This is a genomic window from Cryobacterium sp. TMT1-19 (assembly GCF_004403055.1).
Taxonomy (GTDB): Bacteria; Actinomycetota; Actinomycetes; order Actinomycetales; family Microbacteriaceae; genus Cryobacterium; species Cryobacterium sandaracinum.
Window position 1 is genome coordinate 1 of record NZ_SOHB01000058.1, and the last position, 105518, is coordinate 105518.

Sequence of the window (105518 nt, forward strand, 5' to 3'; positions counted from 1 at the left end):
TCACCCGACGCCCTCATCGCCCTCGCCATGCTCAGCCTCGGCGGCCACAAACCCGCACTCCCCGGCCGGGATTAACCCACGGTTACGACAGGAGAGCCAAAATCTCCGTCGAATTCATTAGGCCGCACTCAGCTAGTTGGTGTCGGCGGACCGCGCCCTCGTCGAGGGGCGCTGTGCCGCCGCCTTGCGTGGTGTCTTCGCGGCGGGCTTGGCGGTCGTCTTCGACGTCGGCTTTCCCGTAGCCTGCGTGGCGGCCGCCTTCGCCTGGCGTGATTTCTGCTTCGGCTCCGTGACGGTGCCGTCGAAGTGTTCCTCCGAGGCCTGGGCGTCTGCCTTGGTCAGGTGCACGATGGCGTCCTGATGCTCCGGCGGCGCGTAGATCGTGGCGAGCCGCAGCACCTTGCCGCCCGTGTTGAGCACATTGTGCCGCGCGCCGGCCGGCACGACCATGGCCGAGTTCTTCCTGATCTTCGTCTTGGTGCCGTCGATCCAGATCTCGCCCTTGCCCTTCTCCACCCGAAAGTACTGGTCTCGATCCGGGTGCACCTCTTCCCCGATGTCCTCGCCCGGCTCCAGCGCCATCACGACCAGCTGCAGCCCCCGGGCGGTGTACAGCACCTGGCGGAAATTCGAGTTGCGGATGGCCGCGTCCTCGATGTTGTCGACAAAACCCTTCATGGGATCCTCCGTTGTTCCAGAGCACGGTAGTCGCGGCGGCGGAAGTGCTCAACCGCCGCAGTCAACCCCGCGGTTTGCGCCAAAGGGTGAAGTATGCTTCACTTATTTTCGGAGGGGAGTAATCCCCAGCGTGTGGTCGTCATTACGGTTCCGTCATCGGAGCCCGGCCACAGGGACCCGATCCGGGTTGGACCAGACCTCCAGTCGAAGCAGTGACTGGAAGGCATTCCCCATGGACGTTCCCCTCTACGCCTGGCTGGCGGTGTTCGGCATCATCGCCGTCATGCTCGCCGTCGACCTGTTCGCCCATCGCAAGGCCCATGTGATCGGAGTGCGCGAAGCCGCGATCTGGTCCGTGATCTGGGTGCTCATCGGCATCTCCTTCGGCGTCGTGATCTGGGTGACGGCCGGGGCCGAGTTCGGGCAGCAGTACTACGCGGGCTACCTGATCGAGAAGTCCCTCGCGGTCGACAACGTCTTCGTCTGGGCGATCATCTTCGCCGCTTTCGCGGTGCCGCGCCAGTACCAGCACCGGGTGCTGTTCCTCGGCGTTCTCGGTGCGCTCGTGCTGCGCGGCATCTTCATCGCCGCGGGCGCCGTGTTGATCGAGAACTTCTCCTGGATTCTCTACGTGTTCGCTGCGTTCCTGATCTTCACGGGCTACCGCATGATCCGCACCCGCAACGAGCACGCGCACCCCGAGAAATCCCAAGTGCTGCGCCTCTTCCGCCGCTTCATCCCGATGACCGAGACGTTCCACGGCCAGCGCTTACTCGTGCGCAAGAACGGCATTCTGCTCGCCACACCGCTGCTGGCGGTTCTCGTGCTCGTCGAGGTGACGGATGTCGTGTTCGCCGTGGACTCCATCCCGGCCATCTTCGCGGTCACCAGTGAACCGTTCATCGTCTTCACCGCCAACGCCTTTGCAATCCTCGGCCTCCGGGCGATGTACTTCCTGCTCGCCGACCTCATGCACCGATTCGTCTACCTGAAGATTGGTCTCTCGCTGGTGCTGATCTGGGTGGGCGTCAAGATGCTGCTGCTCGACGTGTTCTACATCCCGACGACCGTTTCGCTATCTGTGATCGCGCTGATCATCGCGGTGTCGGTCATGCTCAGCCTCCGGGCCACGCGGGGCCAGGGGCGGCGCGAGTTCGAGGCCGCTCCCGTCGGCTCGTTCCGCGAGGCCACCCCTGAGGAACTCGCCCAGATGGAGCCGGTCTGGCGCCGATCGGCCCGCACGCCCGAGCAGAAGGCACAGAATGCCGAGCAGAAGGCCGAACAGAAGGCCGAGCAGAAGAAGGTGAACGAGACCCTCCGATGACCGAGATGCTGCCCGAACCGCCGCCCGCTCCGCCGCCTGGACCGACGGATGCCCCTGGCAAGCCGTGGACGTTCCTCACCCACCACGCGCACCTGCTCCTGGCTATCGCGGGGAACCCCGATGCGCGGGTGCAGGAGCTCGCCGACACGGTGGGGGTGTCAACCCGGGCGGCGCTGAGCATCATGGCGGACCTGGTCAAGGCCGGCTACATCCGGCGCGAACGGGTGGGGCGGCGCAATCACTACAGCATCGAGCGGAACCGGCCGTTCCGGCATCCGTCGACCGCGGCGCACAGCGTCGACGAGATGATCGCCGCGTTCAGCACATTCGCGCCGCCGCCGCGATCGGTTTGACCGCGACAGCGGATCAGGCCACGGGTTCGGTCGTCAAAACCTGTGACCGGAGGCGGCTCGCGGCGATTGCGGCCGCGGCGAGACCGGTGATGAAGGTCGCGATGCCGAGCACGTAGAAGATCACGGTCACGTAGCCGCCCGGCTGGGCCGGTTCGAGGAAGGGATAGGTGTGGAAGCCGGTCAGGGTGCCCCGCACCACGGCGTAAGCCACCCAAGCCAGCGGGTAGATCAGGGCCACACCGAGGCGCTTCCAGGCCAGGGCCGGGCGCCCCGGCGAGAGGATCCAGTCCAGCGCGATGAAGATCGGCGCCCAGACGTGCAACACCTCGTTGGGCCAGCCGACACCGATGAAGCCATCGGAGACGACGTTGCGCAGCAGCGCGTTGTAGACGACCCCGGTGACGACCGCGTAGGTGAGTACCGACATTCGCACCCCGGTGAGGAGTTGGGAATCCGTGCTTCGGCGAAGGGCGAGGGAACCTCCCACGAGCAGCACGACCACGTTCATCAGGCTCGACTGGATGGTGAAGTAGCCGAAATACTCGGTCGCCACGAAGGCGTCGTTCCAGAGCTGGTCGGTGATCTGCGTAATGATGCTCGCGAGGAGCAGCAGTCCCATGCCGATCCGCAGCAGACCGGAAAGCTGCCGGAAGGTGGAGGGCGATGCTGAGTCGGAGCCCACCGGAGAGATCGCTGTTGAAGTCACTGGAAAAGAATAGTGCGGACGAGCTGGGGATTTAGCAGGGCAGGCCGCTTGCCCGGAAGGGGGTCAGCAGCAGAGGCAGGATACTGTTGATGTTCATGCTTATTTGGTTCCTCTTATGAGTAGGCTCACGCTGAAATTCTCGCTGAGGACACGACAGGAAGGTCACAGTTGCTGGAAGTAACTGCGCTCCGCTGGACGCTCACCATCGCCGTCATTCTGGGTCTGCTCGCGTTGGACCTGGGTTTGGCCATCGCCCGGCCGCACGTCGTCAAGTTTCGGGAGGCCGCACTCTCGTCGGTGCTGTACATCGCGGTCGCGATCCTGTTCGGCCTCGTTTTCGCGGCGCAGGTGGGCTGGGGGTTCGGCGCGGAATACTTCGCCGGGTACATCGTTGAGAAGAGCCTGTCCATCGACAACCTCTTCGTCTTCGTGATCATCATGTCGACCTTCGCGGTCCCGGAAAAATACCAGCAGAAAGTTCTCATCTTCGGGATCCTGCTGGCACTCATTCTGCGGGCGATCTTCATTGCACTGGGTTCCGCCCTGCTTTCGCTGTTCTCATTCATGTTCCTGATCTTCGGTCTGGTGCTGATCTTCACAGCCGTACAGCTCTTCCGGCACCGTAACGTCGACCCTGACGTGCAAGACAACGTACTGGTCCGGGTGGCCCGTCGGGGCCTGACCGTTACCGACGACTATGTCGACGGTCGAATGTTCACGCGGAGCGCCGGCCGCCGCGCGGTGACACCGCTGTTTATCGTGCTGATAGCGATCGGCAGCACCGATCTTCTGTTCGCACTCGATTCGATCCCGGCGATCTTCGGAATCACCGATGAGGCGTACATCGTTTTCACCGCCAACGCCTTCGCGCTGCTCGGGCTCCGGGCGCTCTTCTTCCTCGTCAAGGGGCTCCTCGACCGGCTGGTCTACCTGTCGACCGGCCTGTCCCTCATCCTGGCCTTCATCGGTGTGAAACTCGTTCTGCATTGGGCACACGGCCTTGATGGCCGAGTGCCGGAGATCAGCACGAATCTCAGCCTGATCGTCATCGGTGTGGTCTTGACCGTGACCACGGTCGCCAGCCTGATCAAGACACGCCAGGATCCCACGGTGCGAGCTCATGCCGGCTCACTCCGGGCAGCGGATCATTCCGAGACTGAACCAGCGGATCAGTCCGATTCCGGGCACAAAAGTTGACGGGCAGGTGAGGGGCTGAGCCTCTGCCCGGCGAGGTCGGCCCCACGCCTGGATGTGCACCTAGAAGGGGAACAGCAGCCGGTGCAGGAACTGCCGGGTGCGTTCCTCCTTCGGGTGGCGCAGCAGCTGATTCGGGTCGCCGCGCTCGACGATCCGGCCACCGTCGACGAAGGCCACCTCGGTGGCTACCTCGCGCGCGAATTCGAGTTCGTGGGTCACGATCACCATGCTCCAGCCCTCCACCGCCAGTTCCTTGATCAGGCGCAGAACATCGCCCACGAGTTCCGGGTCGAGGGACGACGTGGGCTCGTCGAAGAGCAGCAGCTGCGGGCGTAGGGCGAGCGCGCGCACGATGCCCACACGCTGCTGCTGGCCGCCGGAGAGCTCGAACGGGTAGCTGTCCTTCTTGGCGCTGAGGCCCACGCGGTCGAGCAACGCGAGCGCCTCCGCTTCGACCTCCGCCTTCGGGCGGCGCTGCACCACCACGGGCCCCTCCAGCACGTTCTCCAGTACGGTCTTGTGCGGGAACAGGTTGTAGTGCTGGAAGACCATGGCCGACCGGTCGCGCAGAGCCGCACGCTGATTCTTCCCCGGTATGGCTGCGAAGTCGACCGACAGTTCGTCGGCCACGTCGATCGTTCCGCCGTCGGCCAGTTCCAGGCCGTTCAGGCAGCGCAGGATGGTGGTCTTGCCGGAACCGGAGGGTCCGATCAGGGCGAGAACGTGGCCGCGCCCCACCGTCAGGTCGATGGATTGCAACACCTGGTTGGCGCCGAAACTCTTCTGGAGCCCGCGCACGCGGAGCAGGACGTCGGAGGTCGCCGCGGCATCCGGGGCCGTCGGTTCGGTCGGATCAATCGGATCAGTGGGGGACATAGCGGTCCAATCGCTTCTCGAGAACGCTCTGCACCGAGGACAGGCCCAGGCAGATCACCCAGTAGACCAGGGCGGCCTCGAGGTAGAGCAGCATGAATTCCTGGCTGAAGGCGGCCACCTGCTGTGCCTCGCGGAACAGCTCCGTGACCAGGATCAGCGAGGCGAGGGAGGTGTCCTTGACCAGGCTGATGAAGGTGTTCGACAGGGGCGGAACCGAGACACGGGCGGCCTGCGGCAGGATGATCCGGGTCAGCGCGCGACGGTGCGACATGCCGATCATGTAGGCCGCCTCCCACTGCCCCTTGGGCACCGAGAGGATGGCCGCCCGAATCACTTCGGCGGCGTAGCCGCCGACGTTGAGTGAGAACGCCACCACGGCGCTCGGCCACGGATCGATCAGGATGCCCAGCGACGGCAGGCCGTAGAAGATCACGAACAACTGGACCAACAGTGGGGTACCGCGCACGATCGAGATGTAGACCCGGGCGATGCCGGACACCCACCGGCGCCGGGAGAGGCGCATCAACGCCAGCCCGAGCGCGAGCGCCAGACCGATCGTGAACGAGGCGAGCGCCAGCGGGATGGTGCCGAGGATCGCCCCCTGCACGATGGGACCGAGCGAGGTCCAGAACAGGTCCCAGGCGGATTGGTTCATGGCTGGACGGGGTTACTGGGAAACGTCGGACCCGAAGTACTTCTCCGAGATCGACGTCAGGGTGCCGGCGGCGGCGAGCTTTTCGAGGGCCGCGTCGACGGCATCCGTCAGCTCCGTGCTGCCCTTGACGAAGGCGAACGAGGTCGCGGACTTCTCGTCGGTGTTCGCGGCGACCTTGAGCCCGGTGGCGCCGGTCTGCTTCTGGTAGTCGAGGAAGGTGAGATTGTCGTTCACGGTCGCGTCGACGCGGCCCTGTTCGACCAGGGCGACCGACTGGGCCCAGCCCTCGACGGCCTGCACACGTGCGCCGCTCTCGGTGGCGAGGGTGTTCCAGTTGCTGGTGAGCGACTGGGCCGTGGTCTTGCCGGCCAGGGTCTCGAAGGAGGTGATCGAGGTGTTGTCGCTCTTGACCACGATCACGCCGGTCGAGAACGTGTAGGGGGTCGAAAAGTTGTACTTGGCGACGCGTTCCGGGGTGGCCGTGACCTGGTTGGCGATGACGTCGAAGCGGCCGGCCTCGAGGCCTGCGAAGATGCCGTCCCACTGGGTTTCCTCGAATTTGGCCGTGACTCCGAGCTCGGCTGCGACGGCCTCGATGATCTCGACGTCGTAGCCGGTCAGTGCGCCGGAGCCACCCTCGTGGAAGGTGAACGGGCGGTACGTGCCCTCGGTGCCGATGGTGAGCACACCCGCGTCTGTGACGGAGGACAGCGAGGTGTCGGCGCCGGTGGTGGCTGCGTCGTCGGTGTCGGTGCTCGCGGAGCAGCCGGCCAGCGACACGGTGAGCGCTGTGAGTAATACCGCCGACAGGATCTTGAGCTTCATTTTTCTGGCCTAACCGAGGTTGCAGGTGCGTATTCATCGCCGAAAAGCGATGTCTGAAGACTAACAAGGAGTGCGCCCCGGTAAGTATTCCCGTGACGCGCCGCGTCACACACCGGTTAGGCCCCGGTCAATGGCCTTGCCGGGGATTTTGGGCCGGAATAGGCTGCGTTCGTCCCGTGCACCCGGCGTTCGTTCTCGGATGTGCAGGTACTCCGGTCCTTACCCGACCCGAATCGGCCCGACCCGAAGGAGCCTGCAATGAAGCTGACTGCCGACCAACACGACCGATCAGCAGCGGTGCTGCTGGGCATGGCCTGCGGGGACGCGCTCGGGGCCGGCTACGAGTTCGCCGGGCCGCTACCGGAAACCACCCCGGTCAGCATGCGCGGCGGCGGCGGCTTCCACTGGGCACCCGGCGAGTGGACCGACTACACGGCCATGGCGGTGCCGCTCGCGATGGCCGCGGCGGAGGGCGGGGATCTCAGAGACGACTCGGTCCTCGACATCGTCGTGGCCCACTGGGTGGCCTGGGCGAAATCGGCACCGTACGCGGGCGTGCAGCTGGGGGCGGTGCTCTCGGGCAGCGAGCCGAACGCCGATTCCGTGCGTCGCGGGGCGAGGGAGCAGCATGATCGCAACGGGCGCAGCGCCGGCAACGGATCGCTCCTGAGAACCGCGCCGGTGGCGCTGGCGTTCCTCGGCGATCCGGTCGCCCTGGCCGAGGCCGCGCGCCTGGTCAGTGAGCTGACGCACCGTGAAACCGAGGCAGGCGATGCCTGCGTGCTGTTCGGGCTCGCTTTGCGGCACGCCGTGCTCGAGGGCGAACTCGACATTCGGGTGGGCCTGTCCGCCCTGCCGAGCGAGCGCCGCGCGGACTGGTCGACCCGGATCGACGATGCCGAGCGTGAACGGCCCGCGGATTTCCCGGGTAACGGCTGGGTCGTGCAGACCCTGCAGGCCGCCTGGTCGGCGATCACGTACGCCCGGGGAACGGATGCCGGCCAGGTGCGTCGCGCCATCGAAGTCGCGGCGCGCGGCGGCGGCGACACCGACGCCGTAGCAGGTGTCGCTGGCGCGCTGACCGCCGCCCGCTGGGGGCTGGAAGCTGTGCCAACAACCTGGCGCCACCTGGTGCAGGGCTGGCCGGGGCTGCGCGGCGTTGACCTGGTGCGCCTGTCCATGCAGTCAGCTCACTGCGGAGCGGTCGGGGGAGTCCGGGCCGACGAGGTCGGCTTGCAGCGCACGGTCAAGCTGCGCGCGCTGCGTTGACGTCAGGGCGAAAGCTTGAGTTCTCCGGCAGCTCAGGACTTCAACGCCAACGCGAACGGCAGCACGGCCGCCACCCCCTGGCGACGCAGTAGGCGGCCCACGACCGTGAGCGTCCAGCGGCTGTCGGCGAGGTCGTCGACGAGCAGGATCGGTCGGCCCTGCACCGTGTCGAGGGCCGCGGCCAGCTTCGGTCCCACCGCGAAACGGTCCCAGACGTTGGAGAGCCGGTAGGCGCTGTTGCCGCCCGCCGTGCCGGTGGGGCCGCCGTTCACGAGGTCGAGCGAGCCGAGCCAGGGCAGGCGGCCGGCCTCGGCGAACGCCCGAGCCACCGATCCGACCAGCAACGGATGCTGCCGCGAGGGCACGCTCACCACCGCGGCCGGCCGTTCGTCCCAGCCCCACTCCGCCAGCACGCGGATGCAGGCCTGGATCAGGGCCGGGCTCGCCGGGGCATCCGTAGACGGCGCGTCGGAGGACTGGGTGGCGAACAGGTCGCGTAGTGGGCCGCCCCAGCCCAGATCGGTGAGACGGGCGAGGGCGCGGCCGGGCAGCATCCGTTCGCCGGTCGGGATGTTGCCGCGCACGTTCACGCCCAGGCTCGCCACCCCGGTGGGCCACTGCGCGCGCGGCTCGAGAGCCACGCCGACCCGGTCGAGGGCTCGGGCGGCGGCCGAGGTCATCTCGGGCCGCACGTCGCCGGGGAACCAAGCCGTGGTGCAGTTGTCGCAGCGGCCGCAGGCCACCGCGGTGTCGTCGTCGAGCGCGCGCTGCAAGAATTCCATCCGGCAGCCGGTGGTGCGCTCGTAGTCGAGCATCGCCTGCTGCTCGCTCACCCGGGCGGCGGCGATGCGTTCGTAGCGTTCCCGGTCGTAGAACCAGGGCCGGCCGGTGGACACCCAGCCACCGGTGACGCGGCGCACGGCGCCGTCGACGTCGAGCACCTTCAGCAGCAGCTCGAGCGGGCTGCGCTTGAGGTCGACGCGGGCCTCGAGCGCTTGTGTGGACAGCGGGGCCAATCCGTGCTCCGTGAGCGCCCCGATCACGGCTTCCGCCTTGTGCTGGCTGGGCATCGAGGAGGTGGCGAAGTACTGCCAGATGTCTTCGTCTTCGACTCCGGGCAGCAGCAGCACGTCGGCGTTCTCGGTGGCGCGGCCGGCGCGGCCGACCTGCTGGTAGTAGGCCACGGGGGAGGAGGGGGCATTCAGGTGCACTACGAAGCCGAGGTCGGGCTTGTCGAACCCCATGCCCAGGGCGCTGGTGGCGACGAGGGCCTTGACCTTGTTGCGCTTGAGCATGCCCTCGGACTCCTCCCGCTCCGCGGTGTCGGTCTGCCCGGTATAGGCGCGCACCGGGTGCCCGGCCTCCCGCAGCAGACGTGCGGTGTCTTCCGCCGCCGAGACGGTGAGGGTGTAGATGATGCCGCTACCGGGCAGCTCGTCGATGTGGCTGAGCAGCCAGGCCAGCCGGGTGCGCGAGTCGGGCAGGCGCAGTACGCCGAGGCGCAGGGATGCCCGGGCGAGCGGGCCGCGGATGGTGACCACCTCAGCGCCTGCCACGCCGGTCGCGCCGTTCGCGACCGTCGCGCCGGTCGAGACCAGCTGTGCCGCGACATCCGTCACCACGCGGCTGTTCGCTGTGGCCGTGGTCGCCAGCACCGGCACCCCGGCGGGCATCTGAGCGATCAGGTCGCGCAGGCGCCGATAGTCGGGCCGGAAATCGTGGCCCCAGTCGGAGATGCAGTGGGCCTCGTCGACGACGAGCAGGCCCACCCGGGCGAGGAGCGCGGGGAGCTGCTCGTCGCGGAACTTCGGGTTGTTGAGCCGCTCCGGCGACACCAGCAGCACATCGACCTCGTCGTCGATCAGCTGCTGCTGCACCTCTGCCCACTCGTGCGGGTTGGAGGAGTTGATCGACACGGCGCGCACCCCGGCCCGGGCTGCCGCGGCGACCTGGTCGCGCATCAGGGCGAGCAGCGGCGACACCAGGATGGTGGGGCCGGCTCCCTGGCGGCGCAGCAGCAGCGTGGCGACGAAGTAGACGGCCGACTTGCCCCACCCGGTGCGCTGCACGACCAGGGCCCGTCGGCGCTGGTCGACGAGGGTCTCGATCGCCTCGAACTGTCCCTCGTGGAAGTCGGCGTCGTCACGCCCGACCAGGTTGCGCAGAATCTCGAGGGCGGCGGCGCGGGTGTCGGTCATTCGTCCAGCTTCGCAGATGCTGGTGACAGTGCGCCGGGCGCCAGGCCTCGCGGCGCAGGTTATGGAAGCGGGCGCACGGACGAACGGGCGCCTGCTTCCCCAGGGTGCGCCGCGACGCCGATCCTGCGAGCGCGGCTACAGTGCGTCGAGCCGGGCAGCGACGTCGGCCGGGAAGCCGCCCGTGCCGATCGGGCTCCACCGGCTGGGGGTGATGCGGATCAGGGACTTGTCCTGAAGCGCCATCGCCGCCCGGTACTCGGCCCAGTCGGAGTGCTCGCCGGAGATGCAGCGGAAGTACTCGACCAGCCCGTCGCCGGCCTCGGGCATGTGCAGCACCTCGGCGTCGCCGTCGACCTGGATCCAGCCGCCGTCCCAGTCGTCCGAGAGCACCAGTACGGAGGCAAGCACATTTCGCTCCGCGTTGCGGGTTTTCGCCCGGGCAGGATAGGAGGAGATCACGATTCGGCCGGAGGGGTCGACCCCGCCGGTCACGGGCGAGATCTGCGGGCGGCCGTCGGTGCGGGTGGTGGCCAGCAGCATCCGGTGCCTCGGGCGCACGAAAGCGAGCATCTCGGCGAGGTCGACTGTGGTGGTGGTTGCAATGTCTCTGGCCATGATCCAAGGCTACGGCAGAGCGGATGCCCGACACGATCGGTCGCATCAGGCTCCGCGGCCACACCTCGCTATGCTCGCACCGTGAAGGTCGTCCAGGAACTCGAAACACGCATGCACCCCGACTCCGTCGCCGGGTTCCGCCTGGTGCTCGCGGAGGCACGGGTGACCGACTCCATTCTGCTGCCGGTGCGGGCGATGGAGCGCATGGTGGCGCCCGTGCAGTGGATGCTGCGCCGCGTCGGTGAGCACGGCATCCGTCTGACCCAGGCCGGCTACCTCCCGCCCGCGGTGGTCGTGGAAGCCTCGACCCAGCTCGACTGGGGCTGGCCCGTCACGGCCAGCCGGGAGAGCCACTTCCTGCCTCTGCTGGAGTTGCGCGCACACCTGCGCAGCGTGGGCCTGCTCCGAGTGAGCAAGGGGATGCTGCTGCAGACCAGTCGCGGCCGGGCGCTCGTCGAGGCGCCGCGCGATCTGTGGTGGCATCTGGCCAGAACCGCGCACCAGAGCCGCGACCCGGCCGAGTCCGACGCCACCAGGCTGCTGCTCCTACTCATCGCGCGGCGGGGTTTTGACGAGGCTGAGCTGTTCAAACAGCTGCTAGCCCTCAGTTTGGAGACCATCGGTTGGGTGCGGGCCGACGGTGCCCCGCTCTCCAGTGACGCGGCGTTCAACCTGGTGCTGCCGAAGTGGCGCTTGCTGCGCCGACTCGGTGTGTTCGATGCCGGCACGAGCAGTTACACGCGCTGGATCGTCACGCCCGGTGGGGCCGCGTTCGCCCGGGCGGCCCTGCAGTCCGAGGTCTGAGGCGCGCCGCGGTCCACCATGCATGAGGCCGACGGGGAGCACGAATAACGCCTGACCTCACTACGGGTTGCAATAGTCGCACCATTGCGGGTCGGCGGTGGCCTGGCCACGCGGTATCCGGGTCCTGTGGGTACAGCGTCCGCAGCCGTGGAGGTCCGCGGCGATCAATGCGGTCGCTGATCTACAGTCGGAACAGGGAACGCCGCGTTCGATGTCTACCTGACCGAACCCAGGTGCTTGACACAGGGAGCAGGGTGTAGCAAGGCGACGAGCCATCTGATAACTCAGCCTGCGAATGGTCTCTGCCCGCGCTGGCGATTTGTGCGCTCGGTAGTCCGGCAGAATCGTGACGGAGGACTGGTCCGTCAGAAGCAATTCGACGGTTTCCTGGAGGTCGCTGAGTTGCGTGAAGTTCTTGTAGACAGTCAGGTGATTATCGTTTGTGCTCTGCACGATCACTCCCTGTTCGGGGAATCCCGCGGCTGACGCGAACGCGAGAGCGCTGTCGGCGTTGTCGACGCGTCTGCCTCCGGGCAGCGCGGAGACATTCACGGCGCCCTCGACGAGTTCCAACCCCAGGGTTTTGTCGATGAACAGGAGAATCTCCATGTTTTCAACGAGAGGACCGAATCCGGAGCTGAAGCTGCCTTCGGAGGCAAGTCCAAGAGTGGTGCCGGCGATCTGCATACCCAGTCGCGCTTTGGCGCGGGCTGCCGAGCGTGGGCTGAGGGTGCGTGGGATATCGCCGGCGAAGGTCCCGAACTGGTCAGTGTTCAGGCCCCCCGCAGCGCTGACTGTCGCGCCGAGAATGTCGTGGAATGCCTGTTGGGCGAGGTGCTCCTTGCCGTGCATGGTGGCGAAGGTGATCAGGCGCCCAGCATAGGAGGAGTGGGAGGAAGTCATTGGAAGTAGTCGGGCCTTGAGACGTAGGTCTCGGCGACGAACATGACGCCGCTGGAGGTGTTGAGCAGCTCGCGCACGGCGTTGATGAGTTCGTCGGCTTTGTCGGGGGGCAACACGGTGATGAGCATGGTGAGGGTGTCGTACTCGTTGAAGAGCAGGGATCCAGAGTGTTGTCCGTGGTGTCCGATGCCGGAGACACCGGAGACGGAGGTGTACCCGGTGGCGCCGGCGGAGGAAACCAGCTCGCGGATGGCAGGGGCGTCGCGGGCAGGCACGACGATCTCCAGTCGGGTCATCTTGGTGAGATTGTTCATGTGTGTGGTCCTTCCATCGGGGTGGCAGTGGCGGCGGGAGTAGCGGTTGCGGTCGCTGTGAAGCCGTAAGCGGTATAGCGGTGCCAGAGGGCAGTGGGGTGATCTCGTGCGGTGAGGGTGATCCAGTCATTGTCGAAAAGATCTCGCAGGACTTGGTTGCGCGAGATGATCTCTCCGATGCGGGCCAGCGGTGCTTCGACAACGACGGTGAGGCGCATCGGCTCATGGAACAGCTCCGTGCCCAGACCCACGGATTGCCACGGCAGGCCGCGGCGGAGGTCGCCGCTGTGGCCCGAGATCACGCCGAGTGTGCCGATGGCGTTGTGGATGGTTTTCGTTCCGGCGCCGAGAGTGTCGGGGTTCAGGGCTGTGAAGTAGTACTGGTGGTTGATCCACTGCGCCACGACGAGGGGGGCGGTCATGATCGTCTCCAGGGCGGCCCCGGTGGGATCCAGTTCGGTGCGGTAGGAGTGCAGGAACACCCGCCGGCCCAAATCAACGTTTCTGGTTATGTCGCGGGGTCCGATGATCATGGTGGCGTTTCCCGCCAACCCGAGCTCTGGATACACCTCAGCCCAGTCGTGGGCACGTCCGCGCAGTCGTGCGGGGGAATGCCGGGGGGATGCTCCCGGTAGGTGCCGGGCGCGTTCGGTCACCAATTTGTCCGCCGCGGTGCGCTGAAGCTGCTCGAAGCGGTCTGCCGAACTCGTGTGGCTGTCGGGGATCAGGTGGCGGTCGAGCACGGTGACCATGTCGCTGACGGTGTTGTGTTCGGCGGCCACGAAGAACGTGTCGAAGGGAATCGGCAGCCCGCGGTCGGCGAGCAGCAGTCGCACTTCGGGGTCGTTGAAGATGGCGGCGGCGGCGCGGGCGTTGGCGTGCCCCGGATTTCCGCCGCACGCGCCGCAGTCCAGTGCGGACTGGTAGAGGTTGTTCTCCGATTCGGAGCCGTGACCTGCCAAAACGACCAGCGGGGCGAACTGGGCCAGGCCCATCATCCGCAAGGCCGTTTCGGCCAACGTGGCACGCTCGTCCAGCGTGAACGCGTCCGCGATCGTCACGTCACTGCGCAGGTCCCGGGGCGAGAGGGAGAGGGCGCGCACGATCCGTGCGTGGATGCGCGGGGTGAGGGTGCGCAGGATGCTGATGCCGCCGTAGAACCATCCTGCCGTCTCCGCGAACGCGAACGGTGTCGCCGCTGTCGAGTCCGCCGTATGCACGGCATGCCGCAGGGCGTCTCGGAATTTTCCAGCGGCAACGACTCTGTGTGCTTGTTCGTGGTCGACGGGGATCTCGGTGATGTGGTGGCGCGCGCTCAGCAGTGCCGGGAGCGAGTTGATTGCTCCGCGCGCCTGGTAGCGGGCGAACCGGATGGGGACGCCGAAGAAGCCGGCGAAACCGAACGTCTCGACCGAGGAGCTTTCTTCGAGGTGGCGGCGCAACCCCTCGGACCGGGGGTCGATGCACATCACCAACTGCACGTTGCGGCCGTCCCGGGTCTCGACGGTGGAGCGGAGTGCCCCGATCAGGGCGGTGCGGTAGTTCAGTTCGTAGGCTTTCTGCCAGGTGTACCGCTGGTCGGTTATCGGATGGGTGGACAGAACCCGAGCAACCGCGGCGACGTCCTCGCGGCTCGGCCGTGCGGCGGTGAGCGCCTGCGCAACCCGTTCGGCCCGCAACCAGAACGGTGCCGAGGTCAGCGTGGTGTGGTCGGGCTGTGCCGCCTGTGTTGTCTGGTCGGCTGCTGGGGTAATTCCGAGCGCAACCTGGACCGTGAATCGGACGGCCAGGTACGAGGTCAGGTCGATGTCGCCGACCTTCTCGGCCCGCCATTTGATGTGCCCGACCCACCCGGGCAGGTGCCCGAGTGCGGTCCGAAGGGCACGTGGGACGTCGGCCGCCGTGATGCCGAGGCATTGCAGGGCGTGCGCCAGCGCCGCGTCCGGTTCGGGCGAAAGTGTGGTGAGGGTGCGCCGAACCGTGCGGGGGAGGGACGGATCGAGGCAGGCCAGGGTTCGCCAGGCCCGGTAGAACCCGTCGGCATGGTGTGGCATGGGCCACGCCGGGTCCGGGCACAGATAGCCGGCAACCCAGACGGCCAGGTATTCATCGAGCCACGTCAGCTCCGCCACCGCAACCGGTTCGGGGGCAGGTGCGGCTGCGACCAGGCGCATATCGAGTTCGGCAACCCGGACCGCGGACACGGCTGCGGTGCCGATCCGCAAGCGTCGGTCGGCCAGCTGGGGGATGCGTTCGAGGAGTGCTGCGTCGATGTCATCACGGGTGATTCGACCGCGCTGGTAGTCAGCCAGGTAGGCGCTCCCGGGGCGGGTGGTTGCCGCTTCCGCGGTTGTTTCGGTCTCGAATGGGTAAGATTCGCGGCCGGCCAGCGGGTTCACGGCGATGAAGGAGTCCAACGGCCAGGCCGGAACGATGTCGTGGGCGGCGGCAGCGACCTGCGCGCGTAGGATCAGACTCACAGGGGTGCTCCAGTTCTGATGGGGTTACGGGGCAGGGATGCGGCAAGTGCGGACGTGTAGACACGATCGCGCAGCCAGACCGCACCGGTGCTGCTTCGAGCCAGCAGCTCGACGGCGATCAGGCCGACCGCGGGCAGAACGAGCAGCCAGCCAGGTGCCCCCTGGACCGGCACCCCGGGTTCCAGTGCTCCCGTGAACAGGTGCAGGAAGGCTACGTAGCCGATTCCGACGGCCGCCGTCACCGTGGTGCCGACCACCATCGTGCGGATCGAGAAGTGGGTTGCCAGTGCCACGGCCAGGGTGACGCCGGCGGTCAGGGCGACGAACGCCAACAGGCCGATGCTGGAGGGCGACACGGCGGGGGAGAGCACCAGTTTGGCTGCCACGAGTACGGCAACGGTTACGGTCACGGAGATGGCCACCGCGAGGCCCGCCACCAGGCGCGACGGGGCTGTGCGGGTGGGGAGGTCGCGGTCGGTGGCGTGCTGTCGCACTCCGGTTCCCGCGCCTAGGAAGAGTGTCGATTTGTACAGGGAGTGGGCAACCAGGTGGAAGATTGCAGCCGCGAACAGGCCCAACCCGCAGGCCATGATCATGAACCCCATCTGCGCCATCGTGGAGAATACCAGTCGGCCCTTCACGTCCGGGCGTGCCAGGCGCACCGCCGACGCGAACACCAGGGTGGCCGCGCCCACCACGCAGACGACGATCATCACGGACCGGTGAGGGGCGATCGCCGGCGCGAACCGCAGAAGCAGGATGGCGCCCGCGTTGACCACCCCGGCATGCAACAGCGCAGAGACCGGTGTCGGGGCGCCGAGAGTGAACGGCAACCAGCCCTGGAATGGGATCTGGCTGGATCGGGCCAGGGCGGCGAGGACCAACATCACCGCGAGGGTGAGCTGGGCGGGCGCGCTCAGGCCGGACGCACCGGCGCCGAGCTGATCGAAGGACACGTCCCCGCCGGCACCAACGAGCAGCACTGCCACCGCGAGCAGGAACGCGGTGTCGGCGGCACCAAAGCGAACCGCGGTGCGCCACACACCCTCCCGCGCCTGTGCCAGCGGCCAGTATGTGGCCAGAAGCAACACAAGTGCGGCGCCGGCGCCGACCCAGGCGCACGCGAACAGCGCCACGGACCCTGCACACACCATCAGCACGGTGAACCCGGTGAGCAGGTTCGCGGTCACCACGAACCAGACCTGACGAGGATCCCCGCGCAGGTAGCGCACGGCGAACCCCTGAATGAGGGAGGACAGCCCCAGAACGAGCATCGACATGATCAGTGCCAGGGCATCGAGTTGCAGGCTTGTCTCCCCGAAGCCCACCTGGATTGAATCCGTCCACAGGGTCGACACGGTAACGGCGACGGCTGCCGTAAAGACGAACCCCAGACCGACGACCGCCGCGGCAATGCGAGCAACCAGATCACCGCTCCGGCCGAGACGCCCGGCGATCGCTGAGGCGAGCACGGCAACCCACGGCCCCGCCAGGACCATTGCCACCGTAACATTCTCGTTCAAAGCTGCTCCTTTTCTCACGATTCATAAAACACGAAAAACATAGCACGTGTTGAGTGTCGGGATTCACGTGTGAGGAAACAATGGTCAGTTGGGTGAGAATAGGAGAATGGCGCAGTGGACGTTTTTAACCAATCACGCGCACGTGCTGTTGTGCGTGGCGGAGAACCCGAATGTGCGATTGCGCGACGTCGCGGCCCAGGTGGGCATCACGGAGCGGGCGGCTCAACGCATCGTCACCGAACTCGAAGACGCCGGTTATCTCGAGCGCGAACGGGAGGGACGGCGCAACATCTATCGCCTCAACACGGGGATGCCGCTTCGCCACCCTCTGGATCGTGGTCACCGCATCGGGGAATTGCTGGCCGCCTTCGCCAACCCCGAGGCTGCCCCGAGCGGCGTTGGCCCACAGGGATAGTGGTTTCAGGAGTCCGGGACGACCGACGCTAACCGAGCGGGAAATCGCGGGTCTCGCCGGGCGCAAGCACGGCCTCCCGGCCCTCGACCCGTACCCGGATCGGAGCGGCGCCGCCTGCCTGCAGCTGCAGGCGCACGTTGCCGGGAGTCAGTTTCAGCCGGATCGGCTGTTCCCGGTAGTTGATGGCAAAGGTGACCTCCGCGAGCTCCTTCGGCAGCACGGGATGCAGCCAGAGCATGTTCTCCCGGATCTCCAGCCCGGTGTAGCAGCGCACGACCATGTCGATCGATCCGGCCATCGCGCCGAGGTGGATGCCCTCGTGGGTGGAGCCGCCGAGGATGTCGCCAAGGTCGCTGTCGAGGGCCCGAGTCAGGTAGTCCCACGACCGTTCCCGGTCGCGCCGGGCGTCCAGCCAGGAGTGCACCACGTTGCTGAGCGTGGAGCCGTGCGTGGAGCGTGCCGAGTAGAACTCGACCGTTCGCACAATCGCCTCCGGCGGCAGTTCGTAGCCCATGGTCTCAAGCAGTTCGCGCAGCTCCTCGGCGGAGAGCAGGTAGAGCAGCATGAGCACATCGGCCTGCTTGGAGAGCCGGTAGTTGTTTGTGCTGTCGCCCTCGGCGTTGAGGATCAGGTCGAGGCGGGCGATCGAGGGATACCGGGCCCGGTAGGCGTCCCAGTCGAACTCGGGCAGGCCCTCGTAGCCCTCGAACTGGCTGATCACGCCGTCGGCGTGGAACGGCACCCGCAGCCGCAGGCTGATCCGGGCCCACTGGTCGACCTCGTCCGGCCGCAGTCGCAGCCGGTTCCAGAGGGGCCCGCAGTACCGGTTCTGCAACAGAGCCACGGTGTCGACCGCGCGGCGCAGTACCCACGCGGTCATCACGTTCGTGTACGCGTTGTTGCGGAGGCCGTGGCCCGACGCCCCAGGGTAACCGTCGTGGAACTCGTCCGGCCCCATCACCCCGTCAATGTCGTAGCGGTCGTCCACCTCGTCGTAGCGGGCCAGGCTGGCGAAGAAACGAGCCACTTCGAGCAGCATTTCGGCACCCTGCTGAATCAGGAATTCGGTGTTGCCGGTGGACTGGTAATACTCCCAGATGCTGTAGGCCACGGCGAGGCCCACATGCCGCTGGTTCTGGGAATTGTCGGGCATCCACTGCTGGTTCAGCGGGTTGAAGAGGTTCGTCGGGGTCTCCTCACGCCCGTCGATGCCGCTCTGCCAGGGGAACATCGCGCCCTCGCGGCCGATGCCCAGTGCGGCCGCGCGGGCCTCGCCCAGGCGCCGGTACCGGTAGCCGAGCAGGGCGCGGCTCAGGTCGGGGCGGCGCAGGGTGAGAATCGGGTAGACGAACAGCTCGTCCCAGAAGACGTGCCCGCGGTACCCCTCGCCGTGCAGCCCTCGGGCCGGCATACTCGCGTCGAGGTCGGCGTCGACGGCCGCCACCGTCTGCAGCACGTGGAAGGTGTTCAGGTTGAGCGCGAGCGACTGGTGATCGCTCGCGCGCATGCCCACCGCGAACTCGTCCCAGAGCACCTGCCAGGCCCGTTCGTGCGCCTCCAACAGGTCCGCCGGGTGCGGCAGGCGCCGCAACCAGATGGCCACCGCCCGGGCCGGCGAGGCGATGGCCCGGTCGCGGGAGGTGCTGACGACGACCGTCTTCTCCACCCTGACCGGATGCCCCGGCTCCAGATCCAGGGTGAACTCGTGCGCCACCCAGCCGGCGTCGTCGGTGAGCAGGTGCCGCGGGGGCTCGACCGGCTGCTCGTCCCTCCGCACCCGGGTGCGGGCCGCCAGGGCGATGTGGATGCCGGACTGCGTGGTCTCCATCTCGAGCAGCACGGTCTCGGCGTCGATTTGCGTGCCGGTTTGGGGAATCAGGTGAGCGTTGGTGAGAAGCCGGTCGGCGGCAACATTGCGGTTGAAGACCCGGCCCTCGAGGGCCGAGCGCACGGTCAACGGGCCGGTCCAGTCCTCCGCCTCGAACGTGGTGTCGAGCACGGCCACATGCGGGGCGGCCTGGGACACGAACCGCCGGGAGGTCACCCGGGTGGTGCGTCCCGCCTCGTCGCGCAAACGGATGACCCGGGTCAGCACGCCGCGCCGCAGGTCCAGCTCCTGCAGATAGGTGACCAGCTCGGTGTGGCCGACGTCGAACCAGTCCCCGTCGGCCACCCTGAATCCCAGCAGCAGCCAGTTGGGGGCGTTGACCAGGTGCTCGTCTTCGACGGTGCGCTCGCCGAGGGTCGTCTGCACCCGGTTGTAGACGCCGGCGAGGTAGGTTCCGGGGTAGTGCACGCCGTCGTCGGTGGACTCGGCCGCCGCGCCGCGAGTGCCCCAGTAGCCGTTTCCGAGTGTGCAGAGCGCCTCCCGCAGCCCCTCGGTCGCGGGGTCATAGCCGATGTAGCGCAGCAACCACGGGTCGCTGCCGGTCTCGCCTCCGGCCCAGCCGCGGTTCTTCCCGGTCAGAGCGGGGTCCAGGCCGGCCAGGTCCAGGTCGGCGAGGTCGGTGAGCACCAGATCGGCGCCGGCCGAGCGCAGCCGGCTGTCGCCCGTACGCTCCATGCCGATGACCAGGGCGAATCCGCCGCGCGCCGCGGCCTGCACCCCGGCCTCGGAGTCTTCGACGACCACGGTGCGGTCCGGCGTCACGTGCAGTCGCCGGGCCGCCTCGAGGAACAGGGCCGGGTCGGGTTTGCCGGCCAGGCGCATCCGCACGGCGTCGGTGCCGTCGACCGTGACGTCGAATAGGCCAGTGAGGCGCGCCGCGGTCAGCACGGCAGCGCTGTTGCGGCTCGCTGTCACGAGGGCCACCGGCAGCCCCTGCTCTTTCAACCGGCGCAACAGCGCCAGCGTGCCGGGGAACGCCTGCACGCCGCCGACGGCGAGCTCGCGGGTGAACAGCTCCTGCTTGCGGCCGGCGAGAGCGTTGATGGTCGCCCGGCCATGCGTCGGTTCGATCCCGCGCGAGGCCAGAAACGCACGGATGCCGTCCTCCCGCGCCCGCCCGTCGACGTACCGCCGGTAGTCGCTCTCGATTTCGAACGAAGGCACCGGCGACTTCGTCAGTCCCGGCAGTGCCTCGTCGAACAGGGCCTTCCACGCCCGGGCGTGCACGGCGGCCGTGTCGGTGACCACGCCGTCGAGGTCGAAGATCACGGCGTCGAAGGCGGCGCGGGCCGGGTGCGGCGGCTGGCTCGGCTGGTTCATGGGTGCTCCTCTGGGCCGTGAATGCCTGGCCGTGACTGCTCGGCCCTGAATGTGGACATAGTACGCAGGGTGGTTGGATATGACCCATGACATCCACACCGGACTACATCGACGATTTCGCCGAGTTCATCACCGCCTCCCCGTCGTCGTACCACGCTGCCGCGGAGGTTGCCCGCCGCCTGGACACCGCCGGCTTCGACCGGGTGAGCGAAACCGAGGAGTGGTCCGGTGCGCCCGGACGGCGCTACCTCGTGCGCGACGGCGCGGTCGTCGCCTGGGTGCAGCCGGACGGGGCCGGCCCGACGACACCGTTTCGCATTCTGGGGGCGCACACCGACTCGCCCGGTTTCAAGCTGAAGCCGAAGCCGACCATCGGCGCCCACGGCTGGCTGCAGGCCGGGGTCGAGGTCTACGGCGGTCCTCTGCTCAACTCCTGGCTCGACCGCGAACTCGAACTCGCCGGCCGCCTCACCACCATCGACGGCACCGAACACCTCGTGCGCACGGGCCCGTTCTGCCGCATCCCGCAGCTGGCCATCCACCTGGACCGGGACGCCAACACCGGCCTCACTCTCGACCGTCAGCGGCACCTGACCCCGGTGTTCGGGGTGGGGGAAACGAGTCAGGCCGACCTGGTCGGGCACCTGGCGGGCCTGGCCGGGCTGGCGGGAGAGGAGGTCGCCGGCTACGACATCCTCACGGCCGACACGGCCAATCCGGCCCGGTTCGGCCTCGGCCGCGAGCTCTTCGCCGCGGGGCGCATGGACAACCTCTCCTCGGTGCACGCCGGCCTGGTAGCCCTGATCGGAGCCCCGGCACCGGCCGGTCAGATCCTGGTGCTCGCGGCCTTCGATCACGAGGAACTCGGTTCCGAGACCCGAACGGGTGCGAGCGGGCCGCTGCTGGGCGACATCCTGACCCGGATCGGGGCAGGACTCGGGGCATCCGTCAGTGATCGCCTGCGCGCCTACGCCGGCTCGTGGTGCGTGTCGGCCGACGCGGGTCACTCGGTGCACCCGAACTACCCGGAGAAGCACGACCCGGCGAACATGGTCGTCGCCGGGGGCGGCCCGCTGCTGAAAATCAACGCCACTCAGCGCTACGCGACGGATGCGGCAGGTGCGGCCCTCTGGGCCCGAACCTGCGCGCAGGCCGGCGTGGAATACCAGGAATTCGTGTCGAACAACACGGTGCCGTGCGGCTCCACAATCGGCCCGCTGACCGCCACGCGGCTCGGCATCCGCACGGTCGACGTGGGCATCCCGCTGCTCTCGATGCATTCCGCCCGCGAATTGTGCCACGTGAGCGACCCGGTCGCTCTCCAGAAGGCGATCGGCGCGTTCTTTGCCTCGGAGGTCTAACGGCAGGCCGCGCGTGGCTGGCCGGCGTCGAACTCGTTCGGGGTGCTGCGGGGCGTCACAGCGCGTAAGCCGACTGGCGGACTCCATGCACGGGATGCCCGGAGCGGGACTCCACGAGGTCCTTGTCATCGGCGAGTTCGCAGTCGCCCTCGTGCACGATCACCGGCCAGACGATGCGCCGGTCGGTTCCGACTTGGGCTGTGCCGCCGATCCCGCACTCCCGGCAGTGGACGGTGAGTACCCAGTCGTTTTGTCTCATACTTGGAGGTTTCCTCACAGAGAGGAAATCATCAAGGGGGTGTACTTTCACCCCGTGATATGCAAAACAGTTCAGCGTATGCTGATGCGGCCCAGAAGGTGCTCGGCAATCGCTCGGTAGCCTGCGTCATTGGGGTGGAAACGATCGCTCGTGCCGCCGAAGACATCCCGTCCGGCGGGGCCGCGATTGGCCTCGATCAGATAGAGGTCGTAGAGGCTGACGAAGTCGCCGCCTTCTCGGGCGCACTCGTGGTCGATGATGTCGTTGTACGCGTCGCTCTCATCGGCGCTGCCCCAGGTGCCAACGCAGACGAGGGGGACGCCCGGAGATTCGGTGTGCACGCGGTCCAGGAGTGACCGGTAGCTGAGCGCGAACTCGTCGGGCGCGGTCTGGTCGAGCACGTCGTTGGTGCCCAGTTCGACCACGGCCAGGTCGAGGTTCTCCGGCACATCGACCAGGCTGGATACCGTGCCGGTGGTGGCACCGGCCCGATTCTTGTGGAATTCCTGAACCGGGCCGCCCTCTGCGAGCGCATCGACCATCAGCGGACGGAAGCCCAGGTCTTGCAGTTCCGCGTTGAGGCCGTAGCTGATCGAATCGCCCACGAACAGCACGCGCAGGGGGCGGTCAGCGGGGCGGGTCACCTGCACGTCCCCTTCGGTCTCCGAGAGGTCGGAGTTGACGGCTGCGAAGATTCCCAGTGAGGTCAGAACGAGGGCAGCCAGCCCGATCACCAGCAGTCGGAAGGGGAAGCGGCGAGTGCGAGTCGCGCCCGTACGCGAGAGGTCAGGGCGCGGAGGCATCCGTGCAGTCTAGGCGGGGTTCTCGGCGGAGAGACGCGCGATACGTGCCCGGGCGGCATCCTCTGAGGTTGACGACCGGCCGAGCAGCAGGCGCACCAAGCGGAGAACGGCTCCGGTGCCCCAGACCACCGGGAGCAGGGAGCGCCGCAGGCCGAGCAGCTCGCGGTATTCGCGGGGGATCGAGGCGACGGCGCCGGCGAACATGACCCGGTAGAACGGCATCATGGCGGGCCGGAGCGGGGGATTGCGAATGAAGCGCACCGCCTCGGCCACGCGTTCGTCGCTCTTGAGGATGCCGGCATCCTTGAACGCATCCAGCTGTGCCTGCAGTTCGGACGCGGAGCGCGGCGGATTGTGCACGCCGACGAGTTCTCCGGCCTTGGCCCATTCGCGCACGTAGCCGTCGGCCCCGCCGGGGATAGGGTCACCCCAGATCGTGTGCGAGGCCAGGAAGGCGTCGGTGAAAACGATGTGCACCCAGGCGAGCAGTTCGGGGTCCCCGGCGGCATAGGGACGCTCGATGCCCTGGGCGTCGCGGTAGGTGCCGGTGACCCGGTCGTGGAAGCGCCCCACGCGGGACGACTCGTGCTCGGCCAGGGTCGTGTCGGCGAAGGTCACGGTGACGAGCCACTGGATGGTGCCGGAGAGCCGTCCGAGCGGGTCTTCCCGATAGCGCGACCAATCGTGTACGCCGGCCATCGCGCCGGGGTGCAGGGTCTGCATGAGCAGGGCACGGATGCCGGCGACCATCGTCGCCATCCCGCCGTGCACGGCCCAGGAGGCGGAGCCCGGACCGAAGAAGCCGATATCGTCGCCCTGTTCGATTTTTTCGACCCACTGCGGGCGACCTGACCCGTTCCCCGAGAAGGTCACCAGAAGATGCGACCGCCAACTGTCCACGAACCTGCCCATGGATCGAGGCTAACCCGTCGCGGCTGGGCATCGGCCTCGAACCTCGCGTGCGGCAAGGCATCTAAACTCGAAGCCATGGCAGTGCCTCGCTTTCTGTTCGCCGACCAGCTCGGCCCCCATTTCGACGACGGCGGACCGATCCTGATGGTGGAGTCCGTCGGCGTTCTCGGTCGGCGCCCGTACCACCGAGCCAAAGCGCACCTCATTCTCACCGCCCTCAGGCACCGGGCCAGGGAGCTCGGTGATCGGGTCGAGTACCTGCGCGCCGAGCACTACCGGGATGTGCTGGCCGGCCGTGACCTCGAGGTGGTCAACCCCACCTCGTGGGGTTCCCGCGCGCTGGTTCACGAGCTCGGCGCGCGGGTGCTGCCCAGCCGCGGCTTCGTGACCAGCGAGGCCGACTTCGCCGTCTGGGCCGCGGGGAGACCGCCGTCCCGGCTGATCATGGACCAGTTCTATCGCCATGCACGCACGGAAACCGGGCTGCTCATGCGCGGGCCCGATCCCGAGGGCGGCCGGTTCAACTTCGACCACGACAACCGTCAGCCGCCGCCGAAGGGAGCGGTGGGCCTGGGGCTGCCGGACCCCTTCCATCCGGTGGAGGACGACATCGACGAGCAGGTGCGCGCCGACCTCGACCGGTGGCAGGCCGAGGGGCGCATTCGACTGATCGGCGAGGACGGACCCCGCCGGTTCGCCGCCACCCGGGCGGAAGCGCTCGTGGCGCTCGCCGATTTCGTCGAGACGCGTTTGAGCGACTTCGGCCCCTTCGAGGATGCCTCGCTGCTCGGGGACGAGACGATGGCCCACGCCAGGCTGAGCGTTCCCCTTAATTTGGGGCTGCTGCATCCGCGGGAGGTGATCGACGCCGTAGTCGCCGCGTACGAGACCGGGGGAGCCCCACTGCAGAGTGTGGAGGCCGTGGTGCGCCAAATCATGGGCTGGCGGGACTGGGTCTGGCACCTGTACTGGCACCTGGGTGAGGACTACGTGCGGCGCAGCAACCACCTCGAGGCGCAGGTGGCCCTGCCGCGGGAGTTCCTCGAGCTCGACGGCAGTTCCGTGAGGGCGAAGTGCCTCAGCCATGTGCTCGACGAGGTGCGCCGCACGGGCTATGCGCACCACATTCAGCGGCTGATGGTGCTCGGCAACTGGGCGCTGCAGCGCGGTTACCAACCGGCCGAGCTCACCGAATGGTTCACGAACGCCTTCGTCGACGGCGCCCCGTGGGTGATGCCCGCCAATGTGGTCGGGATGTCCCAGCACGCCGACGGCGGGATCGTTGCCACGAAGCCGTATGCCTCCGGGGGCGCCTACATCTCGAAGATGAGCGACTTCTGTGGCGCGTGCACGTTCAACCCGAAGAAACGCCTGGGCGAGGACGCATGCCCGTTCACCGCCGGGTACTGGGCCTTCCTTGACCGGGTGGAGCCACGCATCCGGGGCAATCACCGTATGGCGCAACCGCTCGCCGGACTGCGCCGCCTGGTCGACCGGGAAGAGGTCGTCGAGCAGGAGCGTGCACGCACCGAGTGGTGAGCGTCGCCCGCGGGGCGCCTCGTGAGTCCGTCGCGGCCCGTAGGTCAACCACGACACCGTTAGAGTGAAACTTCTCAGAAGGTGACCTGTAACCCGAGCAGCCCTCGACTTCCCCTGACTGAGCTGCCGAGCAAGTGTGTGGTGCTGTAGGTCAGTCAGAGCTTGAGTCCAGGCACAGGGCGGCGCGGGTCGTGGAAGCCGGCGCAGGATCTAACGTGCGCCGGCCTGTATAAGGTGCGCCGCGAGGCGTGCAGGGGTCTCGCCGCGGATGGCAGGCGGGAGGGAGACCTCGGGAGCGCGTCATCGGGACGCGGTCGTCGCACCGAGGTTTGCTGGGGCTTGATCCGCGTCGGGAAGGGGGGAGGAGTCCAACGGCGGGTGAGGGTCTACCTGGGCGGGTTGCCGCGCACGCGGCTACCTGACCTCGGTCGGCCAATCGGTCACGCCGGCGAGGGCAGCCTGCAATGACAGTGCCGAAGCCCGGGCCTGCTCGGCCCCGTGGGGGTTGAAGACATCGATCGCGAGCGGCGGGCCCTCGCCGAACTTGGGGATCTCCACTTCGACGCGACCGCCGCCGACGAGCGGCACGAACGGATGCGCCGTCCCGGCATCCCGCACGGTCGACCCGGCCGCCTCCGCGATCAGCCGCAGTGCGTCGGGCTTGGTGACGTGGGTCTGGGCCACGATCGTTGCCGAGTAGTCCATGGAACTCCTTCACTGAGGCGGACATCGCGAGGAACACATCTATCGAAGCAGGCTACGGCATCCGCGGGATGGGCACCGGGCCGGTTCCGCCGTGGCGCAGCCGAACTCCTCGACCTGGTTGGTGAGCCGGAGTACCGTGGCACTGTCTGCTCACTTTCGCATCCAGAAGCTCTCAGAAGCCGGGGTCCCCATGTCGTCGCTCACCAACTACGGCCAGGCCATCGCCTCGACGACCGTCGCGCTCCAACGACTGCTGTCCTCCCCGCCGATCGGGCTGCAGGTCACGGCCTACGTGCTCGGCGCACCCCGCACCGGTGTCGCCGGCCCCTCCATCAACCTGTTCCTCTACTACGACAGCCTGATCAGTTATCGGGAGGAGACCCAGAGGGGACCCAGCCGAGTGATTTCGGAGCTGCACTACCTGGTGAGTGCTTTTCCCGGCGACGACGTCGACACGGATGCCGGCAGCCACCGTGCCTTCGGTGCAGCGCGGGCCGCCATCGAACGCCATCCCGTGCTGAACGTCCCGATCGGCTCGGCAGACAACCTGCAGGTCTGGCTCTCACCCTCGCCGCTGACCAACGAGGTGCTGACCTCCCTCTGGCTGGCATCAAATGCGCCGCTGCGACTGTCCTTCGGCGTGATGGCCTCGTTCACCCTGGATGCAGCCGAGCGCACGGCAGTGGTCGGAACCGTCCGTGATGTCGTGAAGTTGGCCGGGGCAGGTGCGCTCGCCATGTTCACGGGAGCGGATGCCGTGGCGAAGGCCGAGGCCGCGGCATCCGTCGCGAACGAACTGGGCAAGCCTCTCGTGACGGTGCCCCTGAACGAGGTCGTGGGAGCCAGCGCTGCCGCCACCGAGGACAACCTCGGCCGCATCTTCGAACAGGCCGAACACCGCGGCGCCGTGCTGATGATCGCCGCGTCCGACCCCCTGTTCGGGATGCGGCCGGAGGTGCTCGATGTCGACGACCCCTACTCCGGGTTGGAGATCGGATCCATCCTCGACCTGCTCGGCCAGTCACCGAGCGTCGTGATCATTGAGTTGACTCATCCGGCCGGGGACGAGCTGGCGGACCGGACCCGGGTCGAGGTGCGCTTTCCGGGGCCGGGGCAGGAGCCGGAGCCGGAGCCTGGGCAGGAGCCGGAGCCGGATTCCGCGTCGGCCACCGGTGACTGAGCACGTCGAGGCCGAACTCCCGGGTTAGACCTCCCGACCAGGAGGTGAGTGTCAGGAACGCTGGCAGGGCCAGAAGTGGGACGCGCCAGATCATGGTGGGCCTCGATTCTGTCGGGACGTCGGGAATGCCTGCGACCAGAGGATACCTGCGACCAGTGGACACCTGTTCGTGCGCACCCGCCTACGCTGACTGGATGCCGTCTTTCCGTATCACCCTGATCATCGGTGCTCTCCATTCGGGCATCGCCCCGGACTCCGTCCTGCCGCACCTGACGGCTGCCGCCGCGGAGCTGACGACCGTGGAGGCATCCGATCTCGCCGTGGTCGCCGGTTCTCCGCGCGCGATCGTGCGGTTCACGGCGGATGATGCCGCGATGGCCCTCCGGGTCGGCGACCGAGTGCTCGCCGCGGCCCGCACCCGCGTGGAGCCGGTGTCGTGGCAGGTGACCGAGCGGGTCAGGACGCGCTGGTACCCGGTGCGGTGACGAGCCGCGCCCCTTCGTCGCCGCGGCGCTGCTCCGGCCGGGCCGGCGCGATGATGGTCGGTCGGTGACCGAGCTCCGACACCGTGTCCCGGGCGCCGAGAACCTGGCAGCGCTCCGTGCCCCGGTGCCACCAGAGCGAGGCCGTCCAGGCGCAGAGCAGGGCGTCGATCAGGTCTTCCCGGTGTTTGTAGGCTCGGTCGACCAACGGTGAATGCTCCGTCACCAGGGCGTCCGAGACGGAATGGGAGCCCAGGTCGAGCGGCGGCGACGCTCGGGTGAGCCCCCAGATCCGCTGGATGAGGTCATCGCAGACCATGGCCCGCTTCGTCCGGCGTTCGTCCGGCGGAAGGGAGGTGCCCATGCGCTTGTAGCGGGGTCGCTTGTCGAGGTAACCGAACTCCGCCGCGCCCACGAGCGTCGTGTAGGGGTAGCACTCAAAGAAGCTGGGGGTGGCCCTATCCATCGGCGCGAGGCCGTCGGTGTAGGTCCAGCCGGAGGCTTCCAATCGGCGTCGGATCGTCACCCCGCCGGCCCAGGGGCGGCCGAGGTTCGAGGCGTTCGCGGAGACATGCCAGCGGCCGTAGCGACTGCCGGTTTCCCGCTCGCACAGGCGCATGCCGGTGGGGTTGTTCACCACCAGGGGCGCGTCGACCGCCAGCACGGCGCCGGGTTCCCACAGGGAGTCGATCCAGCGCATCACGGCATCCGTGCCGCGGGCCCAGCCGGCGTCGAGCACCCGGCCGGTCTCGTCGATGCACGCCAGGCCGGATTCATTGGCCGGTTTCGACGTGCTGCCTTCGGCCCAGGCCAGGTCAACTCCGAGGAATCGCGTCATGGGTCATGGATAGCACAGGGAGATGACGGGCGCAGGTTCCGCCGAGGTCCGGCGCCCCTTCGTTGGGGCGTAGGCTGTTTGGATTGTTCCACAATGAGACAGAGGTCTTGACGATGACCCAGACTGAGGAACCATCCACGAACGGAAAGGTCATTGCGCTGGCGGTGGCGGGAGCCTTCGGCGGGTTTCTTTTCGGGTTCGACGCGTCCGTGATCAACGGCGCGGTGAATGCCATTCAAGACGAGTATGCGCTCACGGCGACTCTCACCGGCTTCGCGGTCGCGAGCGCGCTACTGGGCGCCGCCGCCGGGGCCTACCTAGGCGGCCGGGTCGGCGATCGATACGGTCGAATTCCGGTGATGCTTCTGGGCTCGATCATGTTCTTCGTCAGTTCGGTCGGTTCCGCCTTCGCCTTCAGCATCTACGACCTCGTGCTCTGGCGCATCGTCGGCGGTCTCGGCATCGGGCTCGCATCCGTGGTGGCCCCGGCGTACATCGCCGAGATCTCACCGCGAGCGATTCGGGGACGCCTCGGATCGCTCCAGCAACTCGCCATCACGATCGGTATTTTCTCCGCTCTGCTGTCCGACGCCCTGTTCGCCAACACCGCGGGAGGCGCGAGTGAGCCCTCCCTGTTCGGGATCGACGCCTGGCGCTGGATGTTCCTGGCCTGCGCGCTGCCCGCCGCCGTGTACTTCGTGATCGCGAAGATCCTCCCGGAGTCCCCACGGTTCCTGGTGCTGAAAGACCGTGAGACGGAGGCCCGCGCGGTCTTTCAGAAGGTATGGCCCAACGGCGATGTGGACCGCGAGATCCGCGACATCCGTGCCTCGATCAAGGCCGACACGCTGGGTCAGCGTACCGGGTCACTGCGTGGCAAGGCCTTCGGCCTGCGCCCGATCGTCTGGATCGGCATCCTCTTGTCGATCTTCCAGCAGTTCGTCGGCATCAACGTGATCTTCTTCTACTCGACCACCCTGTGGAAGGCGGTCGGCTTCGAGGAGTCGAGCTCGCTCACCATCTCGGTGTTCACCGGCCTGACCAACATCGCGGTTACCTTCATCGCCATCGCCCTGATCGACCGGATCGGACGTCGGCCGATCCTGATGACCGGTTCCATCGGCATGACGCTGTCGCTGGCCACGATGGCGATCGCCTTCAGCCAGGCGGTCACCGTGGGCGGCGAGATCAGCCTGCCCGGTGCGTGGGGTGGGATCGCCCTGGTCGCGGCCAATGTGTTCGTGGTCTTCTTTGGCGCGTCCTGGGGCCCGGTGGTCTGGGTGCTGCTCGGCGAGATGTTCCCGAACACCATCCGGGTGAAGGCGCTCGGCATCGCCGCAGCGGCCCAATGGATCGCGAACTTCTTGATCGCCGTCACATTCCCGACACTGGCGGCAGTCTCGCTGCCGTTGACCTACGGTCTGTATGCGCTGTTCGCGGCGCTGTCATTCGTGTTCGTGCTGACCAAGATTCCGGAGACCAACGGCATGTCCCTCGACGAGGCGAACACCCTTCTGCCGCCGAAGAACGCGGCGAAGACCGCGTCGAAGAACGCGGCGAAGCAGACCGAGGTCAGATAAGCCCGTGAAGAAGTTCTCCGACGCTGACGCCGAGCCTGGCGGCACGCTCGGTCAGACGGGCGTGCTCGTCGGCGGAGAGTTCCAGAGACACGGTGTGGGAGGCAGCCGGCTCGTCAAACGCGAACAGCTCCGGATGCGACGGGCCGGCCGGCAGCTTCGGGGTGGCGGCAGGCGAAGCGACGGCCCGTGCTTTCGTGGCCGAGGTCAGCGCGGAGCGCCGAACCGGTGCGGCATCGCCCTCCCGCACCCAGCCGGGGCCGGCTTTGATCGGCGCGTTCCGCTGGTACGCCTCTGACACGGCTCGGGCCCGGCTGTCAGCGGCCTCGTTGAGCGGGTGGTTAGCGTGGCCCTTGACCCATTCGAACCGGTAGCGGCGTCCGGCCAGAGCTTCGTCGAGCTCCTGGAGCAGGTCCAGGTTCATCACGGGCTTGCCATCCGCCTTGCGCCAGCCCTTGGCCTTCCAACCGCGCATCCACTTGGTGATGGAGTTGATCACATACTGGCTGTCGCACAGCACGAGCAGGTCGTCGTCGAGGTGGGCGGTTGCCCGGAACAGTTCGAGCACGGCCTTCAGTTCGCCCTGATTGTTCGTGGCGTGCTTCCAGCCGCCGGCGGCCCAGCAGGAATCGTTGACGAACCAGGCCCATCCGGCGGGGCCGGGATTGCCCAGGGCCGAACCGTCGGCAGCGGCGATGATCGTCATACAGTGGGCCTTTCCTGTGGTCCCGCTGGTTCAGGACCTGTCTAGTCTGCCATCGCGGACCAGATGGGCGAGTCCTCATGGCCGCGGGCACTGAGAGTTCGCGGGCGGGGGTTTCCGACTGGCTCTTCCGCCCACCCCGAACGAATTCGACGGAGATTCTGGCGGAAACGGCCCCAAACCCTCCGAAAGAGCAGTTTTACGCCAGAATCTCCGTCGAATTGGTTCGGTACCGGGTGCGGCGTCCGGCCCTGGAGGACCAGGGTCCACCGGGCGCAGTCAGTTTTGACCGCAGGCAGCGACACAGCCAGTCGACGAGGACTCACTCAGTTAGCCGCTGATGCAGGTGCCGGACGAGATCGGGGAGCCGAGCGTGGCGGCCTGCTCTACGACCGGGTCGACTTCCTCCATGGCGAGGGCGTAGCCGAGGTTCTCGGTGGTGGTCGACTTCGCGAAGATGACGCCCGTCACGATACCGGCCTCGCTGAGCAGGGGGCCGCCCGATTCGCCATGGTCGACGTCGGCAGCAAGCGTGTAGATCTGCCGGGAGGACGGGTCCTGCCCGTAGATGTCGGCGACCAGGGCCGGGGCCACGGCGACGACCTCGGCCGGCGCCGATTCGAATGGCCCGCCGAAGGGATAGCCGCTGCTCACCGCAAGGCTGCCCGGCGGAAGATTCTCGCCAAGGGAGAGCGGGGGAGCCTCGAGCCCCGACACTGCGATCACGGCGAGGTCCACGATCGGGTCGAAGTAGACGATCTGACCCGAACGGGACCTGCCGTCGGGCGTGACGACGACGGGCTCCTCCACCCCGGCGACGACGTGAGCGTTGGTGAGTACCCGTTCCGGAGCGACCACGAAACCGCTGCCGGACTGGTTCTGCCCGCACGCATAGGCGGTTCCGCTGATCTTCATCACCGACGCGCGCGCCGCGCGCAGGGCGTCGCTGTCGGTGCCCACGCTCGGCACGACCGGGGCCTCGCCGTTGAAGGCCTCCACGACACGCGGGATGCCCTCGGTCACCACGATGGAGCGCAGTTGGGCCAGGAAGCTCTTCACCTGGTCCGGGGTCAGGGAGTCGATCGAGCGGATCACGCTCGACGAGCTCACCGCCGACGACACCACGGGGACCCCGAGGGCACCGACGCTGAAGGCGATCATCGAGACCACGAGGGCCGACACCGCAACGGCTGCACCGGCGCCGAGCACGCGGTCGACGACCCGGAGCTTGTTGCGAGTGCCCTGGGGAGTCAGGATCCTGCCGATGGAGCGTCCGAGCGAGAGGCCGCCGATCAGCAAAACAGCTGCGGCCGCGAGGGTCGCGGCTGTGCGCCACTCCGCGGCGGGAACCCAGGTGCCCACGAGCGGCACCAGAAAGTAGGCGGCGACGGCACCCGCCGCGAGTCCGGCGATTCCGGCGATGCTGCCGATGAGGCCGTTGCGGTATCCGGAAATCAGGTAGCCGAACAGCACGACCAGCAGCAACACATCCAGAAAAATTGAGAATGCCATCCGTGAACCTCGTCCTGTTGTCGGTGTCGTGCGCTTGCCCACCGGCCGCATCCGTCTACTCCAGAGTACGTGGCCAGTCCTCCCCAGAATGTGAATCCGCCGAGTCGTGCACCGACCCGGCCCGGATCGGGAGGTGGAGGCGGTTCCGGAGAGGGTGGACCCATGAACAGGACAATCGTCAAGACCAGGGAAGCACATGACTTCCTCGCGCTCGTGCCGCAGCTCGCCGGGTTCTTGCCCGAGAAGAGCCTGGTGCTCGTCGCCTTCCGCGGCAACCGCACCTGCGGGGCGATGCGGTTCAACCTGCCCGACCCTGCGGCACCGGAGAAGGTGCTCAAGCGCATCGCCACCACGCTCGTGGGAACGCTCTGCAAGATCCCGGACGTCGACGCGCTGGTGCCCGTCGTCTACAGCGACGAGAACATCGTGGCTGTGGCCGGCCTGCCGCAGGAACGCTTCGTCGAGGTGCTGTGCGCTCGCGCCCGGCTCTCCGGTTTCCTGCTTCGCGACGCCCTGTGCGTGGCCGCCGACGGGTGGGGCTCGTACTTCGACCCGGACTGCCCGGCCGGCGGGCATCCGCTCCGCGCGATCGCCGCCTCCGAGGTGCACCGGGCCATCCCCGAAGAGGTTCGCCGCGACCTCGCGACGCTGCAGAGTCGCGCGGACCTGCCGGCGGTCGACCCGTCGATGAGAGAGCGGCTCGGCCGCCGGCTGGCGCGCTATCAACGCCTCGGCGGCCAAGCCGGCACGATGCCGGAACTGCTTGAGCTGGCCGGTGACATCCTCGACCCGGTGGTGGCCGCGGAGGCGGCGCTCGGTTTTGACCCGCAGAACCTGGGGCTTGACGACGCGGCCGCGTTGCTGTTCCTGATGCAGGGGCCGGCCTGCCGGGACCAGATGATGCTGCAATTCGCCTTCGGAGAGACGGTCGGCCGCAACACGCACTGCCTCAACCTGCGGTATGCCATCCTGCAGCGAGCCACGGGACGGAGCCTGGACGACATCATCGCTGAGGAGCAGTCCGACGGACTCGACAGCCCGCACTCCCGGGTCACGAGCGACCTTATGCTCGGGCTCGACCGGGAGCGCCCCGACCCCGAACGCATCGAGCCGGCGATCCGACTGCTGAAGGTGCTGGTCGCTCTGGCGCCGCGCACGGCCAGACCGGCGCCGCTGTGCATGCTGGCCTGGCTGTCGTGGGCGATGGGGCGCGGGTCGGTCGCCGGAATCTTCGTCGACCAGGCACTCGCCATTGACCGGCACTACGGCATGGCTGAGTTGCTCCACACCGTTTTCGGTTCGGGGCACCTACCAGACTGGGCGTTTGCGGTCCCTCCGGACGAACCCGAAAACGCCTGAGCGGAATGCCGCTATCGGACTTCCGGCGGCGGGTAACCAGCTTCAGGCATCCGGTTGGCCGTAGCGGCTACAGGTACTTGGGCGCCTCCGACAGCACGCCGTACAGGATGTCGCCGATCTCGCTGAATTCGGCCGGGCCGATGGTCAGCGGGGGAGCGAGCTGCACGACGGGGTCTCCGCGGTCGTCGGCACGGCAGTACAGCCCGGCCTCGAACAACGCCTTGGAGAGGTAGCCGCGCAGCAGGCGCTCAGACTCGGCGTCGTTGAAGGTCTCCTTGGTGACCTTGTCCTTCACCAGCTCGATTCCGAAGAAGTAGCCCTCGCCGCGCACGTCGCCCACGATCGGCAGGGCGAGCAGCTTCTCGAGCTCGGCCCGGAAAAGCGGCGAGTTCTCACGCACATTCTCGTTGAGCTTTTCCTCCTCGAAGATGTCGAGGTTGGCCATGGCCACGGCCGCGGAAACCGGGTGGCCACCGAAAGTGTAACCGTGATAAAAGGTCGTGTCACCGTGCTTGAAGGGCTCGTAGATGCGGTCGCTGATAATGGTGGCGCCGATCGGGGAGTAGCCGCTGGTCATGCCCTTCGCGCAGGTGATCATGTCCGGCTCGATCCCGAAGGTCGTGGACGCGAACATGTTGCCGATGCGTCCGAAAGCGGTGATGACCTCGTCGGCCACCAGCAGCACGTCGTACTGGTCGCAGATCTCGCGCACCCGCTTGAAGTAGCCGGGGGGCGGCGGGAAGCAGCCACCAGAGTTCTGCACGGGTTCCAGGAACACCGCGGCCACGGTCTCCGGGCCCTCGAACTGAATCATCTCTTCGATGCGGTTGGCGGCCCACAGGCCAAACTTCTCCACGTCGTCGCCGAGCCCGGAACCCAGCTCGTCGGCGCGGTAGAAGTTGGTGTTCGGGACGCGGAATCCGCCGGGGGTGACGGGTTCGAACATTTCCTTCATGGCCGGGATGCCCGTAATGGCCAAGGCGCCCTGCGGGGTGCCGTGGTAGGCCACGTTGCGGGAGATGACCTTGTGCTTGGTGGGGCGGCCCTGCAGCTTCCAGTAGTACTTGGCCAGCTTGAAGGCGGTCTCCACGGCCTCGCCGCCTCCGGTCGAGTAGAAGACCCGGTTGAGGTCGCCGGGCGCGTTTGCGGCCAGACGATCGGCTAGCTCGATGGCGCTCGGGTGGGCGTAGGACCAGATTGGGAAGAACGCGAGTTCCTCGGCCTGCTTCGCCGCCACCTGGGCAAGCCGCTTGCGGCCGTGGCCGGCGTTGACGGTGAACAGCCCGCTCAGGCCATCGATGTACCTCTTGCCGTTCGAGTCCCAGATGTGGTGGCCGACACCCTTGGTGATAATCGGCACGCCGTGGCCGCTTTCGAGCACGGACTGGCGCGAGAAGTGCATCCAGAGGTGGTCTTTCGCCTTCTGCTGCAGGGTGGCGTTCTCTGCATCCGTGTAAACGCGGGGTGTGGCCGACACCCCGGCTGTGGTGTCGCCGGTGCTGACGGTGGCAACTTCGGCGGCGACTGCGGTGACGGGCGCGGCGGAGTCGGTGGTGGCTGATGTGATTGTCATTTTTTTTACCGTGTTCCCCAGTTGTAGAACTGCTTATGGAGTTTGAGATAAACGAAGGTCTCGGTGGAGCTGACGCCCTCGAGACCGCGGATCTGTGAATTGAGGAGGTCGATCAGTTCGTCGTCGTCCTCGCAGACAACTTCGACCAGCAGGTCGAAGGAGCCGGCCGTCAGGACGACGTAGTCGACGGCTGGAATGGCGGACAGCCGGTCCGCGAGCAGTCGAGTGTCCCCGGTCGCGCGGATGCCGATCATGGCCTGGCGGTAGAAGCCCAGCTGCATCGGGTCGGTGACGGCGACGACCTGCATGACGCCGGCATCCGTCAATTTCTGCACGCGCTGTCGCACTGCGGCCTCGCTCAGGCCCACCGCCTTGCCGATTTCGGCATACGAGCGTCGGCCGTCGGCCTGGAGCTGCTCGATGATCTTCTTCGAGACCTCATCCAGTGGTGCCGGCCTGCCCGCATTGCGCCCGTTTACGCTCATCCAGCGAGTATGCCAGCGGGAGGGACCTCAGGCAAGCGATTCCGCAGCAATTCACGTCAAACACAACGGAATCCTTGGAAGATTGTCTGGTTCAGGCTCGGTTCCCGCCGCTGGGATGATCGCTGCTGGCGAGGTTCCGCCGGCTCATCGAACCACTCGGGAGCTCCGTGAGAGCTCGCGACCTTCCCAATTTCGTCGACGGCGGCCATCGTAGATAACCAATTCGACGGAGATTTTGTTTGAAACAGCTGCTTCGGCGGGTTTAGGGCCGATCCAGCCAAAATCTCCGTCGAATTCGTTCGGGACAGAGTTGATCCTCGGCCTCGGCTCGGATCGACGTGGTGGCCGGAACGGACGTTCATCCCGCGCCGCGGTCCACTGCTCGCTTGCGTCTGCGGCGGGAGCAATGGCCTCGTCGCGGAGATGCCGTACGGCGGATTCCCGCACTCCGGTACGGTAAAGACCTGTCGATGTATGTGCTCGAGGACTACACGCGAATCACGCACGCCATGTCGTAGATCGGCCACCGACCTGATCGGCCACTGAATCGGCGTCCGAATAATGGTCGTCAACGTAACGGAAAGGCACCATTCCCGTGGGGCGCGTCGGATACGAAACCGGTCCCGGCACCGAAGCCGCCTGGACCTTCGTCGTGGGGCGCGGCTTCATCGCCGCCCTGCCCGCCGGCACCCCGGCGGGCATCACCCTGACCCTGGCCGCGCTCGTTACGGCACCCCACGTCGAAGCCGAAGAACTCGTCGCCCTCTTGCCGCTCGGTGGCGAGCACGCCGTCGAGCACTTCGCGGTGATCGTTCAGCGCGCTCCCACGGACGAGGACGGCGTCCCCGTCTCCGTGATCGTTCGCGGCGAGGTTGCGGTCGACGTGTACTCGGTCGGTGGGTCGCGCCGGTTCTCGGACGTCAGCATTCGCCCCTGGCTGTTGGCCGACTTCCTGGCCGTGACCGGGTTCACGGTGGGTTCCACCGGGCGACCCGTGGCCTCCTCGCGCGCCCTCGACTCCGGCCGGCCATTCGGGCTCGGATCCGTGCTCGCGAACACCCTGTTCTGGTCGTTGGCGGAGCACAGCCAGGCCGAGTCAGCGCAGGCCGACGCAGCGCAGGCCGACGCTGCGCTGACTGACGACTCACCTGCCGACGATGCCACGATCGTGCGCTCCGGCGCCGCGGGCCGCGCGGCGGATGCCGACACCGTTCTCGCCCGCCCGGCCGGGGCCGACACCCTGATCTCCGACGTCCGGGCGCCCGGGCAGCCCGGGCCTGCGGCCGGCGCACGGGCCCGGGCCGCCGAGGCTCGCTTCGCGTTCCGGCTGCCGAACGGGGAGGAGATCCCGCTGGACCTTCCCTGCCGGCTCGGTCGCCGACCGCGAGCGCCGCGCATCAGTGCCGCCGCGCCGGTGCGGCTGATCGAGGTTGCCTCGCCCACCTCCGCCGTCTCCGGCACCCACGTGGAAATACGACAGGAGGGCGGCTCTATCGTCGTCACCGACCTCGGTTCCACGAACGGCACCGTGGTGGCTCCGCCACGCGGGCGCAGGCAACGGCTTCATTCCGGCCAATCGCTCGCAGTGCTGCCCGGTACGACGGTGCACTTAGGGGACGGTAATATCATCGAGATCCTCCCCGCAGCCGGCAACACGCCCGGTCAGTAATCGCGCGGCAATTTCGGAAGGCACAACCGTGACCCAGATTGGTCAAGGCTCAACCGGTTCCATCGTCGTACTTCCGTCGGTGCAGAAAACCGTGACGCTGGCCTGGGCGGCGATCACCGACACCGGGCACCGCCGCCAGATCAACGAAGACAGCCTCGTCGCCGAAATTCCCGTCTTCGCGGTCGCCGACGGCATGGGCGGTCACTCCGCCGGCGACGTCGCCAGCGCCGCCGTCGTGACCCGGCTGGCCGAGCTCGCCGGAACGGACCACGTCGAAGCGGAGGCGATCAACGACGCGCTCAGCCGTTCCGTCGTCGACATGGCCTCGGGCGAGGGTGTGACCGACCTTGGCACCGGAACGACCGTGACGGGCGCCGCGCTGGCCGTCGTCTCCGGCGAGCCGCAGTGGATCGTGTTCAACATCGGCGACTCCCGGGTGTACCAGCTCACCTCCGGCGTGCTGGAGCAGGTCACCACCGACCACTCCGTGGTCCAGGAACTCGTGGACGCGGGCCGGATCACCAGGGACGAAGCGGATGTGCACCCGCACGGCAACATCGTCACCCGCGCCGTGGGCTTCCACGAACCACCCGTGCCCGACTATCGCATCCGCCCCCTCCAGGCCGGGATGCGGCTCCTGATCTGCTCCGACGGCCTGACCAAGGAGCTGACGGCATACGGCATCCGTCATTTCTTGATCTCCAACCCTCGGGCGGATGACGCGGCCAGGGCTCTCTTGGAAGCCGCGCTCGACAACGGCGGCCGCGACAACGTCACGGTGATCGTGCTCGACGTGATCACCGTCAGCGATGTCGTACCCCCAGAGTTGGGGTAGCTTTCTACCGCCCGTCCGGCAGCGAGACACCTAAAATTAGGGAGCGCCTGTCGAGTCACCCGGTCGATATGCGCCTATTCACGCACGACCCGCACTGATGATGACACCGGGAGGCGACATGGCACGGCGCTTACCCTCCACGCCGCCGAACCTGCCGGGATTCTCCTATCTCCGTCCGCTCGGATCCGGCGGTTTCGCCGACGTGTTCCTCTACGAGCAGAACATGCCCAGGCGCCAGGTCGCGGTCAAGGTACTCCTGTCCGAGATCGTCAACGACCACGTGCGCCAGCTGTTCCAGGCCGAGGCCAACCTGATGGCCCAGCTGAGCTCGCATCCGTCGATTCTCACGGTTTTCCAGGCGAGCGTCTCCGCGGACGGACGACCGTATCTCGTCATGGAGTACTGCTCCTCGACCCTCAGCCAGCGCTACCGCTTTGAACCGCTCTCGGTGCCGGATACCCTGCGGATCGGTGTGAAGATAGCGAGCGCCGTCGAGACCGCGCACCGGTCCGGGGTGCTCCACCGGGACCTGAAGCCGTCCAACATCCTGGTCACCGCGTATGGGCACCCGGTGCTGTCGGACTTCGGGATCGCCGCCACCCTCGGCGAGGCCGAGAGGAGCGACGCCATCGGGCTCTCCATTCCGTGGTCGGCCCCTGAGGTGCTGCTCGGCGAGATCTCCGGGTCGGTCGCCTCGGAGGTGTGGTCGCTCGGCGCCACCCTCTACTCGCTCCTGGTCGGTATGTCCCCGTTCGAAGTGGCCGGTACCGAGAACGGTTCGGCCCAGATGATGGCCCGCATCAACAAGGCCCGCGTGCCGCCGCTCGACCGCGCCGACGTGCCGGCCCGGCTCGGCGCCATCCTGAATCGCTCGATGTCGCGGCGGCCGGAACTGCGGCAGCCGAGCGTGCTGGAACTCATCCGAGAGCTTCAATCGGTGGAGGCCGAACTCGGTCTCGCGCAGACGCCCCTCGAGGTGGAGCAGGACGGCTGGGCCGTCGCTGCCCTCGCCGACCAGGAGGACCGGACCCGGATCACGGGCATCAACTCAGTCGACGCCTACGCCGGCCGCCGCCGCCGGAAGGCGTCGCCAACCGGCCTCGGCACGCGCTCGGCGACCTCGGCACTGCTGAGTACCGGGCAGCTGACCACCGGCCCGCAGGGGGACACTGTGACCACCCGGCCCAAGAAGCGGAGGCGCACGCTCACGGTATGGGGACTCGTGTCTGCGGCGGTGATCATCGTGGGACTCGCGACCACGGCGGCGACCGTGCTGGTGACCCAGGCCGGCACCGGCATCCCTCTGGTCAGTGATGTGGATGGCGCGCTCCGCTCTGGAACCATCGTGTTCAGCTGGGCCGACCCCGGGGTCCGGGACGGCGACACCTTCGTGGTGACCCTGCGCAGCGGTCAGAGCAGCATCCAGCGGGGAACGGAATTCCGGGTCGACCCGCAGGGACAATCTCGGGTCTGTGCGACCGTCACGGTCAACCGGGACGGCAAGCTCGGCGCTCCGAGCGGGGAAAAATGCGTCGACACCCGCCTTCCGGGCGCGTCCGGCGGCGCCGGGTGATCCGTCGCTGGCTCGCCCGCCACCGCTCGCTCTTCGCCACCGCGCTCAGCGGCACCGTGGTCGTGGCCGTCATTGCCACCGTGGCCATCGCCTCCGGTGGATACACCGCGCAGCGCCTCGACCTCGGAGACGCGGCCGTCTGGGTGAGTAACGAGGCCCGCCAGGTCGTCGGGCGAGCCAATACGGCCGTCTTCGAACTGAACACGGTGGTCAGCGCCGGAAGCACCAGCCTCGACGTGGTGCAACGGGGCGCCACCGTGCTGGTGCTGGACCGTGGCAACAGCGCCCTCGACATCCTCGACCCCGCGACTGCGGAGGTGGCCGACAGCGTGGCCCTGCCGCCGGACGCTGCCTCGGTCTTCTTGGCCGGCGACCGCGCGGTGGTCACCGCGAACGGCGACGTCTGGAGCGTGGCCGCGAGCCAGCTGTCCGAGTTCGACAGCACCACCGAGCCGACGCTGGCCTTCGGTGCCGGCTCCGTGGTCAGCCTCGACGAGGCCGGCGTGCTGTTCGCCTTCACGCCGGCGACGGGGGAACTCTCCCAGGTCGACCTGCTCACCGCGGACACCATTACCAGCACGGTCACGCTCACGGCCGGCGAAAAGGATGACCGCTATCAGCTGACCAGCGTCGACGGCCGGTGGGCGCTGCTCAACGCGTCGAGCCGGCGACTGTTCCAGGCGGAGGGGGTTGAAGACCTGTCCGGGAGCATCCGTTCCGGGGATGAGCCCGTCCTGTCGGAGCCGAGCGTGACGGGCGACCGCGTTCTCATCGCCCACCGTGAGGGGCTCATTGCGGTGCCCCGTGCCGGCGGACGCCTGACTCCGCTCGTCACCGGCCGGAGCGGGGACGCCGCCGCGCCCGTACAGGACGCCTACTGCGCCCATGCCGCCTGGTCGGACGGCACCGTCTGGCGCGACTGCGCGGCGGCCGGCGCGGAGGGCGGCGCCGGAAGCGACGGCGCCACCGCCACCCTGTCCGGCGTCGCCGGGGACGCCCGGCTGGCCTTCCGCCGGAACGGAACCGGACTCGTGCTGAACGACGCCCGCAACGGCACGACCTGGGCAGTGCAGCAGGGCAACGAACTGATCGACAACTGGGCCGAACTGATCGACACCGACCCCGATCAGCAGCAGGTCGAGCAGGCGGCTGACGACACCCCGCCGGAGTTCGAGAAGTCCCAGGTGCCACCCGTCGCTGTCGACGACGCTTTCGGCGGCCGGCCGGGACGCACCGTCACCCTGCCCGTGCTGCTCAACGACTTCGACCCCAACGGCGACGTGCTGGTGATCTCGGCGCTCACCCCCGTGCCCGAGTCGGCCGGGCGGCTCGAGCTCGTGGCGGACACTCAGCAGGTGCAGCTGACCCTCACGCCGGAGGCATCCGGATCACTGAGCTTCGACTACATCATCGACGACGGGCGCGGCGGGAGCGCCTCGGCCACGGTCACGGTCGCGGTGCGCTCCCCCGAGGAGAACGCCGCACCCGTGCAGGCCCGCACGACGAACACCACGGTGCGCGCCAATGGACGGGTGACCACGGCGGTGCTGGGCGACTGGGTCGACCCGGACGGCGACCCGTTCTATCTGGCGGCGGCGACCGCGCCCGCACCGGACCAGATCAGCTTCACGCCGGCCGGGTCCGTCGTCTACACGGATGCCGGCGCGGGCGGGGGCGCGAAAACGGTGGGCCTCACCGTCTCCGACGGCCGTGCCGGCGGGGCCGGCGCGCTCTCGGTGATGGTGCGGCCGAGCGGCTCGGTGCCCATCGTCGCCGAGGCGTTCGTGGTGCTTGCGACCGCCGGCAGCGAGGTGGCCGTGTCGCCGCTGGAGCATGTGCGCGGCGGATCGGCGCCGCTGCGCCTGAGCAGCGTGCCGGCCAAACCCGAGGTGAACATCACCGCGGACTTCGACGCCGGCACCTTCCGGTTGCAGAGCAGCGTGGTGGGGGTGCACGAGATCGAGTACGCGGTGACGGATGGCGAACTCACCGCCACCGGACGCATCCGCGTCAACGTGACGGCCGCGCCCGACGCCAGCAGCGCCCCCGTCACCGTGCCGCACACCGCCTTCATCCGCGGCCAGCAGGCCACCCTCGTGGACGTGCTCGCCACGGACTCCGATCCGGCCGGTGGGGTACTTTTGGTGACGGGTATCACGGATGTCCCCGCCGACAGCGGACTTCGAATCGAGATCCTCGACCAGCGCATCCTGCGCGTGACCCTGACCAAACCCCTCGAGGGCGGCACGGCCGTGTTCGGCTACCGGGTCAGCAACGGCCTCGCCGACGCCGCGGGCACGGTGACCGTGATCGAGATCCCGCCGCCGGCCCAGAAGCAGGCCCCGATCGCCGTGCCGGACTCGATCTCCGTGCGCGTCGGCGACGCCATCGACATCCCCGTGCTCGCGAATGACGAGCATCCCGAGGGCGACACCCTCACCCTGGCGCCGGAGCTCGCGACCGAACTGCCCGCCGGCGGCGGTCTGCTCTTCGTCTCGGGCCGGGTGCTGCGGTTCCTGGCGCCGGACACGGCCGGCAACGTCACCGCCGTCTACCGAGTGAACGCCCCGGACGGCCAGTTCGCGAACGCCGAGGTCAGCATCGCGGTGCGGGAAGCCGATCCCACCTCGAACAGCGCCCCCGTGCCGAAAACCGTGACGGCCCGCGTGCTCGCCGGGGACACGGTGAGCATCCCGATCCCGCTGTCCGGCATCGACCCCGACGGCGATTCCGTGCAACTGGTCGGCCAGGAGACCAGTCCGGAGAAGGGGTCGGTCACGGTCACAGGCGTGGACTCGCTCGACTACACGGCCGGGGAGTACTCGGCCGGCACGGACACGTTCAGTTACTCGGTGGTCGACGCGCTCGGGGCCCGGGCCGTCGGCACCGTGCGGGTGGGGATCAGCCCGCGCCTCGACGGCGCCCGCAACCCGGTCGCCACTCCGGACGAAGTCGTGGTGCGCCCCGGCAGTACGATTGCCGTGCGGGTGCTCGGCAACGACTCCGACCCCGACGGCGGCACCCTGAGCATCACCGGCGTGGAGGCGAGCGGCCAGGCGAGCGGCGAGGCCGACTCGGGCACCGCCGTCGTCGACGGCGACACCGTGGCCGTGACCTCACCCGTGACACCGGGCCGCTACGGCTTCATCTATGAAATCCAGAACGTGCGGGGCGGAACGAGTTCCACCTTCCTCACGGTCGTGGTCCGCGAGGACGCCCCGCGCTCGCGTCCGGATGCACGCGACACCCACGTGCCGCTGTCAGACGTGCTCGAGGCCCGGACCGTCGACGTCGACGTGCTGGCCAACGTCTTCTTCGCGGAGGGGCCGGCCACCGCATTGGCTCTGACGGTGCCCGAGCGTTTCTCGGGAATCGCCGAGGTGACGCCGGCCCGGCGCATCCGGGTCACGGTGGGCTCGACCAGCCAGATCATCCCGTTCGCGGTGACGCACCCGGAGGACGCGAGCATCGTGTCCTACGCGTTCATCTGGGTTCCCGGGACCGACGACGCCCTACCCCAGGTGCGCCGCGGTGCCCCGCCGCTGACCGTGCAGAGCGAGGCGCTGCTCTCCATCGACATCAACGACTACGTCGTCGCGGTCGGCGGAAAAAAGGTGCGCCTCACCGACCGCAGCCTCGTGCGGGCGACGCATTCGGACGGGGCCGACCTGGCCCGGAACGACACCGGCCTCGCGTTCACGAGCACCGACAAATACTTCGGGCCGGCGTCCATTTCGTTCGAGGTCACCGACGGTTCGGGGCCTGAAGACCCGGATGGGCGCACGGCGACCATCGTGCTGCCCATCGAGGTCACGCCCCGCGAGAATCAGCCGCCCGGTTTCAATGGAGCGGTGCTCGAGTTCGAGCCCGACCAGGAGAAGGTCATCGACCTGACCCGACTCACCAGTTACCCGTATCCGAACGACCAACCTGAGCTGGCGTACACCGTGCTCGACCCGCTTCCGACCGGTTTCAGCTACGCGCTCGACGGGCAGACGCTCACCCTGCGCGCCACGGAATCCACCCCGAAGGGCGCGCGGAGCACGATCACGATCGGCGTGCGCGACGGCGTTCAGGAGGGCCGAGCCGGCCGGATCGACCTGCGCGTGGTCGCGTCAATGCGACCCGTCGCCATCCCCGTGACGGATGCCGCGGTCGCTCCCCGCGGTCGCACGACCGTCATCGACGTGCTCGCGAACGACGGCGCCACCAACCCGTTCCCGTCCGTGCCGCTGCGCGTGCTCGCGGTGCGCGGCCTGGACGGCGGCGCCGTTCCGGCCGGGGTGAGTATCACGCCCAGCACGGACCGAAGCCGGCTGTCGGTCCGGGTGTCCTCGGACGCCGCGCCGACCGACCTGACCCTGCAGTACCAGGTGGCCGACGCGACGAACGACCCTGCCCGCTACGCCTGGGGCACCGTGCGCATCTCGGTGCAGGACAAACCCGACCCGGTGTCCAGCCTGCGCGTCACCGGCTTCTTCGATCGGGGCCTGTCCTTCTCGTTCAACGCCGGGGCCTTCAACAACTCGGCGATCACCGGGTATCAGATTTCCCTCCTCGACGCCGCGTCGGGGGCCGTGCTGTCCACCTCGCTCTGCTCAGCGACCTCCTGCCAGGTCGCGACGCCCGGCAACGGCCAGGGCAATGCTCTGCGTGTGTCGGTCGCCGCGCAGAACGGGATCGGGCTGTCCGAGGCGACCATGCTGTCCGATCGGGTCTGGTCCGACTCGGTGCCGACCGCGCCGACCGGCCTGGTTGCGGAGCCGCTCGACGGCGGGCTGCGCCTGCGCTGGAACACGGTTGCCCCGGTGGGCGGCGGGACGGCGATTCGCGGCTATGTGGTGACCCGGAACGGCGCCGTCCAGGAGGAGGTCAGCGCTTCCGGATCGAGTTGCGCGGCGGGAACCTGCTCCGTCGACGTGATGGGCCTCGTCAACGGCGTGAACACCCCCTTCACGGTCAGCGCCCGCAACGACGCCTACCCGGCCCTGGCCGGTTGGAACAGCGCGGCCGGGAGTGCGACGCCGTTCGGCCCGGCCCGCGCCGGCGCGATCACGGCCAGCGCGGCCGACGCCGCCGGAGCGGTGACCGTGACGTGGGACGGGTTTGACGGCCGCGGCGCCCTCATCGGCGGCTACTTCGTGCAGCGGCTGCGCGAAGATCAGGTTCCGACGGGTGCGCAGGCGTGCACGGTGTCCGCGTCGGGGGAGCTTCAGCCACCGACAGAGGGCGGCATCGTCGCCCAGCAGAAGGCGCTCGGCGGCGACGCGAACAGCACCGTGTTCGACAGCCTCCTCGCGGACAACGGCCGCTACTACTTCGCCGTCTGGGGGTACAACAAGGCCGGCTGCGCCCCGACGGCGGTGGCGAGCGTTCTCGTGCGCCCGGCGCCCGGACCGGTCACCGATGTGCAGAGCACCATGGCGGCGCGGGGCGATGCCTGGGATCTGCGCGTCGACGGGATCAACCCGAGTGCGGGCATCCGGGACTACCGGCTGCGCGCGGTCGACGGCTCCGGCGGGTTCGTTCCGAGATCCGAGGTCGTCTTCAGCGGGGCCGGCTGGCCGCGCGAACTTCTGAGTCTCCCGTTCGGTGAGATTGTGCGTTATCAGGTTTCGGCCTGTACCGACTGGGGCTCGTGCGGGCCGTGGTCGGGCACGCTGACCGCGCCCGAGGCCTCCGTCAGCTTCACCGTGACCGGGCTTGCCTACGACCCGGCCACCGGAGTCATCAGCTGGACCAACGGGCCTCAGAACAACGGCCTTCCCGCCGCCTACAGCTGCTCGGTGCCCGGCGACGCCACGGTGACCCCGCGGGATGCCGACTCCCCGAACACCTGCAGGTTCGGCACCGACGCGCCGCCCCCGCCGGCCGGCGCCGTGCTTCTGGCGCTGACCGTGAATAATCAGACCTATACCTATGCGCCGTGAACCAACGAAAGTGATCACCCCATGACGATGACCGCGGAGCAGGCGGCCCAGTTCGCCGACGTTTTCGACCGACTGGTGACCGGGGTCGAGCAGGTGCTGCTGGGCAAGCACCACGTCATCCGGATGTCGTTCACCGCGCTTCTCAGCGGCGGACACCTGCTGCTCGAGGATGTGCCCGGCACCGGCAAGACCTCGCTCGCGCGCGCCATCGCACAGAGCGTGCGCGGTACCAGCAACCGGGTGCAGTTCACCCCCGACCTGCTGCCAGGCGACATCACCGGAGTGAGCATCTACGACCAGCGCAGCGGGGCGTTCGAATTCCACCGCGGGCCGGTCTTCGCCAACATCGTGCTGGCCGACGAGATCAACCGGGCCAGCCCGAAGACCCAGGCCGCGCTGCTCGAGGTGATGGAGGAGGGTCAGATCACCGCCGACGGCGTCACCCACCCGGTGGCGGCCCCGTTCATGGTGATCGCCACCCAGAACCCGATCGAGCAGGCCGGCACATACCGGCTACCCGAGGCGCAGTTGGACCGATTCATCATGAAGGCCTCCATCGGCTACCCGGACCACGCCTCGACCATTCGCATCCTCGAAGGTGCCGGGCAGCGCGCGCACGAGGTGACCGTGCCTCCGGTGGTGTCCGCGGCGACCGTCGTCGAACTCGCCGCCCTGGCCCGCACCGTCTACGTCGACGCCACCATCAACGACTACGTGGCGCGACTGATCGACGGCACCCGCACGAGCTCCGAGGTACGTCTGGGCGTCAGCGTGCGCGGGGCGCTCGCGCTGATCCGCACCGCGAAGACCCTCGCCGCCGCGAACGGCCGCCACTACGTGGTGCCCGACGACATCAAGGAGCTGGCTGACGCCGTGCTCGCGCACCGGCTCGTGCTCGACCCCGAAGCCGAATTCGACGGCGTCACCGCCTCCAGTGTGATCGCCCGGGTGCTGATCGAGACTCCGCCGCCCAGCGACAGGCAGGCTGCGTGACGCAGATCGTGCCGGGTCCGGGCGCAGGCACAGCTACCGCGCCTGCGCTGCTCGCGCCCGCGCCGCCCGCTACTTCGCCGGTCGCAGTCTCCGGTGACGGCCGGCTGGCCGACTTCGTCGCGGCGGGAGTCCGGTTCGGGTTGGAATGCGGTGCTCGTGTCGCCGGCGCCCTGCGTGCGGTCTTGTCCGTGGTCACCCCGCTCGGCTGGGCCGTCCTGGCGGTCGTGGGGGTCTCGTTCCTGTTCGGCTATGCGCTGGGCTGGACCGAGCTGATCGTGATCGGCTGGGCCGGGCTCGTGCTCCTGGTGGCGGCATCCTGTTTCCTGATCGGTCGGAACGCGTTCGAGATCCACCTGCACCTGCCCGTGGATCGGGTGGTCGTGGGGGAGCGGGTGCCCGGCCAGGTGAGCGTGCGGAACCCGACCCGCCGGAGGTTGCCGGGCGTGGGCGTCGAGGTGCCGGTCGGCTCCGGGCTGGCCGAATTCTCGATGCCGAGCCTCGCCCGCGGCGAGGACTTCTCGGACGTCTTCATCGTGCCGACCCGCAGACGCGGCGTGATCCCGATCGGTCCGGTGCGGACGGCGCGCGCCGACCCGATCGGGCTACTGCGCCGGGAGATCGTCTGGGCCGAACAGGTCTCGCTGTTCGTGCACCCGCGCACGGTCTCGATCCCGAGCATGAGCACGGGCTTCATCCGCGACCTTGAGGGCAATCCCACCCGTGACCTGACCAACAGCGACGTCTCGTTCCACGCGCTGCGCGAATACGTGCCCGGGGATGAGCGGCGCACCATCCACTGGAAGAGCACCGCGAAGACCGGCCGCTACATGGTGCGCCAGTTCGAGGAATCCCGCCGCAGCCACCTCATGGTCGCTCTCAGCCTGGCGCAGTCCGACTATGCCGGCGAGGACGAATTCGAGATGGCCGTCAGCGTCGCCGGCAGCCTGGGGGTGCGGGCCATCCGCGACGCGCGCACGGTCTCCGTTGTCGCCAGTGCGGTGCCGCCGGACTCCAGCCGACGACGGATGCCGGGACTCCGTCCGCTGAGCACCCTCACCCGCACCCGGCTGCTCGACGATCTCAGCGGCGTGGAACGCTCCCTGGCCGCCCTGCCGGTCAGCGAGCTGGCCAGGGCCGCAGCGGACACCGTGGCCGGCATCTCGGTGGCCTTCCTGGTGTGTGGGTCGGCCACCACCCTCACCCAGGTGCGCACGGCCGCCAGCCGTTTCCCGGCCGGCGTCGACGTGGTCGCCGTGATCTGCGCCCCGGAGACCGTCCCCAGCCTCCGCCGCGTGGCCGAGCTGAGCGTGCTCACCATCGGCTACCTCGACGACCTGCAGCACAGTCTCGCCCGAACGAAGGCGGCATGAGCGCGCGAGGGATGAGGACGGGCGGCGCGCGCCGAGGCGGGATGGCGGTCCGCGGCATCCGTCTGGACTGGCGCTTCATCGTCGGCAACACCGTCGGGCTGCTCCTGGCGACCCTGATCGCGAGCGCCTCGCTCTGGCCGGCCTATCAGAGCCGCGAGTTCATCGTGCTGGTCGGCGTCACCTTCGGGCTGGGTACCGTCGTCGCCATACTGGGGGCGCTGTTCCGCTGGGGCACCTGGCTGGTGGCGCTTTCCACCGTGGGGGTCTACCTACTCGCCGGGGTGCCACTGGCCGTTCCCGGTCGGGCGGTGCGCGGCATCCTGCCCACCCCGGACGGCCTGCTCGACCTGCTCGCCGCGACCGCGCTGAGCTGGAAACAGCTCGTCACCATCGTGCTTCCGGTCGGTTCCTATCAGGCGCTGCTCGTGCCCGCCTTCATCCTGGTGCTGCTCAGCACCGTGATCGGGCTGTCGGTCGCCCTCCGCGCCCCGGTCGGCGAGCTCGGCACACTGGCCCCCGCCATCCTGTTCGTCAGCGGCATCGTGCTGGGCCCGACGGTCGCGACCATGCCGATCGGAACCGGCCTCGGCCTCTTCGTCGTGCTCCTGTTCTGGCTGCTCTGGTTTCGCTGGATGCGCCGCCGTTCCGGCGTGCGGCTCGCCCTGCAGCAATCCCGCCGCAGCACGGCGTCGTCGTCCGACCGGCGGCTCGCGGCGGCCCGCGGGCTGGTCAGCGCAGCCGTGATCGTGGCGGTGGCGATCGCCGCCGGAACCGGGGCCGCGGTCGTGCTGCCGGCCGACGTGCCGCGCGACGTGCTGCGCGCTCGGGTGCAGCAGCCGTTCGACCCTCGGGCCTACCCGAGCCCGCTGAGCGAATTCCGCGGTTACCTGCAGGCCGGGCGGGCGGATGCGGTGCTCCTCGAGGTGACCGGCCTCCCGAGCGGCGGCCGCCTCCGCTTGGCCACCCTGGACAGCTACGACGGAATCGTCTACTCGGTCGGCAGCGACCAGGTCAGCAGCGCGTCCGGCTCCTTCACCCGGCTGCCGGACCGTCTCGACCAGTCCCTGGTCGACGGCGACCCGGCCACCCTCACGGTGACCGTCGAGGGCTACACCGGCGTCTGGGTGCCCGGCGCCGGCCAGCTCGAACGCATCACGTTCAACGGCCCCACCCGGATCCTGCGCTCCGACTCCTTCTATTACAACGACAACAGCGGCATGGCCGCGGTGCTCACCGGGCTGGTCCGGGGCGATGGTTACCAGAGCGTGGGCGTCATCCCGCGGTCACCGGACAGCCTGGCCGACCTGCGCCCCGGCAGCGCTATGCTGCCTGCGCCCGCCGTTCTGCCGGACGAGGTCGAACAGGCGCTCGCCCGCTACGTGCAAGCCGGCGACCCGCCCGGTGTGCAGCTGCAGGCCATGCTCGACGGCCTGAAAACGGATGGTTACATCAGCCACGGCATCCTCCCGGACGAACCGGCGAGCCGGTCCGGGCACGGCGCCGACCGCATCAGCGAGCTGTTCACCGACCAGCCCATGCTCGGCGACGCCGAGCAATACGCCGTGGCCGCGGCCCTGATGGCGCGCCGGCTCGGCTTCCCGGCCCGGGTCGTCATCGGCTTCGTGCCGCAGGCGGCCGCCGGCGCCGAGGCCGCCTCCGGGGCCGAGGCGGTCCCCGTCGTCGGTTCCGACATCTCGGCGTGGATTGAGGTTTCCTCCACCGAGGGCTGGGCCACGATCGATCCGAACCCGGCCGTGCGGGACATCCCGGCTCGGGCCCCCGATGACCCGTCGGTGGTTTCCCGGCCGCAGTCGGTTGTGCCCCCGGCCCTCCCCGACCCGGTGGAACTGCGCGAGCCAGCCCCGCCGGAGAGCACCAGCGACGACCCGCCGGAACCGCTCAACCCGCTGCTGGTCTTCCTGCTCGCCGCGGCGACCATCGCCGCCTGGACGCTCCTCGGTCTCGGCGTGCTGATCTCGCCCCTCCTGCTGATCGCCCTGGCCAAAGCACGCAGGCGGCAGCTGCGCCGCACCCGGTCCACACCGCTCGACCGGATTCGGGGCGGCTGGCGAGAATTCACCGACGCCGCCGTGGACCATGGCATCGATGTTCCGGTGGGGGCCACCCGCACGGAACTGGCCGCGCTGGTGCCGGGAGCGGAACCTCTGACACTGGCGGTCGCCGTTGACCGTGCCGTGTTCTCCCCGGAACGGCCGGGCAATGCCGCCGCCGAGGACGTGTGGACCGCGGTCACCGACCTGCGTCGCTCGCTCAACGCGGGGAGCAGGCGCACCGACCGGCTTCGGGCCCTCGTGTCGTTGCGTTCGCTGGGTCGGTACGCTGGAGGGGCATCCGTTCGCCGAACTGCCCCGAGCGGGAGCGGCCCTGCACCGGGAGGAGCCCGCCCATGAACTGTCTGATCTGCGGTGCGCAGCTTCCCGTCGGCGCCATGTTCTGCGGCGAATGCGGCAGCTCGAGCACGGCCACCCCGCTAACCCGGAAGCGACCGGACCCGCGGCCCAGCGACACAACGGTCATCCTGCCGCTCCGTCGGCGCTCCGTGATCTCGGTGCCGGTCGTGTCGGTGCCGGTCGTGTCCGCCCCGGTCGAGGTGCCGGTCGTGTCGGCTCCGGTCGAGGTGCCGGTCGTGTCCGCCCCGGTCGAGGCTCCCGCCCCAGTGCCGCTCCAGGCTCCGGAACCCGCCCCCGCCCCTACCGCGTCCCTGTTCGTGCTCCAGTTCAGCACGGGGGAGACGATCTCGGCCCTCGGCACCGGCCTGATCGGTCGCCGGCCGCTGCCCCAGCCGACCGAACGCGTCGACATCCTGGTGCAGATCAACGACCTCGGCCGTTCGGTGTCGAAGAGCCACCTCGAGTTCGGCCAGCACGACGGCGAGTTCTGGGTCAGTGACCGGTACTCGGGCAATGGCACCATCATCCGTCGCCCGGATGCGGTGGCGGTGCGCTGCGAACCCGGCCGGCGCTATCTGGTGCCGCGTGGTTCCCGGGTCGAGATCGCGGACCAGTTCTTCATCCTCAACTAGTCCCTCACCAACTGACCCCTCCCCGGCCAGATGAGTGTGCCCAATGACCGTGGGCGCTGAAGGTCCGCGGATTGGAGTGTTCCGCGGCGGTTATGCCCGGTGCCGGTGCCGGTGCCGCGCCGCTGCCGCCGCCGAGCCGACGCCGCTGCCGCCGCCGGGCCGACGCCGACGCGGACGCAGTCGACCCGAACGAATTCGACGGAGATTTTGCCCAAAACAGCCCGAAATATTTTGCAAAAGCAGTTACAAACGAGATTCTCCGTCGAATTCGTTCGACGCTGTGAGCGATGCAACCGATCGATCCGGACTCACTCAGCCGGCCCCTCCCCAACCCGGCCGGCCGTCATCCCGGGACGGATGCCGGCGCGCGCGGTCGCGCCTGCCTCCGGAGTGATGGACTGATGCGGTGATCCGAGCCGATGTCCCGCTGACCCTCCCCACCCGCCCTGCCGCCCTGCCGCCGCTTGGCTTCCCGCTCATCGCAAGCGTGGCGCCGCTGGCCGCGGCCGGGGCGATCTGGCTGATCACGGGCTCAGCCTTCGTGCTGATCTTCGCGGTGCTCGGCCCGGTCATCGCCGTGGCCGGCATGCTCGACGCGCGGCGCACGGGCCGCCGCGCCCGGCGCACCAACGCCCTCGACCAGGAGCAGGCACTGGCGACACTGCGGGCCGAGGTGGCCCTGCGCCATGAGGAGCTGCTTCGCGCGCACTGGCGGCGCACGCCCTCGGCCAACAGCATCGTCGCCGCCCCGCACGCCGCCATCCGTTGGACCGGTTCGGGAGCAGACGTGAGCCTGGGCTCCGGTGCGGTGCCCAGCGGGCTACGCCTCGACGGCGGCGCCGCTCCCGACGAGCATCGCGACGTGCGCGACTGGGCTGCCGCGCTCACCGAGGCACCGATCGACGCCGATGCCGGCGGTGGTATCGGCATCGTCGGACCGCTGTCGCTCGGGCAGGCGCTGGCCCGCGGGCTGCTGGTGCAGCTGGCCTGCTCCCTGGCTCCAGACCAGGTCGGACTCACCGTGCCTGATCGCGGTTGGGAATGGGCGGTCGCCCTCCCGCACGACACCGGGCAGTCCTGCGCCCGCCGCCTCGTGATCTGCCAGGCGCCGTCGGGCGGGGCACCCCTGGGCGGGGCACCCCCGGGGTCGGGGTTGGTCGTCGCCCTGGCCGGGACTCTCGCCGAGTTGCCGTGGGGCTGCGCCACCATCGTGCGGGTGCAGGGTCCCGGCCGGGCTGAGGTGCTGCGCTCCAGCGTGCACGCCTGGGGAAGTGGCTTCCGGCCCGAGCTGATTACCGTCGAACAGGCGATCGTGGTCGCCCGCGTGCTAAGCGCCCGGGCCGCGGCGGCTGGATTGGTCCAGAATGCGCGGCGGGTCCCCGCATCCGTTGCCCTTGGTGAGCTCTCCGGCTTCCAGCCCGGGAATCGGGCACCGCATGGGCAGCCCCAATCGCCGAACCTCCGCTGCGTCATCGGGGTGGGAGAAGCGGGGGAGGTGTCGCTCGACCTGGTCGGGGCAGGGCCGCACGCGGTCGTCGGCGGCACGACCGGCAGCGGCAAAAGCGAACTGCTGGTGACCTGGGTGGCGGCGATGGCGGCGGCGGCCGGCCCCGACGAGGTGACGTTCCTGCTGGTCGATTTCAAGGGTGGGGCCGCGTTCGCCCCGCTCTGCGCCCTTCCACACTGCGTGGGTCTGATCACCGACCTGGACGTGCACCAGGCCGCCCGGGCGCTGGACAGCCTGGCCGCCGAGCTGCGGTATCGCGAACGCGTACTCGGGCGTGCCGGCGCGCGTGACATCGTGGACCTGCGGAGGCAGGATGCCGGCGGGGCGCTTCCGCGGCTCGTGATCGTGGTCGACGAATTCGCGACCATGCTCACCGCATTCCCCGACCTGCACGCTCTGTTCGTCGACATAGCCGCGCGGGGCCGGTCGCTGGGCGTGCACCTGATCCTCTGCACCCAGCGGCCCACCGGTGTGGTGCGTGACGCCCTGCTCGCCAACTGCACGCTGCGGGTGTCGCTGCGGGTGAACAACCGCGCCGACAGCGTGGCGGTGCTGGGCACGGATGCGGCCGCGGCCCTCGGCGCGGACCAAGCCGGCCGCTGCCTGATCGCCGCGGACTCCTCGGGGCCCGTGCTCTGCCAGGTGGCGACGACCTCGCCTCGCGAGATCCGCTCCCTCGCAGCCGCGGACGCCGATGCGCCGAACCCTCGGCGCCCCTGGCTCGACCTGCTACCTCAGACGGTAAGCCGCGAGGACCTCCTCGCCCTCGTCGCGGGCGGAACGGCGGCCGACGAGAGTGCGTTCGGCGGCGCCGCGGTGGCGGCCGGGCACGACCGTGCCGTTCCCGACGCTCGTGCCGCGCCCGGCGGTCTGCTGGGCTTGCTCGACGAGCCGGAACTGCAGCGCTACCGGGTGGCCCGCTACGAGCCGATCGCCGAGGGCAGCCTGCTCGTGATCGGCGGTCCCCGCTCGGGCAAGTCAACGGCGCTGGCGTCGGTCGCGGCGGGGTTCGCGCCCGTTGGAGATGCCGTGTTGCTCGGAGCGGACGTCGAGGCGGTGTGGGACTGCCTCGTCAAGGCGCGCCAATGCCTCGACGCCGGCGAGAGTCCGGCTGCCCGGCTGCTGCTTCTCGACGACTTCGATAGCGTGCACGCCCGCTGGGACCAGGAGCACCGTCCGGCGGCCCTCGAACTGCTCGTCGGGCTGCTCCGCGACGGCGCGGAGGGCGGCCTGCGGATCGTCATCGCCGCGCAAAGGCTCACCGGATCGCTGCAGTCCCTGCCTGCCCTGTGCCAGAGACGGCTGGTGCTGCGCCTGCCCGATGTCGCCGAGCACGTCGCGGCCGGAGGAGTGGCTGCCCTGTTCGACGACCGCCTTCCGCCCGGCGGCGGGAGCTGGCAGGACCATCGCATCCAGCTCCTCGCGCCGGAGCAGAGCGGTGCAATCCCGGATGTCGCGGCGCAGCGGGACATCGAGCCACTCACGGATGCCGCCGCACTCCTGGGGCGGCCCGGGCAGACCCTTCTCGTCGTGTCGGACTCGCCGTCCTGCTCGGCCGCAGTGCTGGGAACGGTTCCCGGTGCGCGGGTCGTCGACCTCGCCGCGGTGTCCCACGGCGAGCTGGCGGAGGCCGCGCGAGCAGGCGCGTCGCTCCGGCTGAGTGAGTCACAATCAGGCACCGCCTTCGTCGGAGACGTGGACGCGTGGCAGGCGCAGTGGTCCCTGCTGGGTGCCCTGCGCCCGCACGCGGACCTGGTCTTCGACGGCTGCAGCCTGGCCGACTACCGGGCCATCAGCCGACGCCGGGACCTGCCTCCGCCGTTGGCACCCAACCGAGGTCGGGTGTGGGTACTGCGCCCGGACGGCGCCGTGCACCGGGCCACGCTGCGGGCCCAGGTCGTGTAGCCGCCGGCCGCGAAGTCCCGCAGCACAGTCCCACAGCACAGTTCAGCGGTGCCGGCCCCGCCGCCGTCCCGCCGTGGATCAGGCCAGCGCGTCCACCAGACCGCGGAGCGGCAGCGAGTGCGCACTCGCGACCGGGCCGCTGGTGATGAGGCCGCCGACCGTGGACAGGCCGAAAGCGAGCGCGGCATCCGTTCGGAGCGCGTCCTTCCAGCCTCGGTTCGCGATCAGCCGAACATAGGGAAGCGTGGCGTTGGTGAGCGCATAGGTGGAGGTGCTCGGCACGGCCCCGGGCATGTTCGCCACGCAGTAGAACAGGGACTGATGCACAGTGAACGTCGGATCGGCGTGCGTCGTCGGGTGGGAGTCGGCGAAGCAGCCGCCCTGATCCACAGCGATGTCCACGAGCACGCTGCCCGGCTTCATCCGGGCCACGAGCTCGTTGCTGACTAGCTTGGGGGCCCTGGCCCCGGGGATCAGGACCGATCCGATCACCAGGTCGGACAACACCAGCGCCCGGTCGATCTCGTAGCTGTTCGAGGCGATGGTCTGCACCCGCCCGTAGTACAGCGCGTCGATTTCGCGCAGGCGGAACAGGTTGGTGTCGAGCACGGTCACCTGGGCGCCGAGCCCGAGGGCGACCTGCATGGCTGCCGTGCCGGCCACGCCCCCGCCGAGCACGGTGACCCGAGCCGGATGCGTTCCGGGCACCCCGGGCACGAGCAGGCCCGGTCCGCCGTTGGGCTTGAGCATCGCATTGGCGCCGACGATGGGTGCCAGGCGGCCCGCAACCTCGCTCATCGGCGCGAGCAGCGGCAGCGCCCGCGTCGGCAGCTGCACGGTCTCGTAGGCGATCGAGGTGACACCGCCCTCCAGCAGCGCACGGGTCAGGGCGGGTTCCGCGGCCAGGTGCAGGTAGGTGAACAGCAGCAGATCGGGGCGAAAATAACCGTACTCGCTCGCCACGGGCTCCTTCACCTTGAGCAGCAGGTCGGCGGCGGCCCAGGTTGACGCGGCATCCGGCATGATCGTCGCGCCCGCCGCCGCATAGTTCTCGTCGCTGAGCCCGGAGCCGAGCCCGGCCCCCGTTTCGATCAACACCTCGTGCCCGTGCGCCACGAGGTCGTGTACGCCGGCCGGGGTGATCGCCACCCGGAACTCGTTGTTCTTGATTTCTGCCGGAACTGCGACCTTCATGGCGCTCCCTTGTCTAACGAATTCGACGGAGATTTTGATTCAAAAATCGTTTTTGGGGCCAAAAACGGCCCTTATGGTGAAAATCTCCGTCGAATTGGTTCAAACCCTCAGCGGTGGACCTCCGGGCGGTGGACCACTCTGGCCTGAGCGAAATCCTACCGCCGCCGAACAGCTCATTTCGATTGAGAGTGTCGCCATAGAGTGCTGATTTCGTGCGTGATCTGACCAAAAATTAACGATTCGGTCACTCTTGGGTGCGCAGGAGGCGCTCCTGTGCAAGTATCTAGCAACTCGCAATGAAAGCTGTGAGAGCTCATCCGCTGAGAAGTGCAAGGAGACCCGACCATGAAGCCCAGGCCGTTGCCCGCAGATCCCATGATCGCTCAGCTGGTCCGACAGGCCCGGGCGACCACGATGGGGCGCCGCGCTCTGCTCGCCGGAGCCGGTGGCGGGGCCGCAGCCCTGGCGCTCGCCGCATGCTCGACCGGAGGGGCCACGAAGCCCACCGCCGCCCCCGACGAGTCCGACAGCAGCAAGCTCGTGCGCTGGGACAACTGGGCGCTCTACATCGACGTCGATGACGCCGGCGACTACCCCACACTGGATGCGTTCACGGCCGAAACCGGTATCAAGGTCGAGTACACCGAGGCCGTCGACGACAACAACACCTACTACGGCAAGGTCAAGGACCAGCTCGCCCTCGGTCAGGACATCGGCGCCGACACCGTTTGCCTGACCGACTGGATGGTCGGCCGCTGGATCCGGTTCGGCTACACCCAGGAACTCGACCAGGCCAACATCCCCAACCTGAAAAACTTGCTCCCGTCCCTGAAAGACGTCGGGTTCGACCCCGGCCGCAAGATGAGCCTGCCGTGGCAGGGCGGGTTCGCCGGCATCTGCTGGAACAAGGAGAAACTTCCGAACGGCATCGCCTCGGTCGAGGACCTGTGGAGCTCCGACCTCAAGGGCCGGGTCGGCGTTCTGTCCGAGATGCGCGACACCATGGGACTGATCATGCTCGACATGGGTGTCGACATCGCGGGCGACTGGGGCGACGACGAGTTCTTCGCCGCGATCGACGTGCTGGAGAAACAGGTCGGCGACGGCCAGGTTCGCAACATCAAGGGCAATGCGTACAAGGAAGACCTCATCAACGAGGACACCCTCGCCGCCATCGTCTGGTCCGGCGACATCGTGCAGCTCAACGCCGAGAACGGGGACAAATGGGAGTTTGTGGTCCCCGACAAGGGCGGCACCCTCTGGAACGACAACTTTCTGGTGCCGATCGGCTCCACGCACAAGAAGAATGTCGAGAAACTCATCGACTACTACTACGACCCGGCCGTCGCCGCCGAGGTCGCCGCCTACGTGAACTACATCACCCCCGTTGCCGGCGCCAAGGAAGCCGCGATGGCGATCGACCCCGAGCTCGCGAACAACCAGCTGATCTTCCCGGACGACACGACCCTGGCCAAGGCTCGCGTCTTCCGCACCCTGACCGGCGCGGAGGAGCAAAAGTACGACGCCGCCTTCCAGGGCATCCTGCTGGGCTCGTAGGGATGGCCAACGGAGAGTTCGCCAGCGCGGGGGCCGACCTGGAGCTGGTGGGCATCCAGAAGAGGTTCCCGGGCTTCACCGCCATTGAGCATCTCGACCTGAAGATCCCCGCGGGGTCGTTCTTCGCGCTGCTCGGCCCGTCCGGCTGCGGCAAGACCACGACCCTGCGCTTGGTGGCCGGCCTCGAGGAACCGACGGCCGGGCGCATCCTGATCGGGGGCACGGATGTGACGAACCAGAAATCCTTCCAGCGTCCGGTCAACACGGTGTTCCAGAGTTATGCCCTCTTCCCGCACATGACGGTGTTGGAGAACGTCGCCTTCGGGCTGCGCCGCCGGCGGATCGACGACCCGGTCGCCAAGGCTCACGAGGCGCTCCGCCTGGTGGAACTGGACCACCTCGCCGCCCGCCGCCCGCAACAGCTCTCCGGCGGACAGCAGCAGCGCGTGGCCCTCGCCCGCGCGATCGTCAACCGGCCGGCCCTGCTGCTGCTCGACGAGCCCCTCGGCGCGCTCGACCTGAAGCTGCGGCGCCAGATGCAGCTCGAGCTGAAGACCATCCAGGAGGAGGTCGGCCTCACGTTTCTGCACGTCACCCACGACCAGGAGGAGGCCATGACCATGGCCGATACCGTCGCGGTCATGAACAAGGGCCGGATCGAGCAGATGGGCGCCCCCGAGGAACTCTACGAGCTGCCGCGCACGGCGTTCGTCGCTAACTTCCTCGGCCAGTCGAACCTGTTCACCGGCCCCGTGGTCGGTAGCACGAGCGAGGCCATCTCCGTGGCCGTGGCCGGCCAGAAAGTCGTGGTTCCGGCGGCGCGCGCGCACCGGCACGCCGGCGAGGTCACCATCGGCGTCCGCCCGGAGAAGCTGACCCTGCACGTGACCGAACCCGTCGCCGACGTCGCCCGCAACCTGATGGGTCCCGGCCGGGTGATCGACGTCTCGTTCAGTGGGGTCAGCACCCAGTACCTGGTCGAGGTCGCCGGCGTCGGCACCCTCATCGTCTTCGCGCAGAACATGGCGTTCGGCCCCGTCGCCCATGAGGGGTCCGAGGTCTGGCTGGACTGGAACATCGAACACGGCTTCGGGCTCGAGGACGACGCCTCGGCGGAGCCCCGTTTCGAGGCGGACGACAGCACCCGGAGCATCGCGACCCAGAAACGCTCCTCCCTGCTCACGGAGCTTGAGGGAGCCTAGGGTGGCGTTCGCGGCATTCTCCACCAGCACCACCGCGCCCGAACCGGCGCCGCGCCGGAAGAGCCCGATCGCGCTGCTCCTGCTGTTGCCGGGCATCCTCTACCTGGTGCTGTTCTTTCTGGCCCCCCTCGTCTCGCTGCTGCTGACGTCGTTCCAGGCTCCCTCGGAATTCGGCGACGTCGGCCAGTACTCCTACGCCTTCCGCTGGGAGAACTACGTCGACGTGATCACGGCCTACTGGCCGCACATCATGCGCTCCTTCGGCTACGCGCTGATCGCCACGCTGCTCGCCCTGGTGTTCAGCTACCCGCTGGCGTACTTCATCGGCGTGAAGGCGCGGCCCTGGCCGTTGCTGCAGAGCCTCATGCTGGTGCTGGTGATCGCCCCGTTCTTCATCAGCTTCCTGCTGCGCACCCTGGCCTGGAAGCAGCTCCTGTCCGACGAGTCGTTCGTGATCACCTCGCTCAAGGCTCTGTCGTTGCTGGCACCGGATGCCCATTTCACGGGCACTGCTTTCGCCGTCATCTTCGGGCTCACCTACAACTTCATCCCGTTCATGACCCTGCCGCTCTACACGACGCTCGAACGGCTCGACCTGCGTTACCTCGAGGCCGGCAGCGACCTCTACGCGCATCCGTTCGACGTGTTCCGCAAGATCACGATCCCGCTGTCGATGCCCGGCATCGTGGCCGGAACCCTGCTGACCTTCATCCCGGCGGCCGGCGACTACATCAACGCGAGCCGGGACTTCCTCGGCGGACCGGACACCCAGATGATCGGTAACGTGATCGAGGCCAACTTCCTGGTGCTGCAGAATTATCCGGCGGCGGCCGCGCTGTCGATCATCCTGATGTCGGTGATCCTGGTGATCGTGAGCGTCTACGTCAAACGGTCGGGCACGGAGGAGCTGCTGTGAAAATCTCCCTGGGCAAGTGGTTGCTGCCGCTTTACACGGTGCTGGCGCTGATCTTCCTGATGGTGCCGATCGTCTACACGTTCGTGTTCTCGTTCAACGACTCGCTCAAGTCCAACATCACCTGGCGCGGGTTCACCTTCGACAAGTGGCTGAACGTGTGCCAAGTTCAGAACGGCGCCGTCTGCGAGGCGTTCGGCAACAGCATCCTGATCGGCGTAGTGGCCACGGTGGCCGCGACCACGCTCGGCACCATGATCGCGATCGCCCTCGTGCGGTACCGGTTCCGGTTCCGGTCGCAGACGAGCCTGCTCCTGTTCCTGCCGATGGCCACGCCGGAAGTCGTGCTCGGCGCCGGCCTGGCCGCGCAGTTCCTGTCGCTCGGCGTGCCGAAGGACATGTCCACGATCATCCTGGCTCACACTATGTTCTGCATCAGCTTCGTGGTGGTGACGGTCAAGGCGCGTGTCGCGAGCCTCGACCCCGCGCTCGAGGAGGCCGGCCGGGACCTCTACGGCTCGGCAACCCAGGTGTTCGCGCGGATCACCTTTCCGCTCCTGCTGCCCGGCATCCTGGCGGCCGCGCTGCTCTCCTTCGCGCTGAGCTTCGATGACTTCATCATCACCAACTTCAACTCCGGCGCCGTCACCACGTTCCCCAAGTACATCTACGTGTCCGCCGCCCGGGGGATCCCGGCCGAGGCGAACGTGATCGCGTCGGCGGTGTTCATTTTCGCCCTGGTGATCGTGGTCACCGCCCAGGTATCCCGGGCGGCCAAGGAGAAGCGGCTGGCAAAACTGGGCTGACTCCCGGCCCGCGCCCTACACGTAGCTGGCGCGGATCTCCCCGACCGGGAGCCCGCCGCCCAGCACCATCAGGTGCAGCTCGGGCAGAATGGCCTCGACGTCGCTGTGTGCGATCGCACCGGAGTCCGCGAGCAGACGCAGGGCCACGATGGCGGTTGCCCGCAGGCTGCCGTCGAGAATCTTGAGGGCGACCGTCGTGCCGTTGGCGGCGGAGGCGACGCAGATGCCCTCCGCGCCGGTCTTCACGAACAGTCCGAGGCGGTCGATCACGACCGTGTCGGGCATGCCGGGTCCGGCGATGACCCAGCCGTTCTGCCGTATTGCCTCGCCGAGGAAGCCGGCCTCGCGGTAGATCGCGAACGGCGAGTTTGACTTGGACGTGGCGATGCGGGCGATGCCGCGTGCCAGAGCGGTGAGGGACAGCGCGTGAACCGGCGCGCCGCATCCGTCGATGCCCGACGCCGACGGCCGCTCGCCGGTGAAGCGCTCCACCACGTCGAGAATGCGCTTCTGCAACGGATGCGCCGGCTCCAAGTATCCAGACAGCGCCCAGCCGTTCTGCTGGCAGGCCACGAGCATCGCGGCGTGCTTGCCCGAGCAGTTCATGTAGATCGGGGCCTTGGCGGCCCCCAGTCGCACCAGGGCGTCGCGGGTGGGAGAGTCGTCCGGCCAGGCCGCCGGGCAGGCGAGCGCCGTCTCGGGGATGCCGGCGCGGGCGAGGAGCCCGCGCACGAGGTCGGCGTGGCGCTGCGTTCCGGTGTGGCTGGCGGTCGCGATGGCGGCGTCTTCCCCGCGCAGGGTGACCCCACTGGCCATCACGGCGATGGCCTGGAAGGGCTTCATCGACGACCGCGGGAAGATCGGGGTGGTCACATCGCCGAGGGCGCGCAAAACCGCGCCCTCGCTGGTGAGCACGACCGCGCTGCCGGCATGCCTCGATTCGATGAAGCCGCTGCGCTCGACCACGGCCAGTTCGACCGCATCGGGGACGAAGAACGTCTGCCCGGCGTGGATTGGCACCTCGAATGTCGTTGTCACGGTGTGTGCTTCGCGCCTAAAGCGCGGCGATGGCGTCGTCGATGACCGAGAGGGCATCGTTCAGGAGGGCATCACTCACGGCCAGGCTCGGGAGGAAGCGCAGCACGTTGCCGTAGGTTCCGGCGGTGAGCAGCAACACGCCGTGCTGGGCGGCGTAGGCGGCGATGGAGGACACGGCGGCGGCGTTCGGCGCCTTCTCCGTGTCACCGGTGCCCGGCTGCACGAGTTCGATGGCGATCATGGCGCCGCGACCGCGGATCTCGCCGATGATGTCGTACTTCTCCTTGAGAGAACCGAGGCCGGCGCGCAGGGTGTTCTCGATACGCACACCCTCGGCGAGCAGATCGCCTCGCTCAATCGACTCGAAGACCGCGATGGCCGCGGCGCAGGAGACCGGGTTACCGCCGAAGGTTCCGCCGAGGCCGCCGGGCTGCGAGGAATCCATGATCTCGGCGCGGCCGGTGACGGCGGCCAGCGGCATGCCGCCGGCGATGCCCTTGGCGGTGAGCACGAGGTCGGGGGTCCAGCCGAAGTGCTCGCTGGCGTAGTACTTGCCGGTGCGGGCCATGCCGCTCTGGATCTCGTCTGCGATCATGACGACGCCGTTCGCGGTGCACCAGGTCTGCAGGGCGTTGAAGTAGCCCTCGGCCGGAACCATGAAGCCACCCTCACCCTGGATGGGCTCGACGACCAGGCAAGCCAGGTCGGTGGGTCCGACGACCTTCTCGAGGTACGCGATCGTGCGCGCCGCGGCATCCGCGCCGCTCAGACCGTCGTGATACGGGTAGGAGCTGGGGGCGTGGTAGACATCGCTGGCGAGGGGGCCGTAGCCGGTGGCGTAGGGCATGGCCTTGTAGTTCATGGCCATGGTCAGCACCGTGCGACCGTGGTAGGCGTGGTCGAGCACGGCGACGGCGCGGCGGCCGGTGTGCTTGCGGGCGATCTTGACACCGTTCTCGACGGCCTCGGCGCCCGAGTTGATCAGCACCGACTTCTTCGGCCAGGAGCCGGGGGTGTGCTCGGCGAGAAGCTCGCAGACGCGCACATACTCCTCGTAGGGCGTGATGGTGAAGAGGGTGTGGATGAAGTCCTGGGTCTGTTCGACGGCGGCCGCGACCACGCTGGTCTCGGTGTGGCCGATCGTGGTCACGCCGATGCCGGCGCCCAGGTCGATGAACTGGTTGCCGTCGACGTCGACGAGGATGGCGCCGTTCGCCTTGGCGATGTAGACGGGCAAAGCGGATGCGACGCCGCCGGAGACGACGGCGAGCCTGCGCTGCTGGAGTTCTTTCGAGCGCGGACCCGGGATCGCGGTCACGATCTTGCGTTCCTGCGGCACGGTGTAAACCGGTGCGGCGGGGGTGGACGGGGAGGTCGAAGGCGTCAGCGTGTCAGTCATGATCTGACCAGTTTACCGATCGATGCGACGGGAGGCGCGGCGAATTGCTGCGACAATCGGTTCCCTGGCCGCATTACGGCCCGTTGTCGGCCGCGAATCGGCCCGCAGAGCCGCGCAAATCGAAGGAGGCGCCGTGATCGGTGCACACCACCACTACGCCGTGAACATCGCCTGGACAGGCAACCGAGGCACCGGCACGAGCAGCTACCGGGACTACGGCCGGGATCACCTGATCACCGCGCCCGGCAAGGAGCCGATCAGCGCATCGGCCGATCCGACCTTCCACGGGGACGCCGACCGTTGGAACCCGGAGGAACTGCTGCTGGCCGCCCTCAGCGAATGCCACCTGATGAGCTACCTGCACGTCGCCGTGAAGCACGGCGTGCAGGTCGTCGACTACACCGACGACGCGACCGGGTCGATGGCCCAGACGACGGATGGTGGCGGCCACTTCACCGAGGTGACCCTGCGACCGCGCGTCACGGTTGCCGACCCCGGCCAGGTCGAACTCGCGCAGTCCCTGCACGCGGAGGCCGCCAGCCTCTGTTTCATCGGCGCATCCGTGAACTTCCCCGTCGTTCACCAGCCGCAGACGGTGGCGCTCGCCGACACTGAGGTGTGACGCCGACCCGGTCACCGCAACGTGCGGTCGGTGGCCGTGCTCCCTGCGGCGGCGGCGATCAGACGGCTTCCGCCGCACGCTCGCCGCCACCTACCCGGGGTTCTATCGGTGCTACAGGCCGGACAAGGCGGCGAGGGTTTCCTCGATCACGGAGGCGGCATCGTCGATCAGCGCCTCGGAGATGACGACCGACGGCATGATGCGCAGCACCGAGTCCCAGCTGCCGGCATCCAGCACGATGACGCCGTTGGTGGTCGCGTGCTTGATGATCGCGGTGAGAGCCTCGGGGTACGGTGTGGTCGTGCCCGGGTGAACGAGCTCCACCCCGAACATCGCACCCTTGCCGCGCACGTCGCCCACGACCGAGAACCGCTTCGGCCAGTCGCCGATGCGCGCCCAGAGGGCCTTCTCGACGCGCCGCGCCTCGCCGAGGAGGTCGTCCCGCTCGATCAGGTCGAAGACGGCGAGGGCGGCCGCGGTCGAGACCGGATTGCCGCCGAAGGTTCCGCCGATGCCGCCGGGCTGCACAGAGTCCATGATGTCGGCGCGGCCGGTGACGGCGGCGAGCGGGAATCCGCCGGCGATGCCCTTGGCGGTGGTGACGAGGTCCGGCACCACGTTGTGGTGCTCGATGCCGTACCAGGCGCCGGTGCGGGCGATGCCGGCCTGGATCTCGTCGGAGACGAAGACGATGCCGTGCTCGGTGCAGAATTCGCTCAGGCGCTTGAAGAATCCGGGGGCGGGGATGACGATGCCGCCGTCGCCCTGGATCGGCTCGATGAAGAAGGCCGCGATCTCGGTGGCGCCGATGTGGGTGTTGATGTAGTCGATGGTCTTCTCGGCGGCTTCTTCGCCGGTCAGGCCGTCACGGTAGGGGTAGCTGGTCGGCACGCTGTAGATCTCGCCGGGGAACGGTCCCATTCCGGCACGCTCGGGCCAGGGGCGGTAAGTCATCGCCATGGTCAGGTTGGTGCGACCGTGGAACGCGTGGTCGAGGGCAACGATGGCGCGCCGGCCGGTGAACTTGCGGGCGATCTTCACGGCGTTCTCGACGGCTTCCGCGCCGGTGTTCACCAGGATGGAGCGCTTCTCGAAGTCGCCGGGGGTGATCTCGGCGAGCTTCTCCGCGACGGCCACGTAGTTCTCGTACGGGGTGACGGTGAACAGGGTGTGGGTGAGCTTGGCGGCCTGCGCCGCGGCGGCCGCGGCCACCTCGTCGTTCGCGTGACCGATGGTGGTCACGCCGATGCCGCAGCCGAGGTCGATGATCTGGTTGCCGTCGACGTCGACGAGGATCGCTCCCGCTCCGTGATCCATATAAATGTTCGCCAGCGTGCCCGCACCGCGGGAAACCGCGCGCAGGCGGCGTTCCTGCAATTCGACCGACTTGGGGCCGGGAAGGGCGGTGACGAGCTTGCGCTCCTGGGGTACCGAATACGTGTCAGACATGACCCCAGCTTAGGTCGCGCCCGTTTCCGCGGTGTTTCCGGGCGGCGGATGCTCGGCTCGGCCGGCCCGAAAACGGCTAGACGCGTTCGCGCGGGAAGACCCGGTCGGCGATCTTTTGCAGGGTGCCCGAGGGCGGCGACTCGTTGTACCGGCCGGCCAATTCCTGACGGGACAGGGCGTGGATCGCGGCCATGATCTCGTCGGTCGCGCCGCGCCGTGCCTTGCCGGACTCGGCGGAACCGTGGCGGCTCAGGTCGAGGGGCTCGCCGAAGGTGACCGTGACCTTGCGGATGCGCGGGAATTTCGCTCCCACCGGCTGGATCTCCTGTGTGCCGATCAGCCCGACCGGAACCACGACAGCCCCCGTGGTGAGGGCGAGCCATGCCACGCCCGTGCGGCCCTTGTACAGGCGGCCGTCGAGGGAACGGGTTCCCTCCGGGTAGATCGCGAACGCGCTGTCGGATTCGAGGATGTTGCGGCCCGCGTCGAGAGCGTCCTGGGCGGCCTGCCCCGCGCCGCGTTCGACCCCGACCGCTCCGATCGAGGTGAAGAAGGTGCGCGAGACGAAACCCGTGAACCCGGTGCCGGTGAAGTAGGTGGACTTGGCCAGGAACTGCACGCGCCGAGGTGCGACCAGCGGAATCACGATGCTGTCGATGAACGACAGGTGGTTGCTGGCCAGGATGACGCGGCCGCTGCGCGGGATGTTATCCCGGCCGGTGATGGTGGGGCGGAAGACCAGCCGGGCGATCGGCGCCATGATGCCGTAACCGAGAAAGTAGACGAATCCGGGGCGCTTCGTGCGCTCCGATTCCTCCGCCGACAGGTCGACGGGAGTTGCATCCTGGGAATCTTCTTTGGAACCGGTCATCCTTGGACCCTACCGCCACGGCCCGCCCCGCCACGAAAGGCGGCGGCGCCACCTAAAATTGCAGGATGCGCAGACGAGTTGTAATTCTCGGGTCGACCGGCTCGATCGGAACCCAGGCCCTCGATGTGATCAAGGCCAACCCCACCCGGTTCGAGGTGGTCGGGCTCTCCGCCGGCAACAACAGGACGATGCTCGAGGCGCAGGCCGCCGAGTTCGAGGTCGAGCACACGGCGCTCGGCGCGGACGAGGCCGAAGAGCTCGTGCGCGACGTCGAGGCCGACGTGGTGCTCAACGGCATCACGGGCTCGGTGGGCCTCGGGCCGACTCTCGCCGCCCTGCGAGCCGGTCGCACGCTGGCCCTGGCCAACAAGGAATCGCTCATCGTCGGCGGCGACCTGGTGAAGTCGCTGGCGGCGCCGGGACAGATCGTGCCCGTCGACTCCGAGCACTCCGCCATCGCGCAGGCGCTCCGCTCGGGAACGGCCGGCGAGGTGCGACGCCTGGTGCTGACGGCATCCGGGGGCCCGTTCCGTGGCCGACGACGCGGGCAGCTCACCGACGTCACGCCGGCCGAGGCGCTCGCGCACCCTACCTGGGAGATGGGGCTCGTCGTCACGACCAACTCGTCCACCCTCGTCAACAAGGGCCTCGAGGTGATCGAAGCGCATCTGCTCTTCGACGTGGAATACGAGCGCATCGATGTGGTCGTGCACCCGCAGTCCGTCGTGCACTCCATGGTGGAATTCATCGACGGATCGACGATCGCCCAGGCGTCCCCGCCGGATATGCGTCTGCCGATCTCGCTCGGGCTGGACTGGCCGAACCGCGTCGCGGCGGTCGGCACCCCGATCGACTGGACCATTCCGCAGAACTGGACCTTCGAGCCCCTCGACACGACGGCTTTCCCGGCCGTCGACCTGGCCAAGCAGGTCGGGCGCGCGGGCGGCACCTACCCCGCGGTGTTCAACGCGGCGAACGAGCAGGCCGTGGCGGCTTTCCACGCCGGCACCATCGGGTTTCTGGACATCGTCGACACCATCCAGCGTGTCGTCGAACGGCACGAGCAGGACGGCCCGCTCACACGCGAGTCGCTCGCCGGCGCCGAGGCGTGGGCCCGCGCCGCGGCGGACAAGCTCCTCGCCCGCTGAGAAAGCCGGCCATGCGGCTCAGGCCGTGTCGCCTGAGCTGCGGTAACTGTCCGCGGTGGCGGCGAGGGCATCCGGCCACGGGGTCTTGCCGACGCCGAGCTCGCGCTCGGTTTCGGCGGAATCGATGATGTACGGCACCCTGAGCTGATAGCTCGAGGCCCAGATCTCGTGCATCATCGGGTTCAGCGCGCCGAGCGATTTGAGCAGCCACTGCGGGTAGCCCGCCACCGTGCCGTGCGTGCCGTAGCGGCGGTTGAGCTGGGCGGCGATGTCGTCACGGGTGATGGCCGTGCTCGGCACATGCCAGAGCCGGCCCCAGTCGCCCCGGTAGTCGGCGGCGGCCACGAGAGTTGTCACGATGTCGGGCAGGTAGCTCCAGCTGTGCACGCGCCCGGGCCGGCCCACGACCCGGGCGGTCTTCGATTCCAGGATGGCTCTGAAGAACCGGTCGTCGAGATGCGCAGTGCCGACGACGCCCGGCCCGAAATAATCGCTCGCCCGCACCTCGACGGCCCGAATCTCGCCGCGGTCGTGCGCGTCCCTCGCCCGGTGCCAGAGCTCCTTGCGCACGAGCCCCTTCGTCTCGGTGGTCGTTTCCGGCGAATGCTCGGTCATCGGCCCGGTCGGAGACCCGTACGGGTAGAGATTGCCCATCATCACCAGGCGGGCGCCGGTGACGGATGCCGCCGTCAGCGCCGCGTCGATGACCGGCGGCCACTGGGTGGGCCAGTCGGTGTACCGCGGGTTGATGCACAGAAAGATCGTCGACATGCCGGTTGCCGCCCGGGTGAAGGTCTGGGCGTCGCTCGCGTTCAGCACGACAGACTCTACCCCGGGTGCCGCCGCGCCGGAGCGTGTTCCGACGGTCACCTGGTCTCCTCGAATCATCAGACGCTCGGCGAGCGGTCGCCCGACCATGCCGGCGCCGACGATCAGTTGCTGGGGCATGTATCCTCCTGAGGTGAGGCCGACGCTAGTCCTCGTCGTCGCAGCCGTCGTCGTTCTTCTTGCATTTACCGTCGTCCTTGTCGTTGCCGTTGTCAACGGACGTCGGGCTCGGGGCTGGAACCGGGGCCACGGTCGGCTCCGGCTTGCTCGCCTCGATCGCGGCGGTCAGGTCCGCGGACACCAGGTTGAGGGCTGACTGGATGTCGGCAGCACGGGCGGCGCTCACCCCGTCCGCCGCGGCCGCGGTCAGCAGGTCGGCCTGGACGGCCTCGAGCGAGGCCTGGGCGGCCTCGAAGTCGCCGGCCGCGGCGGCCGCTGTGACGTTCCGCACACCGGCCTGCAACTCGGTGGCGGTGCTCTGCTGCAGGTCGGGAGGCGTGCTCCCGCACCCGGTCAGGGTGGACGCGACGAGCGTGACCGCGGCCAGCGCGAGTGTTAGGCGGGCCCGAGGCATCATGGCGTCACGCTTTCCTGGAGTCGCTTCAGATTGGTGCCGAGGGAGCCGTCGACGGCCGGGTAGGTAGCGGCGGGCGTGGCCGGTTCAGCCACCCGCGGGGTGAAGACCACCACGGCGAGAACAATGAGCGCGGCCAGGACTCCGAGCGAGGCGAGCACTCGGGGCCGGCGCCACGCGGGAGCGATGGTGGTGCCACGGGCGCTACCCGGGGACCGTTCCGCCGCGCTGCCCGGTGAGCGGGCCGGAGCGCCGGCCGGCGGCAGAAACTCGGTGGGGGCATCTGCGCCGGGTTTCGGGGCAGCGATGACCTTCGTGACGGCCAGAACCGCAGTCGGCTCGAGGGTCGCGGCCCTAAGAACCGCGGTGGGCTCGAGGGTTTCGGTGGCGCCCAGGACGGCAGTGGGCTCCAACAGCTCGTTGGTGCCCAGATCGGCGGTGGGTTCCAGAAGCTCGGTGGCCCCCGGAGCCCCCATTGCAACGGTGACTGCGGTGACATCGGCGACGTTCTCCCCGCTGACCAGGCGTCGCAGCTGCACGGCTGCGTCACCCGCGCTGAGTCGGTCGGCCGGCTCGCGCATGGTCATGCCGCCCAGAACAGCGGCCCAGCGCTGGCCGAGATGGGCCGGGATGTGCGGCTGCCGCTGCAGCCTGGCCATTGCCGATTCGATCGCCGTTCCGGTGAAGGCGCGCTCGCCGGTGAGGCATTCGAGCAGCACGAGTCCGAGCGAGTAGACGTCGCTGGGCGGGCCGATGGTGCTGCCGAGTGCCTGTTCGGGGCTGAGGTAACCGGCCGTGCCGAGCAGAGACCCGGTCGCCGTGAGGCGGGTCGCGTCGAAGAGACGGGCAATGCCGAAGTCGGCGAGTTTGGCATGCATGGCGCGGCCGGGGAAGCCCGACGGTGCGAGCAGCACGTTCGCGGGCTTGATGTCGCGGTGGATGATGCCCTGCGCGTGCACGTAGTGCAGCGCCTCCGCGAGGTCGGCGCCCATGGCTGCCACCTCGTCGGGGTGCAGGGCCCCGTCGGCGATCTTGCTGCGCAGGTCCGTGCCGTCCACGAGCTCCATCACGATGTAAGTGCGCGAGACTCCGTCGATCACGGCCGTGCCGGCGTCGAACAGGGTGACCAGGGCGAAGTGGTTGAGGCTCGCGAGCACCGTGACCTCGCCGCTCTGGCGCTCGGGCCCGGCGTCGTCGGCCGTGTCGAGACGGAACAGCTTCACGGCGACCGTACGACCCAGAAAGAGGTCGGTGGCCCGGTAAACGGATGCCATCCCGCCCGTTCCGAGCAGAGCGTCGATACGAAAACGGTCGGCCAGGCTGATGCCGATGGGACCGACGGCGTGTGGCTTGGACAGAGGGAACCTCCTCGTGGATCCGTAAAGTCAAGCAAACCACACCTTGCAGGGGGAACAGCCAGCGCCCTCGCAGGGTGGAGTGGGTAATCTACGACTGTGGAAACCGTGCTGCTGTATATTCTGGGCGTTCTGATCGTCGTGGTCGGCCTTGCCCTGTCCATCGGCCTGCACGAGATCGGGCACCTGCTTCCCGCCAAGCTCTTCGGCGTCAAGGTCACCCAGTACATGATCGGTTTCGGGCCCACCCTATGGTCCCGTCGCAAGGGCGAGACCGAGTACGGCGTGAAGGCCATCCCGCTCGGCGGCTACATCGCCATGATCGGAATGTTCCCGCCCGCCAAAAAGGGCGGCAGAGTGCAGGCATCCAGCACTGGCTTCTTCAACCAGCTGGTGCAGGAGGGCGAACCGGAGAAGAAGCCCAGCGCCATGGCCACCATGGTCGACGACGCCCGCCAGTCCAGCGCCGACACCATCGGTGAGGGCGAGGAGCACCGCGCGTTCTACCGCCTGCCCGTCTTCAAGCGTGTCATCATCATGCTCGGCGGGCCCACGATGAATCTCCTCATCGCGGTCGTGCTCTTCGCCGTGCTCCTGATGGGCTTCGGAACGGCCCAGGCCAGCACCAGCGTCGGCAGCGTGTCCGAGTGCGTGCTGCCGGCCACGAGCACCCGGCAGACCTGCGAACCGACCGACGAGAAGGCGCCCGGCGCCGCGGCCGGCCTGCAGCCGGGCGACCGCCTGGTCAGCATGAACGGCACCCCGATCGACAGCTGGGACCAGTCCACCGAGATCATTCGCGAGTCGCCGGGCATCCCGCTTGCCACCGTCGTCGAACGCAACGGCACCCAGCAGACCCTGACCATCACCCCGAAACTCACCGAACGCTACGTGAGCGATGCCGACGGCGAGATCGAAGAGGATGCCGCCGGCGAGCCGAGGACCCAGGAGGTCGGCTTCGTCGGAATCGGCCCGGCTGGCGAGCTCGTGCCGCAGCCGGCGACCGCCGTGCTGCCCGCGGTGGGCGAGAACATCGGCGCGGTCGTGCACATGATCGCGAACCTGCCGCAGCGCATGATCGATATCGCCAACGCGGCCTTCGGACCGGGGGAGCGCGACGCCAACGGCCCGATCAGTGTGGTCGGGGTCGGCCGCGTCGCCGGCGAGATCGCCAGCATCGACGCCATCCCGGTGAACAGCAAGATCGCGAGCATGCTGGGGCTCCTGGCCTCGCTCAACGTGGCCCTGTTCGTGTTCAACTTGGTGCCGCTGATGCCGCTCGACGGCGGACACGTCGCCGGCGCGCTCTGGGAAGGGTTGCGGCGTCAGATCGCCAAGCTGTTCAGACGCCCCGACCCGGGCCCCGTCGACACGGCGAAACTGATGCCGCTCACCTTCGCCGTCGTGGTGGTGCTCGGCGCCATGAGCCTGCTGCTGATCTACGCGGACATCGTCAAACCGATCAACATCTTCGGCTGACCCGCGGCGCGTCCCGGCGCAGCTCCCCGCGGCTCTGCCCGGCGAGATTCGCCGAGATTCGCCGAAAATGCCGAGAGTCGCCGTTCCGCCAGGTCAACTGGGCAAAAACGGCGACTCTCGGCGTCTGCGAGCGGCGTCCGGTACGGGCGTTAGCGCGAGAGCAGCAGCGCCTCACCCTGGCCGCCGCCGCCGCAGAGGGCGACGGCGGCCTTACCGGTGCCGCGCCGGGCCAGCTCAAGCGCCGCGTGCAGCGCGAGGCGGCCGCCCGAGGCCCCGATCGGATGCCCGAGGGCGATCGCGCCGCCGTGGATGTTGACCTGCTCGGGGGAGAGGCCGAGCTCCCGGGTCGATTCGAGCGACACCGCGGCGAAGGCCTCATTGATCTCGACCAGGTCGAGCTCGTCGGCCGCCCAGCCCTGGCGCTCCAACGCGCGGTGGATCGCGTTCGCCGGCTGTGAGTGCAGCGAGTTGTCGGGTCCGGCGACCTGGCCGGAGGACTCCACCACCGCCAGCCAGCTGAGCTCATTGTCGTCGGCGAATCGGCGGCTGCACAGCACGAGGGCGCTGGCACCGTCGCTCAGCGGCGACGAGTTGCCGGCCGTGACGGTGCCGTCCTCGGTGAAGGCCGGGCGCAGCCGGCCCAGCGTCTGCGTGGTGCTGTCGCCGCGCACACCCTCGTCCGTGGCGACCAGGAGCGGCTCGCCCTTCCGCTGCGGAACGCTGATCGGGGTGATCTCGTCGTCGAAGACGCCGTTCTCGACGGCGGCGGCGGCGCGCTGGTGCGAGGCGGCCGCGATGGCATCCTGGTCCGCCCGAAGCAGGCCGAGCCGCCCGTTGACATGCTCGGTGGAAAGGCCCATAGAGAGGCCGTCGAAAGCATCCGTCAGCCCGTCGCTGGCGGCGTGGTCAAGCATGGTGACGCTGCCGTAGGCCCAGCCCGTGCGCGAGCCGGGCAGCAGGTGCGGGGCGTTCGACATCGATTCCTGGCCGCCGGCCACGACGACATCCGCTTCACCGAGACGGATGATCCGGGCCGCGTCGATCACGGCGGCCAACCCCGAGAGGCACACCTTGTTCAGAGTCATCGCCGGAACGTTCCACGGGATGCCGGCGCCGATCGCGCTCTGCCGGGCCGGGTTCTGGCCGGAGCCGGCCTGCAGGACCTGGCCCATCAGCACGAACTGCACCTGGTCGGGTGTCACGCCGGCGCGGGCGAGCGCCCCGGTGATGGCAGCGGTTCCCAGCTGCACGGCGGTGAGGCCTGAGAGCTGCCCGTTCACCCGACCCTGCGGTGTGCGCGAGCCCGCGAGGATGACGACGTCGCTGCTGTTCACGGCACTGTGGTTCATAGCGGATCTCCTTCAGAAGACCGATCGGGCCGAGGGCCGATCGGGTAGGTGTGGCGATGCGTTCCGGCGGTGGCCCCGACCGTCGGGAGTCATCCGGCATCCGTTCAGATTTCGCCCGGTCTCGCCGCGTAAGCTGTCGCCGTGGCTGCAATCAACCTGGGAATGCCCAAAGTACCTGAAGTACTCGCTCCGCGTCGCAAGACGCGTCAGATCAAGGTCGGCAAGGTACTCGTCGGCGGTGACGCGCGCGTGAGCGTGCAGTCGATGACGACGACGCCGACCACGAACATCAACGCGACCCTGCAGCAGATTGCCGAGCTGACGGCATCCGGCTGCGACATCGTGCGCGTCGCCGTGCCCAGCCGCGACGACGCCGAGGTGCTGCCGATCATCGCGATGAAGAGCCAGATCCCGGTCATCGCCGACATCCACTTCCAGCCGAGCTACGTGTTCGCCGCGATCGACGCCGGCTGTGCCGCCGTGCGCGTCAACCCGGGAAACATCCGCAAGTTCGACGACCAGGTCGGCAAGATCGCCGCCGCGGCCAAAGCAGCCGGCGTCTCGCTCCGCATCGGCGTCAACGCCGGCTCGCTCGAGCCGAGCCTGCTGCAGAAGTACGGCAAGGCCACCCCGGAGGCGCTCGTCGAGAGCGCCGTCTGGGAAGCCAGTCTGTTCGAGGAACACGACTTCCACGACTTCAAGATCTCCGTCAAGCACAACGACCCGGTGATCATGGTCAAGGCCTACCGGCTGCTCGCCGAACGCGGCGATTGGCCCCTGCACCTCGGCGTCACCGAGGCCGGACCGTCGTTCCAGGGCACCATCAAGAGCGCCACGGCGTTCGGTATCCTGCTCGGCGAAGGCATCGGTGACACCATCCGGGTGTCGCTGAGCGCGCCCCCGGCCGAGGAGATCAAGGTGGGCCTGCAGATCCTGCAGTCGCTGAACCTGCGCGAGCGCAAGCTCGAGATCGTGTCCTGCCCGAGTTGCGGTCGCGCCCAGGTCGACGTGTACAAGCTCGCCAACGACGTCACCGACGGCCTCGAGGGCATGACCGTGCCGCTCCGGGTTGCCGTGATGGGTTGTGTGGTTAACGGACCGGGCGAGGCCCGCGACGCCGACCTCGGCGTGGCGTCGGGTAACGGCAAGGGCCAGATCTTCGTGCGCGGCGAGGTCATCAAGACCGTGCCGGAGTCGGAGATTGTCGCGACCCTGATCGAGGAGGCCAACCGGATGGCCGCCGAGATGCCGCCGAGCGAAGACTCCCTCGGCGCCCCCGTCGTGACGGTCGGCTCCAACTAGTCGAGATCCAACGAGTCCAGCGAGTCCCATTCGCTGGGTCGCGTCGCGTCGCGTCCGGAAGATCAGATCTCAGTCGCCGCGTGCATGACGTTCATCACAGGTGGAGCACCGTTCCAGCGTTGAACCAATTCGACGGAGATTTTCACGTAATGGGGACTTTTCGCGGGCTCTAGGGCCGATTCCGGCAGAACCTCCGTCGAATTCGTTCGGGAGAGGGAAGCTGCCGGGGCTCTGATGGGAAGGACTCGTCGGCCGGAACGTGCGGTCATTCGGCGTCGCGGTGCGTCGCTGGGCCAGCCGCGCACACTCGTCATGGGCATCCGTTGTCACGTAAACGCGGAGATTTTTGAGACACACCGGTTTTGGCGCCGTATTGTGCGGCGTGTTGCGAAAATCTCCGAGGTTAGCGACCGGCCGCAACGGATGCCCGGGGCGGGAGCGTCTGCACGTCGGGTCGCCAGGTCTCGGCGAGCGCGACCGCCGCTGGCGCGACCGCCGCTAGCGGCACCTCGGTCAAGACGGTTCGCGGCGCAGGTTGTGGAATTTGGCGGACCGCGGAACAGGTGCCGGCGTCCACCGGGTGCGCCGCGACGTCTGTCCGCGCGCCGTAAAGTGGGTGAGTGCCTATTCGTATGTCCAACTACTTCCTCCGTACCCTCCGCGAAGACCCCTCGGACGCCGAGGTCACCAGCCACCGCCTGCTGGTGCGCGCCGGTTACATCCGCCGCCAGGCCCCCGGAATCTTCGCGTGGCTGCCGATCGGTCTGCGCGTCAAGGCCAAGATCGAGACGATCGTGCGCGAGGAGATGGCCGCGGCCGGCGCCTTCGAGGTGCACTTCCCGGCCCTGCTGCCGCGGGAACCCTACGAGATCACGGGCCGCTGGGACGAATACGGCGACGGCCTCTTCCGGCTCACGGACCGCAAGGGCAGCGACTTGCTCCTCGCCCCCACCCACGAAGAGGTCTTCACACTCCTCGTGAAGGACCTCTACAGTTCCTACAAGGACCTGCCCCTGTCGATCTTCCAGATCCAGGACAAGTACCGCGACGAGGCCCGGTCCCGCGGCGGGCTGCTGCGCGGCCGCGAATTCACGATGAAGGATGCCTACTCCTTCGACTACACGGATGCCGGCCTCGACACGAGCTACCAGGCTCAGCGCGACGCCTACGAGCGCATCTTCACCCGGCTCGGCCTCGAGTACGTCATCGTTCAGGCGGATGCCGGCGCAATGGGCGGCTCCAAGAGCGAAGAGTTCCTGCACCCGACCCCGGTCGGCGAAGACACCTTCGTACGCTCGGCCGGCGGCTACGCGGCCAACATCGAGGCGTTCCGCACGGTCGTCCCGCCATCGATCGACTGGGCTGGCTTGCCCGCCGCCGAGGTCTTCGACACCCCGGGCACCCCCACCATCCAGACCCTGGTGGACCGGGCCAACAGCGATCATCCGCGTCCCGACGGCCGCGCCTGGACCGCCGCGGACACCCTCAAGAACGTCGTCCTCGCGCTCATCCAACCCGACGGCACCCGTGAACTCCTCGTGATCGGCCTCCCCGGCGACCGCGAGGTGGACCTCAAGCGCGTCGAGGTGGCCGTCACCCCCGCCGAGGTCGAGGCCGCGAACGAAACGGACTTTGCCAAGTTCCCCGGGCTGGTCAAGGGCTACATCGGACCCTGGAGCGCGAACGGAGCGGTGTTCGGTGAGAAGTCGACCACCGGCATCCGTTTTCTGGTTGACCCGCGCGTGGTGGAGGGCACCGAGTGGATCACGGGCGCGAACGAGCCCGGCCGCCACGTCTTCGGTCTCGTCGCCGGCCGGGATTTCGCGCTGGGCGGCACCATCGAGGCCGCCGAGGTTCGCGTCGGCGATCCCGCGCCCGACGGCTCCGGCCCGGTGGAGCTGGCCCGCGGCATGGAGATCGGCCACGTTTTCCAACTCGGCCGAAAGTACGCTGAGGCGCTCGGCCTGAAGGTTCTCGACGAGAACGGCAAGCTCGTCACGGTCACGATGGGTTCCTACGGCATCGGCGTCACCCGCATCCTCGCCACCATCGCCGAACTCAACAACGACCCGAAGGGCCTGATCTGGCCCGAGACGGTCGCGCCGTTCGACGTGCACGTGATCGCCACCGGCCGGGACGATGTGGTCTTCGAGACTGCCGAAACCGTTGTCGCCATGCTGGAGGGCACCCAGCGCGACGTGCTCTACGACGACCGCCGCAAGGTGTCGCCGGGCGTCAAGTTCGGCGACGCGGAACTGATCGGCATCCCCGTCATCGTCATCGTGGGCCGTGGCGCCGCCGACGGCATCGTGGAACTCTGGGACCGTCGCACCGGTGAGCGCACCCAGGTGGCCATTGCCGAACTGGCCGCCAGCTTCGCCTGAGCGCCCGGCCCGGCTGAAGGTTCAGAGGCGGGCGAGCCGCGCCTGGGCGAAGCAGTACACGCCATAAGCGATCACCCCGGCGCCGACCAGCACCAGGATCGCCACCCCGAACGGCAGCGCCACGAGTGACTTCAGCGCACCGTCCATGCCGGTGGCCTTCTCCGGGTCGAGCGTGAAAGCCGCCACGGTGAAGAGGATGCCCACGGCGGCCAGCGCGATGCCCTCCGCTATGTAGCCCATGGTTCCGAGGATGACGACCACCGTGCCGGCCGGGCCGCCGGGCACCGTGATGCTGTCGGTGAAGCCATGGCTGGCGCCGCGGTGAATGAAGACGCCGCCGATCACGACCACGGCCAGGCCGGCGACGAAGAGCAGCACGATGCCCCCGGGAATCGACAGCAGTCTCGCGGTCGAGTCGCTGGCTGTTTCCGACGAGCTTGCCGAGGCTCCGCGGGCGAACGTGAACGCCGTCCACGCGATGAACAGGAAGACGACACCCTTGCCGATCAGGACGGCGCGGTGGGCCCACTTGCGTTTCGGATCTTGGGCGGGTTCAAGGAACACCTGTACCAGATACCAGAGGCCGAGCGAGGCCAGGCCGAGAACCACCGTCCAGAGCACGAACACGCCGCCGGGGGTTTGGGCCAGCTGCCCGAGCGCGCCAGACTGGTCTGCCGACTCGCCACCGGCGCCCGTTGCCACGCTGATTGCGATGGCGCCGATCATGACGTGAAGCAGGCCGTTCACCGCATAACCGGCGCGGGCCAGAAGTTGGAAGGTGCGGCTGCCCTCGACGGTGCGTGCAGCGTGGTGAGCGTTGTCGGATACGGAATCGGCGGCCATCCGCCCAGCGTAGCGCCGCGCTCGGGCCGAGGGGAAGGCAGTTTCGGCGCGGGACGGGCCTGGGTCGGGTGACGGGCGTCCGGGGATTCGGCTAATCTAGGACGAGCCCGCTGCGCAGTTTCGCGGCGGCAAGATCTGAATAGAGGAGGCCGGCCATGGACATCGACCTCAGCGTGTTGCGGCAGTTGGAGCGCGAGAAAGAGATTCCCTTCGAGGAACTCGTGCGGATCATTGAGCAAGCAATTCTGACGGCCTACGTGAAGCACACCCACCAGGGTGAAGTCTCCACGAAGCAGGTCGTCGAGGAAGAGCCGGAAGCGCGCGTCGTCCTCGACCGCAAGACCGGCCACGTCGACATTTTTGTGCCCGAACACGACGAAGAGGGCAACGTCGTCGGCGAAGCCGTCGGCAACCCCACCGACTTCGGTCGCATCGCGGCCTTCGCGGCCAAGCAGGTCATCAACCAGCGTCTGCGCGACCTGGCCGATGACGCTGTGCTCGGTGAATTCAAGGGCCGCGAGGGTGAGATCGTCGCCGGGATCATCCAGCAGGGTCCGAACCCGCGCATGATCCACGTCGACTTGGGCACGATCGAGGCGATCCTGCCGCCTGAAGAGCAGGTGCCGAGCGAGAGCTACGTGCACGGACAGCGCATTCGCGTCTATGTCACTGCCGTCGGCAAGGGCCTCAAAGGCCCGCAGATCACGGTGTCCCGCACGCACCCTTCGCTGGTGCGTCGCCTCTTCGCCCTCGAGGTGCCGGAGATCGCCAGCGGCGTCGTCGAAATCGTCTCGCTTGCCCGTGAGGCCGGTCACCGCACCAAAATGGCCGTTCGCGCCACGGAGCCCGGCGTCAATGCCAAGGGCGCCTGCATCGGCGAACTCGGCCAGCGCGTGCGCGCCGTCACCGTGGAGCTCAACAACGAGAAGATCGACATCGTCGACTACTCGCCAGACCTGGCCACCTTCGTCGCCAGCGCACTGTCGCCGGCCAAGGTCACCAGTTCCTACGTGATCGACGAATCGATCAAGGCCGTTCGAGCCCTCGTTCCCGACTACCAGCTGTCGCTGGCGATCGGCAAGGAAGGTCAGAATGCGCGCCTCGCGGCCAAGCTCACGGGTGCGAAAATCGACATTCAGCCGGACAGCATTCTGGAGGACACGGAATAGGGGGTACGATGGATCCCGTTAGAACGTGCATTGGATGCCGTTTGCGCGCTCCGCGATCCTCACTTCTGAGGGTTGTAGCCCGAGAATCGGAACTCGTGGTGGATGAAACCGCCACTCTGCCTGGGCGAGGTGCGTGGCTGCATCCCACTACCGCGTGCTTCCAGGACGCACTGCGGCGACACGCTTTCGGGCGTGCCCTTCGCGTGACCAGTTCAATGGACGCGAATCAACTAGAGAACAGGCTGAACAGGCTTATGGATAACTAATGAGCGGCTCGAAATGAGACCCGTCCGTTACTAACGGTCTGCCCCTTTCCGGGTGCAGACCCGGAACAGGAGAATTGTGGCTGCGAAACCACGCGTACACGAGATCGCTAGCGAGCTCGGCGTCGACAGCAAGGTTGCCCTTGCTAAATTGAAAGAGATGGGCGAGTTCGTCAAGGGCCCGTCCAGTAGCGTTGAACCCCCGGTAGCGCGCCGTCTGCGCGCCGCCCTGGCGGCCGATGGCTCCAGCACCGCGGCTCCCGCCGCCACTGCTACAGCCCCAGCCGGCGCCACCCCCGTCGCCGCGACAACCCCCGCGAAGCCGGGCGGCGCACGTCCGTCCCCGGCCAAGTTGGCCGTCAAGCCGGGTGTACGTCCCGTCGTCGAGGTCCCCGCAGCGGTTGCTCCCGCCGCGGACGCCCCGCCGATGCCGACCGCCCCGCTCACAGTCGCCGAGCGTCAGGCTCAGGCTACCGAGAAGGCTGCGGCTGCCGCGAAGGCTGCGGCTGCCGCGATCGTCACCGAGACCGTGACCGCGACGGATGCCCCGGTCGCCAAGACCGCGGGTGGCGCTTCGGGCGCAGCCAAACCCGGTGCGTCCGTGCCGAAGCCGCCGGCGGCTCGTCCGGGCAACAATCCGTTCGCCAGCAACCAGGGCATGGGCAAGACCCCGAGTCCGCGTCCCGGCAACAACCCGTTTGCGAGCGCGCAGGGCATGGGCCAGCGCCCGCCGTCCACGTCTTCGCCCAGTAACATTCCGCGCCCCGCGGCCCCGCGCCCCGGTGCACCTCGTCCGGGTGGACCCGGGCAGGCCCCGCGCCCGACTGGTTTCGGTCAGCGTCCGGGTGCGTTCCAGCGTCCCGGTGGCGCTCCGGGTGGTGCCGGCGGCGCACGCCCCGGCTTCCAGCGTCCTGGTGGCGCCCCGGCCGGAGCCCCCGGCTTCGGCCCGCCCCGTCCTGCCGGTGGTGGCGGCGCCGGAGGTCGCGGTCGCGGCCCCGGCGGCGGAACCGCTGGCGCGTTCGGTCGCGGTGGCGGCAAGAACAAGGCCCGCAAGTCCAAGCGGACGAAGAGAGCAGAGTTTGAGCTGCGCGAGGCTCCGTCGCTGGGTGGCGTGAGCGTACCCCGCGGCGATGGCGGAACCGTGGTGCGTCTGCGCCGCGGTGCGTCCATCACGGACTTCGCCGACAAGATCGACGCGAGCCCCGGAAACCTGGTCACGGTCCTGTTCCACCTCGGTGAGATGGCCACGGCAACCGAGTCGCTCGACGAGGCCACGTTCGACGTTCTCGGCTCCGAGCTCGGTTACAAGATCCAGATGGTCTCTCCGGACGACGAAGACCGCGAGCTGCTGCTCGCCTTCGACATCGACATCGACCAGGAGCTGGAAGACGAGACGGATGACGAGCTTGTCGCCCGTCCCCCCGTCGTCACCGTCATGGGTCACGTCGACCACGGCAAGACCGCGCTCCTGGACGCCATTCGCAACGCGAAGGTGGCCGCGGGCGAAGCCGGCGGAATCACGCAGCACATCGGTGCCTACCAGGTCATCACCGAACACGAAAGCATTGAACGCGCCATCACCTTCATCGACACACCGGGCCATGAGGCGTTCACCGCCATGCGTGCCCGTGGTGCCCAGGTGACGGACATTGCGATCCTCGTGGTCGCGGCGGACGACGGCATCATGCCGCAGACGATTGAGGCGCTCAACCACGCCCAGGCCGCCAACGTGCCGATCGTGGTTGCAGTCAACAAGATCGACAAGCCCGGCGCCAACCCGCAGAAGGTGCGCCAGCAGCTCACCGAGTTCGGTCTCGTCGCCGAAGAATACGGTGGAGACGTCATGTTCGTCGACGTGTCGGCGAAGCAGGGCACCGGGATCCAGGAAGTCCTGAACGCCGTGCTCCTCACCGCTGACGCCGGTCTCGACATGCGGGCCAACCCGGACAAGGACGCTCGCGGCGTGGCCATCGAGGCTCGCCTCGACAAGGGTCGTGGCGCCGTGGCGACCGTGCTCATCCAGTCGGGAACTCTGAACGTCGGGGACTCCATCGTGGCGGGCACGGCCTACGGCCGCGTTCGTGCGATGGCAGACGAGAACGGCGTGCCCGTGCTCGCCGCAACCCCGTCCCGTGCCGTCCAGGTTCAGGGCCTCTCCAGCGTGCCGCGTGCAGGCGACACCTTCCTGGTGATTCAGGAAGACCGCACGGCTCGTCAGATCGCCGAGAAGCGCGAAGCCGCCGAGCGCAACGCCCTGCTGGCCAAGGCCCGCAAGCGGATCAGCCTCGAAGACTTCACCCGTGCACTCGAAGAGGGCAAGGTCGAATCACTCAACCTCATCATCAAGGGTGACGTTTCCGGTGCTGTTGAAGCCCTGGAAGAGTCGCTGCTCAAGATCGAGGTCGACGATTCGGTTCAGCTGCGCATCATCCACCGCGGAGTCGGTGCGGTCACGGAAAGCGACGTCAACCTCGCCACCGTCGACAACGCCATCATCATCGGCTTCAACGTGCGCCCCGACACGAAGGCACGCGAACGCGCAGCCCGTGAAGGCGTGGATGTGCGCTTTTACTCGGTCATCTACAACGCACTCGAGGACATCGAGAACTCCCTCAAGGGAATGCTCAAGCCCGAGTTCGAAGAGGTGCAGAGTGGTGTTGCCGAGATCCGCGAGGTGTTCAGCTCCTCCAAGTTCGGAAACGTCGCCGGCGTCATCGTACGGTCGGGCGTCATCACGAGAAACGCCAAGGCGCGGGTAATCCGCAACGGTGTCGTCGTGGGAGACAACCTGGGCATCGAGTCACTGCGCCGGTTCAAGGACGATGTCACCGAGGTCCGTACGGACTTCGAGTGTGGTATCGGCCTGGGCAAGTTCAACGACATCCAGATCGGTGACGAAATCGAGACGATCGAAATGAAGGAAAAGCCGCGGGTCTAAGGACGTACGGATGATGGGTGTGGGTTTCGCCGGGGTTCCTGAACTCGGACGCGGCGGGGCCCGCACCTTTGGTAATTTTTCGACAATAGGAGTTAGACCATGGCAGATCCGGCACGCGCCAGGAAAATGGCCGACCGCATCAAGGTCATCGTGGCCAAGCGCATCGAACGCGGACTCCGCGATCCGAGGCTCGGTTTCGTGACCATCACCGACGTGAAGGTGACCGGTGACCTGCAGCACGCCTCGGTGTTCTACACGGTCTACGGTTCGGCGGAGGAACGAGCCGACAGCGCGACAGCGCTCAAGGCGGCCACCGGCATGCTGAGGAGCGAGGTCGGTAAGAACATCACCGCCCGGCTGACGCCGTCGCTCGAATTCATCGCGGACGCCATCCCGGAGAATGCGGCCCTGATCGACGACCTGCTGCGTGAGGCGCGCGAGCGCGACACGCAGGTTGAGGAGCAGGCTCGCACGGCGAAGTATGCCGGCGACGAGGACCCCTACGTCAAGCCGCGCGAATACGCCGAAGACGAAGACGACGGCGAAGACGAAGGCGAAGACGAAGGCGACGACGAGGAAGACGACGAGGCGCAGCCCGGGGGCGGCCAACACGCCGAAGTTTCCGCCGAAGTTCCCGCCGGGTCGCATTTGCAGAAGTAAGGAAGCAACACCTGCCAGTCAGTGACCGGTCGGCCGTGCCGGCCCGCATCATCCGTCAGCGGTGTGCGGGCCGGTTCGGCTTTTTTCGCGCCCGAAGGGGCTTATTCCTGCGGCAGGGTGTACTCGCCGGGCGCGGTGGCAATGGCGAGGCCGTCGGACAGCAAGCCCGCCAAAGCCCGGTCACGCTGGGGTGAGTCGGCCCACAGGTCGGTGATCTCGGCATCCGTCACCGGGTGCCGGGTGGCGCGAAGCTCGGCCATGATCAAGCCGCGCACCTTTCGGTCGCTGCCCTCGAACTTCTTCTGCACGGCTTTGCGCGGGCCGGAATAGGGCGGGTAGTCCGCCAGGCGCCAGGCGCAGGCGGCGCGGATGGGGCAGTCATCGCACCGGGGGATCCTGGCGGTGCAGACCACGGCGCCCAGCTCCATCATGCCGGCGTTGAATACGGCGGCGTCGCTCACGGGGAGTGGGAGCAGCGCGCTCATGGCGTCAAGGTCGCGGGTGCGGCTGGGTGGGGCCGGTTCGGCCTGGCCGGCCACGGCGCGCGCGATGACGCGCCGGGTGTTGGTGTCGACGACCGGATGCCGCAGGCCGTAGGCGAACGCGGCGACCGCCCTGGCCGTGTAGTCGCCGATCCCGCTGAGGGCCAGCAATGCCTCGACGTCGGCGGGGACCACCCCATCGTGCCGCTCGGTGATCTCCACCGCGGCCGCGTGGAGCCACAGAGCGCGGCGAGGGTAGCCCAGGTTTGCCCAGGCCCGCACCGCCTCGCCGGGCGGGACCGCCGCGAGGTCACCCGGGGTCGGCCAGCGCTCGAGCCACTCCGCGAGCCGGGGAATCACCCGGTTCACCGGGGTCTGCTGCAGCATGAACTCGCTCACCAGCACGCCCCAGGCGCCGAAGCCGTGCCGGCGCCAGGGCAGGTCGCGAGCATTGCCCCGGAACCAGGCGTTGATGGCGAGGCTGAGGGCAGGGGAGCCGGCTGCAGGAGCAAGCGTGAGCGTGAGCATGGCATTCACCGTTCTAATCTAGGCTCGAAAGATGAAGCTTGCCTCCACTCCCCGGATCGAGTTCCTGCGGGAACTCGTGACCGAAATCCTTGGCGTCTACGGTCTCGGTCGCACGGTCGTCGCCATCGACGGCACGGATGCCGCGGAGCGCGCCGCTTTCGCCGACGACCTGGCCGCCGTGTTCGATGAGCGGGAGCATCCGGTGTTCTCAGCCTCCCTGCGCGATTTCCGGCGGTCGCGCGCGGAGCAGGAGCGCTTCGGCCCGGAATCTCCCGAGCGGCTGCTGCGCCACCTGTACGACTTCTCGCTGCTGCGGCGCGTGTTGCTCGACCCGTTCCGGCTGGGTGGCAGCACCGGTTTCGTCACCCGGGCGTTCGATGCCGACCGGGATGCCTGGATCCAGCCCACCTGGCTGACCGGGCCGTCCGACGCCACGCTGATTCTCGACGGCGAGTACCTGAACCGCAAGGAGTTGCGCGACCTGTGGTCGTACAGCGTTCTGGTGGAGACGGAGGCGGACGCGGTGCGCTTCGGACCAGGCGGTGCCGAGGATACCGGCACGGTCACCGAACACGAGGTCGCCGACCGGCTGTATCGCGGCGAGGTGCGTCCGCGCAGCCGGGCCACGGCCATCGTCGACGTGAGCAACCCGGCCGACCCGCGCCGTGTGTTCCTCGACAGCTGCTGATCGGGGTCTCGGGTCACGGGTCGCGACGGTCAGTGGCGGAGCGCCGCGAACCGCTCGAGCACGTCGTACGGGGCCAGCGGCACCCCGCGTGCCTCGACCTCGTGCACGAGAGTGGTCAGCAGCTCGTTCACGGGCGCCCGCACGCCGGCCAGGGCGGCTTCCCGCACCACCGCGCCGTTGAGAAAGTCGACCTCGGTGAGCTGCCCGCGCTTCAGGCTCTGCTGCGTCGAACCCAGGTTCGGCACGTCGCCCATGCGGGCCTTCAGCCTCAGCGGCAGCACCTGGCCGAGGGCCGGCGGCAGCCGCGAGAAGGCTCTCAACGGCCGGTCGCCGAGCCCCTGCAGGCTGCCGAAACGCACCCCGCGCTTCATCCCCACCCCCACGGTCTCGCGCATGCTCTCGGTCATCACGCGGCGCAGCCCGGCGTGGTCGATGACATTCTGAACGCTCATCCCGGTGATCGCGGGTAGTGCGTTGAGCATGTTGACGACGAGTTTGGTCCACTGGGCGCCGACGAAGTTGTCGAGGGCGACGGTGGGCACGGCGCCGGCGAGCACGTCTCGCCAGACGAGCGTGGCGGCATCCGCGGCGCCGGTTCCCCGGCCCAGATAGGTGGGCGCGGCGGTTGTGATCGTCACCTGGCCGGGTGCCGCGTAATTCGCCGCGATGATCGACAGGGCGCCGAAGCAGTCCGAGCGGGGCAGCAGAGAGCCCGCGGTGATCACCCCGTCGAGGCCGTTCTGCACGACGATCACGGGGGAGCCATCGAGCACCCGGGCGTTCTCGCCGATGGCCGCAGCCGCATTCTGGGCCTTGGTGCAGACGAGCGTCAGCTGCGGGGTCCGGGCCAGACGTTCGAGCACGAGCGGATGCTGGCGTACGGTTCCGAAGGCCCCGGTCAGTGAAATCCCCTCGGCCCGGATGGCCGCCAGCGCCGGTCCGCGCGCCGTCACGGTCACCGTATGACCGGCCCGGGCGAGCAGGGTCGCGAACGTGCCGCCGAGGGCACCGGCTCCGATCACCGCAATATTCATCCCCCCAGCCTAGGTCGCGCCCGATGGGTCAGCGCCGGGCCGGGGCCGGATACCATGTCAAGAATGAACGAAGCATCCGGCGGGCCAGCCAGCGAACCGACAGTCGAACGGACGCCCGGGCAGCGGTCGATGAAGGTCGGCGCCACCGTCAGCGGACTCCTCCTGGTCGACAAGCCCCAAGGCTGGACCAGCCACGACGCCGTCGCCCGCACCCGCCGCCTGGCCGGCACCCGCAAGGTCGGCCATGCCGGCACGCTGGACCCGATGGCCACCGGCCTGCTGATCCTCGGCATCAACAGTTCCACCCGCCTGCTGACGTACGTCGTCGGCCTCGACAAGGAATACCTGGCGACAATTCGACTGGGTGCGTCGACGACGACCGACGACGCCGAGGGTGAAGAGCTGGCGCGGGCATCCGTCGACGCCGTGGCCGCCGTCACGCCGGAAGCTGTCGCGGCCGGAATCGGCGCCCTCACCGGCGCCATCGCGCAGCAGCCCAGCTCCGTCAGCGCCATCAAGATCGACGGCAAGCGCGCCTACGCCCGGGTGCGCGCCGGCGAGGAAGTGGACTTGCCGGCCCGCCCCGTCACCGTGAGCGCGTTCGAGATGCTCTCCCTGACCCCGGCCGACGGCTTCCTCGACCTCGAGGTGCGGGTGGAGTGCTCCTCCGGCACGTACATCCGGGCGCTGGCCCGCGACCTCGGCGCCGCCCTCGATGTCGGCGGCCACCTCACCAGCTTGCGCCGAACCCGGATCGGCCCGTTCGGCATCGACATGGCCCAGCCGCTCGCCGAGCTCGACGTCGCTGCCGGACTGATCGGCCCGACGGATGCCGCCACGCGCATCCTGGGACGCCTCGACCTGACAGAGCAGCAGGCCATCGACCTCGGACACGGCAAGCGCATCGCGGTGGACGGCGCAGTCGGCATCGACGCCGAAGCCGGCACGGCGGTGCCGGTCGGCCCGGTGGCCGCGGTCGCGCCGGACGGCCGGCTGGTCGGCCTGGTCGAGTACCGCGGCGACCACGCCAAATCCCTGCTCAACTTCCCGCCCGATCAGGTCGCCGATGCCCCGCAAACCGCGGCAGCCCCGAAGGCCACCGCATGATCGAGTGGTTCATGTGGCTCCAGTTGGCCATGGCCACCCTCGCCGGCCTGCTCTGCATCGCTCTCGGCCTGGCCGGGCGCAAACCCAGCGACCTCACCATGGGTGCCACCGCGCTCGTGGAGCTGCTGCTGATCGTGCAACTCGTCGTCGCGATCGTCGCCCCGCTCACGGGCAACACCGCGACCGGCAGCCTGCTCGAGTTCTACACCTACCTGATCAGCGCAATTCTTGTGCCCGTGGCCGCCGCAGCCTGGGCGCTGATCGAACGTAGCCGCTGGAGCACGGTCATCTTGGGCGTCGCCGGGCTGGGCGTCGCCGTGATGGTCTACCGCATGTGGCAGATCTGGACCGTCCAGGGCCTGTGAGATTCAGGGCCGAGAAGTCCGGCGCCCGTGAAATCAGATCCACGGATGCTGCGATAATTAGGAAGCCATGACCGCACAGCAGAGCAACGCCGCAAGGACGCCCGCCGAGACCGCTCGGCCGGCCCCGGTGACCGGCATCGGGCGCGTGCTGATCGCCGTCTACGGCCTCCTCGCGCTCGCCGCCACGGGCCGCTCCTTCGTGCAGATCGCCTCCAAATTCGCCGAGGCACCGTTGTCCTACTCACTGTCCGCGCTGGCCGCGGTCGTCTACATCGTCGCCACGGTGGCCCTGATCAGGAGCGGCGGACGCTGGCGCCGCGTGGCCTGGATCACGATCGGCTTCGAGTTCGCCGGCGTGCTGGTGGTCGGCACCCTCAGCCTCGTCGACCCGGCCCTGTTTCCGCACGACTCGGTCTGGTCGTTGTACGGCCGCGGCTACCTCTTCATCCCGCTCGTGCTGCCGGTCCTGGGCATGTGGTGGCTGTCCCGGAGCGGGAAGGTGCGCGAGTGAAGGTGCTGCGCGGCGTCGCCGACATCCCGGCCGACTGGCCGGCCTCCGCGGTCAGCATCGGCAAGTTCGATGGCGTGCACGCGGGGCACCGCGCGGTCATCGCCGAGTTGCAGGCACTCGCCGACAGCGACGGACTGGCCTCCGTGGTGGTGACCTTCGACCGGCATCCGCTCGCCGTGCTTGCCCCCCAGGAGTGCCCACAGACCCTGATCAGCACCGAACAGAAGCTTGCCTTGCTCGCCGAGACCGGCGTGCGCGCCACCCTCCTGCTCGAGTTCACCTCGGCGTTGGCCGCTCTTTCGCCCGAGGACTTCATTGAGAGCATCCTGGTGCAGGGGCTTCACGCGCGCACCGTGCTGGTCGGCCGCGACTTCCGGTTCGGCGCTCGCGGCGCCGGCGATGTGCACCTACTGCAGGAGCTGGGGGACCGGTTCGGGTTCACCGTGCGCCTGATCGACGACGTGAAACCAGACCGGATGCGCCGGGTCTCGTCGACCTGGATCCGCGAGCTGCTCTCCCGCGGCGAGGTCGGCGCAGCCACCACCCTGCTCGGGCACAACCCGACCGTGCGCGGCGAGGTCGTGCACGGCGCGAAGCGAGGACGCGAACTCGGCTTTCCCACGGCCAACCTGTCACCGGCGTCCGAGGGGCTCATCCCCGCGGACGGGGTCTACGCGGGCTGGCTGACGGATGCCGGTATCCGCTACCCGGCGGCCATCTCGGTGGGCAACAACCCCACCTTCGACGGTGTGGCGCAGAAGCAGGTCGAGGCCTTTGTGCTCGACCAGGACATCGACCTGTACGACCATGTGGTGGAGGTGTCCTTCGTCGAACGTATCCGCGGCATGGTCGCGTTCACTGGAATCGAACCGTTGATCGTGCAGATGCACGACGACGTGGAAAAGGTCCGCGGCATCCTGGCCTGACGCGGGCATCCTGGCCTGACCGGGCATCTCGCTGTTGAGAGTCGGCTACTTGGTCGGGCCGCTGCTTTTCGGGCTGCTGCACCAGCTGACCGGCGGCTGGACCTGGCCGCTCGCCTTCCTGATCGGCGCCGCCCTGGCCGCTACGCTCGCCGGCGCCGTGCTGTCCTGCCCGCTCAGTGCCCCGCTGCCCGCCCAGTGCCCTGCGCGGCCTGCCGAATTCGACGGAGATTCTGGCGAAAAAACGGGTGAGACCGGTCTCAATGCCGGTCGAGAGCAAAATCTCCGTCGAATTGGTTCAGGGGCGGGCGGGCGGGCGGGCGCGCGGGCGGGCGCGGGTGCCTCAGGCGACCAGATCGGCGCGGTGGATGAGCGCCGCGGCGCCGATCAGTGGGCCGTCACCGGAGAGAGCGGATGCGACGACGCGCACCCGGGTCGCGAAGGAGAACACCGTGCGCTCGGCGACGGCCGCTCGCACGTAGTCGAACAGGTCCGGCGTGACGTGTGAGAAGCCGCCGCCGATCGCCACCACGTCGAGGTCCACGAGGTTCGTCGCGGAGGCGATCGCCTGGCCGATGGCCTGGCCGCAGCGCTTGACCGCACTGATCGCGATCGGGTCTCCCGCGGCGTACGCGGCCGAGAGGTCTTCGCCGGTGAGGCCCGACCAGCCCTCGGCGCGCGCCCAGGCCACGGTGCGCGGTCCGGATGCGACGGCCTCGAGGCATCCGGTGCCGCCGCAGGCGCAGGCGTCGTCGAACCCGCCGACTTCGATGTGCCCGATGTGCCCGGCGTTGCCGGTGGGCCCGGAAACGGTGGACCCACCCAGGATCAGGCCGCCGCCGACGCCGGTGGACACGACCATGCCCATCAGGCTGTCGGCGCCCCTCCCGGCGCCGAGCCAGTGCTCGGCGAGCGTGATGCAGAGGCCGTCCAGGCGCAGGCGCACGGGCGCCTCGGGGACGAGGGCCGCGACACAGTCCCGTAAGGGGTAATCCCGCCAGGCCGGCAGATTCAACGGAGAGACTGTGCCCGTGTCCACGGTGATCGGTCCGGCGGTGCCGATGCCGACGCCGAGGAGGGCGTCTCCGGCCGGCAGGCTCGCTCGGGCGCGGGTGACGACGGTCCGTACACTGTCCGCGAGTTCCTCGGCGGTTTTCACCGGGCCGGTGGGGGCGCGGTGCCGGCTGGTGGCGAGCACGACCCCCTGCTCGTCGACGAGTGCGGCTTCAACCTTGGTGCCGCCGAGGTCGACGGCGAGAGCGTAGCTGGTGGGCATGACATCAGCCTAGGGCGTGCAGAGTTGCAGGGTCGATGCTCGAACGCGCAGATGAGCAACATGACCAACAGGCGTTGATCGGGGGAGACCGGCGACTTAGGCTGGACCCGAACGGAACGGAGCACCATGACGGACACCGACGAACTCTTATCCATTCGCGCGGCCGAGCTCTACTATGAGGAAAACAAGACGCAGGACGAAATCGGCACCGTTCTCCGCCTCACCCGCTGGAAGGTGGGCCGGCTCCTCGCTCAGGCCAAGGCCAGTGGCTTCATTCGCATCGAAATCGTGCACCCGCGCGCCCGTCGCCTCTCCATCGAACGCCGGCTGCGCGAGACCACGCAGCTGACGGATGCCATCGTCGTCTCCTCCGCCGGCGTCTCCACTGACGAGGAACTCCAGTCCCGCACCGCCCAAGCTGCCGCCGACTACCTCACGGGCCTCCGCCCGGTGCCGCGAACGTTCGGCATCAGCTGGGGCCGCACCCTGCACGAGGTGTCGCTGCACCTGACCCAGGGCTGGGCCAGCGGCGTCAACGTCGTGCAGATCAACGGCGGAGTCAGCCTCAACCGGCGCGCCGGCACCGCAGCCGCGACGGCCGTCACCATCGCTCACAAGGCCTCGGGGGCGGCGACGCTGCTGCCGAGCCCCGCCATCCTCGAGCGCCTCGACACCAAGACCGCGATCGAAGCCGACCGCTCCGTCGCCGCCGTGCTGAACCTCGGCGCCGCGGCATCCGCCTACCTGTTCAGCGCCGGCCAGGCCGACCAAAACTCGGCTCTCGTCGACAGCGGCTACCTCACCGCGGAACAGGTCGCCGAGCTCGTACGCAAGGGCGCGGTCGGCGACATCGTCGGCCGGTACATCGACAGCAACGGCAACATCGTCGACCCGGAACTCAACGGCCGGACCGTCGGCATCCAGCTCGAAGCGCTGCGTCACGCGAAGACCGCCATCGCCGTGATCACCGGAGGCTCCAAACACTCCATCGCCCGCGCCGTCGTCGGCAGCGGCCTGTGCACAGTGCTCGTCACCGACGAAGACACCGCACTCGCCATCCTCGGCGAAAACGCATGACCGCACCCCGACCGCAAGGACAATTCATGACTACCAGCCAAACGGCCATGGCCCAGCTGAACACCGGGGAACGCGCCCTGGCGCTCATCGGCGGCGAAGCCACGGATGCGAATCTGCGGCGTTACCTGCACGGCATCCCCGGCATCGACGCCGTCGGCTTGGAGCAGCGTGCCTCCGACCTCGGCACCCGCTCGATCAAGACCAGCTCGAAGAAGTGGGCGATCGACAAGATCATCAGCCTGATCGACCTCACCACCCTCGAGGGGGCCGATACCCCCGGCAAGGTGAAGTCCCTGGTCGGCAAAGCCCTCACGCCCGACGCCGGCGACCTCAGCTGCCCTCGCGTGGCCGCGGTCTGCGTCTACGGCGACATGGTGCCGCACGCCGTCGCCGCTCTCGGCTCCGCGCACTCCGCGGGCACGGATGCCGGCGTGAACGTCGCCGCCGTCGCGACCGCGTTCCCGAGTGGGCGCGCGTCCCTCGCGATCAAGCTGGCCGACGTGCACGACGCCGTCGCGGCCGGCGCCGACGAGATCGACATGGTCATCGACCGTGGTGCGTTCCTGTCCGGCAGGTTCGGCCAGGTCTACGACGAGATCGTGGCGGTCAAGCAGAGCTGCCGCCGTCCCGACGGCAGTTTCGCCCACCTCAAGGTGATCCTCGAGACCGGGGAGCTCACTACCTACGACAACGTGCGCCGCGCGTCGTGGCTGGCCATCCTGGCCGGCGGCGACTTCATCAAGACCTCCACCGGCAAGGTGCCCGTCGCGGCCACCCTGCCCGTGACCCTCTCCATGCTCGAGGTCGTGCGCGACTGGCATCGCCTCACCGGGGCGAAGGTCGGTGTGAAGCCGGCCGGCGGCATTCGTACGTCTAAAGACGCCACCAAGTACATCGTGACCGTCGCCGAAACCGTGGGCGAGGAATGGCTCACGCCGAGCCTGTTCCGGTTCGGGGCGTCGAGCCTGCTGAACGACGTGCTGATGCAGCGCCAGAAGATGACCTCCGGACACTACTCCGGCCTTGACTACGTGACGATCGATTGAATCTCGACAAGCTCGATCACCGACAACTCGATCAACCTTGATTGGAATAACCATGAGCTTTCTTGACTACGCTCCGGCCCCGGAGTCCCAGGCCGTGCTGAACCTTCGGGGGGACTACGGACTCTTCATCGACGGGGAGTTCGTCGCCGGTCGGGGTGAGCCGTTCCAGAGCATCAACCCGGCCACCGAGAAGCAGATCGCAATGATCGCCCACGCCGACGCGGCGGATGTCGACGCGGCGGTGGCCGCCGCCCGTCGCGCCTACGACAAGACCTGGTCGAAGCTCTCCGGCAGCGATCGCGGCAAGTACCTGTTCCGCATCGCCCGCCTTGTGCAGGAGCGGGCCCGTGAGCTTGCCGTCGCCGAGACCCTCGACAACGGCAAGCCGATCAAGGAGAGCCGCGACGTCGACGTGCCTCTGGTTGCCGCCTGGTTTTTCTACTACGCCGGCTGGGCCGACAAGCTCGACCACGCCGGGGTCGGCCCCACGCCGTCCGCGCGGGGCGTCGCCGCCCAGGTGATCCCGTGGAACTTCCCCCTGCTGATGCTGGCTTGGAAGATCGCCCCGGCCCTCGCCGCCGGCAACACGGTCGTGCTCAAGCCGGCTGAGACCACCTCCCTGACCGCGCTGCTGTTCGCCGAGATCCTGCAGCAGGCCGACCTGCCCGCCGGCGTTGTCAACATCGTCACGGGCGGCCGCGACACCGGCAAGGCCCTCGTCGGGCACCCCGGCGTCAACCTCGTCGCGTTCACCGGCTCCACCGGCGCCGGCCGGGCCATCGCCCGCTCGGTCGCCGGAACCGACAAGAAGGTCATCCTCGAGCTCGGCGGCAAGGCCGCGAACATCGTCTTCGACGACGCGCCCATTGACCAGGCGATCGAGGGCATCGTCAACGGCATCTTCTTCAACCAGGGCCACGTCTGCTGCGCGGGCAGCCGCCTGCTCGTGCAGGAGTCGATCCACGACGATGTCATCGACCGCCTCAAGGCGCGCCTGTCTACGCTGCGCCTCGGCGACCCGATGGACAAGAACACCGACATCGGCGCCATCAACAGCGCCGAGCAGCTGGCGCGCATCCGGGAGCTCACCGACATCGGCGAGCAGGAAGGCGCCGAGCGCTGGAGCCCGGACTGCGTGCTGCCCGAGGCCGGCTTCTGGTTCAGGCCGACCATCTTCACCAACGTCTCCACCAGCCACCGCATCGCCCGTGACGAGGTATTCGGCCCGGTGCTCTCCGTGCTGACTTTCCGCACCCCGGGCGAGGCCATCGCCAAGGCGAACAACACGCCGTACGGACTGTCCGCCGGAATCTGGACCGAGAAGGGCAGCCGGATGCTGGCCGTCGCCGACAAGTTGCGTGCCGGCGTGATCTGGGCGAACACGTTCAACCGCTTCGACCCGGCCAGCCCATTCGGCGGCTACAAGGAGTCCGGCTACGGGCGCGAGGGCGGCCGCCACGGGCTTGCCGCATACCTCAAGCCCGCCGCCGGTCGCGCGGCCGCGCGCACCGTGACGGCCGCGCCCGCGGCATCCATCGCACCGGCCGTTGCTTCGCCGGCCGCGGAGAAGACCCCCGTTTCCCGAAAGAAGGCAGCCAAGTGACCCGCCTCGCCGTTCCCAAGACCTACAAGCTCTACCTCGGCGGCAAGTTCCCGCGCAGTGAGTCGGGCCGGGTCTACGAGATCCGTTCCCACGACGGGGAATTCCTCGCCAACGCCGCGAAGGCCAGCCGCAAGGATGCCCGGGACGCCGTCGTCGCCGCCCGCTCGGCCCTCGGCGGCTGGGCCGGCGCCACGGCCTACAACCGCGGCCAGGTGCTTTACCGCATCGCGGAGTTGCTCGAGGGGCGCCGGGCCCAGTTCGTCGCCGAAATCGTGCAGTCGGAAGGCGTGAGCACCGCGGCAGCATCCGCCCAGGTCGACGAGGCCATCGACCGCTGGGTCTGGTACGCCGGCTGGGCCGACAAGTACCTGCAGGTGGCCGGCAACGCCAACCCGGTTTCGGGACCCTACTTCAACCTCTCGGTGCCGGAGCCCACGGGCGTCGTCGCCATCATCGCGCCGCAGACCGGGGGTTCCCTCCTCGGTCTCGTCAGCGCGGTCGCCCCGGCGCTGGTCTCAGGCAACACCGTGGTCGTCGTCGCGAACGAGGCCATGCCGCTCTCGGCGATCAGCCTGGGCGAGGTGCTCGCCACTAGTGACGTGCCCGGCGGCGTAGTCAACATCCTCACCGGGTCTCCCGCCGAGATGGCGCCGTGGCTGGCCAGCCACGCCGACGTCAACGCCCTCGACCTGGTTGGCGCCGGCGATCTCGACTGGATCCACCTCGAGATCGACGCGGCCGAGACCCTCACCCGGGTGCTGCAGCCCGAGAACGGTCCGGATGCCGCGAGTCCCTCCCTGGCGCGCGTCCTGGCGTTTACCGAAACGAAGACGATCTGGCACACGAAGGGCCTGATCTAGCCCGCGCCAGCCGGGCTACGCCTCGTGCGGCCGCTCGGTGTCGTCGTCGCGCAACAGGTCTTCCAGGGCCTGGTCCACCTCGTCGAGGACCGGCTCAACCCCGGCTGCCGAGCTGGTCAGGCGGGCCACGAGGGCCTGTGGGTCGTCGAGGTCCGCTGACGAGGGCAGAAGGTCCGGGTGGGCCCACAGCTCGTCGCGCTTCTCGTTGCCCACGGCATCCGTCACGGCCTGCCACAGGGCGGCGGCCTCGCGCAGGCGCCGGGGGCGCAGCTCGAGCCCGACCAGGGTGGCGAACGCCGACTCGGCGGGCCCACCGGATGCCCGGCGCCGCTTCACCGTCTCGGCGATCGCGTCCGCGCGGGGCAGCCGGCTCGTGGCCTCGAGGGTGACGACATCGACCCAGCCCTCGATCAGGGCGAGCATCGTTTCGAGCCGGGAGAGCGCGGCCAGCTGGGCCTCGCTCTTCGGCGGGATCAGCGAGCCGTTGACCATGGCGGCGCGCAGTTCTTCCGGGTTGGCCGGGTCGAAGCCGTCGGCCAGCTGCTCGAGGCGGCTTGAGTCGATGTGGATGCCGCGGGCGAAGTCGGTGATCGAGCTGATCAGGTGCAGGCGCAGCCAGCGGGAGTGGCGGAAGAGGCGCGCGTGGGCGATTTCGCGCACCGCGAGGTAGATCTGCACCTGGTCGGCGGGAACGTCGAGGCCTTCCCCGAACGCGGCCACGTTCTGGGGGAGCAAAGCGGCCTGCTGGTCGCTGAGCAGAGGGATTCCGACGTCTCCACCGGAGACGACTTCGCTGGACAGCTGACCCACGACCTGGCCGAGCTGCATGGCGAACAGGGTGCCGCCGATGCTGCGCATCACCTGGCCGGCACCGGCCATCATGCCCTTGAGCTCTTCCGGGGCCTGATCGGTGAGCACCCGGGTCAGGGAGTCGGAGATGCTGGTCGCGACGGGCTCGGCGAGCTGGGTCCAGAGCGGCATGGTCGCGGAGACCCATTCCTTACGGGTCATCAGGCGCGGAGGGGTGGTGAGCTCGGCGACCGAGATCACCTCGTCCAGCCAGAGGGAGGCGATGTGGAATGCCTGGTCGAGGGCGGCGCGTTCGGCCGAGGTCACGTCGAGCTGACTCTGAGCCGCGCGCTCCTGGCCCTGGTTGAGGGCGGCATCCCAATTGATGGATCCGTCGCCGCCGCCGCGCAGAGCACCCTGCAACTGATTCATCAGCGCGGATATGCTCGCCGGGTCGCTGGGAAGCCCCGCCGCGCCGGCCAGCTGGCTCGGGTCGATGGACGACTTCCCACTCAGGATGTCGCGCAGCATGTCCCGAAACTCATCTTCGGGATTGTGACCCTCGTCGGGTCGGGAGTCGTCGTCGGCCACTTCAGGCACCTCTCAGTCGCGTCCTCCTACGCTAGCCGGAGATCCCCGGCGCGGACTGGGAAATGACCTACGCTGGTAAACCGGTGTCCGCCTGCCGCGAACAGCCAGCACAATCCCTGGAAGGAGACCGGTGGCCCTCTTCACCGATCACCCAGTACAGCCGCCCGACCGATCCGCGCGCGCCGTCGGGGCAGGCTGGGTGGTGCTCGGGATCGCGATGGTCATCGGCCTCATCCTCGCCGTGACGCCGTCACCGTATGTGATCGAGAAGCCAGGACCGGTCTACAACACCATCGGCACGGCCGAACAGGACGGCAAGCAGGTGCCGCTCATCTCCATCTCCGGCGAACCCGTTTACCCGACCGAGGGCAGCCTCGACCTGCTGACCGTGTCACTGGTGGGCAACCCCGACAACCGGCCGAGCTGGCTGACGGTCGCCGCCGGCTGGCTCGACCCGAACCAGGCCGTGATCCCGATCGAGTCGGCGTTCCCGCCCGACGTGAGCACGAAGCAGCGCGAGGAGCAGACCCAGGCGCAGATGGTGAATTCGCAGCAGGATGCGATCGCCGCCGCTCTGACCAGCCTCGACTATGACTACCCGACGATCCTCTCGGTCGTCTCCCTGCCGGGCGACTCGCCCGCCGAGGGAGCCATCGAAGCCGGCGACGAGGTGGTCTCGGTGAACGGTGAAGAGGTCGCTGACATCACGGCCCTGCGGGACGCGCTGACGCGAAACGGTGTCGACGACGCCGCCTCCATCGGAATCTTCCGGGACGGCGCCAGCGAGACGGTGCAGGTCACCCCGGTTGAATCGGGCGACGCCGTCGTGGTGGGCATCAATGTGACGAGCGACTACGACTTCCCCTTCGACGTCACGATCGAGCTCGACTCGGTCGGCGGGCCGAGCGCGGGCATGATGTTCGCCCTCGGCATCATCGACACGCTCACCTCCGGCTTTATTCAGGGCGGTGCGGATGTCGCCGGTACCGGCACGATAAACCAGGCCGGCGAGGTGGGTCAGATCGGCGGTATCCGACAGAAGCTGATCGGTGCCGACCAGAGCGGCGCCGATTGGTTTCTCGCGCCCGCCGACAACTGCGACGAGGTCACCGGGCACGTGCCCGACGGGATGACGGTCTTCTCCGTTGACACCCTCGACGACGCGCTGGCCGCGCTGGACGCCATCCGCACCGGTTCGGACACCGACGCACTGGAGCAGTGCGCACTCGGCTAACCCCGGGTCGCTGCCCAGCGAAAGTGCGGCTTTCGTTCGGGGCGGCTGTCTAGAATGAACGTTGACCGCCGATTTCGAGATCAAGAGGCCAATTCGTGACGTCACAACAAGCCCGTAGTGCTCCCGCGCCACAGCGCAGCCGTGCTCCCCTTGCCATTACGGCAGCGATTATCGCGGGGCTGGTGATCATCTTCTTCGTTTTCGCCGGGCTCTATGCCGACGTTCTCTGGTTCGACCAGCTGGGTTTCCTCACCGTGCTGACCACGCAGTGGTTCGCCGGTGCCGTGCTGTTTCTGATCGGGTTCGTAGCGATGGCGGTCCCCGTCTGGGCGAGCATCCAGATCGCTTACCGCTTGCGGCCGGTCTATGCGAAGCTCAACTCGCAGCTCGACCGCTACCAGCAGGTCATCGAGCCGCTGCGCCGCCTCGCCATGTACGGCATCCCGGCTCTGCTGGGTCTGTTCGCCGGCGTTGCCGCGGCCACCCGCTGGCAGGTCGTTCTGATGTGGCTGAACCGCACGGACACCGGCCGAGTTGACCCCCAGTTCAAACTGGACATCTCGTTCTACCTGTTCGATCTCCCCTTCCTCCACTCCGTGCTCGGCTTCGCGTCGGCCGTGGTGCTCATCTCGGCCCTCGTCGCCGCGGCTACGAGCTACCTGTATGGCTCGATCAGGGTGAGCGGGCGCGAGGTCATCGTTTCCAAGGCCGCCCGCATCCAGATTGCCATCACGGCAGCCCTCTACCTGATGCTGCAGGCCGTGAGCATCTGGCTCGACCAGTACTCCACGCTGACCAACACCAACGACATCATTACCGGCGCCGGCTACACCGACGTGAACGCCACGATTCCGGGCCGCGCCATCCTGGCCGGAATCGCCGCCGTCGTCTCTATCCTGTTTCTCCTCACGGCCTTCATCGGCCGCTGGCGCCTGCCCATTGTCGGCACCGCGCTGTTGATCGTGAGCAGCCTCCTGCTCGGCTCGCTGTACCCGTGGGTCGTGCAGCGCTTCCAGGTGGTGCCGAGCGCCAAGACGCTCGAAGAACCCTATATTCAACGCAACATCGACCTCACCCGCGACGCCTACGACCTGGCGGATGTGGAAGAGATTCCGTACAACGCGAGCACGACGGCTGAGCCCGGCGCCCTGCGCGCCGACGCTGAGACTACCGCTAACATCCGCATTCTCGACCCTGCTCTGGTCAGCGACGCGTTCTCCCAGCTCGAGCAGTTCAAGCAGTATTACCAGTTCCCGAAGAACCTCGACGTCGACCGGTACACGATTGACGGCAAGTCCCAGGACACAGTGGTCACCGTGCGCGACCTCAACCTGGCCGGCTTGAACGCCGGCAACACCTGGGTTAACTCGACCGTGGTCTACACGCACGGCTACGGCGTCGTGGCGGCCTACGGCAACCAGCGCTCGGCCGACGGCCAGCCCGTGTTCCTCGAGTCCGGCATCCCGACCACCGGGTCATTGCCCGACTATGAGCCGCGGATTTACTTCGGCGAGACATCGGCGCCGTATTCCATCGTGGGTGCGCCCAAGGACAGCAAGCCGGTCGAGCTCGACTACCCGTCGGGAACGGATGGCGCGCAGCAGACCTATACGACCTTCGACGGCGACGGCGGGCCGAAGCTCGACAGCGCATTCAGCAAGTTGATCTACGCGCTCAAGTTCCAGTCGGAGCAGATCTTCCTGGCCAACGCCGTGAACGAGAAGTCTCAGATCCTCTACGACCGCGACCCGGTCACCCGGGTGCAGAAGGTGGCTCCGTACCTCACCCTCGACTCCGACGCCTACCCGTCGATCGTCGACGGCAAGGTCAAGTGGATCGTCGACGGCTACACCACCTCGGCCGACTACCCGTACTCCACCTCCGTGGGCCTGAGCGACGCGATCGCTGACACGGAAACGCCCCCGCAGCCATTCGCGCTCGACAACATCAACTACATGCGAAACTCGGTCAAGGCCACGGTCGACGCCTACGACGGCAAGGTCACCCTCTACGCCTGGGACGACGAGGATCCGTTGCTCAAGACCTGGCAGAAGATCTTCCCGACGACCGTCAAGCCGATGTCCGAGATGAGCGGCGACCTGATGAGCCACGTTCGCTACCCGGCGGACATGTTCAAGGTGCAGCGCCGGGTTCTGGGCAAGTACCACGTCACCGACCCTGGTTCCTTCTACTCGGTCGACGACGCCTGGACGACGCCGAACGACCCGGTGTCGCCGTCGACGAACACGACCCTACAGCCGCCCTACTACCTGACCATGCAGGTTCCGGGCCAGGAGAAGCCGGCCTTCTCGCTGTACACCACGTTCATCCCGGACGCGAGCGGCGCGACGAGCCGAAACGTTCTGACCGGCTACCTCGCGGTAGACGCGGATGCCGGATCGACCGACGGGAAGCGGGCTGAAGGCTACGGCAAGCTCCGCCTGCTTAACCTGCCGAAGGACGTGACCGTGCCCGGCCCCGGCCAGGTGCAGGCGAAGTTCAACGCCGACCCGACCGTGTCCACCCAGTTGAACCTGCTCAAGCAGGGCCAGTCGAAGGTGCTCAACGGTAACCTGCTCACCGTGCCTGTGGGTGGCGGCCTGCTTTACGTGCAGCCGGTCTACGTGCAGTCCACGGGTGAGACCAGCTACCCGCTGCTGCAGAAGGTGCTCGTTGCCTTCGGAGACCAGATCGCGTTCGAGGACACGCTGGACAAGGCGCTTGACGTGCTCTTCGGCGGCGACTCCGGCGCCAGCGCCGGAGACACCGATGTGCCGCCGTCCGTGACGCCCGTGGAGGGCGAGGCCCCTGCCGAAGGCGAAACCACCCCGTCGACCTCGACCGGTGACCCCGCGACGGATGCTCAGCTGAAGTCGCTCCTCGCCGTGGCCAAGCTGGCCGTCACCGAGAAGCAGGCGGCCCTGACGACCGGTGACTTCACCGCCTACGGGGTAGCCGACAAGAGACTGAACGACGCGATCGCCGAGATGCTGGTGCTGCTCGACCAGTAGCAAGTCGTTCGCCGCTTCATCCGCTGCGCGGGTGCTGCGCCGTTTCGCCGGGGGCACGCCTCCCGCGGAACGGCGCGGCATCCGCGTTCCGCGGGCAGGGCCGGCCGATTCCGCAGCCCGTGTGGTCGGACCGCCCCGGAGGCTGTGGTAAATTGGAACGCGTAGCGCGGGGTGGAGCAGTTCGGTAGCTCGCTGGGCTCATAACCCAGAGGTCGTAGGTTCAAATCCTGCCCCCGCAACCAAGGGCGTTTCAGGCAATGCCACCGTGATTTTCATCACATACACAGAAGGGCCGGCTCAGCAGAAATGCTGCACCGGTCCTTCTGCTTTAACTCAGAGGGGCCAGTAAATGTCCGGACTTTTCAGAGAAAGTGTCGGGGAGGCCATCACCCTTACTCCACATTCATCAGGGCCGTAGTTCGACTACCCGATCCGGATCGTCTGGGCGACGCTCGGCACCCCGTTAGCGTCCATGGCGAACAGGAGATAATGCCCGGGGACCACGACTCCCGGATCGGACGGAATCGTCAGGGATGCGGTATTGCCGGTTACGCCGGTGGGCGTGAGTGGGATGCGACGCTGGTCAGTGTTGATCGAGTGGGTGACTGTGCTCATGCGGATGAGGGAGAACGCTGGTGTGGGCCCGGACGTCGTTACCTGGATGGTGGAACCCCGCACTGCAGCGGTAGGCGCCGTGGTGATCGATGGACGAGGGCGGGCGGTGCCGTCGGCGTTGAGCAGGTAGGGCGGGGTGAATATCTGCCCGTCCGGGTGGTTGGTCGTGCAGGTGCCGCAGAGGCCGCCACCGCCGACGAAGACCCGGGCATCAGGCAGCAGTAGCCCCACGCTGTGATATGTGCGCGGCGCAGTCATCGGCGCGAGCGCGGTGAACTTGCCTGTCGCCGGGTTCCAAACCTCAGGCGCCATGGCGGCCGTTGCGTCCGAGAACGGCTTCGCGTACGCCTGACCGCCCAATGCCAGAACCTGTCCGTCGGGCAGCACGACGGAGTTCAAGAAAGCCCGTCGCGCCGCCATGTCGCCGGTTCGCGTCACCTTGACACCATTGTTGATGTCGATTGCATAGGCCCGCGCGGTCGCGTCACTGTCCTGGTACGCGGGCGAGCCACCGAGGGTGAGTATCTTGCCGACGTCGTACATGACCGCATTTCCGTTCATCGCGTCGCCACTGTCGGCCCGGAGACCAAGATCCTGAACAGCGCTGGTGCTGCTGGTCGTGTACATGTTCATCCGACGGCTCGGGCCGGCATGGAACACCTTCCCGTCGGCCACCGCGAACAGCCACGCGTGGTTGTCGGATCGGAACACCCCTTGCGGGTCGTTCGTCAAGATCGGTGCGACAGGCGCGTTGGCCAGCCCGCGCCACCCGGCGCTAGTCGACCAGATTTCACCGTTCTTACCGCCCTGGCCGCCCGCCCAGGAACCGCCGAGAAGGAACACCTCCCCATTGGAGAGCGTGACGTTCGACTGATAGGCGCGCGGGATGTTCATGGGTGTGGCGGCTGACCACGTGTTGTTCGCCGGGTCGTAGATCGTCGACGAGGCGGCGTTGCTCCCCCCGCTGATCAGGATCCTGCCGTCCGGGAGGATGGACACCCCGGGGCAGAACATGTCGTGCCCCGTATTAGCGACAGTAAGCGGGGTGACCACGCCGGTGTTCAGATCGAGGATGGCGGTCTGGGTCTTGCCGTTGGCCCCGCCGAAGGTCGTGTTGGAGTACGAGGACCAGGTGAGCACTTTGTTGCCGGGCAAGAGGGCTGCCGCCGCGGGAACCAGCGGGAAACCGATCGTCGCACCCCAGCTTCCTGTCGACCCCGTGGGGGTCGAAGCGGGCGGCGGCGCTGAGAGGGAGCGACCAATCACGTTCAGCTCCGCCGCCGTGGTCCACTGTCCGCGATTGCCGGCCTCGGTCGTCGCGGTCAGGCGAACGTATCGCGCCTGAACAGCCGGGAACGTGAGGGTCTTCGCCTGGCTGTTGTCAGCCCAGGTTCCGCTGGCGACCGGTGCACTCCAGCTCGTTCCGTCGGAGCTCACGGCGATGGCGTATTGGCCGATGGTGCCGTTCCGGGACGTGCCGGACCTCGGGGTGTAGGTGAAGCCGGAGACCTCGTTGATCGCCCGCATGTCGAGAACAATGCTGTGCGGCAACGGGATCAACGTGGGGGAGTACTGGGAGTGCCAGATCGTGGTGAGGTTGCCGTCGAGCACGTTCGCGGCGCCGCCGCTTTCGCGGGTTGTCTCCTGGTCGCTCGCCGTCACTATCCAGCCGGTCCGGGTGAGCGCCGCCGGCGCTGGCGCGGATGGGGGCGGCTGGGTGGTGCCTGTTTCTGCGATCAGATGGAGTTCGGCGGCGCTGGTCCAGGGGCCGCGGTTACCTGCCTCCGTGATCGCGGTCAGCCGGATGAAACGTGTCGCCACAGGGGTGAATCCCGTCGTCTTCTCCAACGCGTTGTCGGCCCAGGTTCCTGTTGCGACGGCGGCACCCCAGTTCGTGCCATCCGGGCTGGCATGGATCTCGAAACGGCCGATTCGTCCATTCGAACTGCTTGTGCGCGGCAGGTACTTCAGGGCTGCGACGGTGTCGGTTTTGTGCATGTCGATGGTGATCGAATGGGGCAGCGGCACCGCGGTTCCGCTCCACTTACTGTGCCAGTAGGTCGAGGCGTTGCCGTCGAGCACGTTGGCGGCTGCGCCGTTCTCACCGGTGGTTTCCTGGTCACTCGCGGTCACGGTCCACCCTGTGCGCGGCAGCGGAGTGGACGAGAGGGCGGCCGGAGCCAGAGCCGTCTCGACATTCATCTTTGAGTGAGCGTCGGCCGGGGCGGATGCACCGGTGTAGTCGGTGAGCAAGAGCGCACCAGCGATGATCACAGTGAACATGACGGCGAGAAGCCGGGCAGCAGTCGGGTTGCGGCGCATGCGGAATACCTCGTTGGGTACTGGGGGAAGGTGCAGGCACTGCTGATAGAACCCCAGATCCACCGTCAATGGAAGGGTGTGGGGAGAGCAATTCGACGAACGTCGACATCCCCGGCACAGCGTCGCGCGCGGTCGCCCAGGAAGTCCGGAATCAGTTTCCGGACTTGTCGCCGAAGCCTTCGGCATAAGCGGCGGTGTCGGACAGGACTTCTGTGAGAACGGTCACGGGTGAATCTCTCTCTATCGAAAGCGGTTTCAGGAGTACCCAGAGCGTGGCCACCACCTCTGAGGTCTGACCATGCGTTTCACAACCCGAGGCTGTGGTAAGTTTGTTCTTGCAACGCGGGGTGGAGCAGTTCGGTAGCTCGCTGGGCTCATAACCCAGAGGTCGTAGGTTCAAATCCTGCCCCCGCAACCATCAGCCCCCGGAACCACACGGTTCCGGGGGCTTTTTTGTGTCTGGCACACGTGGCTGTGCGCCGAACGAATCGTCACGAAGGAGTCACTCATGCCACTGGTTCGAATCGATCTGAATCGAGCGGGCCCCCAGTCCAGTAAGTTCGATATGCATCAGGTCACCGGCGAACCCTCGCTGTTTCAGGCCGCCGCACGACAGTCGGGAACAGTTCAGACATGAAGCTCAAGATCAGCCTGCTGGCCGTTTTCGGTGTCGCGTCGCTGGCGCTGACGGGGTGCACCGCCACGGAAACGGATGCCGACGGGGGAGCGGCAGGGGAGCCGGTCACCATCGCCGTGGTGACCCACGGCACCGCGGGCGATTCCTTCTGGGACGTCGTCAAGAGCGGCGCCGAGCAGGCAGGCACCGACCTCGGAGCCACGGTCACGTATCAGGGCGACGGCGACCCGGTCAAGCAGAGCCAGCTGATCGAAGCGGCCATCGCGGCCCAGCCCGACGGGCTCATCATCTCGATGGCGAACCCCGACGGCGTGAAGAGCGCCGTCGAGAAAGCCGTTGCCGCCGGCATCCCAGTGATCACCATCAACTCGGGCCTGGAGAAGTCCGTCGAATTCGGCGCCCAGACCCACGTCGGCCAGAGCGAGTTCATCGCGGGCCAGGGAGCCGGCGAACAGCTGGCCGCCGCCAACGTGACCAACGTGATCTGCATCATCCACGAGGCCGGCAACTCGGGGCTCGAAGAACGCTGCACGGGTGCCGCCGACACGGTCGGCGCGGACGTCAGCAACGTGCAGGTCGACGTCGCCAACCTCGCGGATGCCCAGAACACCATCAAGAGCAAACTCCTGGCCGACCCGTCCATCGACGCCGTCCTCACCCTGCAGACCGGGGTCGCCGTGGCCGCGAGCCAGGCTATCGACGAGGCGAAAAGCCCAGCCACGCTGGCCACGTTCGACGTGTCCGCCGACGTGACCCGGCTCATCCAGGGCGGCAAGATGCTGTTCGCGGTCGACCAGCAGCCTTACTCCCAGGGCTACCTGCCCGTGACCTTCCTCACCCTGCAGAAGCGCAACGGCGACGTCGTCGGCGGCGGGCTGCCGGTCTATTCAGGCCCGGGCTTCGTGACGAAGGACAACGCGGCCCAGGTCGCGAAGTTCGCGGAGAACGGCACGAGATGACCGTCGCTGTGGGCGCGGGGATCGATGAACGGCCGACGAGGGCGCATCCGCTGCATACCCTGCTGCGCAGGCCCGAGGTCGGCGCGCTCGTGGCGGCCCTGGCGATCTTCCTCTTCTTCTCGCTCTACACGCAGGCGTTCCTGACCCCCGCGGGCATCTCCACCTGGCTCTACTCGGCCTCCCTGTTCGGCATCATGGCCGTGGCCGTCGCCCTGCTCATGATCGGCGGGGAGTTCGACCTCTCGGCGGGCGCGATGACGGGCACCACGGGGCTCATCGTCGGCGTGGTCACCACTCAGTGGGAGCTGAACATCTGGCTCGCCCTCGTGCTGGCCCTCGCGGTGGCGCTCTTGATCGGCGCCGGCAACGCCTGGGTCGTCATGAAGACCGGCCTGCCGAGCTTCATCGTGACCCTCGCGGCCTTCTTCATCCTGCAGGGCTGCAACCTGGCGTTGACGAAACTCTTCACGGGCAGCGTCGCCATTCAGGGGATGGGGGCGGTGCTCGGGTTCGACCAGGTCAAGGTCTTCTTCGGCTCCTCGTTCCCGTTCCTGGGCATGGACGTCAAGATCTCGATCGTCTGGTGGATCGCGCTCACCGCGCTGGCCACCTGGGTGCTGTTGCGCACCCGGCCCGGCAACTGGATCTTCGCCGTCGGCGGCCAAGTCACGAGCTCCCGGCAGGTCGGCGTTCCCGTGTTCAAGGTCAAGCTCGGGCTGTTCATGACCACGGCCGGTGCCGGCTGGCTCGTCGGCATGCTTCAGCTCTTCGACGTGTCGACCGTGCAGGCCACGACCGGGGTCGGCCAGGAATTCATCTACATCATCTGTGCCGTCGTGGGCGGATGCCTGCTCACCGGCGGTTACGGATCGGCGATCGGCGCGGCCCTTGGAGCCCTGATCTACGGGATGACCCTGCAGGGCATCGTGTTCGCCCAGTGGGACAACAATTGGCTCAAGGCATTTCTCGGCGGGATGCTGCTGCTCGCCGTGCTGGTCAACCTGCTCGTTCGCCGCCAGTCCGGGGTGCGCGCATGACGCCGGCCCCGATCCGTCCGGAGCCGATCCTCGAGGTGCGCAACATCGGGAAGTCCTACGGTTCGGTGCGGGCGTTGGCGGGCGTGTCGGCATCCGTCGGCGCCGGGGAAGTGCTCTGCGTGCTGGGCGACAATGGCGCGGGCAAGTCAACGTTCATCAAGATCCTCTCCGGTGCCCACCAGCACTCGGAGGGCACCCTGCGCGTCTTCGGGGTGGAGCGCCGATTCGCGCATCCGCGGGAGGCGCTCTCCCTCGGCATCGCCACCGTCTACCAGGACCTGGCCGTGGTGCCGTTGATGCCGGTGTGGCGCAACTTCTTCCTTGGTTCCGAGCTCACCCGAGGCCGAGGCCCGCTGCGGCGCCTCGATGTCACCGGCATGCGGGCCACGACCAATCACGAGCTCGCCCGGATGGGCATCAACCTGCGCGACGTGGACCAGCCGATCGGAACGCTTTCCGGCGGGGAACGGCAATCCGTCGCCATCGCACGCGCCGTGCATTTCGGGGCGAAGGTCGTCATTCTCGACGAGCCCACGTCGGCCCTGGGGGTCAAGCAGGCCGGGGTGGTGCTTTCGTACATCGCCCGGGCCAGGGACCGCGGGCTCGGCGTCGTCTTCATCACGCACAATCCGCACCACGCCTATCCGGTCGGCGACCGTTTCCTGCTGCTGCAGCGCGGCACCAGTATGGGCGATTTCGCCAAGAGTGAGATCACGATCGAAGAGATGACCGCGCTGATGGCGGGAGGGGCCGAACTTGAGGCGCTGGCCCACGAACTGGAGCGTGCGTAGGGCCTGAGATGGCCGCCCCGTCGCCACGCGGGCGGTGGAAAGGCGCTGATTCATTCGTTTATATCTACGAAACTAGTATTCAATATTTGTGAGCTACTCTCGACTTCAGGTTCTAGTCAGGGTAGAATTATCCCGTGACCAACCTCCTGGAACACCCCGAAGCGGATGCCGCGCACGGCCTGTCCGCGGCGGCTCGGGCGGTCGCGGAGCTGCATGCTCTCGCGGCGGGGCTC

At 68.1% G+C, this 105518-nt stretch carries 84 protein-coding genes and 2 tRNA genes; 50 read left to right on the plus strand and 36 right to left on the minus strand.

Annotated features, from left to right (window positions below; all coding sequences use genetic code 11):
* Window positions 1-132 precede the first annotated feature (132 nt).
* A complete protein-coding gene (locus tag E3T40_RS14010; protein ID WP_134544308.1) occupies window positions 133-678 on the minus strand; it encodes a cupin domain-containing protein in 546 nt (181 codons plus the stop codon).
* A 232-nt stretch (window positions 679-910) separates the two neighbouring features.
* On the opposite strand from E3T40_RS14010, the gene E3T40_RS14015 reads away from it, so the two are divergent.
* Together E3T40_RS14015 and E3T40_RS14020 are read left to right on the plus strand one after the other, a co-directional pair.
* Window positions 911-2002: a TerC family protein gene (locus E3T40_RS14015; RefSeq protein WP_104099665.1), complete on the plus strand. Its 1092-nt coding sequence runs from the start codon at window positions 911-913 to the stop codon at window positions 2000-2002.
* Window positions 1999-2355, plus strand: coding sequence for a MarR family transcriptional regulator (locus tag E3T40_RS14020; RefSeq protein WP_370287932.1), 357 nt, complete (start codon window positions 1999-2001; stop codon window positions 2353-2355). The genes E3T40_RS14015 and E3T40_RS14020 overlap by 4 nt, the downstream gene beginning before the upstream one ends.
* Before the next feature lie 13 nt (window positions 2356-2368).
* On the opposite strand, the gene E3T40_RS14025 is transcribed toward E3T40_RS14020, so the two are convergent.
* Window positions 2369-3061 carry a Pr6Pr family membrane protein gene (locus tag E3T40_RS14025; RefSeq protein WP_104193927.1) on the minus strand — a complete coding sequence of 231 codons (693 nt, stop codon included), beginning with the start codon at window positions 3059-3061 and terminating at the stop codon, window positions 2369-2371.
* 168 nt (window positions 3062-3229) lie between these two features.
* Between E3T40_RS14025 and E3T40_RS14030 the strand changes: the two genes are divergently transcribed.
* Window positions 3230-4258, plus strand: coding sequence for a TerC/Alx family metal homeostasis membrane protein (locus E3T40_RS14030; protein WP_134544311.1), 1029 nt, complete (start codon window positions 3230-3232; stop codon window positions 4256-4258).
* A gap of 60 nt (window positions 4259-4318) precedes the next feature.
* On the opposite strand, the gene E3T40_RS14035 is transcribed toward E3T40_RS14030, so the two are convergent.
* Genes E3T40_RS14035 through E3T40_RS14045 form a run of 3 tightly spaced genes read right to left on the minus strand, consistent with a single transcriptional unit; the run spans window position 4319 to window position 6614 of the window.
* A complete protein-coding gene (locus E3T40_RS14035; RefSeq protein WP_104193926.1) occupies window positions 4319-5134 on the minus strand; it encodes an amino acid ABC transporter ATP-binding protein in 816 nt (271 codons plus the stop codon).
* Window positions 5121-5789 (minus strand): amino acid ABC transporter permease, encoded by a 669-nt coding sequence (locus E3T40_RS14040; RefSeq protein ID WP_104170359.1) that lies wholly within the window; start codon window positions 5787-5789, stop codon window positions 5121-5123. The genes E3T40_RS14035 and E3T40_RS14040 overlap by 14 nt, the downstream gene beginning before the upstream one ends.
* 12 nt (window positions 5790-5801) lie before the next feature.
* The gene (locus E3T40_RS14045) at window positions 5802-6614 is read right to left on the minus strand and encodes an amino acid ABC transporter substrate-binding protein (protein ID WP_104170358.1); all 813 of its coding nucleotides are present in this window, start codon (window positions 6612-6614) and stop codon (window positions 5802-5804) included.
* Window positions 6615-6872: 258 nt separating this feature from the next.
* Here E3T40_RS14045 and E3T40_RS14050 point away from each other — a divergent pair, with 258 nt between their 5' ends.
* Entirely contained in the window at window positions 6873-7883 is a 1011-nt protein-coding gene (locus E3T40_RS14050; protein WP_134544314.1) for an ADP-ribosylglycohydrolase family protein, read from the plus strand.
* Between the two features lie 32 nt (window positions 7884-7915).
* Here the strand turns inward: E3T40_RS14050 and E3T40_RS14055 are convergent, their stop codons facing one another.
* Window positions 7916-10081 (minus strand): RecQ family ATP-dependent DNA helicase, encoded by a 2166-nt coding sequence (locus E3T40_RS14055; RefSeq protein ID WP_134544317.1) that lies wholly within the window; start codon window positions 10079-10081, stop codon window positions 7916-7918.
* 135 nt (window positions 10082-10216) lie between these two features.
* The gene (locus E3T40_RS14060) at window positions 10217-10696 is read right to left on the minus strand and encodes a PPOX class F420-dependent oxidoreductase (protein WP_104170355.1); all 480 of its coding nucleotides are present in this window, start codon (window positions 10694-10696) and stop codon (window positions 10217-10219) included.
* Window positions 10697-10777: 81 nt separating this feature from the next.
* On the opposite strand from E3T40_RS14060, the gene E3T40_RS14065 reads away from it, so the two are divergent.
* Window positions 10778-11500: a hypothetical protein gene (locus E3T40_RS14065; protein WP_104099656.1), complete on the plus strand. Its 723-nt coding sequence runs from the start codon at window positions 10778-10780 to the stop codon at window positions 11498-11500.
* A 60-nt stretch (window positions 11501-11560) separates the two neighbouring features.
* Here E3T40_RS14065 and E3T40_RS14070 read toward each other — a convergent pair whose 3' ends face one another.
* The 4 genes from E3T40_RS14070 to E3T40_RS14085 are packed head-to-tail and all read right to left on the minus strand — an operon-like array spanning window position 11561 to window position 16720.
* Window positions 11561-12352: a DUF6671 family protein gene (locus E3T40_RS14070; RefSeq protein ID WP_134544319.1), complete on the minus strand. Its 792-nt coding sequence runs from the start codon at window positions 12350-12352 to the stop codon at window positions 11561-11563.
* A 47-nt stretch (window positions 12353-12399) separates the two neighbouring features.
* Window positions 12400-12717 carry a DUF190 domain-containing protein gene (locus tag E3T40_RS14075; protein WP_104099654.1) on the minus strand — a complete coding sequence of 106 codons (318 nt, stop codon included), beginning with the start codon at window positions 12715-12717 and terminating at the stop codon, window positions 12400-12402.
* A complete protein-coding gene (locus E3T40_RS14080) occupies window positions 12714-15197 on the minus strand; it encodes a DUF2309 domain-containing protein (protein ID WP_134544322.1) in 2484 nt (827 codons plus the stop codon). Before E3T40_RS14080 ends, E3T40_RS14075 begins: the two co-directional genes overlap by 4 nt.
* Window positions 15194-16720 carry a proton-conducting transporter membrane subunit gene (locus E3T40_RS14085; RefSeq protein WP_134544325.1) on the minus strand — a complete coding sequence of 509 codons (1527 nt, stop codon included), beginning with the start codon at window positions 16718-16720 and terminating at the stop codon, window positions 15194-15196. Before E3T40_RS14085 ends, E3T40_RS14080 begins: the two co-directional genes overlap by 4 nt.
* 106 nt (window positions 16721-16826) lie before the next feature.
* On the opposite strand from E3T40_RS14085, the gene E3T40_RS14090 reads away from it, so the two are divergent.
* Window positions 16827-17135 (plus strand): winged helix-turn-helix domain-containing protein, encoded by a 309-nt coding sequence (locus tag E3T40_RS14090; RefSeq protein WP_104170350.1) that lies wholly within the window; start codon window positions 16827-16829, stop codon window positions 17133-17135.
* A 28-nt stretch (window positions 17136-17163) separates the two neighbouring features.
* Here E3T40_RS14090 and E3T40_RS14095 read toward each other — a convergent pair whose 3' ends face one another.
* Window positions 17164-20343, minus strand: a complete 3180-nt coding sequence (locus E3T40_RS14095) for a beta-phosphoglucomutase family hydrolase (protein WP_134544328.1) — start codon at window positions 20341-20343, stop codon at window positions 17164-17166.
* 86 nt (window positions 20344-20429) lie between these two features.
* On the opposite strand from E3T40_RS14095, the gene E3T40_RS14100 reads away from it, so the two are divergent.
* Window positions 20430-21704 (plus strand): M18 family aminopeptidase, encoded by a 1275-nt coding sequence (locus E3T40_RS14100; RefSeq protein ID WP_104170348.1) that lies wholly within the window; start codon window positions 20430-20432, stop codon window positions 21702-21704.
* Between the two features lie 55 nt (window positions 21705-21759).
* On the opposite strand, the gene E3T40_RS14105 is transcribed toward E3T40_RS14100, so the two are convergent.
* From E3T40_RS14105 to E3T40_RS14115, 3 genes are all read right to left on the minus strand, one after another.
* A complete protein-coding gene (locus tag E3T40_RS14105) occupies window positions 21760-21963 on the minus strand; it encodes a hypothetical protein (protein ID WP_104099648.1) in 204 nt (67 codons plus the stop codon).
* 71 nt (window positions 21964-22034) lie between these two features.
* Complete coding sequence (locus E3T40_RS14110) at window positions 22035-22766, minus strand: SGNH/GDSL hydrolase family protein (protein ID WP_134544331.1); 732 nt, start codon at window positions 22764-22766, stop codon at window positions 22035-22037.
* 9 nt (window positions 22767-22775) lie between these two features.
* Window positions 22776-23678 (minus strand): oxygenase MpaB family protein, encoded by a 903-nt coding sequence (locus tag E3T40_RS14115; RefSeq protein WP_134544333.1) that lies wholly within the window; start codon window positions 23676-23678, stop codon window positions 22776-22778.
* 75 nt (window positions 23679-23753) lie between these two features.
* Between E3T40_RS14115 and E3T40_RS14120 the strand changes: the two genes are divergently transcribed.
* Entirely contained in the window at window positions 23754-25217 is a 1464-nt protein-coding gene (locus E3T40_RS14120) for a cryptochrome/photolyase family protein (protein ID WP_104170345.1), read from the plus strand.
* A 414-nt stretch (window positions 25218-25631) separates the two neighbouring features.
* On the opposite strand, the gene E3T40_RS14125 is transcribed toward E3T40_RS14120, so the two are convergent.
* Window positions 25632-25922 (minus strand): hypothetical protein, encoded by a 291-nt coding sequence (locus E3T40_RS14125; RefSeq protein WP_104170344.1) that lies wholly within the window; start codon window positions 25920-25922, stop codon window positions 25632-25634.
* Window positions 25923-26058: 136 nt separating this feature from the next.
* Between E3T40_RS14125 and E3T40_RS14130 the strand changes: the two genes are divergently transcribed.
* Window positions 26059-27102 carry a Pvc16 family protein gene (locus tag E3T40_RS14130; protein WP_134544336.1) on the plus strand — a complete coding sequence of 348 codons (1044 nt, stop codon included), beginning with the start codon at window positions 26059-26061 and terminating at the stop codon, window positions 27100-27102.
* Window positions 27103-27296: 194 nt separating this feature from the next.
* Window positions 27297-27587: a hypothetical protein gene (locus tag E3T40_RS14135; protein WP_134544339.1), complete on the plus strand. Its 291-nt coding sequence runs from the start codon at window positions 27297-27299 to the stop codon at window positions 27585-27587.
* Here E3T40_RS14135 and E3T40_RS14140 read toward each other — a convergent pair.
* Window positions 27559-28422 carry a DUF429 domain-containing protein gene (locus E3T40_RS14140; protein WP_104170340.1) on the minus strand — a complete coding sequence of 288 codons (864 nt, stop codon included), beginning with the start codon at window positions 28420-28422 and terminating at the stop codon, window positions 27559-27561. The genes E3T40_RS14135 and E3T40_RS14140 overlap by 29 nt on opposite strands.
* A 107-nt stretch (window positions 28423-28529) precedes the next feature.
* On the opposite strand from E3T40_RS14140, the gene E3T40_RS14145 reads away from it, so the two are divergent.
* Window positions 28530-30002 (plus strand): sugar porter family MFS transporter, encoded by a 1473-nt coding sequence (locus tag E3T40_RS14145; protein WP_104193915.1) that lies wholly within the window; start codon window positions 28530-28532, stop codon window positions 30000-30002.
* Here E3T40_RS14145 and E3T40_RS17655 read toward each other — a convergent pair.
* Both E3T40_RS17655 and E3T40_RS14155 read right to left on the minus strand, forming a co-directional pair.
* Complete coding sequence (locus tag E3T40_RS17655) at window positions 29995-30705, minus strand: RNase H family protein (protein WP_134544341.1); 711 nt, start codon at window positions 30703-30705, stop codon at window positions 29995-29997. The genes E3T40_RS14145 and E3T40_RS17655 overlap by 8 nt on opposite strands.
* Before the next feature lie 327 nt (window positions 30706-31032).
* Window positions 31033-32214 (minus strand): MarP family serine protease, encoded by a 1182-nt coding sequence (locus E3T40_RS14155; RefSeq protein WP_134544344.1) that lies wholly within the window; start codon window positions 32212-32214, stop codon window positions 31033-31035.
* A gap of 162 nt (window positions 32215-32376) precedes the next feature.
* Here E3T40_RS14155 and E3T40_RS14160 point away from each other — a divergent pair, with 162 nt between their 5' ends.
* Window positions 32377-33573, plus strand: coding sequence for a DUF4192 domain-containing protein (locus tag E3T40_RS14160; protein ID WP_134544347.1), 1197 nt, complete (start codon window positions 32377-32379; stop codon window positions 33571-33573).
* A 67-nt stretch (window positions 33574-33640) separates the two neighbouring features.
* Here E3T40_RS14160 and E3T40_RS14165 read toward each other — a convergent pair whose 3' ends face one another.
* Window positions 33641-35146: an aspartate aminotransferase family protein gene (locus E3T40_RS14165; RefSeq protein ID WP_104170335.1), complete on the minus strand. Its 1506-nt coding sequence runs from the start codon at window positions 35144-35146 to the stop codon at window positions 33641-33643.
* 5 nt (window positions 35147-35151) lie between these two features.
* Window positions 35152-35631: an Lrp/AsnC family transcriptional regulator gene (locus tag E3T40_RS14170; RefSeq protein ID WP_104170334.1), complete on the minus strand. Its 480-nt coding sequence runs from the start codon at window positions 35629-35631 to the stop codon at window positions 35152-35154.
* 595 nt (window positions 35632-36226) lie between these two features.
* Between E3T40_RS14170 and E3T40_RS14175 the strand changes: the two genes are divergently transcribed.
* From E3T40_RS14175 to E3T40_RS14215, 9 genes are all read left to right on the plus strand, one after another.
* On the plus strand, window positions 36227-37300 hold the full coding sequence (locus tag E3T40_RS14175) for an FHA domain-containing protein (protein ID WP_134544350.1): 1074 nt from the start codon (window positions 36227-36229) through the stop codon (window positions 37298-37300).
* 28 nt (window positions 37301-37328) lie between these two features.
* Window positions 37329-38135 carry a PP2C family serine/threonine-protein phosphatase gene (locus tag E3T40_RS14180; protein ID WP_104170332.1) on the plus strand — a complete coding sequence of 269 codons (807 nt, stop codon included), beginning with the start codon at window positions 37329-37331 and terminating at the stop codon, window positions 38133-38135.
* Between the two features lie 118 nt (window positions 38136-38253).
* Window positions 38254-39708, plus strand: coding sequence for a serine/threonine-protein kinase (locus E3T40_RS14185; protein WP_104193907.1), 1455 nt, complete (start codon window positions 38254-38256; stop codon window positions 39706-39708).
* Window positions 39705-45638: an Ig-like domain-containing protein gene (locus tag E3T40_RS14190; protein ID WP_134544353.1), complete on the plus strand. Its 5934-nt coding sequence runs from the start codon at window positions 39705-39707 to the stop codon at window positions 45636-45638. Before E3T40_RS14185 ends, E3T40_RS14190 begins: the two co-directional genes overlap by 4 nt.
* Window positions 45639-45659: 21 nt before the next feature.
* Window positions 45660-46631, plus strand: coding sequence for a MoxR family ATPase (locus E3T40_RS14195; RefSeq protein WP_104170329.1), 972 nt, complete (start codon window positions 45660-45662; stop codon window positions 46629-46631).
* A complete protein-coding gene (locus E3T40_RS14200; RefSeq protein ID WP_241981791.1) occupies window positions 46628-48001 on the plus strand; it encodes a DUF58 domain-containing protein in 1374 nt (457 codons plus the stop codon). The genes E3T40_RS14195 and E3T40_RS14200 overlap by 4 nt, the downstream gene beginning before the upstream one ends.
* On the plus strand, window positions 47998-50412 hold the full coding sequence (locus tag E3T40_RS17410) for a transglutaminase-like domain-containing protein (RefSeq protein ID WP_304999549.1): 2415 nt from the start codon (window positions 47998-48000) through the stop codon (window positions 50410-50412). The genes E3T40_RS14200 and E3T40_RS17410 overlap by 4 nt, the downstream gene beginning before the upstream one ends.
* Complete coding sequence (locus E3T40_RS14210) at window positions 50409-51044, plus strand: FHA domain-containing protein (RefSeq protein WP_134544355.1); 636 nt, start codon at window positions 50409-50411, stop codon at window positions 51042-51044. Before E3T40_RS17410 ends, E3T40_RS14210 begins: the two co-directional genes overlap by 4 nt.
* Before the next feature lie 406 nt (window positions 51045-51450).
* On the plus strand, window positions 51451-54456 hold the full coding sequence (locus E3T40_RS14215; protein ID WP_134544358.1) for an FtsK/SpoIIIE domain-containing protein: 3006 nt from the start codon (window positions 51451-51453) through the stop codon (window positions 54454-54456).
* A gap of 78 nt (window positions 54457-54534) precedes the next feature.
* Here the strand turns inward: E3T40_RS14215 and ald are convergent, their stop codons facing one another.
* Window positions 54535-55650: an alanine dehydrogenase gene (ald, locus tag E3T40_RS14220; protein ID WP_104170325.1), complete on the minus strand. Its 1116-nt coding sequence runs from the start codon at window positions 55648-55650 to the stop codon at window positions 54535-54537.
* Window positions 55651-55995: 345 nt separating this feature from the next.
* On the opposite strand from ald, the gene E3T40_RS14225 reads away from it, so the two are divergent.
* The 4 genes from E3T40_RS14225 to E3T40_RS14240 are packed head-to-tail and all read left to right on the plus strand — an operon-like array spanning window position 55996 to window position 60128.
* A complete protein-coding gene (locus E3T40_RS14225) occupies window positions 55996-57207 on the plus strand; it encodes a spermidine/putrescine ABC transporter substrate-binding protein (protein WP_104170324.1) in 1212 nt (403 codons plus the stop codon).
* A gap of 2 nt (window positions 57208-57209) precedes the next feature.
* Window positions 57210-58409: an ABC transporter ATP-binding protein gene (locus E3T40_RS14230; RefSeq protein WP_134544361.1), complete on the plus strand. Its 1200-nt coding sequence runs from the start codon at window positions 57210-57212 to the stop codon at window positions 58407-58409.
* Window position 58410: 1 nt separating this feature from the next.
* Window positions 58411-59325, plus strand: a complete 915-nt coding sequence (locus E3T40_RS14235; RefSeq protein WP_104100278.1) for an ABC transporter permease — start codon at window positions 58411-58413, stop codon at window positions 59323-59325.
* The gene (locus E3T40_RS14240) at window positions 59322-60128 is read left to right on the plus strand and encodes an ABC transporter permease (protein ID WP_174720187.1); all 807 of its coding nucleotides are present in this window, start codon (window positions 59322-59324) and stop codon (window positions 60126-60128) included. Before E3T40_RS14235 ends, E3T40_RS14240 begins: the two co-directional genes overlap by 4 nt.
* A 15-nt stretch (window positions 60129-60143) precedes the next feature.
* Here E3T40_RS14240 and E3T40_RS14245 read toward each other — a convergent pair whose 3' ends face one another.
* Entirely contained in the window at window positions 60144-61166 is a 1023-nt protein-coding gene (locus E3T40_RS14245; protein WP_233193910.1) for an asparaginase, read from the minus strand.
* Window positions 61167-61182: 16 nt separating this feature from the next.
* Window positions 61183-62565, minus strand: a complete 1383-nt coding sequence (gene gabT / locus E3T40_RS14250; protein ID WP_104193690.1) for a 4-aminobutyrate--2-oxoglutarate transaminase — start codon at window positions 62563-62565, stop codon at window positions 61183-61185.
* A gap of 136 nt (window positions 62566-62701) precedes the next feature.
* On the opposite strand from gabT, the gene E3T40_RS14255 reads away from it, so the two are divergent.
* A complete protein-coding gene (locus E3T40_RS14255; RefSeq protein ID WP_134544398.1) occupies window positions 62702-63187 on the plus strand; it encodes an OsmC family protein in 486 nt (161 codons plus the stop codon).
* Between the two features lie 111 nt (window positions 63188-63298).
* Here E3T40_RS14255 and E3T40_RS14260 read toward each other — a convergent pair whose 3' ends face one another.
* Both E3T40_RS14260 and E3T40_RS14265 read right to left on the minus strand, forming a co-directional pair.
* A complete protein-coding gene (locus tag E3T40_RS14260) occupies window positions 63299-64636 on the minus strand; it encodes an aminotransferase class III-fold pyridoxal phosphate-dependent enzyme (RefSeq protein WP_134544363.1) in 1338 nt (445 codons plus the stop codon).
* Window positions 64637-64712: 76 nt separating this feature from the next.
* Window positions 64713-65507 (minus strand): 1-acyl-sn-glycerol-3-phosphate acyltransferase, encoded by a 795-nt coding sequence (locus E3T40_RS14265; protein WP_104193689.1) that lies wholly within the window; start codon window positions 65505-65507, stop codon window positions 64713-64715.
* Window positions 65508-65572: 65 nt separating this feature from the next.
* On the opposite strand from E3T40_RS14265, the gene dxr reads away from it, so the two are divergent.
* Window positions 65573-66655 carry a 1-deoxy-D-xylulose-5-phosphate reductoisomerase gene (gene dxr / locus E3T40_RS14270; protein ID WP_134544366.1) on the plus strand — a complete coding sequence of 361 codons (1083 nt, stop codon included), beginning with the start codon at window positions 65573-65575 and terminating at the stop codon, window positions 66653-66655.
* Between the two features lie 18 nt (window positions 66656-66673).
* Here the strand turns inward: dxr and E3T40_RS14275 are convergent, their stop codons facing one another.
* Genes E3T40_RS14275 through E3T40_RS14285 form a run of 3 tightly spaced genes read right to left on the minus strand, consistent with a single transcriptional unit; the run spans window position 66674 to window position 69415 of the window.
* The gene (locus tag E3T40_RS14275) at window positions 66674-67603 is read right to left on the minus strand and encodes an NAD-dependent epimerase (RefSeq protein ID WP_134544369.1); all 930 of its coding nucleotides are present in this window, start codon (window positions 67601-67603) and stop codon (window positions 66674-66676) included.
* A 25-nt stretch (window positions 67604-67628) separates the two neighbouring features.
* Window positions 67629-68060 (minus strand): hypothetical protein, encoded by a 432-nt coding sequence (locus E3T40_RS14280; protein ID WP_104100271.1) that lies wholly within the window; start codon window positions 68058-68060, stop codon window positions 67629-67631.
* A complete protein-coding gene (locus tag E3T40_RS14285; protein ID WP_370287936.1) occupies window positions 68057-69415 on the minus strand; it encodes a protein kinase in 1359 nt (452 codons plus the stop codon). The genes E3T40_RS14280 and E3T40_RS14285 overlap by 4 nt, the downstream gene beginning before the upstream one ends.
* A 96-nt stretch (window positions 69416-69511) precedes the next feature.
* Between E3T40_RS14285 and E3T40_RS14290 the strand changes: the two genes are divergently transcribed.
* Window positions 69512-70891, plus strand: coding sequence for an RIP metalloprotease (locus E3T40_RS14290; RefSeq protein ID WP_166786648.1), 1380 nt, complete (start codon window positions 69512-69514; stop codon window positions 70889-70891).
* A gap of 149 nt (window positions 70892-71040) precedes the next feature.
* Here E3T40_RS14290 and E3T40_RS14295 read toward each other — a convergent pair whose 3' ends face one another.
* Window positions 71041-72240, minus strand: coding sequence for an acetyl-CoA C-acetyltransferase (locus E3T40_RS14295; protein ID WP_104170314.1), 1200 nt, complete (start codon window positions 72238-72240; stop codon window positions 71041-71043).
* A gap of 141 nt (window positions 72241-72381) precedes the next feature.
* On the opposite strand from E3T40_RS14295, the gene ispG reads away from it, so the two are divergent.
* Both ispG and E3T40_RS14305 read left to right on the plus strand, forming a co-directional pair.
* The gene (ispG, locus tag E3T40_RS14300) at window positions 72382-73542 is read left to right on the plus strand and encodes a flavodoxin-dependent (E)-4-hydroxy-3-methylbut-2-enyl-diphosphate synthase (RefSeq protein ID WP_174720143.1); all 1161 of its coding nucleotides are present in this window, start codon (window positions 72382-72384) and stop codon (window positions 73540-73542) included.
* 632 nt (window positions 73543-74174) lie between these two features.
* Window positions 74175-75926, plus strand: coding sequence for a proline--tRNA ligase (locus tag E3T40_RS14305; protein WP_134544401.1), 1752 nt, complete (start codon window positions 74175-74177; stop codon window positions 75924-75926).
* 21 nt (window positions 75927-75947) lie between these two features.
* Here the strand turns inward: E3T40_RS14305 and E3T40_RS14310 are convergent, their stop codons facing one another.
* On the minus strand, window positions 75948-76769 hold the full coding sequence (locus tag E3T40_RS14310; protein WP_134544374.1) for a DUF1206 domain-containing protein: 822 nt from the start codon (window positions 76767-76769) through the stop codon (window positions 75948-75950).
* A gap of 155 nt (window positions 76770-76924) precedes the next feature.
* On the opposite strand from E3T40_RS14310, the gene nusA reads away from it, so the two are divergent.
* The 4 genes from nusA (at window position 76925) to rbfA (ending at window position 81799) form a co-directional block, all read left to right on the plus strand.
* The gene (nusA, locus tag E3T40_RS14315) at window positions 76925-77938 is read left to right on the plus strand and encodes a transcription termination factor NusA (RefSeq protein WP_104171529.1); all 1014 of its coding nucleotides are present in this window, start codon (window positions 76925-76927) and stop codon (window positions 77936-77938) included.
* A gap of 8 nt (window positions 77939-77946) precedes the next feature.
* Window positions 77947-78204: a YlxR family protein gene (locus E3T40_RS14320; protein WP_134417472.1), complete on the plus strand. Its 258-nt coding sequence runs from the start codon at window positions 77947-77949 to the stop codon at window positions 78202-78204.
* A 76-nt stretch (window positions 78205-78280) separates the two neighbouring features.
* Window positions 78281-81139 (plus strand): translation initiation factor IF-2, encoded by a 2859-nt coding sequence (gene infB / locus E3T40_RS14325; RefSeq protein WP_134544376.1) that lies wholly within the window; start codon window positions 78281-78283, stop codon window positions 81137-81139.
* Window positions 81140-81238: 99 nt separating this feature from the next.
* Window positions 81239-81799, plus strand: coding sequence for a 30S ribosome-binding factor RbfA (gene rbfA / locus E3T40_RS14330; RefSeq protein WP_134544379.1), 561 nt, complete (start codon window positions 81239-81241; stop codon window positions 81797-81799).
* 101 nt (window positions 81800-81900) lie between these two features.
* Here rbfA and E3T40_RS14335 read toward each other — a convergent pair whose 3' ends face one another.
* On the minus strand, window positions 81901-82809 hold the full coding sequence (locus E3T40_RS14335; RefSeq protein ID WP_134544404.1) for an A/G-specific adenine glycosylase: 909 nt from the start codon (window positions 82807-82809) through the stop codon (window positions 81901-81903).
* A 31-nt stretch (window positions 82810-82840) separates the two neighbouring features.
* On the opposite strand from E3T40_RS14335, the gene E3T40_RS14340 reads away from it, so the two are divergent.
* Entirely contained in the window at window positions 82841-83497 is a 657-nt protein-coding gene (locus tag E3T40_RS14340; protein WP_104193743.1) for a hypothetical protein, read from the plus strand.
* Between the two features lie 29 nt (window positions 83498-83526).
* Here E3T40_RS14340 and E3T40_RS14345 read toward each other — a convergent pair whose 3' ends face one another.
* Window positions 83527-84531: a ketopantoate reductase family protein gene (locus tag E3T40_RS14345; RefSeq protein ID WP_134544381.1), complete on the minus strand. Its 1005-nt coding sequence runs from the start codon at window positions 84529-84531 to the stop codon at window positions 83527-83529.
* 129 nt (window positions 84532-84660) lie between these two features.
* Between E3T40_RS14345 and truB the strand changes: the two genes are divergently transcribed.
* The 4 genes from truB (at window position 84661) to E3T40_RS14365 (ending at window position 87440) form a co-directional block, all read left to right on the plus strand.
* Window positions 84661-85638 (plus strand): tRNA pseudouridine(55) synthase TruB, encoded by a 978-nt coding sequence (truB, locus tag E3T40_RS14350; protein WP_104171553.1) that lies wholly within the window; start codon window positions 84661-84663, stop codon window positions 85636-85638.
* On the plus strand, window positions 85635-86003 hold the full coding sequence (locus tag E3T40_RS14355; protein ID WP_104171535.1) for a hypothetical protein: 369 nt from the start codon (window positions 85635-85637) through the stop codon (window positions 86001-86003). The genes truB and E3T40_RS14355 overlap by 4 nt, the downstream gene beginning before the upstream one ends.
* A gap of 67 nt (window positions 86004-86070) precedes the next feature.
* The gene (locus E3T40_RS14360) at window positions 86071-86514 is read left to right on the plus strand and encodes a hypothetical protein (protein WP_104171536.1); all 444 of its coding nucleotides are present in this window, start codon (window positions 86071-86073) and stop codon (window positions 86512-86514) included.
* Window positions 86511-87440 (plus strand): bifunctional riboflavin kinase/FAD synthetase, encoded by a 930-nt coding sequence (locus E3T40_RS14365; protein ID WP_104171537.1) that lies wholly within the window; start codon window positions 86511-86513, stop codon window positions 87438-87440. Before E3T40_RS14360 ends, E3T40_RS14365 begins: the two co-directional genes overlap by 4 nt.
* A 340-nt stretch (window positions 87441-87780) precedes the next feature.
* On the opposite strand, the gene E3T40_RS14370 is transcribed toward E3T40_RS14365, so the two are convergent.
* Window positions 87781-88713, minus strand: a complete 933-nt coding sequence (locus E3T40_RS14370; RefSeq protein ID WP_134544384.1) for an ROK family protein — start codon at window positions 88711-88713, stop codon at window positions 87781-87783.
* Between the two features lie 126 nt (window positions 88714-88839).
* Here E3T40_RS14370 and E3T40_RS14375 point away from each other — a divergent pair, with 126 nt between their 5' ends.
* Genes E3T40_RS14375 through E3T40_RS14390 form a run of 4 tightly spaced genes read left to right on the plus strand, consistent with a single transcriptional unit; the run spans window position 88840 to window position 93299 of the window.
* Window positions 88840-89790 (plus strand): sugar-binding transcriptional regulator, encoded by a 951-nt coding sequence (locus tag E3T40_RS14375; protein WP_104171539.1) that lies wholly within the window; start codon window positions 88840-88842, stop codon window positions 89788-89790.
* 26 nt (window positions 89791-89816) lie between these two features.
* Window positions 89817-90836: a deoxyribose-phosphate aldolase gene (deoC, locus tag E3T40_RS14380; RefSeq protein ID WP_104171540.1), complete on the plus strand. Its 1020-nt coding sequence runs from the start codon at window positions 89817-89819 to the stop codon at window positions 90834-90836.
* A gap of 52 nt (window positions 90837-90888) precedes the next feature.
* The gene (locus E3T40_RS14385) at window positions 90889-92439 is read left to right on the plus strand and encodes an aldehyde dehydrogenase family protein (RefSeq protein WP_134544386.1); all 1551 of its coding nucleotides are present in this window, start codon (window positions 90889-90891) and stop codon (window positions 92437-92439) included.
* Window positions 92436-93299 (plus strand): aldehyde dehydrogenase family protein, encoded by an 864-nt coding sequence (locus E3T40_RS14390; protein WP_104171541.1) that lies wholly within the window; start codon window positions 92436-92438, stop codon window positions 93297-93299. Before E3T40_RS14385 ends, E3T40_RS14390 begins: the two co-directional genes overlap by 4 nt.
* A 15-nt stretch (window positions 93300-93314) precedes the next feature.
* Here the strand turns inward: E3T40_RS14390 and E3T40_RS14395 are convergent, their stop codons facing one another.
* A complete protein-coding gene (locus tag E3T40_RS14395) occupies window positions 93315-94679 on the minus strand; it encodes a zinc-dependent metalloprotease (RefSeq protein ID WP_370287935.1) in 1365 nt (454 codons plus the stop codon).
* Between the two features lie 130 nt (window positions 94680-94809).
* On the opposite strand from E3T40_RS14395, the gene E3T40_RS14400 reads away from it, so the two are divergent.
* The 3 genes from E3T40_RS14400 (at window position 94810) to E3T40_RS14410 (ending at window position 99166) form a co-directional block, all read left to right on the plus strand.
* On the plus strand, window positions 94810-95913 hold the full coding sequence (locus E3T40_RS14400; protein WP_134544389.1) for a PDZ domain-containing protein: 1104 nt from the start codon (window positions 94810-94812) through the stop codon (window positions 95911-95913).
* 95 nt (window positions 95914-96008) lie between these two features.
* The gene (locus E3T40_RS14405; RefSeq protein ID WP_174843675.1) at window positions 96009-98924 is read left to right on the plus strand and encodes a UPF0182 family protein; all 2916 of its coding nucleotides are present in this window, start codon (window positions 96009-96011) and stop codon (window positions 98922-98924) included.
* Between the two features lie 165 nt (window positions 98925-99089).
* A tRNA-Met gene (locus E3T40_RS14410) sits at window positions 99090-99166 on the plus strand.
* Between the two features lie 181 nt (window positions 99167-99347).
* On the opposite strand, the gene E3T40_RS14415 is transcribed toward E3T40_RS14410, so the two are convergent.
* A complete protein-coding gene (locus tag E3T40_RS14415) occupies window positions 99348-101861 on the minus strand; it encodes a discoidin domain-containing protein (RefSeq protein WP_198412008.1) in 2514 nt (837 codons plus the stop codon).
* Between the two features lie 341 nt (window positions 101862-102202).
* Here E3T40_RS14415 and E3T40_RS14420 point away from each other — a divergent pair.
* The 4 genes from E3T40_RS14420 to E3T40_RS14435 all read left to right on the plus strand — a co-directional run bounded on the left by E3T40_RS14420 (window position 102203) and on the right by E3T40_RS14435 (window position 105285).
* Window positions 102203-102279: transfer RNA gene (locus E3T40_RS14420), tRNA-Met, on the plus strand.
* A gap of 215 nt (window positions 102280-102494) precedes the next feature.
* Entirely contained in the window at window positions 102495-103457 is a 963-nt protein-coding gene (locus E3T40_RS14425) for a sugar ABC transporter substrate-binding protein (RefSeq protein ID WP_104193738.1), read from the plus strand.
* On the plus strand, window positions 103454-104494 hold the full coding sequence (locus E3T40_RS16620; RefSeq protein ID WP_104193737.1) for an ABC transporter permease: 1041 nt from the start codon (window positions 103454-103456) through the stop codon (window positions 104492-104494). The genes E3T40_RS14425 and E3T40_RS16620 overlap by 4 nt, the downstream gene beginning before the upstream one ends.
* Complete coding sequence (locus tag E3T40_RS14435; protein WP_104171545.1) at window positions 104491-105285, plus strand: ATP-binding cassette domain-containing protein; 795 nt, start codon at window positions 104491-104493, stop codon at window positions 105283-105285. The genes E3T40_RS16620 and E3T40_RS14435 overlap by 4 nt, the downstream gene beginning before the upstream one ends.
* Window positions 105286-105518: the final 233 nt, after the last annotated feature.

What these genes read in the sequence shown, in the direction of transcription:
- E3T40_RS14010 (WP_134544308.1), bottom strand. Translation starts at nt 678, where the DNA reads ATGAAGGGTTTTGTCGACAACATCGAGGACGCGGCCATCCGCAACTCG.
- E3T40_RS14015 (WP_104099665.1), top strand. Translation starts at nt 911, where the DNA reads ATGGACGTTCCCCTCTACGCCTGGCTGGCGGTGTTCGGCATCATCGCC.
- E3T40_RS14020 (WP_370287932.1), top strand. Translation starts at nt 1,999, where the DNA reads ATGACCGAGATGCTGCCCGAACCGCCGCCCGCTCCGCCGCCTGGACCG.
- E3T40_RS14035 (WP_104193926.1), bottom strand. Translation starts at nt 5,134, where the DNA reads ATGTCCCCCACTGATCCGATTGATCCGACCGAACCGACGGCCCCGGAT.
- E3T40_RS14040 (WP_104170359.1), bottom strand. Translation starts at nt 5,789, where the DNA reads ATGAACCAATCCGCCTGGGACCTGTTCTGGACCTCGCTCGGTCCCATC.
- E3T40_RS14045 (WP_104170358.1), bottom strand. Translation starts at nt 6,614, where the DNA reads ATGAAGCTCAAGATCCTGTCGGCGGTATTACTCACAGCGCTCACCGTG.
- E3T40_RS14050 (WP_134544314.1), top strand. Translation starts at nt 6,873, where the DNA reads ATGAAGCTGACTGCCGACCAACACGACCGATCAGCAGCGGTGCTGCTG.
- E3T40_RS14055 (WP_134544317.1), bottom strand. Translation starts at nt 10,081, where the DNA reads ATGACCGACACCCGCGCCGCCGCCCTCGAGATTCTGCGCAACCTGGTC.
- E3T40_RS14060 (WP_104170355.1), bottom strand. Translation starts at nt 10,696, where the DNA reads ATGGCCAGAGACATTGCAACCACCACCACAGTCGACCTCGCCGAGATG.
- E3T40_RS14070 (WP_134544319.1), bottom strand. Translation starts at nt 12,352, where the DNA reads ATGCACGGCAAGGAGCACCTCGCCCAACAGGCATTCCACGACATTCTC.
- E3T40_RS14075 (WP_104099654.1), bottom strand. Translation starts at nt 12,717, where the DNA reads ATGAACAATCTCACCAAGATGACCCGACTGGAGATCGTCGTGCCTGCC.
- E3T40_RS14090 (WP_104170350.1), top strand. Translation starts at nt 16,827, where the DNA reads ATGGCGCAGTGGACGTTTTTAACCAATCACGCGCACGTGCTGTTGTGC.
- E3T40_RS14095 (WP_134544328.1), bottom strand. Translation starts at nt 20,343, where the DNA reads ATGAACCAGCCGAGCCAGCCGCCGCACCCGGCCCGCGCCGCCTTCGAC.
- E3T40_RS14100 (WP_104170348.1), top strand. Translation starts at nt 20,430, where the DNA reads ATGACATCCACACCGGACTACATCGACGATTTCGCCGAGTTCATCACC.
- E3T40_RS14105 (WP_104099648.1), bottom strand. Translation starts at nt 21,963, where the DNA reads ATGAGACAAAACGACTGGGTACTCACCGTCCACTGCCGGGAGTGCGGG.
- E3T40_RS14110 (WP_134544331.1), bottom strand. Translation starts at nt 22,766, where the DNA reads ATGCCTCCGCGCCCTGACCTCTCGCGTACGGGCGCGACTCGCACTCGC.
- E3T40_RS14115 (WP_134544333.1), bottom strand. Translation starts at nt 23,678, where the DNA reads ATGGGCAGGTTCGTGGACAGTTGGCGGTCGCATCTTCTGGTGACCTTC.
- E3T40_RS14120 (WP_104170345.1), top strand. Translation starts at nt 23,754, where the DNA reads ATGGCAGTGCCTCGCTTTCTGTTCGCCGACCAGCTCGGCCCCCATTTC.
- E3T40_RS14125 (WP_104170344.1), bottom strand. Translation starts at nt 25,922, where the DNA reads ATGGACTACTCGGCAACGATCGTGGCCCAGACCCACGTCACCAAGCCC.
- E3T40_RS14135 (WP_134544339.1), top strand. Translation starts at nt 27,297, where the DNA reads ATGCCGTCTTTCCGTATCACCCTGATCATCGGTGCTCTCCATTCGGGC.
- E3T40_RS14140 (WP_104170340.1), bottom strand. Translation starts at nt 28,422, where the DNA reads ATGACGCGATTCCTCGGAGTTGACCTGGCCTGGGCCGAAGGCAGCACG.
- E3T40_RS17655 (WP_134544341.1), bottom strand. Translation starts at nt 30,705, where the DNA reads ATGACGATCATCGCCGCTGCCGACGGTTCGGCCCTGGGCAATCCCGGC.
- E3T40_RS14155 (WP_134544344.1), bottom strand. Translation starts at nt 32,214, where the DNA reads ATGGCATTCTCAATTTTTCTGGATGTGTTGCTGCTGGTCGTGCTGTTC.
- E3T40_RS14160 (WP_134544347.1), top strand. Translation starts at nt 32,377, where the DNA reads ATGAACAGGACAATCGTCAAGACCAGGGAAGCACATGACTTCCTCGCG.
- E3T40_RS14165 (WP_104170335.1), bottom strand. Translation starts at nt 35,146, where the DNA reads ATGACAATCACATCAGCCACCACCGACTCCGCCGCGCCCGTCACCGCA.
- E3T40_RS14170 (WP_104170334.1), bottom strand. Translation starts at nt 35,631, where the DNA reads ATGAGCGTAAACGGGCGCAATGCGGGCAGGCCGGCACCACTGGATGAG.
- E3T40_RS14185 (WP_104193907.1), top strand. Translation starts at nt 38,254, where the DNA reads ATGGCACGGCGCTTACCCTCCACGCCGCCGAACCTGCCGGGATTCTCC.
- E3T40_RS14195 (WP_104170329.1), top strand. Translation starts at nt 45,660, where the DNA reads ATGACGATGACCGCGGAGCAGGCGGCCCAGTTCGCCGACGTTTTCGAC.
- E3T40_RS17410 (WP_304999549.1), top strand. Translation starts at nt 47,998, where the DNA reads ATGAGCGCGCGAGGGATGAGGACGGGCGGCGCGCGCCGAGGCGGGATG.
- E3T40_RS14210 (WP_134544355.1), top strand. Translation starts at nt 50,409, where the DNA reads ATGAACTGTCTGATCTGCGGTGCGCAGCTTCCCGTCGGCGCCATGTTC.
- ald (WP_104170325.1), bottom strand. Translation starts at nt 55,650, where the DNA reads ATGAAGGTCGCAGTTCCGGCAGAAATCAAGAACAACGAGTTCCGGGTG.
- E3T40_RS14225 (WP_104170324.1), top strand. Translation starts at nt 55,996, where the DNA reads ATGAAGCCCAGGCCGTTGCCCGCAGATCCCATGATCGCTCAGCTGGTC.
- E3T40_RS14230 (WP_134544361.1), top strand. Translation starts at nt 57,210, where the DNA reads ATGGCCAACGGAGAGTTCGCCAGCGCGGGGGCCGACCTGGAGCTGGTG.
- gabT (WP_104193690.1), bottom strand. Translation starts at nt 62,565, where the DNA reads ATGACTGACACGCTGACGCCTTCGACCTCCCCGTCCACCCCCGCCGCA.
- E3T40_RS14260 (WP_134544363.1), bottom strand. Translation starts at nt 64,636, where the DNA reads ATGTCTGACACGTATTCGGTACCCCAGGAGCGCAAGCTCGTCACCGCC.
- E3T40_RS14265 (WP_104193689.1), bottom strand. Translation starts at nt 65,507, where the DNA reads ATGACCGGTTCCAAAGAAGATTCCCAGGATGCAACTCCCGTCGACCTG.
- dxr (WP_134544366.1), top strand. Translation starts at nt 65,573, where the DNA reads ATGCGCAGACGAGTTGTAATTCTCGGGTCGACCGGCTCGATCGGAACC.
- E3T40_RS14275 (WP_134544369.1), bottom strand. Translation starts at nt 67,603, where the DNA reads ATGCCCCAGCAACTGATCGTCGGCGCCGGCATGGTCGGGCGACCGCTC.
- E3T40_RS14280 (WP_104100271.1), bottom strand. Translation starts at nt 68,060, where the DNA reads ATGATGCCTCGGGCCCGCCTAACACTCGCGCTGGCCGCGGTCACGCTC.
- E3T40_RS14295 (WP_104170314.1), bottom strand. Translation starts at nt 72,240, where the DNA reads ATGAACCACAGTGCCGTGAACAGCAGCGACGTCGTCATCCTCGCGGGC.
- E3T40_RS14305 (WP_134544401.1), top strand. Translation starts at nt 74,175, where the DNA reads ATGTCCAACTACTTCCTCCGTACCCTCCGCGAAGACCCCTCGGACGCC.
- E3T40_RS14310 (WP_134544374.1), bottom strand. Translation starts at nt 76,769, where the DNA reads ATGGCCGCCGATTCCGTATCCGACAACGCTCACCACGCTGCACGCACC.
- nusA (WP_104171529.1), top strand. Translation starts at nt 76,925, where the DNA reads ATGGACATCGACCTCAGCGTGTTGCGGCAGTTGGAGCGCGAGAAAGAG.
- E3T40_RS14320 (WP_134417472.1), top strand. Translation starts at nt 77,947, where the DNA reads ATGGATCCCGTTAGAACGTGCATTGGATGCCGTTTGCGCGCTCCGCGA.
- rbfA (WP_134544379.1), top strand. Translation starts at nt 81,239, where the DNA reads ATGGCAGATCCGGCACGCGCCAGGAAAATGGCCGACCGCATCAAGGTC.
- E3T40_RS14335 (WP_134544404.1), bottom strand. Translation starts at nt 82,809, where the DNA reads ATGCTCACGCTCACGCTTGCTCCTGCAGCCGGCTCCCCTGCCCTCAGC.
- E3T40_RS14340 (WP_104193743.1), top strand. Translation starts at nt 82,841, where the DNA reads ATGAAGCTTGCCTCCACTCCCCGGATCGAGTTCCTGCGGGAACTCGTG.
- E3T40_RS14345 (WP_134544381.1), bottom strand. Translation starts at nt 84,531, where the DNA reads ATGAATATTGCGGTGATCGGAGCCGGTGCCCTCGGCGGCACGTTCGCG.
- truB (WP_104171553.1), top strand. Translation starts at nt 84,661, where the DNA reads ATGAAGGTCGGCGCCACCGTCAGCGGACTCCTCCTGGTCGACAAGCCC.
- E3T40_RS14355 (WP_104171535.1), top strand. Translation starts at nt 85,635, where the DNA reads ATGATCGAGTGGTTCATGTGGCTCCAGTTGGCCATGGCCACCCTCGCC.
- E3T40_RS14360 (WP_104171536.1), top strand. Translation starts at nt 86,071, where the DNA reads ATGACCGCACAGCAGAGCAACGCCGCAAGGACGCCCGCCGAGACCGCT.
- E3T40_RS14370 (WP_134544384.1), bottom strand. Translation starts at nt 88,713, where the DNA reads ATGCCCACCAGCTACGCTCTCGCCGTCGACCTCGGCGGCACCAAGGTT.
- E3T40_RS14375 (WP_104171539.1), top strand. Translation starts at nt 88,840, where the DNA reads ATGACGGACACCGACGAACTCTTATCCATTCGCGCGGCCGAGCTCTAC.
- deoC (WP_104171540.1), top strand. Translation starts at nt 89,817, where the DNA reads ATGACTACCAGCCAAACGGCCATGGCCCAGCTGAACACCGGGGAACGC.
- E3T40_RS14385 (WP_134544386.1), top strand. Translation starts at nt 90,889, where the DNA reads ATGAGCTTTCTTGACTACGCTCCGGCCCCGGAGTCCCAGGCCGTGCTG.
- E3T40_RS14415 (WP_198412008.1), bottom strand. Translation starts at nt 101,861, where the DNA reads ATGCGCCGCAACCCGACTGCTGCCCGGCTTCTCGCCGTCATGTTCACT.
- E3T40_RS14425 (WP_104193738.1), top strand. Translation starts at nt 102,495, where the DNA reads ATGAAGCTCAAGATCAGCCTGCTGGCCGTTTTCGGTGTCGCGTCGCTG.
- E3T40_RS16620 (WP_104193737.1), top strand. Translation starts at nt 103,454, where the DNA reads ATGACCGTCGCTGTGGGCGCGGGGATCGATGAACGGCCGACGAGGGCG.
- E3T40_RS14435 (WP_104171545.1), top strand. Translation starts at nt 104,491, where the DNA reads ATGACGCCGGCCCCGATCCGTCCGGAGCCGATCCTCGAGGTGCGCAAC.